This window comes from Haloferax sp. DFSO52, from assembly GCF_048158745.1.
In the GTDB taxonomy this organism is placed as follows: domain Archaea; phylum Halobacteriota; class Halobacteria; order Halobacteriales; family Haloferacaceae; genus Haloferax.
Genome location: NZ_JBLOPB010000002.1, coordinates 1,118,914 through 1,230,881 on the forward strand (window position 1 = coordinate 1,118,914; position 111,968 = coordinate 1,230,881).

The following is a 111,968-nucleotide window of genomic DNA, read 5'->3' on the forward strand; positions in this document are numbered from 1 at the left end:
GTGCGCGGACTGGGGTCGAGTTCCGGTGACGCGAACGTCGAGACTCCGAAACAGAAACGCCATCAGGTTCTCGGCCATCACTTCTGCGTTCATCTCACGGTAGTGTCCTGCCTCCATCTCCCGACGGATGAGCGTCGCGATGGTGTCTATCATGTACGACTCCATCTCGTCGAACTTCTGGCGGTAGTCGTCGTCGTGGACAGTCTGTGTTCGAAGTTCGAAGATGGCTCGCTGGAACATCTCCGGTTCGTTCATCCCCGGCGGTGCGACGGGTTCGACGTCGCCGCCATCCGGTGGTCGCTCCGGCGGGAGGACGTGTTCGACGAACGACCGCAGTTCTGCGTCTGGGTTCTCCGCGTTCGGGTCGATCGTCGCGACGAAGAGGTCGATGACGTAGTCGAGAAACGCCAAGAGCAGTTCGTCTTTGTTCTCGTAGTGGTAGTACAGAAGCGACGTGCTCTTTTCGAACTCGGTGCCGATGCTCTTTATCGAGAGGTCGGCGTAGCCGTGTTTCGCAAGGGCGATGAGCGTGGCGTCCATAATCGCCTGCTCCGTCTCGCTTCGTCCAGTGTCGATTCGATTGTCGTTCATTGGTATGCTGCGTGCGGATTTCTCAGTCGTCTATCGGTTCGTCGTCGAGTCGAGTCGTACACCAGTGACAGAAGTCGAGTTCCGGGTCGACGTCGCGGCCACAGGCCGGACACGACACACCGCCAGACTCGTCGGTGGACGCGTCCTCGGATGCGTCGAGACGTGCGTCGTTGACCTGTCTCATCCCGATGATGAACGCGTCGGCGACACTGGCGAGGCTCACGAAGAGAACGGGGAGAATCTGTTCGAATGGGGGAATCGACCCGCCAGTCGCCAACGCTTCCAGTGCGCTGGTGGGGACGAACAGCGCAGAGATACTGAACGCGAGGACGACCCAGAAGATAGCACGCCGCCATCGTCGGAGGTACAGGTGGCCCAACCCAGTGATTGCGAGGCCGAGAATCGCAGCAAGCCACGGGCGGACCTTCGTGAGTGCAGACATACTTCGATTCGATGTGTTCTCACTCATGAGCGTTCCGTTCGTGTCGTTTCGTGATTCGGACCGTACGAATCTGTTGCGGCCGGTTCGTGGCCGTGTCATCGTGCGCAGGTCTGTCGAGTCTGTGTGGCCCGTCGAGTCTGTGTACTGTGCCGCGGACGTTCGGGTCGTCGTGTGGCGAGACGGGGTCGGTGCGAGTGTGGTGGGCCGAAGTCATGGGGAATCAGGGAACAGTGGGTCTGCTGTCGTCGTCTGCGACTCGGACTGGGTCAACTGCTCCCAGACGACGAGCGCCGGCGGCGTGACGACGAGCGCGGTGAAGTACGAGTAGAAGATACTCAGCGCGGTCACGATACCGAACTGGCCGAGGACCGGTGTGATTGCGATTGCGAGGACGCCGAGGCCAGTCGTCGTCGTGAGCATACTGCCGGTGAGTGCGCCACCGGTCCCGCTGACGGTGAAGTGAAGCGCCTCGTAGAGGTCTCCGCTCTCGTTGTACTCGTCGGCGAACCGGTGGACGACGTGGGCGGAGTAGTCGATACCCAACCCGATGGCGATGGCGAGAATCGTCGCGGTCAGCGCGTTCAACGGGATGCCGAAGAAGCGCATCGACCCCGCGAGGAGTGCGAGGGCGACCACGATGGGGACGAGATTGACCACCCCGAGCGTCCACTGCCCTTCGAGGAGTTGGTAGATGAATACCAGGAACACGGCCGTCGCGATGAGTGCGACGACGAGACTCTGAATCGCGGAGCGGAAGATGGTGTCCGAGACGGCCTCGAACACGACGGTGTTCCCGGTGGCCGTCCCGTCCATCCGGAGGCGGTCTGCGACCGCTCGCCCGTCGGCGACGATTGCATCCTGGTCGGCGTCGCCTTCGACGGTGTAGACGACGCGCGTCTTGCGGTAGTCTTCGGTGATGTACGACGACGCCTGTCCCGAGACCGGCGACGAGAGAAGTTCGTCGTATATCGTCTCGAGATTGTCGTCGGGGACGCCGTTTCCGTTCGCGTCGTTTCTGTCGACGAGCGCCGCGAACTCGGGGTCCTGTGCTGCGTAGCTCTGGATGACGGTGACGATGCTCGTCGACTGCGCCCGCCGGTCTTCGACGACGAACGACTCCGGTGGGTTCTCACCGGCGCGGTGAATCATCTCCAGCGACGAGTCGTCTCGTAACTGCCCTTCGACGTACACCGTCACGCTGTCTCCCTGCGTGCTCTCGAACGTGTCTTCGAGGTAGTTGAGGTCTTTCGTGACCGTGTAGACGCCGGGTTTGAACGGTTCGGGGAGTTGCTGGAGATAGTCGGCTTGCTCTTCCGGCGGGAGGAAGTCTTCCTGTGAGAACGACGTATCGACACCGGTCCCGTAGGCACCGGCGACGACAGTCGTCACGAGGACGACGACGAGGAACGCTCGCGGTGCGCGCCGGCCGATGACGACACCGACAGAGAGCACACGCGCGAGATAGCCGCCTTCGGTTCCGAGCGGGTTCGAAGCGAACGCGGGAACGTTGTATCTCTCGCGGAGTTGGTCCACGTAGAGTTTCGCCGCCGGCAGGAACACCCCGAAGATGAGGAACGTAAACAGGATGCCGACCGCCGCGACGAACCCGAAGTCGCGGATTGGTGCGAGGTCACTCGTGACGTTCGCGAGGAACCCGAGGACCGTCGTCCCGGTGACGATGAAGAACGCAACCGAGAGTTGGCGGACCGTCGTCCGCATCGACGGGACGGGGTCGACATCTTTCACGCGTTCTTCGCGATACCGGTTGACGGCGTGGAGCCCGAAGTCGATACCGACCGCGAGGAGGAGCGGCGGCACCGCGATGAGCATCTGGCTGAAGGGGATGCCAGCGAGGCCCATGAACCCGAACGTCCAGATGACGGCCAGGGCGAGCGAGACGACGCCGAGCAGGAGGTCGATTGGGTCGCGGTAGGCGATGACGAGGAACCCAAAGATGAGCAGCACCGCCGCAGGGACGACGAGCAACAGCGAGTCGACGATGACGTTGCCCAACTCACTGGAGATGATACCGCTGCCGAACACGCGGATGTCGCTGTTGGCGACGGAGGTCATCGTCTGGATTTCGAGTTGGATGTCCGTCATCGGACTCGTACCAGACGTGCCGGCGCTCGACGAGAGGCCGGGAACGTCGTGGCTGACGACGCCGATGGTCGAGGATGCGCTCACAGACTCGCGGTTGAAATCGTTGCTGAGGAGCGACGCGACGTTCGGGTTCGCCGTGGCTTGCTTCGCTGCGGCCCGGACTTCACCGGGTGAGGCGGCTTCGAGCGTAGCAATCTGTTCGTCGAGCGTCGTCGCCGACGGGTCTATCGTGCGCGCAACCGTCGAGGCGACGCTCGACGCCGAGCTAGCACGGAGGTCCGGGCGGTCCATGATGCGCTCTTGGAGACGCAACATGTCGAGCATCGACTGCTTCGAGAGGACGTTCGAGCTCCGTTGGATGAGTTGTGTACTCCCGGAACTCGTCTCGAACGCGGGCGAGAACTCGCGGTTGACGTCGTCGAGCGCCTCCTGTGCGGGGGAGTCGTTGGTGAACTGCGAGGTCCCGGCGTCGGTCGAGATGTTGCCGAGGCCGGCCCCAAAGAGGAGCGTCACCACGAAGAACAGGGCGACGACTCTCCCGGGGTTTTCGGTGATGTACTCACCGAGGCGGTCGACGTACACTTCGTAGTCAATCATTGTGGGAGAGGGGAGGGTCGATTACCGGCGGTACCAGAGGAAGCCGACGATGCCGAGGCCGACGATGACGACGAGGCCACCGACGAGCGGCATCGAGAGGCCGCCGCCACCCGTCGATTCAGTTACGTCGACGGCGACGGGGTACGAGTCGGAGAGTTTGCGCTCACCGTCTTCGTTCTCGTACTGGAAGTCGATGTCGAACGAGTAGGTCTTCGGACTCGCAGACGAACTGGCGGACAGTTCGAGCGGAATCTCGGCGGACTCGCCGGGTGCGAGTTCCTCGATGAACGCCGTGTCGTCGTCGAGCGTCAGCGGACTGTCAGCGAAGGCCTTCGCGTCGATGTTGCGGTAGGTTTCTTCACCGTTGTTGGTCACGACGAGCGTGACAGTCTGCGAACTCCCTGCTTCGACCGAGCCGTTTTTCGTCTCGATGCCGAAGAGGTTCTGTTTGGGTTTCACCTCGGCGTTCATCAACAGCGCATTCGACTGCTGGGTGTCGCTGTCGGCGTTGCGGTACTCGACGGTGTAGCTCAGTTGGCGCTGCCCGGCGTCTGCCGAGTCGGTCACCTCGACCGAGAAGTCGAAGTCGGCCGACTGACCTGCTTCGAGCGTCCCGAGTGCGTACTCGGTCTCTTTGATGTTCGTGTTGGGGGAGTTCGACGAGATGATGACGACTGCGTCGTGGGCGGTCTGTGGGCCGTTGTTGGTGATGGACCCGCTGACCGTCGCCTCACGGCCGACCCGAAGCGTCGAGTCGGCGGCAGCGAGCGAGAACGACTGTTCGGCGAGTGGAGTCACACCAGTCGCGCGGTTCTTCGACTGCTGTGGGACGCCGTCATCGTCTTCGTAGTTGACGACCGCCGAGAGCGCGTACTGCTGGACCGCGGCCGACGATGCCACGGTCGTTTCGTATTCGAGGCGGCGCGTCTCGTTGACGCCCCACTCACCGGCGTATCTGCTCGCAGTCGTCGCCTGGCCGAACGTAATCTCGCCGTTCTGCGAGGTGAGTGCGACAGACGCGTCGTACGCCGTCTGGCTTCCGACGTTGCGCATCGTCACAGTCGTCGTCCCGCTGTCGCCGACCTGTGCGGTGGTTTCGACGGAGACTATCTGGAAGCGCGGTGCTTCTTCGACGACGACGGTGACGGGAATCCTGACGGTCTTGTCTTCTTCGTTCTGCACGTCGCCGTTGTCGCGGACGGACTCGTCGTGTTCGAAGCTCGCCACGAGTGTCATGTCGTAGGTGCCCGGCGAGGCGTTTTCTTTGACCGACGTCGAGAACGTCGTCTGCTTCTGCGTGGCGTGTGGGATGTCTCCGACTGGAACCGTCGCGGTGTTCACCTCGATCGGTGCGTCACCGGATTTGAGGGTGAGTCGAACGTTCCGCGCGGAGCGGACCTGCGCTTCGAGTTTCGAGCGTTCCTGGTCCGACAGCGACGCGGAGCTCTCCGACGAGGAGAACTTTCGATACTCGGTGTCGCCGCCGTAGTTGGTGATGACGACGTCCAGCGACGCCTCCTGCCCGGGAACGAGTTTGTTGCTCGGCGCGTACGCTTGGAGATTCGGTTCGCCGACGATACCGGCCATCGCTGGGCTTGGAATCGCGACCAGGACGATCAGCAAGACCACGAGTGTACGTGAGAGTTTCATAGAGTGGGTAACGGGAGTGGTGGGTGGTTCGGGACGGGGGTGATTGGGTGACGTTCGGACGAGAAATCAGTCCAGCGGTGCGTCTGGCACTGGTCGCTCACGCCATGTGAACGCGGACTGACTGAACGTACAATCAACATCGGTACCGCAGGACCGGGAGCATATAAATTGAACGAAACTTCAAAAAACAATCCTGAGATTTATTTACGTCCTGTTCGCCTCGGAAAGTTCCTGTATTCTGTGTTTTCCGCTGTTTGGGGTGAGTCTTTCAGATTACTGGTGGGACGTGTCGTCCCCGGTGTTCGTCGGAACGACGAGGACTGGAACGGTCGCTCGACGGACGAGTCGGCGGGCGACGCTACTCGCGACGTGTCTATCGAGGTGCCGGGAGGCGTCGGTTCCGACCACGACGAGGTCTGCACCGACCTCGTCGGCGTAGTCGAGCAGTTCGGCCGCCGGGACACCCGTCCGAATGGTGGCGGTCGACTCGACTGCCTCGCGGGCCGCCTCGACTGCAACGTCTCTGAGGAGTTGCCGCGCCTCGTCTTTCAGTATGCGGCGCAGTCCCGGTGCGTCGGTGAATCGGTCGTCGACGACGGCGAGTGGTTCGAGTTTCGCGCCCGTCGCCCTCGCGACGGCAATCGCAGTCGTTGCGGCGGCGCCCCCCGCTGGTGAGTCGTCGACGAGGAGCACAATCGTCTCGTACGAGGGAATCGCGTCCGCTTCGGCTGGAACGACGAGTGTCGCCGTCGGCGGGTCGTCCACCACGCTTTCGGTGATGGACCCGACGAGAAACCGGCCCAGACCGGTGCGTCCGTGTCGGCCGAGGACGAGCACGTCCGCGTCAGTTCCCGCCTCGGTGACGACTCTCGCTGGCGGGCCATCGATGACCGCCGTCGTCGTCGGGACGTCGGTTGTGAGTGCTTTTCGCGTCACTGCGGCGACTGCCTCCTCTGCTTCCACGGCAGTACGCACACGAAGTGAGTCGGCGACGCGAGCGAGTCCCCTGTGAGGGACACCAGCAGCAGAGATAGTGTGCAGTTCCGCACCGAAGGCAGCAGCGAGGAAAATCGCGTGGTCCGCCGCGCGGACGGCGTTGTCACTCCCATCGGTGGCGAGGACCAGTCGCTCGACAGTGGGTGTCATAAACACTGAGACGGGTCGCGCTGAGAAAAGTTCGACCGCTCTTCGAGGCCCGTTCGACCGGTCAGACGCCGATGTACTCTTCGTTGAGGGTCCAGTCGCCGTCGCCGTCGCGCACCATATACTCGCCGTAGTAGGGGACGCGGTTGGCGACGACTGCCTCGTAGGTTTCACGAATTTCGTCGCGAGTCATCTCACCCATCGGTCGCAGGTCGTCGTTGCGGTTCAGACAGCCTTTGAGATAGCCTCGGTGCGTCACGCGCACGCGGTGGCAGTTCGCACAGAACTCGGGGTTCTCGACCGGGTCGACGATTTCGACCATGCCCTTCCCGACGTAGTAGCGACGGCGGTGATGCATGTCGCGCGTCTCGACATCGTCGGCGAGGTCTGTCAACCAGCGGTGGACGCGGTCGATGTCGATGTTCCACTCCGGACGCCCCGTGAGTTCGGGCATGTACTGGATGAGTTGGAGTTGGAGGCCCTCGTTCTCTGCGACGTATTCGACCATCTCCTCGACGTAGCCTGCCGTCTTGGTGAAGACGACCATGTTGAGTTTGACGGGCGTGAGACCCGCTTCGACGGCGGCTTTGACGCCCTCCATCACCTTGTCGTACGCACCGGATTTGGTAATCTCCGCGAACGCCTCCGGGTCGAGGGCGTCCTGCGAGACGTTCACTCGGTCGAGACCAGCCTCGACGAGGTCGTCCGCGCGGTCACCGAGGAAGGTTCCGTTCGTCGTCAGCGACGTCTCCATCGAGTCGGGCGTGCGTCGAATAATCTCTTCGAGGTCGGCACGGAGCATCGGTTCGCCGCCGGTGAACTTCACCTTGCGAACGCCGTACTCTTCGACGACTTCGAGGAACCGAACCACGTCGTCGGCACTCATCTCCTCGTCGGAGGGGTCCATCGGACCGCGTGTGTCGCCCAACCCCTCGTTGTGGCAGTAGACGCAGTCGAAATTACATCGGTCGGTCAGAGAGATACGGACTCCGGTTACTTCTCGGCCGAAGTCGTCTACCAGCACCATATCTCGAACACTGGGAGTGTATGTTGATAAATTCGCTGTCGAATCGAGTGGCGACGTAATTGGTATTGGTTACCATTTCCGACGAGTGGGCCTCGTCCGTTTCCATCGGAGGGTGTGTGTTCGACGTGGTTCGCGACGAGGCTTTACAAACCCGCATCAGCCACACCGTCAGGTGAGACCTTACAAAACCCTTATCGGCCACACCACCGGATAAATCGACATGGACGAAGCCGACGTACGCGACCTCTTGCGTGCAGTCGAAGACCCTGACCTCGGAGGCGATATCGTCTCGCTCGGACTGGTGAACGCCATCGACGTCGACGGCGACACCGCCCGCATCTCGCTCGCGCTCGGGGCACCGTACTCCCCGACGGAGTCGGAAATCGGCCGCCAGATTCGTGAACTGCTCGCCGACGAAGGGCTCGAAGCAGACCTCACGGCCAAGATACCGACCGACCGTGCGCCCGAAGAGGAAGTCCTCCCGGGCGTCAAGAACATCATCGCCGTCTCCTCCGGAAAGGGCGGCGTCGGCAAATCGACTGTCGCGGTCAACCTCGCGGCAGGGCTCTCGAAACTCGGCGCGCGCGTCGGTCTCTTCGACGCCGACGTCTACGGCCCGAACGTGCCGCGGATGCTCGCGGCCGACGAAGCACCGCAGGCCACGGAGGACCAGACCATCATCCCGCCCGAAAAGTACGGTGTGAAACTCATCTCGATGGCGTTCCTCGTCGGCGAGGACGACCCGGTTATCTGGCGCGGGCCGATGGTCCACCAGCTGATTACCCAACTCGTCGAAGACGTCGAATGGGGCAGTCTCGACTACCTCGTCCTCGACTTACCGCCGGGGACGGGTGACACGCAACTGACCATCCTCCAGACGCTCCCGCTCACCGGCGCGGTCATCGTCACGACGCCACAGACCGTCGCCCTCGACGACGCCAACAAGGGACTCCGGATGTTCGGCAAGCACGACACGAACGTCCTCGGCATCGTCGAGAACATGAGCACGTTCCGGTGTCCGGACTGTGGTAGCAACCACGACATCTTCGGTGCGGGTGGTGGCCGCGACTTTGCAGCGTCGAACGACCTGCCGTTCCTCGGTGCGCTTCCACTCGACCCGGCCGTTCGCGAGGGTGGCGACGGCGGGCGCCCCATCGTGCTCGACGAAGACAACGAGACGGCCGACGCGTTCCGCGTGATGACCGAGAACGTCGCCGACATGACCGGAATCATCCAGCGTCGGCGGGTTAGTCAGCAATGAGCGACGGCGGCCAGTCTCCCCCGGACCCGGACGCAGACGAGGTAGACTGGGAGATGGCCCCCGACTCCGACGCCGAGTTTCCGGCGGACCCGGAGAAGGTCGCACTCCTCCGTGAAATCGCCGACGACATCTACGGTGACTCGTCGGAGAGCCGGCAGGTTTCGGCCATCCTCTACCGCGTCAGCGACCTGTACGACGCCGACGGCGACACGTCGCCCGAGGAGATTTACCTCAACGTCCGCCACATCATGGACATCAAAGCGCAAGGCGGCCTCGACCGCTGAGTCGCGTCGGCGGGTTCTCGCTCAGTAGCCGGTGAGTCCGACTGGCAGTGATTTTCTCCCCGGGAACCGGTCCATTCCTGCGTTCACTTTCGCTTTCGACGTTTCGATGCTTTAGACGCTCGCACCACACACGCCTGCTGAGACGACAGTCTTCACAGATTTCACTTACACTCTGCATCCATGGCTCGCACTTTACACGCGTCACAGCGACGTTGTAGACGAGATGGGAACTGACACGCTCTCGGCGTGTCCGCGACTCGAATCGGGTGTGACGTTGCTTCGTCGCTCCGGAGAGACACCCCACGCGCTCTCCCGACTGGTCACTGCCGAACTGGCTCGGCGGCAGGGGAGCGCCTACTGGGTCGATTCGCGGAACGACGCCGTCACACACACGCTCTACGACCACGCACAGTCCAGACGAACACTCCGCAGTCTCCGAATCGCACGGGCGTTCACCGCCTATCAGCACCACGAACTCGTCTCGTCGCTTCCGGGTCGTGTCTCTCCGCGGACGTCACTCGTCGTCGTTCCCCGACTCCCGGCGCTCTATCGCGACCCGGACGTTCCGGACGGCGAGGCACGGACGCTCTTCGACTCCTCGGTGGCCATCCTCGATGCCCTCGCGGAGTCGTTGTCCATCCCGATTCTCGTTACTGCGCGCGATGGGACGGACGACGCGTTCACTGACGCACTGGCCGACATCGCAGGCCAGACCATCGAGTCCAACGACACTCGCGAAGGCGTCGCCTTCACCGGCGACGGCGTGCAGACCCGCGTCTACCACCACCGCGACTACTGGCAAACGACGATTCCGTACTGGGTCGAACTGCTCGGTGTCGCACCCGAGGAAGACGCTGTTCACGTCGGCCCGGCGTCCATCACGACACTCGATGCGGTGGCAATGGAGGGTCACTGATGGGACGGACGAATCCGACCTTTCGGGACTCACTTCGTCGCTATCGCGAGTCGTGGGCACCCTATCGCCGTGCCCTTCGCGCGGAGGAGAAAGCCGACTTCGACCGGTTGTTCGAGCGTGCGCACGAACACGCTGCGGCGGCAGGGCACGCGAATCCCGCCGACCCGCACCGAGCAGTCGTCCTCTCGATGCTCCTCTCACAGGAACGCGAACTGCGCCACCTCCGCGAACACGTCGGAATCACCTCCCAGACGGACAAATAACCGTGTTCGCGGTGGATTTCGACGGCGACGACGTCGTCGAGTGGCACCTGACCGACGACGGTGCTCGGTCGCGACGTGTGACCGACTACACTCCCACGATGTACGTCGCCGGCCCCGATTCGGTCCTCGCCGACCTCGAACGCCGACTCTCCGCCGACCCTGCTGTCGCCGCGGTCGGATACGACCGACAGTATCTTCGACTCGACTCGCGCGAACGAACCGAGGTCCTTCGCGTCGCCGTCGTGGACCCACGTGGGGTCCGCAAACTCGCGCGTCGCCTCCGCGACGACTTGCTTGGCCGCGTCTCGCCCGGTGAGGTTCGCTTCTACAACGTGGACCTCTCGCCCGGATTTCGCTACTGCGTGCAGACGGACGCACCACCAATACCATCACGTCGCCCCCGCACACTTCGGCTCTCCCTTCCGCAAAAAGCGCTCGCAGACGGCGACCTCTCGGCACTCTCGGTCGGTGGCGACCCGGGAAGCGACGACCCGGGAAGCGACGACTCGACCAAACGCTGCGAGCGCGACGCTGTCGAGACCGCAGGCGCGGCATTCGACGAACACGACCCGGACGTGCTCGTCGTCAGTTCGGCACGTCTCTTACCGTTGCTTCGTGACCGCGCGGCCGAGTTCGATATCGACTGTCCACTCGGCCGCGACCCGGGGCGTGGACTCGAACGCCTCGCCGGACAGAACACTGTCGTGAGTTACGGCACGGTCCGACACTCGCCTGCGAGGTACGCGGTCCCGGGGCGGGCCATCGTCGATACCGGGAACAGTTTCCTGTGGGCCGAGTCGCGACTCGACGGCCTGTGTTATCTGGTCGAGCGCTCGTGGAAACCGCTTCAGGAGGCGTCGTGGGCGAGCATCGGAAACGTCCTGACGGCGATGCAGATTCGAGAGGCGATGGCTCGCGGCGTGCTCGTGCCGTGGAACAAACGCCGGCCAGAGACGTTCAAATCGGTCGAGACGCTCCACGCGGCCGACCGGGGTGGGTTCACCTTCGACCCGATAGTCGGTCTCCACGAGGACGTGGTCGAACTCGACTTCGCCTCGTTGTACCCGCGAATCATCTGCGAGTGGAACATCTCGCCGGACACGCTCGGATGCGACTGCCACGCCGGACGCGCAGATATCCCCGAACTCGGCTACACCATCTGTGACCGTCGCGGGTTTCTCCCCGACGTGCTCGAACCACTGCTTGCAGATAGACGGCGACTCAAACGAGAGATACGCGAGGCTGAGGCAGCAGGTGACGAACCCGCCGCCGCGTCGGCACGGGCGAAGTCTGGCGCAATCAAGTGGGTACTCGTCTCGTGTTTCGGCTATCAGGGCTATCGGAACGCGAAGTTCGGCCGCATCGAGTGCCACGAGGCAATCAACGCCGTCGCCCGCGACTTGCTTTTGCGGGCCAAGGAGACGGCCGAAGAGGGCGGGTGGCGCGTCGTCCACGGAATCGTCGATAGTCTCTGGTTAGCAGCGACTCGTGACGACCCAGTGTCGCCCGAAACAATCGCTGCGACGGTGACCGACGACTGTGGGATTCCGCTCGAAGTCGAAGCGACGTACGACTGGGTGTGTTTCGTCCCGACTCGGCAGATGGACCGCGGTGCGCTCACGCGCTACTTCGGCCGAACGAGGGATGGGAAATACGTCTACAAAGGCATCGAGGTTCGTCAGCGAAGCACGCCCGAGTTCGTCGCGGACGCCCAGCGCGACCTCGTATCGACGCTCGACAGACACCGCGACGCTGCGGCAGTCTGCGACCGACTGGTTCGGCACCGGTCTCGCCTCAGGCGACACGACGTTCCGACTGACCAGTTGCTCGTGACGAGTCGCCTCTCGCGTGCGCCCAGTGAGTACGACCGCAACACGCTCGTCGCCGCCGCCGGGAAGCGCTCTCAATCGCTCGGTGTCCCCCGCGAACCGGGGCAGTCCGTTCGGTACATCGTCGCCAACGAGGACGGACGCGGAACCGACCGCGTTCGCCTCGACTTCGAGCACCCCGGTGTCGATGCCGTCGATACCGAGTACTACGACCGCTTGTTGATTCGGGCGGCCGAGAGCGTCGTCTCCCCGCTCGGATGGGACAGAAACCGGATTCGTCGGTATCTCTCACCGGGACGGGATGCGTCGTTGTCTGCGTTTGACTGAGCGCAGCGAAGGCGAGCATGCCGAACTCTGCTCGGCAGAGTTTGACTGAAGGGAGTGAAGCCGAGCCAGCAAATCTCTGATTTGCGCTGTTCGACTGAGCGCAGTTGGGCAGTGTGGTTGGCGCGTGACAGCTGGCCGACCGAGACCAACGCGACAGTTCACGGGTGGTGAGTTACTGCGTTGGCAGAGATTCCTAAAAACGTGGAAAAAGACGATGCTACGACGGAACCAATACTGTGTGTGTCACTGCCATTTCGCCTGGACTCGCTCGAGACCGACCGACTGCTCGCGCTCAGTGATGGCGTCATCGCAATCGCCATCACACTACTGGTGCTGGAAATCACCGTTCCAGAGATTCCACCCGGGAGTACTGTCGCGATACTCCCCGAACTCGTCGCCGAGCAGTGGCACGAGTTCTTTGGGTACGTTCTGAGCTTTCTCACAATTGGTCTCTACTGGGTGTTACACCGTCGCGTGTTCGTTCACATCGAACGCCACGACCGCGGCGTCCTCTGGCTCAACCTTGTGTTCCTGCTCTTCGTCGCGTTCATCCCGTACGCGACGGGTGTGTTCTCCGAGTATCCCAACACTGCGTTTGGCGTCTCGTTCTACGCAGTGGTATTGGCACTCACTGGGCTCTCGCTGACGCTGTTGTGGGGGTACGCCTCCCGGAAACAACTCATCGAAGAAGGATTGGCCTCGCGAACGGTCGAGATTCAAGCGATTCGGTTTCTCGTCTCTCCGGTCGTGTTTCTCGGGTCGGTGGTTATCGCACAGTTCAACCCAACGCTGGCCATCTTCTCGTGGTTGTTGTTGATACCGCTCAACGCGGTGTTCGAATCACGGCTCGTGGCAAGTATCGAGGACTCACTGACCGAGTCACAGACTCGACCGCAGTGACCACCCACACTCCGCTTCAGCACCTGTTCGACCCACTCAAGGACGAACCGAAATGAGACCAGACTGAATCGGTCAGATTCACACGACCACTGTGGTCACCCAGCGGGTGTCTCTCCCCGGTCGGTGTCGGGGAAGTCACCGAACTCCATTGGACTTCCACCACCGGTTCCAATCTCCGGCATCGGTTCGTCCTCGCCCTCGACGTTCGTAAAGCGCGGCATGACTTTGGTGACGAACTCGACGATGAGAACCATCAAGAGTGGCCCAAGGAAGATTCCGTACCATCCGAAGAGTATCGGCCCGAGGAGGTACGCGAACATGACGAGCGCCATGTCGTAGGACTTCCCCGACAGGTACGGGCGGATGTACGTCCGAACGACGTTGTCGAACACGAGCACCATCAAGACGAAGAAGACAATGGGGACCCAGAGGAGTTGTGGACCGGTTTGGAGAGCCTGCGCAGCCATTATCGCGACGATGAACACGTAGACGATCGACCGGCCGACGAGCGGAATGAGCGTGAACACGCCAGTGACGACTGCGAGTAAGATGGCGTACGGAATCCGAATTCCGCCGGGAGCGACGAGGTTGAACAGACCGTAGATGAGTGCGGCGAGAATCATGACGACGAAGATCGTGAGCGTGTAGCCGAAGTACACCGAGTTGAGCCCCTTGTCGACGCCCCGAAGGTATTCAACAGTGAGCGAGTCCGACCCGAAGATGTTCTCTTTGAACCACTGAGAGAGCCGCAGGTCATCCACGAGGAGGAAGAACGCGAAGATGAGCGTCAGAAACACGTTGAACAGCGTCGCCGTAACCACCCCAACGAACCCGCCAAACTGGTTGAGGAACGACGAGTACGACGGGTCTGTGAAGATGACGACGACGAGGTCAACAGGGTCAGTTGGAAGCTGGTCAATGGGTAACGGTAGGCGACTGACGAGTGCCGCCGCAGCGTCTGAACTCAGTATCTGTAGTGCCTGATTCGCCGCGATTCCGAGGAACAGACCGATGAACAGCAAGATTGGGACGATGATGAACGTCAGCGTCAGTGCTGCTGCAATCGTGCGCGAAGAGATGTATCGTTGGAGCCGATTCGTGATGGGGCGTCCAACGTAGTACGTGAACAAGCCGAAGACGACCCATCCGAGGTACCGGAACCCAATCCACGCCACGACGCCGAGTAGAACGAGGCCGAACGCTCCCCACCACAGGCGTCTGTTCCGTAACAGCCTATCTTCGGGTTCGACGGGACGTTTCTCTGCCATGGCCTCTATATCGGTCTGTCAATGCATCAATATATATTCGTCATATTCAGTAGTTCAAATAAGAGGGTCAGTCAGCAGACACTGACGGTATCGGCACCAGTGACTGTTTTACGGATTGAATCTCCACGGTGCGGGGCGAGGTTGCAGCCGAACCGGAGACCGCTCATTCGTTCACCCCACCTGCACAGACCGAGTCGGTTTTGCCTCCCCAGTCGAACCTAGGGGCGTGGACGCACACCAACGCCAGTTCCGGAACCCCTTCTCGATGGACACCGACTGCACCAACTGCGACGCCCTCTGTGAGGCCCGCGAGCAGGTTGTCCACGGATACGGCGACGTGGGTGCGGAGTTTCTCTTCGTCGGAGAAGCACCGAGCGCGGACGCAGAGCGAACCGGCGTCCCCTTCACCGGCGACGAAGCAGGCGAGCGAGTCCAGCATATCCTCGCCGAACTCGGCTTTTCGCGGTCCGACCCCGACGCCGAAGAACCCGACGTGCAGAACGTCTTTCTGACGTACCTCACTCGCTGCCGACACCCAGAGCGAGACCCGACAGAGAACGAGATAGCGACGTGTGAGCCCTTCTTGAACGCCGAGATTCGGATGATAAATCCGCACATCATCGTTCCGGTGGGACAGACCGCACTGGAGGCGCTGGCGTTCGATTACACGACGCGAGCAGCCGACAGTTTCGATATCGACGCCGAACACGCGACGACGATTCGTGGCCGTGGATTCGAACTCGTTCCGATGCTCGACCCCGCCGAACAGACCGACGCGGACACCGAGGCGTTCGTCGAACACGTCCGCGACTCCGTCTTCGGGCGAGATTACCGCCAGACGAAAGGGCGTCGGGGTCGCTGACTCGGGCGTCGACAAGCGGCGGGTTCAAGGGTTCGCCGGCGTGAGATGAGGATATGACCGTCATCGCCGTCCTCGCCGAACCGCCGCGACCCGGACTGGTGCTTCCGGACCTCGCAGAGACGAGTCCGCTCTCGGAACAGGAGGTCGCAGACCTCTACGCTGCGATGCTCAAAGACATCTGCGTCGCTGTCGAGCGCTCCGGCGGCGACCTGCTCGTGAACTACCGGACTGACGACGACATCCCAGACGAGTTCGTCACCGACCGTTCCTCGGAAGCAGCGATTCGGAGCGTCGTCGTAGATGCACTCGGCGGCACTGACGACGTGCGATTCGAAGCGCAGGTCGGGTCGACGTTCTCCGCGCGTGCCGGCAATACGATTACGCACCTCCTCACCGAAGAGGAGGTCCACTCGGCCGCTGTCGTCCGCCCGAACGTTCCGCAACTTGGACGGACGCACATCGACACTGCGGCGATGAAACTCCGAAGTACGCCGGTGGTTCTCGGCCCATCGACCGAAGGCCGAACCTTCTTCTCTGGATTCCGTGAGCCAATCGACTTCACCGACGCCTACGACGAACCCGAAGTCGAGACGCTCGCAGCACAGGCAGACGACGCCGAGTTGGGACTGGACTACATCCAGATGCTTCCGGTCGTCGAGACGGGTGCGGACCTCGCGACAGTCGTTCCGATACTTCGTTCGCGTGTCGAGTCAGAACGCGTCGTCCCCGAGTACACGACGACGTTCGTCTTCGAGGCGGGTCTTCGCGTCGAACCGACCGACGGGGTTCTCGAACTCGTTCGCGATTGAACGAGAACGACAGGTCTTAGGTACCTGACTCAGAAGTGTCGGCCGAAGGTGGGATGGCGGAGCGGCCTAACGCGCCTGCCTTGAAAGCAGGTTTCCTCACGGAATCCTGGGTTCAAATCCCAGTCCCACCGCATTTTCCACGAACCACACTCCGCGCAGTTTCATCTGCGTGGTTCTGTGAGTGGAAATCGGACACAAACTGGGCTTTGAACCAGCGAGCGAACGTCAGTGAGCGACCGTGGTTCACGCGAGCGAAGCGAGCGTGGATAGGCGCGAAGGGTCTCACGGTGTTCACAATCCCAGTCCCACCGCGACCACTCACCTCCCAAAGGCCCGGATTCAACAGGGTTTACCGGCCAGTGAACCAACCTCGACCATGGACGCCAACGAGTCGCCGTCCGACCCATCGACTCCGCTATCGGGGGAACTCGTGCGACACGGGACAGGAGTGAACTCGAACCGTGCGTTCCCGACAAACGCCTATCCGACTTCACTCGACCCATTCGTGTTGTTCGAACAGTTCTACATTGACCCCAATACGGGATTTCCGATGCACCCCCACCGCGGGTTCGAAATCGTCTCCTACATGCTCGACGGCGGGATGGACCACGAGGACTCTCTCGGCGTCACGAACACCGCCTACGAGGGGGATGCGATGCGAATTACGACCGGTCGCGGCATCCGACACTCCGAATTTCCGGCGGACGGCCAGGCCTGTACGGGTCTGCAGCTCTGGGTGAATCTGCCGCGCGCTGAGAAGGATGTCGAACCGGACTACGTCGACGCGACGGCCGACGAACTCCCCGCAGAGGTCCAAGACGGTGCCACGGTGACGACAGTTGTGGGCGAGGGGTCGCCAATCGACCTCATCACACCGATGGAGTATCTGGATGTCGTCGTCACCGATTCGTGGACGTGGTCGATGCCGGGCGGATGGGCGGGGTTCCTCTACGGCGTCGACGGTGAGGGGACAGTAGACGGTGCGGCGTTCGCCAGTGGCGACGTCCTCCCGATTACTGACGCACGTCCCGTCGAACTTCAGACCGATGGAACACTCCGAGTCGTCGCCGTTTCTGGCCGACCACACGGTGAACCCATTCGCCAGCGTGGTCCGTTCGTGTTGTAGGCTCTCCACCTCGAACTGGGAGAACTTGTCACATTACACCACAGCAATCCCTGCTTCACTGCATCCACACCGACCAAACACCGGCCTCCGTTCACGCCTCTGCAAGTACGTCTGCCATCGATTTTGAAAGGTCGTCGGGAGTGAGCAGCGTCGCGTCGGCCCGGTGTGCTTCGAACACGTCGACCACCCACTCGGTGAAGCGCTCGTCTTCGAGTTCGACCATGCCGATAGAGACGTTTTCGTCGTCGCGGACGACCAGACACCCCACGCCGTCGTGGAGCATCACTGGTTGCGAAATCGGCTCACCGTAGACGTAGATGTCTGTTCGGTCGGACGCGACGATTGCTTCGAACTTGCTGGCTGAGTCGGATGTCATCGCGCTTTCGATGACGACCGGTGAGAACACTGCTTCGAAGGTCTGGACGCCGTTCACGATTGCGTTGTATCGGCCGTCGATGCACGGTTCGGGGAAGAAGTCGGTCAAACTGAAGGCGGTGTCCGAGGTGAGTTCGAGTTCTCTGACGCGAGAGACGACGGCGAACGGGTTCGTCTGTGTTGCCCGCGTGATGTGGGCGTTGGAGAGTGCCGAAATTTCGACGCCAATCTCTCCAATCGGCATGTGCGGGAGTAACTCGTCAAGTTCACGCGCGAGTTCCATGTCACGACGATGCGCCTCGAAGGAGTCGGCAACGAACAACCCCAGCGGTGTCAACGAGTAGGTCGCGCCGTCTCGTTCGAGCCATCCCCGGTCGTCGAACGACTGAACGATGCGACCGATAGTTGCTGACGAGGCACCGGTCATCCCTCGAAGTTCCGCTCTGGAGTGTGGCCCACCAGCAAGTACATTCATCACGACCGGACGGTGGTCTGAGTCCGCGAGGAAGCGGATGTCGTCTAACACCCCCGCCATGGGGAATGTTAGCAGTCACCAAACATATCTGTTCGTATTTCAGTCTGAGAGTACCAGATTCGGGCGACAGTCGGTCGAACACGGAATGTGTCGAGGTCGGTACGGATACCCGTACTCACTAGGTGAAATCCGCTCAATGGTTGCAAGAATTGCACGAAATATCATCATATCCTCTCGAACCGTACAGTTGACCATGGGGTACAGAACGCACCTGCACATCTGTCAACACTGTGGAATCGTCCAAGCGACGGCGTCGGAGACGAGTCCGAAGCGATGTATCGTCTGTGCTGGCGTCAACTTCAGCGAGCACTACACGAACGAACTACTCAGAACGCGGCGGGGGGACGCCAAGTGGTGGAGAGACAGCGAGGACCGGTTCGAACGCATCCCGGTCGAGAGTGCTCGATAGCGTCCGCCTGACGACGGTTTTTTCAGCTACTTACGACCCACCATCGGACGCCACGAGCGACGGCCCGGACTGGGCACCGAAATCGTCCCGGCGTGCCGTCTTCGCCCACCGCCGATATCCGAGTGCGGCGAGTATCATGAGCGGCCAGACGAACATCATCACCTCGTTGACTGGTGCACCACTCTCGGTGAACGTCACGACGAGTTGCATGTTGAACGTCCCGTGGAGGACGCCAGTGAACACCAGGTTCCGTGTGAGTTCGTAGAGAATGGCGAAGACCAGTCCGAGGACGAAGAGAACCACGACAGCGGGAACGACTTCAGAGACCGACAGGCCCTCGATGACGAGGCGTTGTGGGATGTGCCAGAGGGCGAATATCACCGTGGCGACGAGAATACCAGCCGCTTTCCGCATTCGGTTCGACCCGCCACCGAACAGTGCGACGAACTTGTTCTGGAAGTATCCACGGAAGGCGAACTCCTCGATCGGGCCGACGAAGGCGAGTTGGCTGACGACCAACGTCGCCCACGTGACGACAGTCACCGCAGGTGGGAGGCTGAACACGACGTTTTCGCTGGTGGTGGTGGCACCGAGGAGGTTCGCACCGGCCCAGATCGCGACGACGAGGAGGACGCCCGGAACCACGTTTTTTTGCGAGAGGCCGACGTCAGACGGCCGGAGCCCTTCGCGAAAGAGCGCACCAAACGCGATGAGGCCGATGACGCCGTACACGACGGCGAAGTAGAGAATGCGCTCGACAGGAGACATCGGACCAGCACCGATGAACCGCTCGGCGAACAGTACGGCGACTGTCGTGACGACCATGGTCGCGACGAAAAACGCCACGAGGGGAACGAGTCCACCCTCGAACCGTATCGTCGGCGACGAACGCGACGTGTCGAAGTTGGTCATACGTGGAGAGAAGACGCTGGAAGAAATGTAATTAGAATATCATTCTCTGTTGCTGAGAGTCACCGAAGAGCGCGGGGTGCGGTGGAGTTCCCGTGACAGATACCACCAAATGCGTAACGGCTTTGAATCGGCCTCCCAATCCTCGGGTATGGATTGGCCACACGACCCGGACGGCGAAGAAGGGAGCGAAGGTGGACGGAAGTACGGCCAGGCGATTATCGCGAAGAAACTCAACGAAGACGAGGATTTCCCGCTGAACAAAGCGGAGTTCGTCGAAGAGTTCGGTGACGACCCAGTCCGACTCGACTACGAGCGCGTCGTCTCTGTCGCGGACATCTTCGAGCACGTCGAAGGCGACGAGTTCGGTGACTTCGTCGAACTGCACAAGGCCGTCGGGAAGGCCATGCGCGAAAACGGCTTTTGGTTCTACGAGGGTGCGGACAAGTTCGTCAAGAGCCAGAAGGCATAATCGGGCCGATTCACTCTTCTCACGACTCGCTGCAACCGATTAGTTGTGGGGCTCGTCGAAGCCAGTCCGTTCGTTGACTTCCTGTTCGAGGGCCTCGCGTTCCCACGTGCGCGTCTCGTCGCCTTCGACTTCGGCCTGAACTTTCTCTTCGAGAAGCGTGACGGCGACGCTGTTGGCTCCTTCGGGGATGATGAGGTCTGCGTGTTTCTTCGTCGGTTCGATGAACTGTTCGTGCATCGGCTTGACCGTCGAGAGATACTGGTCGATGACGCCTTGCAAGTCGCGGCCACGGTCGATGGCGTCACGCTGGATACGGCGAAGGATTCGAACGTCGGCGTCTGTCTCGACGTAGAGGCGCAAGTCGAGCATCTCGTTGACGTTCTCGTCGTAGAGTGCGAGAATCCCTTCGAGAATGATGACGTCGGTTGGTTCGACGGTCACTCGGTCCGGTTTGCGATTGTGAATCTCGAAATCGTACTGCGGCATCTCGACCGGTTGCCCTTCGAGCAGTGCTGCCAGTTGCTCGCGGAGGAGTTCCCACTCGAACGCGGAGGGATGGTCGTAGTTCATCTTCTCGCGTTCGACCATGTCCAGATGGCTCTGGTCTTTGTAGTAGTTGTCAATCGGAATCCGTGTCACAGACTCACCGACGTTTTCCGTGATGAGTCGAGCCACGGTGGTCTTTCCGGCACCACTGCCCCCGGCGATGCCGATGACGAACGACGGAATAGTCATCTACCCAAAAACACCGCGCGATGGGTTTGAACACAGCGATTCATGGCGTTCACCACTCACTATATAATACACGATGGTGGATGATGGCACTCGGATGTCTCTCGCACCGCCGTCCAGCGCAATTTTGGCGGTTTCAAAAACACATGGAGTAAATTTTATAAGCAGTAGTTGCTATTGGCTCACACATGGTACGTGATATCGTACGCCGCGACTTCCTCAAGGGAGTGGGAGCCGCGGGCGCGGCAGGCTTGACTGGACTATCTGGATGTATCGGTGGCGGAGGCGGCTCCGCTGGACCTGACGGACTGGTCGTCATCGGGTACCCCGAGAGTGGTATCCAACTATTCCGTGACTACTACAGCGCCTCCGACGGGAGCGAGCCAATTCTCGTTCCTGACGGACTGCGCTCCGGGTCGATGCCCGGGCAGGTCGGTAACGACATGGAGAACGTCACCGGGACGGCACCGGCGGCAGGCGGTCCGAACCAATCGACGTTCAACCAACTGTTCGAAGACGAATACGGCGCTGCACCCGGTGTCTTCACGTCACAGTGTTACGACTCCGTCGCAATCCAACTGCTATCGAACGCCGCTGCCGGTGAAAACTCCGGCCCGGCTATCAGAGACCAGATGCGCCGGATGGCCAACCCCGGCGGCATGACTGTCGGCCCAAGCAACCTCGTCGAAGGTATCGAAGCGGCCGCAAACGGCGAAGACATCGACTACCAGGGTGCGTCTTCCTCGGTCAACTTCGACGAGAAGGGTGACCCGGCAGAGGCAGCCTACGCCATCTGGGAGTTCGACGCAGCGAACGACAGCACGACGGACGTCGACAAGCAGAGTTTCCAGGGCGAAAACCCCGGCGGCGCAGGCCCGTCCGCGGACAGCGGCCCCGGCGGAACCGACCGCGACATGACCGTCGGTATCCTCCTGCCCGAAACCGGTGACCTCGCAGCAGTTGGTCAGCCGATGATTCAGGCAGCACAGATTCCGGTGAAGCAGGTCAACGATGCGAACCCAGCAGGGCTCAGCGTCACCGCCGAAATCGAAGACACGCAGACGTCCCCGGACGCTGGTGTCGCCGCCGCACAGTCGCTCGTCTCCGCAGGCGTGCCGTCTGTGTGTGGTTCGGCGTCGTCCGGTGTGAACGTCCCTGTCTCACAGCAGGCGTTCATCCCGAACGAAATCGTCGGCTGTTCGCCGTCCTCGACGGCACTGTCCGTCTCCGACCTCGACGACAACGACTTCATCTTCCGGACTGCACCGTCTGACTTCCTGCAGGGGCGCGTCATGGCGCAGGTCATGTCTGACCGCCTCGAAACGGACACCGTCTCGACGTTGTACGTCAACAACGACTACGGTCAGCAGCTGTCCGAGCGCTTCAGCAACGTCTTCGCAGACGAGTTCGGCGGCGAAGTCTACCACCAGGTCGCCTTCAACATCGGGGAGTCCTCGTACTCCTCCGTCATCGAGACGGCGCTCTCTGGACCGGACAACTAAGCGACGAACCAATCCCGACTTTTCTTTCGACGCCGCAGGGTGAGCGGCAGTGCCGGGTGTCGATAGCGACGTCCGTATTCGGTGACGTTCGACCCGCCGCAGATAATGTCTGAAAAACCACACTAACACAAGGCATATGATTGACAAGACATCAGATTGTCACGATGGACGACCGAATCAATCGGCGCGATCTGGTCCGGAGTGGAACCGTCGCCAGTGTCGCAGCGCTGGCAGGATGCAGTTCGTTGCGTCCAGACACCGAAGAGCGGGAATCGGAGACGAGAACAGACGGTGGGACGACCACCGACGCACAGACGCCGGAAGAGCAGACGGACGGTCGGTCACCGTCGGAGTTCCACACCCCACTCGGAACTCGTCTCGCAGACCGGTTCGTCGAGAGCCACGACGACGACCCACTGGTCCTCGACGCCGAGGCGGCGCTCGAAGAACCGGGGGAACTCGTCTTCGGAACCGCGACGTACACCACAGACCAGTTGCAGACGCCAGACCGTGTCGATTACAACGACAACTCGTACTACTTTCGAGGGGCCGGCGTCCGCAACACCGCACTCGTGAAGCAACCGACCGACGGCGACTTCATCCGCTTCGACGACGGCCGGGAAGACGAATTCGGAAACTTCGGTGGCGTCTCGAAGATGGCCGTCTACGGCGGAAAGAACAGCCACGAACGAGCGTCGAAGGGGAACCTCATCCACTCGACAGGGCTGATAATCGACCTCCTGTTCGAGAACCTCATCGTCCGCTACGGCTACGACGACGGCATCCACGTCGAACGGTCTGCGGACGGGGTGCGGCTCCACAACTCGTGGGTCGAGAACAACGATGGATGGGGCATCGTCTTCGATGGCGGCACCCGTGCCAAGGTATCGAACCTGCACATCATCCAGAACGGTGACGGTGGGTTCCGGTTGAACACGGATTGGAGTCAGGTCACCGGCCTCTCACTCTATCAAAACACACCCGGTCTCGAGGTCAGAAGCGAGAGCTGTTCGGTGAGCAACGTGTACAACAAGGAGTCAGGCCTCGGCGTCCACGAACGAGGGAACGCGACGAACAACAATTACTCGAATCTCGCGTTCCAGCGCGTCGAAACCGGCATCCTGACCGATGGACACGCCTCGACGTGGAACAACGTCGCCGCGCAGGATACGGACACAGTGATGCACATCCGCGGCAACCGACACGTGGTCACGGGCGTCAACGCACGAGACTCGACGCTCCACGTGGGGTCGAACGCGACGGAGAACGTCCTGAGCAACGTCGTCGCCGACGTCGAAGACCGAGGCGTTCGAACCGTCGTGAACGGTCAGGCGACGAACGACGGTGACCCACGCGACGGCGGCGAGTGGCACGGTCACGCGCCGTTCGCCCACACCGTGAACGCTCTCGTCTGGGACACGTCGACGTCGCCGCGAACAGGGTTCCGAGCAGATGGTCAGGGAACGTGGCATCCCGTCGGTTGACGTGTCGGTGTCGTCTTCGGTGGACACGTCGGTCGGTGTCGAGATACACCCACCGGTAGTCGGCTAGACGAGGTCCAAAAATCGTACCGGTCGGGTGTCGTTACCCGCCGAGGAAGTCCTGACGAACCTGTTCGTCTTCGAGGAGCGCAGCCCCGCGGTCCATGTAGCGGTTCTGCCCGTTTGCGAGGACGTAGCCGCGGTCACAGCGTCGAAGCGCCTCTTTGGCGTTCTGTTCGACCATCAGGATAGCCGTGCCTGCCTCGTTGATTTCGTCGATTTTGTCGAACATCTCCTGAACGAGGTCAGGTGCCAGCCCCGCCGACGGCTCGTCGAGGAGGAGCAAGTCGGGGTCGAGCATGAGGGCCCGGCCCATCGCGAGCATCTGCTGTTGCCCGCCGGACATGGTCCCTGCCTTCTGGTCCTTGCGTTCTTCGAGGATGGGGAATCGGTCGTAGACCGCTCGAATCGCATCCTGTGGCACCTCGTCGAGGATGTACGCACCCATCTCGAGGTTCTCTTCGACCGTCAGCGCCGGGAAGATGTTGTCGTTCTGTGGGACGTACCCGATGCCGACGTGGATGATATCTTCGGGTCGGCTGCCGGTGATGTCCTCGTCTTTGAACTGAATCGTCCCACCCATGTGGGCGGTCAGTCCGAAGACGGACTTCATCGTCGTCGACTTGCCGGCACCGTTCGGACCGACGATGGTGACGTACTCACCGTCGTACACGTCCATGTCCACGTCGGTGAGAATCTGCAGGTCGCCGTACCCGGCGTCGAGGTTGCGGACGCGCAGCAACCAGTCGCTGCGGTCTTCGACACCGCCACCGCTCGTGGCGCTCGTGTTCGCGTCGACGCTCATACGTTGCCTCCGAGGTAGGCCTCGATGACTTCTTCGTTGCTCCGGATGTCGTCGGGCGTGCCCTCCGTGAGGACCTTCCCTTGGTGGAGCACGATGACGTGTTCACAGTTGTTCATGATGAGATCCATGTCGTGTTCGACGAGCAGGAACGTGTAGCCCTGTTCGCGAAGTTCGTGGACGTGTTCGAGTAGCTTCTTTTCGAGCGTCGGGTTGACCCCGGCGAACGGTTCGTCGAGGAGCAGCATGTCGGGGTCCGTGAGGAGTGCCCGAGCCATCTCCAGCAGTTTCCGCTGCCCGCCAGAGAGGTTGCCAGCGTACTCGTGGGCGATGTGGTCGATGTCGAAGAAGTCGAGGACTTCCCAGACACGTTCGAGGAGTTCCTCTTCTTGCTCGCGAACGTCGTCGCGGACGCCCGGCGTGACCGAGCGCCACAGCGCCTCACCTTTCTGGTGCTTCGGTGCGAGCATCATGTTCTCGAGGACGGTCATCTCGCTCAGTTCCCGAGCAATCTGGAACGTCCGGACCATCCCACGGTTCGCGATCTCGTGGGGTTCGAGGCCCGTGATGTCCTCGCCGTTGAAGATGACAGTCCCAGCGTCGGGTTTGAGCATCCCCGTGATGAGGTTGAACGTCGTGGACTTGCCGGCACCGTTCGGACCGATGAGGCCCGTGAGCGTTCCGGCTTCCACTTCGAACGAGGCGCCGTCGACAGCGGTAATGCCACCGAAAGACTTCCGCAGTCCTTCGACCTTCAGTGGGAACTGTTCTGAGGTGTCGACACCGGATGCGAACGCACCAAGTGCCCCGTCGTCGGGCTTGTTTGCGACTTCGTCGACAGGCGGAGTCGACGCATCACTCATCGTCTTCACCTCCTTCGATACCACCGTCGGTACGAATCGCTTCGTCGGTGCCGCCGTCGGCCGCAGTCATCGACTTCGGACGGTTCAGCGAGATGACGGAGGCAGTCTCTTTACGGTGACCGAGGAGCCCTTCTGGCCGGTTGTGCATCAGCCAGATGAGCACCAGCCCCATCACCACGAGTTGGAGTTGCCGGATGCTGTCGACCGTGTAGAGCAAGAACGGCACGGGGTCGAACGAACTGATGAGCGGCGAAATCGCCTGTCCGAACCCAGGAGGTGAGTCGAGGTTGGGGAAGACGGTACCCACGAGGTTCTGGAAGTAGCGCGGCCCCTGATAGAGAACTGTTGCGAACACTGCGCCACCGAGGACGCTGCCGGTGTTCGACCCTGCACCACCGATGATGAGGGCAATCCAGATGAAGAACGTCACGCGCGGCCGGAAGAAGTTCGGCGTCACAGCACCCTGCGGCATGAGCCAGAGGATGCCGGCGAGGCCCATCAGGGCACAGCCGAGCATGAACGACTTGATTTTGAAGCCGTCAGTGTTCTTTCCGAGCGCGTTTGCCACGTCTTCGTCCTCTCGAATCGCCTTCAGCACGCGGCCGAACGGCGACTCACCGGTTCGCTTGAGTAGCCAGTAGTAGACGACGACGAAGCCGAGGAGCAACACTCCGTAGACGAGTCCATCGACGACCGGTTTGGGGTTCGTCGGGACAATCACTCTGAAGGCGTCGACGACGCCATTGTAGACACCCCAGAGCCCAATCGCCTGCAACAGTGCCTGAAGTGGCGGCGTGAAGTCGAGGATGAGCCCCGACCCGCCACCGAATCCGACTCTCGTCCCCATGAGCGAGAACGCCTGAAGGTCACCGGAGAGGAAGCTGAACCGGACGATTTCTGACATCGCAATCGTCACGATGGCGAGGTAGTCCGCCCGCAACCGCAGCGCCGGTAAGGCGACCACCAGTCCGAGGATGGCCGCAGCGAGCATCCCAGCGAGAATGCCGACCCACAGCGGGAGGCCGAGTCCCCCAACCTGAGCGGCACCGCCAGCGACGTACAGTGGTTTCGAGACGAGGGCCATCACGTACACACCGACGGCCATGAAGCCGACGATACCGATGTTGAACAGCCCCGTGTACCCCCAGTGGAGGTTGAGCGCGAGCGACAGCATCGCGAAGACGCCGATGTAGAACGTCAGCGTCGCGATGGAGTTGAGTTGGCCACGCAGGTCGTATCCGAGTACGACACCCGCGAGAAGGTACAGCAGGTACGCGGATGCGATGACCAAGACGATAAGTCCCGTGTCGCCGCCCGGAACGCGAGCAGCGACGTCTTCTCGAACGCTCATGCAGTCGACCTCCCGCTAAAGAGACCAGACGGTTTCACGAGCAGGATGACGATCATCACGACGAAAGCCGCGGCGCGAGCGAAGGCCGAGGGAATCCACAGGACCGACATCGAGGCAGTAAGCCCGATGACGAGTCCACCAGTGATTGCACCGTAGATGGAGCCAATCCCGCCGAGGATGACCGCTGCGAAGATGAGCAGCAGCAAGAGCCACCCGTCGTTGAAGCCGAGCGTTCCTTTCCAGAGGACGAACATGTAGCCGGCGATGCCGGTGAGGCCCCCGCCGATAATCCACGTCGAGCGAACGACGCGTTCGGTTGGAATCCCGGTGATGAGTGCGAGGTCCTTGTTGTCGGCCATCGCACGCATCGCCTTCCCGAGTTTCGTCCGCTGTAAGAGCAGGTGGACGCCAATCATCAGCCCAGAGGCGACGATGAGAAGGGTGATGTCGTGTGCGTTGATGAACACAGTCCCGTCGAGAAGGTAGAGCCCAACCGACGGTGGCTGTGACGTTGTGCCGCGAACGTCCGACCCGAAGACGAACTGCATCAGGTAGCGGAGTGCGAACGCGACACCGATACTCGTGATGAGAAGCGTGATTCCGTCTTCGTTACGCACCGGTTTGAAGATGAAACGGTCCACACCGAGCGCCAGCGCGATCGCGAACGAGCCGGCGACGATGATGCCTGCGACGACTGCTAACGGTGTCGACAACATCCCGAGACCGAGCGACCCCCCGTAGACGGAACCACCCGCACCGACGAGGAGCAGAGCACCGATGTCTGCGCGTCCGAGGCCGGCGATGAGATACGTCGTCGCCCACCCAGAGAACGCACCGGCCGTGATGTAGTCACCGTGTGCGAAATTCGCGAAGTTCAAAATACTGTACGTCATCGACAACCCGATACCAGCGAGGCCAATTACGAGGCCACGCATCAGGCCGTCCCAGACGAGCGTGCCGATATCGGCAATCTTCGTCTGACCGGTTGCTAACCCGAGGAGGAGGTCACCGAGCAGTACTGCTGCGATGACTCCCAGTACGAGCGCGAACGGACGCTCGATGGCAAAGGACCTCCCACGGGAGTAGGTTTCGGCGATACCCATTGATAACTATCCTCATGGTATGAGGGGCCGATTAACAGACATAAATCTTTCTTATGCGATTGGCGGGCGAATAGCGAGGCAGACTACCTGCGGGGTCTCGATTGGGCGGGGAAATACAGCGTAGGCGATACTTAAAAACACTCTCGGAGGCGATAGTACCGGTATGCAGGTGACGGTCGCCGAGATATCCGACCTCGACGTGCTGGCAGACATGTGGGTCGAACTGGCTCACGGACAGCGAGCGTTTGGGTCACATCTCTTCGCGGACACGAATCGGAAGCAGGTTCGCGAATCGCTCGCTCAGCACGTCGCGTTCGACGGTGTGCTCGTCGCGCGCGACGAGAGCGACGACATCCACGGATTCGTCATGTTTGAAGTCGGCTCCGGGAGGTACGACCAGGACGTGACGCGTGGCACCATCAGCAACCTGTTCGTCGTCTCGGAGAGACGCGGCGAGGGAGTCGGGAGTCGCTTGCTCTCGGCCGCCGAGGAACGACTCCACGAGGCCGGGGCCGACGTCGTCGGTCTCGAGGTCATGGCAGACAACGAATCCGGCCGGAAATTCTACCGACGGCACGGGTATCGTCCGCACCGAATCGAACTGGAGAAATCGATACAAAACGATACACACTCAAAGGAGGACCGATAATCCGAACTTGCGCTAGGGGAGCATGGGCGGTTCATGCACTCGACTTGTAATCGAGACTTCGTGGGTTCAAATCCCACTCCTAGCTTTCTTCTGCGGAGCAGCGCGACGAAGAGAACGCGGAGCGTGGGATTTGAATCAAGGAGCGAGCACAGTGAGCGACTGAGGTTCAAATCCCACTCCTAGCTTTCTGCTGCGGAGTAGTGCGACGAAGAGAGCTGACAGAAGGATACGTCTACGAGTGAGAGGTGGTGACGACGAGTTTTCCGACGCTCTCGCGGTTCTGCATGGCTTCGAAGGCGGCGGCAGTCGCTTCGAGGGGGTACGTCTCGTCGATTTCGGGGACCAGTGAGCCGTCGGCGACGAGCTTCACGAGGGTTTCGAGGTCCAGTTGCGTGCCCATCGTACTCCCGATGAGTTGCTTGTGTTTGAGGAACAAGCCGGGGATGTCCACCTCAGAATATCGTCCAGCGGTCCCACCGCAGACGACCATCCGCCCACCGCGGCGAAGTACGCCGAGGCCGAGTTGTGTGTAGTCACCGCCGAGATGATTCAACACGGCATCCGGGGTTCCGATAGCTCGAACTGCGCTCTCGATTTCGTCGGGGTCAGTCGAGTGAATCGCGTGGTCGAGGCCGAGGTCCTCCATTCTGTCGAGTTTCGTGCGCGAGGACGACGTGCCGACGGTCTCCGCGCCGAGAACACCGGCGAGTTGGATGCTGGCGACACCAACGCCACCCGTCGCACCGGGGACGAAGACGAGGTCCGTCGGTCCGACGTCGGCCCGGCGAAGCATGTGGTACGCGGTCATGTACGCCGTAGGGAGGGCGGCGGCGTCTGTCATTGAAACGTTCTCGGGAAGCCTGACGAGGCGACGCGCGTCGACGAGAGCGGCTTCTGCGAGGCCGCCGTGATACAACGAAAACGATTCACAGAGATTCTCGGGGCCTTCGTAACAGAACCGACACGCGCCACAGGTCTGATTCGGACAGAGGACGACGCGGTCACCAGGACTGACCGCAGTCACGCCGTCGCCCACGGACCGAACTTCGCCAGCGAGGTCGAGGCCGCTGACGAACGGAAGGTCGTCGTCGTCGAACCGCGTGTCTGCGCCCTCCAGAATCCAGAGGTCGTGTCGGTTTATCGAGGCCGCCTCCACGTCGACGACTGCCTCTTCCGGCCCCGGTTCTGGGGTTGGTCGGTCGAGTATCGAGACGCCGTCCGGACCGGTCAAGTCAGTGAAGGCTGCAACGCGCATCGCATCGTACTTGGTGTGTCCAGCGTAAAAGAACAGAGGCCCGCGAAGACCAAACAGGACGACGAGAACACTCGCAGTGGTGAGACGTGGACGACTGGGTAGCTGACCCGTCAGTTCCGACGGGACGGTGGCCGAACTCGAATGAGAAGAAGTGACCCCGGAACACCGAGAACGAGTGCACGAAACGGATTATGCTGGATGATAATGTCCGGGTTGAGCGGTTCTGACTGCAGGTCGGTAATTCGGATACACGAGTAGTAGACGGTGACGTGTGTCAGCGTGTATGCGAACGCCGCCGGAACGACGATTGGATACTGAATTCCACCGATTGCGAGTGCCTCGAACGCGAACGCAGTAAGTGCCGATATCGAGAGCAGGTTCCCCAGTTGGAGGGTGATGCCGGTCACCGCAGTGATTGCAGTGTCGAACAGCGACGCACCGTACGGTGTGTACGTGAGTGCAGTTACGACAGCAATTGCTCCGAGGAGGAGTCCGGCGAGCAATCCAGCGCCTGCATACACATACTCCATTAGGGTGTGATACGGAGTGCTCGAAGTACTCGAATTTAGTTCTACCTCTGCCATTATCGCTGAAGAAAATCAGGGCACGTCACGCTGTGACACGTGACAGCATTTTATCTGGATTGAGAACGTCACTTCGGTATGAACCCGACGGACAAGTTCATGCTCGCGGCGACGCTTCTCATCTTCGCGCTGCTCGCCATCGGCATACTTCTCGCACTCGTGTAGGGAGAAAACTTATGTGATATTCATTATGGATATTAGATACCATGCCACGATGTCAGAACTGTGACTCGTTCGTGACACCGGCGTATGCTCGCGTATTCACGCCCGATGGGATGGATAACCCGCGAGTGTGCCCAAACTGTGAGGACATGGTTCGCGACGGTGCACAGGTTCGAGAAGCTCGGTCCCCGAGAAATCACTGAACGAGGTGGTACCGTTCGGCCTCTTGCCGAACGAGCCCACGCTTACAGAGCGTACTGAGAATACTGTAGAGAGAGATTTTCTTCATTTCGAGGCCATCTTGCAGCTCGGTGATGGACGAACCATCGTGTGTTGTGAGATACAGATACACGAGCTTTGCCGAGGGGGATTCGAGCTCACCGGGGAGCTCGATTTTTGGAACCGTCTGTTGCATGGTCGTTGTCGTTCTCTGTGCTTCGACGATAATAAAACTCTCTTACAACAATCGTCGAAATTCAAATGGCGCGACTGAGGCCGTCAACTACTCAGATTTGAGAGAATCGTTGAATTCGTCACGAACATACATGCGACAATATACGCCTTTTGACGGCCCATACTTCGACTGTCGTCGAAGATGGTGTGAGCAAGCTATCGAGGACTGTGACCGGTCGAACCGGTTTCGAGTCGTGTCGCATCGAGAGGTTTCGAGTTGAATCGCGCCGAGAGGTTTCGAGTCGAATCACGCCGAGAACTGGAAGGGGCGGGAGTCGAACCACGCGAAGCCATTGCAAATCACCGACGTCGACCGTCACAGGTCACTGCCGGTGTGCTCTACCACTGAGCCACCCTTCCGGGCGGAGATACGGGTTGTCCGAGCAAATAGCCGTTGGTCGGGTCACTCGTCGTCGTCGCTCGGTTTTGTCCGGAATGTGGACGGTTCGACGAGTCGGCGCGAGTGCGCTGTGAGGGGAAACTCGAAAGAAGTGTTCGGTCGCTCGTCGCCGAGGAGACGAGCCTAGTAGCTTCGAATCTTTGGCTCGTACGTCTTGTTCTCGCCTTCGAGGATGACTGGCTTGTACCAGAGTTCCGGTTCGCCGTCGTTCCACGAGAGGAGCGTGTGCTTGAGCCACTCTTCGTCACGGCGTTCCTGGTACTCTTTGCGCCAGTGGGCACCACGGAACTCGTTGCGGGCGAGTGCACCGAGGGTGATGCCTTCGGCGATGTCGAGGATGTTGCGCGTCTCCAGCGTCTGGAGGAGGTCTGTGTTGAACGTCCGGGACTTGTCGGCCACGAAGACGTCCAGATACAGTTCGCGTGCTTCGCGGATGTCGCGAAGCGCCTGCTTGAGACCTTCCTTCTCACGGAAGACGTTCACGTTGCGCGTCATAGACTTCTGGACGCGCTCGCGAATCTCTGCGTGCTGGATACCGTCTTCTTTCTCCAGCAACGTGTCGATGGTCTCGCGTTCCTCGTCGACCACTTGCTGGACGAGGTCGCTGCCGGAGGCGGCGGTTGCCGCTCCTCCGTCGGCGGCGACGTCTTCACCGAGGCCCGATTCACCGAGTGGAACCGGTGACTCGATTTCGGCTTCCTCGTAGTCGCCGACTTTGCCGGTCGTAATCTTCGCGTCGTCCATCTCCTTGCCAGCGGCGTGGTGGCCGGCGCGCTTGCCGAAGACGATGAGTTCGGGGAGCGCGTTGCCGCCGAGTCGGTTCCCGCCGTGGACGGAGGCACAGGCACACTCGCCTGCCGCGTACAGACCGCTGATACACGTCTCGCCGTTCTCGTCTGTCTCGATGCCGCCCATCGCGTAGTGCTGACCGGGCTTGACCGGCATCGGTTCGACGAGGCCGTCGACGCCTTCGAAGTCCTCTGCGAGGTGGAGGATGTTCTCGAGACGGTCGAGGATGCGCTCCGTGCCGAGGTGGCGCATGTCGAGGTGGACGTACTCGTCTTCGATGCCACGGCCCTCGTTGACCTCCGTCAACTCGGCGCGTGAAACAACGTCACGAGAGGCGAGTTCGCCCGCGTTGTTGGCGTATCCGTACTCGAACATGAAGCGCTCGCCCTCTTCGTTGTAGAGGATACCACCTTCACCGCGGACACCCTCGGAGATGAGAACGCCCGTCGAAGGCAGGGTCGTCGGGTGGAACTGGATGAACTCCATGTCCTCCATGGGGACGCCCGCGCGATACGCCATCGCGACGCCGTCGCCGGTGTTGGAGACAGCGTTCGTGGTGTGGTCGTAGGCCTGTCCGAGGCCGCCAGTCGCGATGATGACGCCGTTGCGGGCGTGGAAGCCCTCGACCTTACCGGTCTGAACGTCGATGGCGACGATGCCTGAACAGGTGCGGTCCTCAGGCTTCTCTTCGTCGGTGACGGCGAGTCGCGTCACGTGCCACTCGTCGTAGACCTTGATGCCGCGCTTGACGAGTTGCTCGTACATCGTGTGGAGCAACTGGTGGCCGGTCTCTGCACCCGCGTAGGTCGTTCGCGGGAACGAGAGGCCGCCGAACGGTCGCTGACTGACGCGACCGTCCTCGTCGCGGGAGAACGCCATCCCCCAGTGTTCGAGGTTGATGGTCTCTTTCGGACTGTCCTTACAGAGGGTCTCGGCAGCCGGTGCGTCGGCCAGATAGTCCGAGCCCTTCATCGTGTCGTACGCGTGGTCCTCCCACGAGTCGGCCTCGCGGAGTGCGGCGTTGATACCACCCTCGGCCGCGCCCGTGTGACTTCGGACCGGATGGAGTTTCGACACGATGGCCACGTCGGCTCCTTCCTCGTCTGCCGCAATCGCCGCACGCAGGCCTGCCCCGCCCGCGCCGACTACGATAACGTCGTGTTCGTACATGGTGTGTGTTTGAGTGTGTCGTAGGGTTGTTCTGACTTCAGGGTTTCACCGGGAAGTTTACCAGAACTTCAGGTTGTTCTTGATCGCCTCGCGCTTGAGTTCCTGGATGTGCTCGGTCAGCGGGATATCCTTCGGGCACACCTCAGTACAGGAGAACTGCGTCTGGCACCGCCAGACACCGTGTTCTTGTTCGAGGATCTCGAGACGGTGCTGCTTCATGTCCTCGCCTTCGCGTTCGTCCATCGCAAAGCGGTAGGCTTTGTTGATGGCCGCCGGGCCGAGGTACTCGTTGTCGCCGGCCGCGATGTTACACGAGGACATACAGGCGCTACACCAGATACAGCGAGTCGACATCTTGACCTTCTCGCGGTTCTCCCGGGTCTGACGCTGTTCGTCGAGTTCGCCGTCGGGAAGCGAGTTGGTCTGGAAGTACGGTTCGACCGCTTCCATCTGGTCGTAGAAGTGCTCCATGTCGACGACGAGGTCTTTGACCACGTCGGCGTGCGGGAGCGGTTCGATACGCACGGGTTCTGCGAGGTCCGACAGCTGCGTCTTACAGCCGAGTCGCTGCGACCCGTTGACGAACAGTGCGTCGGAGCCACAGATGGCCTGCCGGCACGAGTGCCGGAAGGTCAACGACGAGTCGTAGTGGTCTCGCGCCCACATCAGGGCGTCGAGGACGGTCATCCCCTGTTTGTACGGGACGTAGAAGTCGTCGAAGCGAGGTTCCTGTTTATCCGGTATCTCGGGATCGTACCGGAAGACCTTCAGATGGTACGTATCGTCGTCGGAGCGCGCTTTGTCGGCCGCTTCGGCCTCACGCTGTTCCTGAATACGTTCCGCGCGTTCGCGCTTCTTCTGGTCACGCTTCTGTTTGCCGGGTGAGACCGACTCAGCGGACGATTCGTCTTCGACTCGTTCGGGAACTTGCGTACTCATGGTTAGATGGGAACACCTCCGGCCCACGCGAGTGCGGTTCGGACGCCCTGCACGATGACGAGGAGGCTACCGAGACCGAGAATCACCTTCACTGCCGTCTTGCGGGACCCCGAGAGGCCCTGATTGACGAGGGCGTTGTAGACGCCGTTGACGCCGTGGAACGTCGCGGTGATGAGGAACAGAATCATCAGCGAGAAGTACGTCAACTGCTCCATTCGCGCCTGCGAGAGGGCGAACGTCACTTCGTCTGCGTGGTTGAGGAAGTGAAGCAGGAAGAAGTGGAATGCCAATACGATGACGAGGAACGCGGCGGTGAGGCGCTGCCACAGCCACCGGCGTCCGCCTGGCTCGAAGGACGTGTATCGTTCTGCCATTAGATGCTCACCCCTGAGAGGAAGGTGGGAATACTCGCAATGACGATGACACCCGTGAGGATAAGCGACGCGTAGAAGCTCTTGTCCTGAGCTTCCAGCCCGACGCCCAGGTCGACGAACAGCAGTCGAACTCCGTTGAGGATGTGGAACACCGCCACGGCGAGCAGCCCAACTTCGAGGATACGCACGACGAGGAGGCTCTCCAGTGCCTGAATCGTATTCGTGTACGTCGCCGCGCCCGAGAGGGCCGTCGACAACACGGCAATGTGGGTGAACAAGTACCCCACAAGCACCCAGCCGGTGAATTTGTGGAATATCCAGGCCCACATGCCGGCCGAGAACTCCCGCCATCGACTGAAGTCCTCGATGAGGCCCCGATTGTAAGACTGACTCATGCTCTTGTGAGCGTCGGGACGGGGAGGGTATAGAACTTACGTGTATGATGCAACATAATGTTCGCAAAAATCGCCGGACACCGGAAATATCGTTCGTACGACCCCTCAATCAGACGGGTGTCTCTGGTGAGGCGGACTGTTCTCGCTCGACGACGCGGCGGACGTTGTCCTTCAGTTCGACGAGGTGGCAAAGTGGGTTCCCCGGATAGACAACGGGGTTTTCGAGGACACCGACGAGGAGCCCGGTGAACGGGGCCACGACGGTCACGTTGTCGTCTTTGAACGGGTTGGTGATGGTGCAGATGCGGTCGCCTTCGTGGACGAGCGCACCTCGGTCGTGGTGCATATCGACGATGCCACCGGAGTCTGCGCGGAGCCACGTCTTTTCGTTCTTCTTGGAGATGACGGTTCGCCACCCCGGCCAGTTCACCGTCGAGGTTTCACGGAGGCCGTACTCTGCGAAGACGCTCTCGACGCCGGCGAGTGCCTCGTCGATGAGTTCGCGCTGGAATCTGTGTGCTTCACCCATCTCGACGGTTATCGCTGGCGTTCCTCGGTTGGACGCTTCGGTTCTGAGCACCCCGTCGCTTCCGGTGCTGTCGATGATGACGTGTGACCCGAAGGAGTTCGCGAGGCGGGACACTTCGGGGTCCGACATGTCGGCACGGACGTGAAGCATGTTCGTCCGCCCGCGCGTGGACGTGTGGAAGTCGATGCCGAAGTCACAGGGCGCGATGAAGTTCTGATAGATACGATACGCCATCCGCTTTGCACCCGTCGACGTCTCTGACCCTGGGAACGACCGGTTCAGGTCACGGTCGTAGATTGGAAGGTAGCGCTGTTGTGCGAGGAACGCGGGAACGTTCAACACGGGCATACAGACGAGCGTGCCGGCGAGGTCGTCGAGGTCCCATTCGTAGGCAACCTCGCGGACGACTTCGATGCCGTTCAGTTCGTCGCCGTGGGCGGCAGCAGAGAGAAAGACAGTCGGCCCCGGTCTCACCCCGTTGATTATCGTGACAGGGATGCGAACCGGGTCGCCGAGATACGTCTCCGAGATGCCGTACCGGATATCTTGAGATTCACCCGGCTCGACCTTCCCTCCGTTGTAGGTGAAGGCCTCGTTGTCGGCCATGTGTGGGGATAGAGGCCCGGGCTTATAAACGGTCGCGCCGGCCAAATTCGCTCAAATCCTGTACCTACTAGACGCTAGACACTGGTCTGGACCGTCATACCTTTGAAAGTCGACTGAGTTCAGTGAAGTATGTCCACCAACGAAATCGATGAAGTCCGAGTTGGGGTTCTTTCACTCCACAACAGCAAGGAGACAAAAGCGATACTGAACGCAGTCGAGGACCTTGGCCACGAACCCGTCTGGCTCCGACGTGAGAACGCCGCGGTCAATATCGAAGACGGCGAGGTGTACGTCGAACCTGAGGTGGACATTATTGCGAACCGGCTACTCCTCTCGAACACCGAAGAGCCTGCAGAGCTGCTTGGCCTCGCGACGACGTTCAACCGCATCCGTCCGATGCTCAACGAACCGAACGCGGTTCTCGCTGCGATTCACAAGTTCGCGACGGCCGCGACGCTCGCAAACTGGAACATTCTGGTTCCCGATGCACTGCTCGCGCTCTCGAACGACCGACTGAACAAAGGCCGAGAACGCTTCGGCGACGTCGGCGTGTACAAATCCGCAATCGGCACCCACGGCGGCGGGACGTGGAAGGTCGACCTGACCGAACCCGTCAACCCGAAGGTCGGAAACCGACAGGCGTTCCTCCAGAAACTCATCGACCGCGACGACGAACGACACCGTGACCTTCGCGTCTACATCGTCGACGGCGAAATCATCGGCGCGATGTACCGCTACGCGCCGGAAGGCGACTGGCGGACCAACGTCGCACTCGGTGGCGACGTGCTCAACGCGACGGACGAGATGCCAGAAGAAGCCCGCGAGACGGCCCTCTACACTGCCGAAGTGATGGAGATGGACTACGTCGGTGTGGACCTCGTCGAGGGCGAAGAAGGCTGGTTCGTCCTCGAAGCGAACCCGACGGCTGGGTTCAAGGGTCTCTACAAGGCGACGGGGAAGAGCCCAGCACCGTACATCGCTAAACTCGCAATCGAACGCGTCGGCGGTGAAGTCGACGAGACGCGCGTCGAAGAACTCGCCGCCACGCTGGACGACTCTGTCCCGTCGTGTGCGCCAGCCGAGTCGCCAATCTTCGACGGCGAAGCACCGCTCATCGGCTACATCGAAGAAGTGGTCGTCAACGGGACGAGCGGGTCTCAGCAGACGCTCGCAAAGTCTGACACGGGTGCGACCCGGACGAGCATCGACACGAGTCTCGCCGCCGAAATCGGTGCTGGCCCCATCAAGAGCATGACGCGCGTGAAGTCCGGCAGTGTCAAAGGAGGAAAAGCGCGACCTGTCGTCGACCTCGTCATCGGTATCGGTGGGACCCAGCACACCGTGACCGCCAGCGTCGAAGACCGTTCGCACATGGATTACCCGCTGCTCCTCGGCCGCGACATCCTCGAACACTACCGCGTGGACGTTCGCCGTCGTGCGAACTCCGACCGGGCCGAAATCGAAGACGACGAAGAAGAAGAACGCCTCGAATAGGACACATCTGCAGTCGACGTCGCGGGAGCGTTCTCATCGACGCCGAACTTTTCTCTCCGACCCTCGTATGACGGATAGATGAGCGACGACGCCTACCACGCACTCCGAACCGACCCGCACCTCAGCGATGTCGTCGAAGACCACGGCCCACTGACACTCGACCCGGCGATCGACCCGTTCGAGCGACTGGTCGTCTCGATCGTCAACCAGCAACTCTCGACGACTGCCGCCGCGACGATTCGTGACCGCATCTTCGACCGAGTCGACGTTACCCCGGCGGGGATTCTCGCCGCAGAGGAAGCGGTCCTCCGCGACTGCGGTCTCTCTGGACAGAAAGTCGGCTACGTCCGGAACGTCGCGGAAGCGTTCCAGGACGGATTGTCAGCCGAATCGTTACGGGCGATGGACGACGGCGAGGTAATCGACGCACTCACCGAGATTCGGGGTGTCGGCGTCTGGACAGCCAAGATGTTTCTCATCTTCGTGCTCGCGCGCGAGGACGTGTTCCCCGTCGAAGACCTTGGAATTCGGCGGGGGATGGAGCGCGTCTTCGACATCGAAGCGGACGCGCTCTCACGAGGTGAGTTGGCCGAACGCGCCGAGGCATGGACTCCGTATCGGAGTTATGCAAGCCTCTACCTCTGGCGTGCAGTGGACTGAACGAACCGCTCCGCAGTCTCCGTAGACACATCCAACGTTCACGTTCGGAGTTAGCTTAGTCAGTTAGACCGCCGTCGGAGATGTCTGCCACAGTCCATGCACCAAGGAGGATACCTGCAACGACTAACAGGCCTGCCAGTTCTTGCGGTGCTTTTGTCGATGTCCAAAGAAACAAGCCGACTATTGCGACGATAACGGCACCAGGGCCTCGAATCTTCACATCAATCCACTCACTTAATGACATATATTCAACTATTTTGTAGAGGCATATAAAATATTCTCTGGGAGGACAGTTTGGAGACGTAACTCCACAATTTGGAGTATTTAGGTGAACACCCGACACATATCAGTCGTTACGAGCGCTAACGTTCGCTCACATCCAAACTCTAAAATAAACGTATGATGCGTTTACTTTTCACTCGATGGAAACGTTGAAACCAATGCACACTGTAACGTTCGTCCATGAAGGTAGACGATATCAACACCATCACCGTTCTCGGTGCGGGCAACATGGGCCACGGCATCGCGGAAGTCGCGGCCCTCGCCGGGTACAACGTCGTGCTCCGAGACATCAAAGACGAGTTCGTCCAGAAAGGCTACGACCAGATCGAGTGGTCGCTGAACAAACTCGCCGAGAAAGACCGACTCTCGCAGGAAGACGCAGACGCCGCGTTCGACCGCGTCACCCCGGTCGTCGACCTCGAAGAGGCAGTCGCCGACGCTGACGTCGTCATCGAGGCAGTCCCCGAGAAGATGTCCATCAAGAAAGAGGTGTACACGGACCTCGAAGCGTTCGCGCCGGACCACACTGTCTTCGCGACGAACACGTCCAGTCTCTCGATTACCGAACTCTCGGAAGTGACAGAGCGCCCCGAGCGTTTCTGCGGGATGCACTTTTTCAACCCGCCGGTTCGGATGGACCTCGTCGAGGTCATCTCCGGCGCACACACCGCCGACGAGACGCTCGAACTCATCGAGGACCTCGCAGAGACGATGGGCAAGACGCCCGTCCGCGTCCGCAAGGACAGCCCCGGATTCATCGTCAACCGCATCCTCGTTCCCCTGATGAACGAGGCGGCGTGGATCGTCCACTCCGGCGACGCGACGATGGCCGAAGTCGACTCCACGACGAAGTACGACCTCGGCCTCCCGATGGGGAGTTTCGAACTCGCCGACTATGTCGGCATCGACGTGGGCTACCACGTCCTCGAATACATGCACGAAGTGCTCGGTGACGCCTACAAGCCGTGCCCACTCCTCTCGGAGAAAGTCGAAGAAGGCAACCTCGGCCAGAAGAGCGGCAAAGGCTTCTACGACTACGAAGGCGGTGAGGGCGCACAGGTCCCCCACGGCGAAGGCAGCGAGGCGGTCAAGAATCGCCTCCTCGGCGTCATGGCGAACGAAGTCGCCGGCCTCATCGGCAACGACGTCGCCCACGCCGACGCAATCGACCGCGCCGTCAAACTCGGTGGTCGCTTCCCCGACGGCCCCGCGAAGATGGCCGACACCGCCGGCATCGCGACGCTCGTCGACACGCTCGACGAACTCCACGACGAGACCGGCGAAGACCGCTACGAGGCCGTCGACTACATCCGTGACCTCGCCGACTCCGGCAACGGATTCTACGGTGACGACGAGGACGGCGGCGAGTCCGTCTCGTACGACGACATCTCTGTCGAGGTTCGCGACGGCGTCGGTCACATCACGCTGGACCGACCCCACCGTCTCAACACCATCAGTACGGAACTGCTGGACGAACTCTCGGACGCCCTCGACGTGCTCGCTGACGACGACGAGGTTCGCGCCGTCCTCCTGACGGGTGCAGGCGACCGAGCATTCTCCGCCGGCGCAGACGTGACGAGCATCGCCGCAGGTGGTGCAGACCCCGTCACGGGCGTCGAACTCTCGCGGAAAGGCCAACAGACCTTCGGCAAACTCGAAGAGCTCGATACGCCCGTCGTCGCTGGCATCGACGGCTTCTGTCTCGGCGGCGGGATGGAACTCTCGATGTGCGCCGACCTCCGCATCGCCACGGAGCGCTCCGAGTTCGGCCAACCCGAACACAACCTCGGTCTGCTCCCCGGATGGGGCGGCACCGTCCGTCTCCAGCGCATCGTCGGCACCGGCCGAGCGAAGGAGATTATCTTCAGCGCCGAGCGCTACGACGCCGAGACGATGGCCGACTACGGCTTCGTCAACGAAGTCGTCGACAACGAAGACTTCGAGACGCAGGCGTTCGAGTACGCCAAACGGTTCGCACAGGGCCCGCCGGTTGCACAGCGCTACACCAAGCGCGCGATGCACAACGGCTGGGAAGACACCGAAGCCGGCCTCGAAGTCGAGGCGCAGGCGTTCGGCTTGCTCTTCACCACCACGGACCTGATGGAAGGGATCGCGGCGTTCACGAGCGACCGCGACCCTGAATTCACCGGCGAGTAATCGCCTGCCGTGAGTGGGTTCCTCTCACTCACCCGCGACGGAACGCAACGTTTAAACTAATCCAGCGGTCACTCGTGAATGCAGAAGCTCGGTTGGTGTAGTCCGGCCAATCATCTTGGCCTTTCGAGCCGAGGACAGGGGTTCAAATCCCCTACCGAGCACTTCTCTCGAACACAAATCTCCGAGAGACCTCTGTGTCTCTCGGTTCTTGTGAGAATAAATGCGATACGAGGGGATTTGAACTAGCGAGCGAGGCGTCAGCCGAGCGAGTGGAGTTCAAATCCCCTACCGAGCATTTCTCCCCCACCCACCCCTCTCTACCTCTCGGAATTGCAACCACGCTTTTATCCTCACAAAACTACATAAAATATATAGTATGACTCCCCGCCAGCCACCGGCAGGTCCTCCCATGGTGATGTAATGGTCCAGGAGGTATTCCAGTCGATAGACCCAGTCGTCGTCCGACTATTCATCGCGGCGGCATTGGGGATGTTCCTCGGATTGGAACGCGAGCGATCCGGGAAATCCGCCGGAATGCGGACCTTCACACTGACGAGTCTGGTCGGCGGGATCGCGGTGGCAATCGGTAGCAACGCCTTGCTGGCGGCAGGCGGGTTGCTCGTGGTCGTTCAGGCGGCGTTGCTCGGCGCACGTGGGATTGTCAAGCGAAGCACCACCCGCGACGAACCCGACGCAGATACGTCAGAGTTGGACCTGTTCGAGGCAACCGACCCGGAGAACTCCGATAGCACTATCAGTGCGAGTTTGTCGTTGACGACATCGACGTCGCTGCTCGTCGCCTACGCAGTCGGTGCGGCAGTGGTTGGCGGCTACGTCCTCGAGGGGGTCATCGTCGCCCTCACGTCGTCGCTTTTGTTGGCCCTCCGGCGGGAACTCCACGGGTTCGCCCACCGACTGACCTCCGACGAAGTCCGGAGTGCAATCGAGTTAGCCATCATCGCGTTCGTCGTTTACCCATTGCTTCCGGACGAACCACTGGGGCCGTGGAACGCAGTGAACCCACGAACCGTCTGGTTGCTGGTCATCGCAGTGAGTGCAATCGGGTTCGTCAACTACATCATCATCAGACGGTACGGCGAACGCGGCATCGCCATCACGGGATTCTTCGGTGGCCTCGTCAACTCCACGGCCGTCATCGGCGAGATTGCAGGGCGAGCACAGCGGAATCCGTCGATTCGACCGCTCGCAGTCGGCGCCATCTTGATGGCTGACTCAGCGATGGCCGTTCGAAACCTCTCGCTCATCGTCGTGTTCGTCCCCGAAATCGCGTTAGAGGTCGGTATCCCACTTGGCCTCATCGCCCTCGTCGGCATGAGTTACGCGTTGCACTCGCGCGAGTGGGGGATGGACCTCGACGTGTCGTTCGAGTCGCCGTTTAGCCTCAAAGGAGCCCTGCGATTCGGCCTGTTCTTCCTCGTCGTCCTTCTCGTCTCGGCGGCGGCACAGCAGTACTTCGGTGCGACAGGGTTCATCGTGACCAGTTTCCTCGGCGGGTTCGTCTCCAGTGGGTCCGTCGTCACGACAGTTGTCACCCTCTACAGCACCGGGAGCATCGGAAATACAACCGCAATCGCCGGTGTGCTGGCGGGAACGGCAGCGAGTATCTTCGTGAAAATATTCCTCGCGGCGAGCATCGACCGCTCGCTCCTCGCACCAGTTGCACGAAAGAGTGCACTCCTCGTCACGAGCGGGATTCTCGGCGGCGCACTCGTGGTGTACCTGTCGTGAACCGAGAGTCTCGAACCGGGACAACATTCATAATCCACTGAGACACCAATCAAGATGCACTGGTTCGGTGCAAACCGTTCTCAAGCGAGTCGGCCCCCGAAGATTCGCCCGCCGGTCGTCCCCCGGTGTGGCGAAGGGCCGCTCTCTGTTCCACTCTGCCTAGCCGATGGCTTCAGGTAGATTCCCTCGTATCGTCTGCCAACGCTGAATTCAGCCCATGGCCCGTCACGTGATTCAGGACTGGAAGAGTGGTGTACTGCCCTCGAACCGACGACGCGTCGTCGACGCGACACCCAGCGAGGAGGTGCATTTCCCGTGAGCGATACGACTCGCACGATACTCGCTGCAGGCACGCTCGTCGCCCTCGGAGCGACCGCTGGCAGTCTCTACTTCAGCCTCGGACTCGGCCTGACACCCTGTGACCTCTGTTGGTATCAGCGTATCCTGATGTATCCACTCGTCGTCGTTCTCGGCGTCGCCGCCATCGAAGACCGGGGGAGCGTCTGGAAAACTGTGTTACCACTCTCGCTCGGCGGCGTCGCACTCGCAAGCTACCACACGTACTTACAGGTCGCTCCCGGTGCGACCTGTACCGTCGGCGGGCCGTGTGCGGACATCCTCTATCCGATGGTCGGCGGGATGCTAACCATCCCACGACTCTCGCTCATCGCGTTTTCGCTCCTGACGCTGCTTACGATTGGTGTCGCTCGCGTGGACAAATCGCGCGACAACATGTGGATGGCGTAACGACTTAGATACGATTTCGCGTCAACAGTCCGAGTTCGAGTCCACTGACCAGTGCGACGAGGACGAGTGTCACGACGGCCACGAGACGCGGGTCCATACCTGCGAGGACCGGGATTCCCATCCAGCCAGCGAGGACGAGCGTGAGCCCGACGAGACAGGTCGTGAACGTGAGCATCGCGTACGGTCGGTCCTTCCGACCATCCAGGAGATACGGGTCGAGTTCGACGGCGCTCCGTCCGAGTGAGACGATCTTCGCCGTCGAATCGTAGGCGACGATGTGAAGCGTGTCGAGTTTGGGGAGATGCGTCTGATGCAACGAGATGTAGACGCTCTGTCGGACGTTTCGTGGCGGCGGCGACTCGCCCGATTCGACTTCGGCGATGTGTTCTGCGAGCTCACCGACCGCCTGCGTGTCGCCGGTTTCGTGCAGTCGTTCGAGGACGAGTCGGCGGCGTTCGTTTCGGAGTACGTCGTGGATGACCGCTTCGTCGAGCGTCCCGTCGTCCTGGGAATCAAACGGCCGCATCACCCTTCTTAGAGCCAGTCATCGGGTTTTGTGTCGTAGTCGATATCGCTGGCTGCGATACGTGCTTCGAGTTCGGGGTCCAGTTCGTGGACGGAGAATTCGCTTCCGTCGTACCGGATTCGGACCGGGCGTTCGACCGGCGTCGGTTCTCGTCCGCGACGACGAGCGACTTCGACTTCGTGTTCGTCGAACTCTTTGGTGATGGTCATGAGGTTGACCGGGCGTCCCCACAGATGGTAGATTCGTTCGAGGACGCCGCGTGCCTGTTTCACGTCGAGGATGACGCCGTTGTACTGGTGGCCAAGGAGCAGTTCGCCTCGGTTGTCGAAGTTCCCCTCGTAGACGGCGATTGTGGGCTTGCCGAAGTTCGTGAACTGGAACAGCAGTTTCTTCTTCACGTCCTCGTACGCCGTCGATGAGACGCGGAACTGCCGCGACGACTGTGAGTATTCGTAGGCGAAGTAGTGATTCGTGCGAACGAACTCCTCGGTGAGGAACGCGTCGAGGAACGTCACGTCGTTGTGGCTCTCACGAATTTCCCGCATACGGTCCCACCCAACCGACTTGTCGACTGCGTCGATGGCTTCCTCGACGCTGTCGTACTGGTTGTCGTCGAACATGTATCGCGACAGCCGTTCGAGTTCGGACCGTCGGATACGACTGAGGAAGCCACGATTCTGCGGTTTGACGAGCGAGTAGTGTCGCTCTGCGAGTCCCTCGTAGGACAGCACCTTCCACGGGTAGGCGTCGATGTCGATGGACTCGTCGCCGGAAAGTACTCTGTCCAGCATCTCGTGGTCGACCCGTGGGTCGTCCGGTCCGAGTTCGGCGAGTTCGTCCACCGTCTCGGCGTTGATACCGTCGATGACTGGGTCAGTCTGCAGGAGGCGTTGCACCTCGCCGAAGTCCACCACTTCGTGGAAGTTTCGCCACGTGATTCCCTTCACGCGGAGCAGTTTGTCCGCGACTTCTGCGCGGTTCGTCGTGTTCTCGATGTACTCCCAGAGTTCTTTGCCCAACTTGTACGGGTTGAGGCCGGGCGACCCGAGGACGCGCGACTGGTGGTCGGCGTAGGTGATGAACTCGTCCGTGTCAGCGAACCGCTCGTCGCCCATCATGAGCGACTCCCAGTAGGCGGCCCAGCCCTCGTTCATGACCTTCGTCATCTTCTGGGCGGCGAAGTAGTACGCCTCCTCGCGAAGCATGTCGAGGATGTCTTTCTGCCACGGTTCCATCGGTTCGGCCTTCCCCGTCTCGTCGTCGAACCGCATCCCGTGTTCGCGGATGTACGCAATCACGTCTTTGCGTGGGGCAGTGATTTTCGCTGCTTCTCGTTCTGCTTCCTCGAGTTGGTCGACCCACGCGTCGTCGAACACCTCTCGTCGAACGTCGTCGGAGATGTTCAGGTTCTTCAGTTGCGAGCGGATGTCTTCGGGGATGCGCCCGTCTGAGTCTTTGGCCGCCTCGCGAATCGACCGGTGTTGGTCGATGGTGTCTTCGAGACAGAGAATCGCGTCGATGAACTTCTCGACTTCGTCCCGACTGATGTCCGGGTTCTGGACGTAGCGTTCGATCGCCTGCGCGTGGCGTTCGAGCATCGCGGCGGCGTCGAACTGGCCTTCGTCGGAGAACATGCCGAACCACTGATTTCTGTTGAAGAAATCGGAGTGCGCCTCGACGTGTGTGATGACTGCCTTCTGGTCGGCCAGCGAGTTCGACTCCTGTAAGAAGGCGTTCGCCGGTTCGTCGTTGTTGACGATTTCGAACGCCTTGCCCATGCCGAACTGGTCGGTCTTGCGCTGGCGGTCGTACGCCATTCCCCACCGCCAGTGTGGATACCGCTCCTGGAATCCACCGTAGGCGATGAGTTGGTTCATCTCGTCGTAGTTGACCACCCAGTAGTTCACCGGGTAGGGGTCCAATCCGAGTTTGCGGGCGAGCGCACCCGCTTCGCGAACCGGTTCGTCGAGGCGGGCGGCTTCTTTCTGTGCGTCTCTGCGGTGTCGTCTGAAACTCATTCTGCTGTCGCCTCCGTGCTGAGGATGCGGTATATCGCGTCGATGACGTCGTCGGGCTGGGAGACGTAGGCGACGACGACGTTCCCTTCGTCACTGAGGGTTCGTTCGACTTCTTCGGCGTGCGTCGCGTTGATTGCGGTGCCGCCGGGTTGTGTCTCGACGTACGCGTGGAGGTTCGCGTCTATCTCCTTCATGAGCGGGATGACACGTTCTTTGGTGTCGTTCGAGGAGTTCTCGGAGTCGCCGGCGGCGAAGACGTAGCGGTTCCACTCGCGCCACGGATAGCGCTCCTGGAGAATCTCGTTCGCGAGTTCGTAGGCCGAGGAGATTCGCGTCCCCCCACCCGAGCGAATGCCGAAGAACTCCTCGCGTTCGACTTCCCACGCCTCTGCGTCGTGGGCGATGTAGACGAACTCTGCGTGGTCGTACTTCCCCGTGAGATACCAATCGAGTGGCGTGAAGGTGCGCTCGACGAGTTCGCGTTTCGTCTCACGCATCGACCCCGACACGTCGCGGATGTTGACGACGACGACGTTCGAGCGTTTCTTCTCGATTATCTCGGGGTGGCGGTACCGTTCGTCTTCACGCCGGAACGGAATCTCTCGCAGTCCATCGCGGCGGATGCGCTGGACGACCGTCGTCCGCTCGACGTTCTCTTCCATCTCTTCGAACGACGCCCATCTGTCGCGTTCGTCGTCGGGAATGCGACTCCACTCGTCGTCTATCCACGCCAGTGAGACGAGGATGTTGTTCTCGCGACACCAGCGATAGACGTCGTCTGCGGTGGTGTCTTCGACTTTCATCGCCTCGCGGACGAAATCTTCGTCGAAGTCCATCGCCAGTTTTCGCTTGAGACCTTCTTTGAACAGGCGCTCGAAATCGAGCGTACTGTGCGGGCCGGTCCGGGTGATGTCGGTGAAGTCGCCTTCGATTTCTTCGATGACTTCCTTCCCCTTTGGTTCGAGTTGTAAGCCGAGTTCTTCGTCGAGCGCTTCGGCGAACTGCTCGGGGTCCATCTCGTAGTACTCGTGTTCGGCCCCTTCTTCTCCCGGTTCGCCGTCGTCACCCTCGCCGGGTGCGGGTTGTGGTTGACCGAGCGGTTGGCCAACGTCTGGGGTCCCGCCTTTCCCCTGTCCGACGCCGCCCATGTCGAGGCGGTCGTAGCGGAACTCCGGGAGGTCGACGACCTTGATTGGAATCTTGATGTCTTTGGCACCCGACGCGCCGAGGTCACCGTAGGAGATGAACTCCTTGAGGTCTTCACGGCGCTGTTCGCCGACTTCACGGAATCGTTCTAAATCGTCTCTCAGTCCCATCTGTGACTCACCTCCTTCATCACGGCACGACTCGTGAGTTCGGCCGACGCGGCGGAGTAGCCGCGGGTTTCCATCTCTGCTATCGTTCGGTCTTTCAGACGGGCCGTCTCGGTGTTCGCCGGCGGGTCGGCCCACTGACGCGGGTCGAAGTCGGGGAAGAGACGGCGCACGTCCTCCCAGTCGTGGGTTTCGAGAACCGTCCGAATGACTGGAATCCTGGTCAGGTCGACGTCTGAGACGGTAAAGCCCTCGTCGCGGTTCTCCCACGCGTAGCGGTTGAGCGCAGTGATGACCTTCTCGTTTCGGAAGGTTTCGACAGCCTCCGAGGGGTCGTTCCCCTTGTATTCGCTCGCCGAGAACCGGCCGAGATGTTCGGTCTCGAAGAGTTTCATGAGCAGTGGGTCCGGGTCGACTGGGCCGTGTTCGGTCTCTAACTGGCCACCGGAGGCCCATGCGTAGACGTGCTCGACGTACTCTTCGACCGTCTCCCGCTGGACGCCTTTGTCGGCCAACACTGCGTCGAGAACGTCCGTCTCCTGTTGGTCGGCGATGTACCCTCTGACCATCGCGATTCGGCCTTCGTACTCTGAGGACTCCGCTCGTGAGAACACGGGCGCGTCTGGCAGTTCTTCGACCATCGCTTCGAGGACGTCGTCCGGCATGACCACCGCCGACACGTCGAGGTCAGGGTGGCGTCGGTCGCGACTGTCGTGGAGTAAGTCCGCGATAACGTCGCGAGTGAACGTCACGGGAATGCCGTGTGTCCCTTCGCCGTCGCCGATGAAGTCGAATGCGGAGACTTCGCGACGCTGGTCGCCGACTTGCAGATAGCCTCGGTCGAACAACAGCGCCTTGTCCACGAGATTCAACTCGAAGTCCGGGTCGAGCGGGATATCTTCGGGATTGAGGCGCGTCACGACGCTGTAGAGTGCTGCTGCCTCGATGGCGTGTGGTGCAAGTTCGCGCGTCCGAACCGACCCCGGCCCCTCTCGAACGTCGAGCGTGACCGCTTCTGCGACGCGTTTGGCCAGCGTCTCGGGGTCGCCGGTCCAGACACTCGTCTCGTTGGTCAGTTCGCGGCGGATGAGTTCTGCTTCCAACGAGAGGTTCGTCAGATAGCGGAATTCGTGTTTGTTCAGGCGTCGTTTGAGCGCCTTCAGCGGGTCGCGTCCGTTTCTGTCGGCGAACTTGTCGAGTTCTGCGTCGAGGTCGGGATTCGAGATGATGACGAGTTGTGTGTCGATATCCATCCCGATGCCCTTGTCCAGTTTGACGTGTCCCTCGTCGGGGACGTTCAGGAGTTTCTGGAGCAAGTCGGCGTGCTGGGTGGCGTCTTCGACGATGGTGAGGAGGCCGTTTCCTTGCGAGAGGACGCCATCGTAACTGAACGCCTGTGGGTTCTTTCGCCCGCGTGAGTTCAGTTCGCGGAGCATGCTGGGCATCCACGACCCGACGAGTCGCTCTTTGGGAGACCCGTCGTCTTCGGAGTGAAGCACGCCGATGCCTCTCCCCACGTCGACGACGTAGTTTTTCACGCGAAGGTGTTTTTCGTCGGTCGCGGCGCTAAAGAGGTCCTGTCGGCCAGCGCGTCTGTACTCCTCTTCGAGGAAGACGTACGCCTCGCGACAGAACGGGTCGAGCGTTTCGTCGACATCGACGGGGATGTGGTCGCCGTTGGTCCGATTGAGGTCTCTGAGCAGGCGTTTCCGAACGTCGCTCGGGAAGACCGAAAGCGGGTGTGACTGGACCGGACTCTCGTACCAATCTTCGTCGTCAGACTCGACTTCGCCCCCGTACGATAACCCACGGGTGTCGTCGGCGTTCGAGACGTTCCACTCGACGGTGTATCGCCGTCCGGCATCGGTCTTCGAATACTCTCGGAGACCGTTGATGAGACAGCGTTTCAACTCGGATTTCCCCGTCGCCGTCGGCCCGTCGAACCAGATGATTTTCTCGGCTTTGCCACGGTCAGCAGCGATGGTCCGCAGGTCGTCGACGAACGCGTTCAGCACCTCGGTGTTTCCAAGCACGGCGTGTTCACCGTCGTTGGCAGGGTCGTCGAAGAAGCGGAATCGCTCTTTTTCATCGCCCTGTTCGACGACGGTTCGTGTGCCCATCGATTCGATGGCTTCGACGAGATACTTCGATGCGTGCGAGGCGATAGAGGGTGACTCGAACGCCGCTTCGACGTACTCCGAGAGGGTCATCGGTTCCTCGTAGGTGCCGCGAAGGGCTTCGTCAGCGTCGCGAATGTAATCTCGCATGATCAGCTTTCGAGTTCGCTCTTTGCCACCTCCGCACCGGCGAACTCGAGCACCTCCCGGGCACCGTCACGCGAGTACCCCTGGTCGACGAGCGCGTCGATCCACGCGTTGCGTTCGTCGTCGTCCAGTTCGTTCGCGCTCACGAGCGCCGAGAAGTTGATGTTGTGTTTCTTGTCTTCCCAGAGTTTGCGTTCGAGGGCACGGCGGAGTCTGTCGTTGTCCTGTGGGTTGAACGAGGTTCCTTCGCGTGCGCGCCGCGAGACCCAGTTGGAGACTTCCTGCCGGAAGTCGTCTTTGCGGTCCTCGGGGATGTTGAGTTTCTCTTCGACTGCGCGCAGGAACTTCTCGTCTGGCTCCTGGTCGCGGCCGGTCAGTTCGTCTTCGACCGTCGCGTCGTCGATGTAGGCCATGACGTGGTCCATGTACTTCTCACCCTGTCGGCGAATCTCGTCGATATCGTAGGCGAGCGCGTGGCGAACGTCTTCGATGGCGCGTTCTTTGTACTCTTCGCGGACCATCTCGAGATACCGGTGGTACCGTTCGAGATTCTCTTCGGGAATCGACCCGTGGTTCTCCAAGTTCTCTTCGAGGTGGGTAAAGGACGAGAGCGGCGAGAGGTACTTGCGCCCGCGGTGGGTCGCGTCCATGATGGCCTCTGCAATCTCGTCGCCGATGAAGCGAGCAGAGACGCCGTCCATACCTTCGGCGATGTCGGCTTTCTTCTCGCCCTCTTCGCGGAGTTTCCGCACGTCGATGTCGTCACCGTCGTCTAACTCGCCGTTGTAGGCTTTCGCCTTCTGGATGAGCGTAATCGTGTCCGAGTCGGGTTCGACGATACGGGTGAGGACGCCGAACAACCCGGACATCTCCAGCGTGTGGGGTTCGACGTGGATGTCTGGAACGTCGGCGTTCCGGAGCATCTTCCGGTAGATTTCGGCCTCCTGTTCGTACTCGAGGACGTACGGGAAGTCGATGCGTTTCGTCCGGTCGTTGAACGCCTCCATCTTCTCGTCGCCTTTCTTCTCCCTGTACTCGGGCATGTTCGTCCGCCCGACGATGACCTGGTCGATGTCGATACGTGGATTGTTCTTCGGCTTGATGGTCTGTTCCTGTGAGGCGTGCAGGAAGTCGTAGAGGAACTCGCGCTGGAGTTTCAGCAGTTCCTCGCCGGAGAAGATACCGCGGTTGGCGTTACAGAACGCCCCCGCGTAGTCGAACGCTCGCGGGTCGGATTCGCCGTACACCGCGAGTTTCGAGTAGTTGACGTCGCCGGTCAGCTCCGTCTCGTCTTGGTTCTTCTTGTCTTTCGGTTCGAACGTCTCGACGCACTGTCGTTTGTTCTCGGAGGCGACGAGGCGGATGATTTCGATGTGGTTCTCCAACACCGACTCCAGGTCGTCGTCGTAGTGGGCGAGCAGTCGGTCCATGAAGAACTCCGAGGCGGGGTCGAGCGCCTGGTCGTTCCGAATGGTGTACGGTGCATCGAAGTTCTCGTTCAGTTGTTCGATGACGATGTCGCGCTGTTCCTGGGGGAGCAACACGAGTGGGTCCTGATTCATCGGCGACTGGACCACGTTGTCAGAGGGGTCCTGGTCGCGGATGACGTCGCCGAGATTGATCCACCGGAAGGTGTACATGCGACCATCGTCGCGCATGGTGTAATCTTCGAAGTAGCGTCGAGTGAGCCAATCGAAGTGTGACTTCCCGGAGCCAACTGGCCCCAAGAGGAGTTTGATGCGTTTTTCTGGGCCGAGGCCACGGGCCCCTGATTTCACCTTGTTGACGAACTCGTGTATCGACTCGTGCACTTCGCGGCCGTAGAAGACGTTCTCTCCGTCGTGTAACGAATCCTCTGAGGCCAAGAGGTACTCCACGACACCCGCGTCCTCGTCGTAACGGGTGCCGTAGAAGTCGAACATGTCCGCCACGCGTTGGTGGGCGTTGCGAGCGATTTTCGGGTCTGCGTAGACCTCTTCGAGATACCACTCGAAACTCTTTGCCTCGCGGAGGTCCGCGGGAACCGAGTCTCTGTAGTGTTTGCTCAGGTCTGCGAGTGTTTCAATTTCGCCGGTCATTGTTCGTGGAGCCTCGTCGGACCGGCCATCCGAAGACGACCAGAGGCGATGTGCCCGAGTGGGTCACAGACGCCACCAAACGACGACGACGACACGTAGCGACAGACTACGGGAAGCGGTTCGTTGGGCAACGCCACCGCTCCGCGCGAGCGACGGGACGGCGACTGGCGACAGAATCGGCGATGGATAGGTGCGCGGGGCGACTCGCTCGGTCCGGTGACCGAGACTACCACCCTATGAGGGACGTTAACATATAACGCTTTCTCTGAGAAAGTTCAACGATGTGGTAAAAGAGTCGTTTATTCCGAATCCATACCAGCTTCGGTGACTCTCTGGAGCGGCGACGTATGTCGGTTTAATCGCTAATTCAGCAACCTTCTGGGCTCGTTAATCGTGGTATCTAGAATTCATGTCCCATTTGATAGGACGTTTTATCGACGGATTAGCGGGGGCCCCTCGGGACTCGACGCTCTCGAGCGACGTCGATTTCGTCTCGTTGAACCGAAGTTCTAGTCGTCGAGTGTGTCAGCGGATGCTGACGCCGCGGCTGGTCGTTCGAACCGAAGGAAAATCGTCGTCCCACGAGACGTCGCAGAAACGTCGATTTCTCCGTCGAGATTCGTCATCACCCAGAAGACCAGGACGAGGCCCAGGCCACTTCCGTGTGCCAATGGTTGTTCGTCACCACCGGTGAGTATCCGTTGTTCGTCAGCAGGCAACCCGGGACCGTCGTCGCTGATCTCGACGATCGCTTCGTCTTCATCGTAGCGAACGTCGACTTCGATTTCGGGTTCCTCGCCCGCGAACCTCGCTGCGTTTTCGAGTACTTCCCCAATCGCCGCAGCAAACTGTGGCGAGGCAAACACGACTGCCTCGTCCGGTGCGTCGAGGGAGAGTGTGGCTTTCGGATAGTCGCTTCGGACATCCGCGACCGCCTCGTCGACGAGCGGAACGATGTCGGTCGGTCTCGAAATCGGAACGTTCTGGGTCAACTGCTCCAACCTCCGACTCTTCTCGGCGAGGCGAAGCAGTTCGCTGGTCTTCGATTGAATAATCTGTGCCCACTGATGCTCGTCTCCGGACGTTCGTTGCTCGAGCAACCCCGCGTATCCGTGGATGACGTTCAAGTCGTTGCGGAGATTGTGTCGGAGAACCCGATTGAGAACCCCGATGAGACGGTTGCGGTTGGCGAGGTCCTTCCTGTGATACGAATGTTCGAGTATCTGCCGAAGAACCTGTCCGGCCAACTCGATGAAGATGAGTTCGGACTCTGAGAACGCTTCGTCTCGTTTGTCTTTCTTGACGAAGCAAATCGTCCCGTACGGTTCGTCGAAGATATCGATGCGGATCCCGAGATAGGTGTCGAGCTGGTGGAGTTGGTACGCATGGTCGTCCTCCCAGCCTTGATTTCCCGCGTCGTGCAACGCCAGCGGAGTCGACTGCTTGAACGTTCGTCGACAGTACGAGGAGTCAAAATCGACCGCGAGTCCCTCGGGATACGGGCCATCAGGTGGGTCAGTCGAACTGACGACCTCCCATCGGTTCGTCGCCCGGTCGACGTCAGCGATGTGGCCGTGGTCGATGTCGAGGTATCGCGAGCCGATGCTGAGGACGCGCTCTAACGCCACCTTCGGCGGTGTACTCTCGTGCATCAACGCGTACAGTTCGCGGCGTGCTTCACCATCCGAGAGCGAATCGGGCGTATCAGTGTGCGTCATGTGTGGAGTCCACCGTCACTCGGAATCGTTCGCCGGTCATCTTGCGTCGTCGAGCGAGACGACAGGCGGGTTATACCAGTTACTGTTCAGTAACTGTCGGTAAAAGTATTACTTCGAGTATGAATATCCAGCTCGAACTCAACCAATCACGGATAAAAGCGAGAAGTCTTAGGACGCACGAACGAAAAACCACTATATGACCGACCTGCCCGGCGGGTGGACGCTCTGGAACGACGAACCCGAGGGACGGCGAATCCTCGCGTATCGCCCAGACGTGTTCAACGAGTCGTCGTTTCCCGCAGCGTGTATGCCGACTATCTTCGTCTGGAACGGGTCGCGGGCGAAGCGCCCCGGCGCGACGCAGATACGAACCGACACGTGGCACGCCGTCCTCTACATGGAACCCGAAATCGAAGTGCACGTCGAAGCGTTCGACTCGCGGGAGGCGGCCGTCGCGGGGGCGACAGACATCGCTCGGCGGTTCGCAGACGGCGACATCGACTACCGAAGCGCCTACCAGATTCCACGCGAGGAGTACTTCGACAAACTCGACGAGTTGACCGGGCGGGAACCTTAACCGCACCGCGGATGAACGGAGAGGCATGACCTCCGTCACACTCATCGGTGCCCGCCTGACGGACTCGGGAACCGAATTCGTCTATCACGGTGAATCGGCCGCCTGTGAGGGGTGTCCGTACCGACGACAGTGTCTCAACCTCACGGAAGGCGTCAGATACCGCGTCGTCGACGTCCGCGAGAACACGCAGGTACTCGACTGCGCCGTCCACGACGAGGGCGTCCGTGCCGTGGAAGTCGAAACGGTTGCTGTCCAGGCGAACGTTCCGTCGAAGGGTGCCTACGCCGGGAGCAAAGCGAGTCTGCAAGGTCCGTGCCCCCACACGGAGTGTCCGAGTCACCAGTACTGTGTCCCCGAGGGTGCCGAATTCGACCAGGAGTACCGCATCAGCGAAATCATCGGCGACCCACCGCACGAACACTGTTATCTCGACCGGAATCTGACGCTCGTCGAGTTCGAAGCGGCCAGCGAGTAGCCCACCCTTTTCAGAACTTGGACTTTCCTGTCAGTCATGACGACTGCCGTGTTCTTCGACCTCGATTTGACGCTCCTCCGGTACACCGAGTCGTTCGAGGATATCGTCGGTGCCCGTCGCGCCGGTTGGGAGGCGTTTCACGTTGGTGACGATGGTCCAGACACCGCCCCAGAACGAGTCGAATCGGTCGAAGACGCAGTCGCTCGAATACTCGATTGAGCAGGCGAACACTCGGTTCGTACCGTGCTACGGGAGCGTGCCGACTTTCTCGCCGGCGTAGCCGAAAATGTCGCTGTAGCCGTACGCAGAGAGCAAGATGGGGTAGAAGTCCTCGTCTGCTTCGAACAGTTGGTCGTCCGCGCGCGCGAACAGTTCCCCTCTCTCGACGAGTGTGAAGTTGGTCGCGAGAACCTCGTACTCGGTCGCTTCTGGTTTCGGAAGTCGTTCGAGCAGTTTGAACACGTCGAGGCTGTTCTCTTCGGGTGCGGCGAGTTTCAGTCGGTCGTCGTCAGTCTGAGACGCCGACCCACCGTGGCCACCGCCGCCGGCGACGACAGGAGCAGGTAAGACGTTCGTCGCCGTGAGGAACGCCCGAATCAGCCAGTAGGCGTTTTCGGCCGCTTCGTCGGACTTCTGGAGGCCCGCTTCGACTTCGATGGTGTGGGCGTGCTCGATGAGTCGGCCTTCGGCGAAGTTGTTCGTCTCGACGGCGACATCGACCGGGAGGCGGGGGAGAATAGACCGAGCGATTGCATCGACGGTGTCGACGATGGCGAACGGTTCGGCGTACGACTGCGTCGAGTGGATAGAAAAGGCAGTCGTGCCGCGAACCTCCCGCCCGAGGTCGTGGGCGAGCCGCCGTTCGTGGCTCTCGGCGTGTGGGTCGCCGGGGAACGCACGATTGAGGTCCTCGTCGAGATACCGAACATCTTCTTCGAGTGCCTCCTCGTTGGCGATGATGAGTTTCACCGGACGTTCGACGTCTGGGTCTTCAGCAACGAACCGTTCGATGGCACGAGCGCCACACGGTTCGTCACCGTGAATCGACCCGACGACTGACACTTCCGGGGTGCCGTCACCGAGTTCGTAGATTCGCATTGCCGACTCCTAGAACTAGAAGGTAAAGTCCTTTTAGATTTGCCCGACTGTCGTCTCGTATAGATTTTTCAGTCGAATAGAGACATCGTCTGTCGGTTTTCAGTGGTCGAGTCGCCGCGCGTACTCGTAATCTGCAGGGTACGCAGTCGCCTGCTGGCCGTCCAGCGTGATGTGCCATCCATGGAGGACAGACGGGTCGTCAAGTGCCGACCGAAGCGTCGTGCGAACGTCGTCGACGTTCACACCGTAGAAGTCGCTCGGCGTGCCTCGGAGATACTCAAGTGCGGTTTCGAACAACGAACGCATCCCCACGTCGTTCTCGAAGTCGAAGTGTTTGTACGCGCCTGCGGCCACCTGCACCATCCCGTGGAGGAAGGCGCTCTCTGTGGTTCCTGCACCGTAGTTGTACCACTCGTCTTCGAAACAGTCGTGACTCTCGTGGAAGTCACTCGCGTTGAACAGGCGAACGCCGTGTTCGACCGCCCGTCTGAGCGTCGCGTGTTCCCACACTCGGGTGTCTCCGTTCCACCCCGTTGGGTTCCCAAGTGGCGGGGCAACACTCGGGTCACGCGTGTGTTCGTCCATGGGAACAACAGGTTGGCACTCCCAGTAATTCCATCGGTAGGTGAAGGTCAACCTGCGACGGGTTTTACACGCACGCGGGCCTCTATTGGAGTATGAGCGAGACAGTAGTCGAGTGTAATTACTGTGGATGCGACGTGTGGCGACACGACCCGGTGTTCGTCGAAGAAGTCGAAGACGACGAGCGCGTCCCTGCGGGAGCATTCTGCAATTACGCCTGTTTGTCGTCGTACATCGATGCTGAGGGCCTCACCATCGGTGCGACCTGTGAAGTACCGAGCGAGTGAGTAGCGGGTGCGCCCCAGTCTCGTACTCGTTCGCCGCAATGCACGCCATATTTAGGCTCCGTCAGTAGAATATACGCCGATGGCACTTGCAGCCGCGCTCGTGGCGGGCGGCGTCGTCGGCATTCGCCACGCGCTGGAAATCGACCACCTCGCTGCAGTCACCTCGATGGTGGACGGTGACGAACCCCCGGGGTTCGTCGGTGCATCCTGGGGAGTCGGCCATTCGATTCCAATCGTCGCCGTCGGACTGTTGTTCGTCGTACTCGATGTTCGCCTGCCAGCGTCAGTGACGCACGTTTTCGAACTCGCTGTCGGTGCGGTGCTTGTCGGCCTCGGAGTGCGGATGCTCCTTCGTGCCGCGAACGTCTCTGTTCCAACACTCCGAGGGCACGACCACGACGAGCGCCGACACCACCATCTCGCGTTCGGAGACGTCGCTCTGGGAACGAAACACAGTCACGTCCACGACGAATCGTTCGCAGTCGGCATCTTGCACGGGTTCGCCGGAAGCGGGGCGCTCGTCGTCGTGATGGTCTCTGCGGCACCCGGAATGGGGCAAGCTATCGCCTTCCTCTCGGCGTTTAGTCTCCTGACGGTGGCGACGATGGCAACCGTCTCGGTGCTGTGGCGACGGTCCATGGCCCTCGGCGGAACGAGGGTCTTGCGTGCGGCGGCGGGAGTCGTCAGCATCGCCGCAGGCACGGTGCTCGTCGTCGAGCACGTCGGACTCGTCGCGTGACGCCCGGCGACTCTCCTTTCTCAACTGAGTCAGAGTACCGGCCAGTTGCCGAGGTTAGGTCGTGAATACCCCACGGACAGACGCGTCAGCGACGAGATTTCCACTCTCTGTCTTTTCCACTCGTTCGTCGATTCCAGAAAGTCTGTCTTCCAGTACAGTCAGCTATGCAACACATAACGAAGTGCCGACACGTCTATGAGTAACCACTGACCGCCGCACCCGACCAACGTCAACCCGCAACTGCGGTGACTGCACGAGGGCCGTGGTATCAGTGAAATTCACCCATCCGGGGAACACACCCCCGAACCCATCGACCGGACCACACCCGGCCGGCGGCCACGATTCGAACCCAGTGCGCTGCGTGTTGGACACCTCGCACACGGTGGCAGGTCGGTCGAGTCCGGCGTTGCATCCAATGGCGTGACAATCGAACCGCCAATCAGCACTCGACACGAGAGTGGCGAACGGGCCGAACGCGTCGTGACAACCACGAGTTCGACCCGTCGTCTCCGAGTCTGGCAATTCACGGCATTGGTTTTCGAATGAGAGTTGGTAGGAGAGCGAGTGCTCCTGTCGTGTTTCACTATCGTTCCGAAACGAGGGCGCATCATCGGTCGGTCTGCCACTCATTCACGTTCGAAAACGGCTTTCGTACAACATTTATAATAGCAAAGACTGAAAATCAAATACGACTCGTTCAGAGTCGAATCCGCATCGTCGCGGGTACGCGCGAGGGTAGCTAAGTCAGGAAAAAGCGGCGGACTCAAGATCCGCTCTCGTAGGAGTCCGTGGGTTCAAATCCCTCCCCTCGCACTTGTGCCAACGTTCGTGACTCTCACTGAGAGTCACGAGCAAACCAGAACACAACGTGTTCTGGTGAGAATGAAATGAGGAGTGCCGAGTGCGCACGAGGGATTTGAATCAGGGAGCAACTTGTTGCGACCGAGGTTCAAATCCCTCCCCCTCACACTTGTGCAGCCCACATCCACGTCCGACCACAGAGACGACGACATGCACTATGTCAGCCGACAGTCTGCCCCGTCATCGGCACACGAAACACGACACTCATATCAGATTAATTACTATCAAAAAACCTCCCTATTTTTGCTGAATGTGTGCACGTGTGTCACAGTCGAAGACAGTGTTCGCCTCGTGGCTCGCCACTCGTTGTGAACAGACCATATTTCCCATAAAAACCAACACACAGGGGCACCTTGAGCAGATAATTGGGAACGATAAAATCAGTGAAAATGAGAACGAAGATACCAGCTTGTCGACCTGAATTTCAATCAAAACTGAGCTATCGGATTTTATCAGAAACATTCATTATGTTATCGAGCATACTATAGTGTTGCCGGAAGCGCAAGGGCGTACCGGATGACCAAACCGAATCCATTGGATGGCGGGATAACCGTCAACGATGGTATGCGTCGCAAGATGCAGAGGAATGGGATCGACACGAACACCGAGTCTTTCGTAAAAGGAAGACGAGGTCAAAGTGCCGAAGAGGAACCGAAGCAACCCCGTTAACCACTCTGCGAGTGAGTGGCGGGAAAGCCAAGTACCGGACCACGAGGAATCGGAGTTCGGGAAGTCGGTGGAAACCGAAAAAGGCTGTGAGGGTTGTGGAAAACGTCTTCCGTCCGGGTTCTAATTGCGAGTTCTGGCGTTTTCCGTTTTCTGACCCCTGACCAACGGGTTCGTTCTTCAATCGTCTGCTGACGTGTCGAGCAGTCGCCGTACCAACCGGAGATACTCGGACGCGACGACCGGTTCGTCCGCGGCAGTCCGTTCGGCAGCATCGATACCGTGTCGGAGTTGTTCAGCGACTGGCCCGGGTGGGACGTCGTTATCGAGGAGGCGGGACGCCGTAGCGAGACAGTCGCGTGCAGCCGCAGTATCGCCACTTCGGACTGCATCGCGCGCGCCGTCGAACGCCGAAATGAGTTCATCACGCACGCTCTCCGGGATGTTACCTGTATCGCTCACAACAGTTCGGTAGACGATTCTCCCTGATAAGGAAAGGGGCCGGTGCTGACCTGGCCGCAGCGAGCATTTCCAGTGGCCAGTTTGCGGGTTCATCGTGGATTGCACGCCAGTCGATGGTTATAGGCCACTGCCGGATACTGTCACGAACATGAACGAACTCGGTGCCCGTGCAGACCGTGCGCAGCGCGCGGCACGTGATGGCGGTGCAGTCGCTCGCCGTGCGTTCCGGACGAACGTCACCGTCGAGACGAAAGACGGGAAGACGGACGTGGTAACAGAGGCCGACCGAGAAGCCCAGCGGCGGGTCGTCGAACGCATCCGTGGGGCGTTTCCAGACGACGCGATCGTCGGTGAAGAAGAAGACGAACTGAAGGCGGTCCCAGACGAGGGGCCGTCGTGGGTCATCGACCCCATCGACGGGACGAACAACTTCGTCCGCGACGTTCCCATCTGGGCAACTGCAGTGGCCGCCGTTCTCGATGGCGAACCCGTCGCTGCCGCGAACTTCCTCCCCGCGTTCGAGGACCTGTACGCTGCCGACGACCAGGCCGCCTACCGAAACGGTGAACAGATTTCCGTGAGTCAGCGCGACGACCCAGAGACGTGTACTGTCTGTCCGACGTTCTGGTGGGATTACGACGCCCGCGACGAGTACGCCGCCGCGACTCGGGGAATCGTCAGTCGATTCGGCGACTTGCGCCGGTATGGGAGCATGCAGGTCGTCCTCTCGTTCCTCGCAGATGGCGGCCTCGACGGCGTCATCACGAACAAACGAGCGAATCCGTGGGACTCGGTTGCTGGTGTCCATCTCGTCCGAATGGCCGGCGGCACGGTCACCGACCTCGAAGGGAACGAGTGGCGACACGACTCGGCTGGACTCGTCGCGTCGAACGGTCACATCCACGATGTCGTTCTCGAAGCGGCCCGTGAAATCGAAGACCTGTAACGAGCGCCACACGTCGCTGTTCTTCCGCAAATGCGAAGTTAACCCCATCAGTACTGGGCGTATGGAACTCGACGCCACGGACCGGGCTATCCTTCGCCTCTTGATGGAGGATGCGCGGACGCCGTTCAGTGAGATCGCTCGCCAAATCGACATGTCGAGTGCGACCGTCCACGACCGGGTCGGGCGGATGGAAGACGCTGGAGTCATCCAAGGCTACCACGCACACGTCGACCCGCGGAAGGTCGGGCTTGGAACCTCGGCACTCGTCGGTTTCCGAGTCAAACAGGGCCGTGAGAAGGAGGCACTCCAACAACTCCGCGAAATCGAAGGCGTCCAAGAGATTAACCTGACCACCGGAGAGTGGGACGTGATGTTGCGAGTCTACGCCGAAGACACCGACGCACTCCGTGAACTCATGTTCGACCACATCGCTGAACTCGAAGGATTCTCTCGGTCGCAGACGATGGTCATCCTCGGAACAGAGTACGACGACCCGGTCTTACCACTCGACGAACCCACCGACGAATCCTGAGTTTCGACTGACTGTTGCTGCTCTCTCACCACTGCAACCGGCGTTAACGGTCGTTTTCTGGGCCAAATCGCTCGTTTTGGGGTTATCCACACCCCGCGTGGGGCCGTGCGCCAAGACTGCGAGAGACCGGAACCCTAAACAGTCCCGCCGTCGGGATTTCGGCTATGTCAACGGTAGCAGAGCAATTTGGTCTCGACCCCGAACGCCTCTGGGGCGTCGGCGTCGTGGCCATCCTCGTCGCACTCGTCGGCGGGTCGCTCGCGTTCCCACGTGTCGTCTACGACGGCTTCATCTGGAAATATTTCTGGGGGCCAGTACAAGCCGACGCGAACTCGGCCGTCTGTGCAACTCGGGCAACCGGCGTCACCGAGTATCTCGGAAGCAGTTCGGCGTGTGCTGCTGCGGCCCAACCAGTCGCGTATCCCGGCTACACGCTCGTCTCGGAAGTCGGGTACATGGTCACGCTCATCATCGCACTCACAGGCGTGGTATTCCTGCTTCGCCGCCTCGAAATCGGCGAGAAACCGCGGTTTTTCTACGCGCTCATCCCGTTCATGTTCTTCGGCGGCGCGTTCCGCGTCGTCGAGGACGCGAACGACACGCCCGGGACCGTGGACGCGCTCATCTCCTACCCGCTGAACACGCTGGTCATCAGCCCCGTCATCTACGTCACCGTCTTCGCGATTACACTCGTCGCCGTCGTCGGGAGTGTCTTCGCTGAACGCGCAGGTATCGTCGACGAATACGTGAAACCCCTGTTCGGTGCCGGTACTGCCGTCCTCGCGGTTACACTCGCCTACCTTCTGTTCATCGGCATCACGGGCACGAACGGCGCGACGTTCTACCCGCAGGTGCTCGTCGTCATCCTCCTTGGAGCGACACTCACTGCCGGCGTGACGTGGTGGCTTATCGAACGCTACGCACCCGAAGTCAACGCTGGAACGGGTCTCATCGGTCTCGTCATCATCTGGGGCCACGCTGTCGACGGCGTGGCGAACGTCATCGGCCTCGACTGGATGACTGCGCTCGGTGCCGGAAACAACCTCGTTCCGAAACACCCGGTGAACAGAGGTATCGTAGAAATCACCGCCTCGACGCTCCCCGAATCTATCCTCGCCATCACGGGCGACGCGTGGCCGTTCTTGCTCGTCAAAATCGTCGCGGCGACGGCCGTCGTCTGGGTGTTCGACGACCAGATATTCGATGAGAGTCCCCGCTACGCTATCTTGCTCCTCGTCGCCGTCCTCGCAGTCGGTCTTGGGCCGGGAACGCGTGATATGCTTCGGGCGACATTCGGAGTCTGAGGACTCCAAGCGGTCGGGTTCCAGTTCTCATTCTGCGTTCACCGTCCCGCTGTTTTCTCGTCGTCGCCACCGAAGGTTCATATACCAATCCGCGGCCAGCAGGCTTGTGCGTTAACTGTCATCGTACGGCGATTCGCGGGTGTCCGGCACACCGTCGTACGATTCGATTCGTGTCGGCTGTCAGCCCTTCAGACCTTACGGGAACGGGTGGAACTGCCGGTCTAACCGAGGTTCGAATCCGAGTTCGCGCGGGACGGACTCGGCACGCTTGGCGAAGAATGGTTTACCGATGAACAGCGGTTGCGCCTCGGGAATCAGCACGCGCACTGCCTCGAAGCCCAGTTGTTCGACGTCTCTTGGTGTGATTCGTGCGACGTACGCGTCGAGGCCAGCGTCGGCGACGCGTTCGACGACAGCGTCGAGTTCGTCTGTCCCCTCCGGAATCTCGTCCGGACCGACAGCATCCGCAGGGAGGGTCGAATCGGGGTCGACGAGCGTTTCGGCCTCCGATGGGAAGTCGGCGTACGTCCCAATCGCACCACCCTGTTGTGCTGCCTGCTCTGGACCCATCGCTCGAAGTTCGGTCCAGTTCTGGAGTGCCTCTGCGAGTGCCGATCGAGCCGCGCTGTTCGCGTCGAGGTTTGCACCGGACCCCATCGCGAACTTCGGCCACTCGTCGTCGCGGTGGACGGCGACGGCGACGACTGGCACGTCGATATCCTGTGTCACCAACAGCGCCGTCACCGCCAGGTCTTCTGACCGAGCCCGTGACGCCAACGTCTCGAATTCGTCGTCGTTTACGTCGAGGCCGAGTGGGTCGAACGTCGAGTACCACGCGAGCATCGTCGCGTCGCGTTCGATGGTCTCGTAGAGGCCAGAGAGTATCGCCTCAGTCCCGGAGTTGCCGAGGCCGAGCCCCGTCGTAATCGACGGCTTGTGTCGCTCGTTCGGTGGTGGGTAGTGGACGAACTCTGCCGGAAGCGAGACCCGCTGTTCGGTCGAGAGGTGCTCGCCGTCGACCCACTGAATCGGTTCGTTCGGGTCTGGGTCACGGGAGGAGTCAGGCCGGACGAACCGACTCGGCGGGATCGCACCCGGTCGGGACGCTGCAGGAGCGACGGTGAACTCACTCGACCGATAGACGCCAGCCGAATATCGTTCGAGTGCCTCACCCAGCGCCTTCATGTACGCTTCGTCCCACCCTGCTGCCGCACCGCCAGCGAGTTCTGCTGCCCGAGTATCCGAGTACACTGTCGTATCGGCAGTCTGGGCCATGTAGTACGGCAGCGGGAAGGACTCTCGCTCACCGACCTGCGTGATGATACCGAGACGGTCGTCGACCGCTATCTCCGCCCGCGAAAGTGCGTCGTCTAACGCGACTGCGCGAAACTCTCGGCGGACTGTCCGGTCGCGGTCGGTCGGCGACGGCGTCGGCAGAAGCGACCGTTCACGACCGGGAACCTCGACGACAGTCCCTGCGACGTCGTCACCAGACAGAAGCGAGATGCCTCGGCGACCGGCAATCGCGCCAGCGAGGCGAACTGCCGCCCGGTCACCCGACGGTTTGCCACTCGATTCGGTGGTCGATGCGACGCGGGCGCGAAGGTCAGCGAAGTCGGCACTCGTGTGGTCGAACGCAGAGACGGACGCGTCGATGTCGGCGAGGGCGTGGCCGCCGACACCACCGATTTCGACGGCAATCCATCGCCCTGATGCAGCGTCTGCCGCGTCGAACGCGTCGGTACCGGCCGCTGCGACGACGAATCCAAGGTCGACCTCGTCGAACGAATCAGGAGTCGTCTCGATGACTGTGGCGTCGATGTCGGAACAGGCCGCGCGAATCGATTCGGCGGCGGGGCCGCTCCCGACGAGTCCGATGTTCATGGAAGCGACGAAGAACGGTGGAGAGAAAAATCGAGGGGTCTCGTGACCGCCTTTCCGTCTGTCGGCTTATGCTTCGAGCATCTGCTCTGCAGCACTGGCGAGTTCGTCGATATCGGAATCGGCGAGTTGGTCGTTGCCGAGTTTCAGACGGAGGCGCGGGCGACCAACGTCGATGGGGACCTTTTCGGTGTCGATGAGACCGAGTTCTTCGAGTTTCGTCTTGGTTCGCGAGAACGTCGCCTTACTCGCGATTCCGACGTCTTCGCCCCACTTGGAGATGTCGTAGAGGAGCACTTCGTTGCGCGCAGCGACGAGAAGCGAGATGGTCACTTCATCGAGGCCGTCGCCGTCACCACGGGCAGACGAGAGCGACGAGAGCACCGCATCGAAGTCGTCGAGCGTCTCTTTGCCGATATCGTCTGCGAGCGTCTCGCGGACACGTGAAAGCGGCGGGGTGCGGAGTTTGAACTCGGGTGCGTCTTCCCAGTGGCCCCGGTGGGCCTCGAGTGCCGTCTCGACGAACGATTCGTCGTCGGTGACGAGTCCAGCGACTTTCCCACCTGCGCCCACGAGCGCGACGACGGTGTTGGGCGTGACGAACAGCGTGTTTTCGACGGCACCGTTCGAGGTCCGCATCGAGAGGACATCTTCGACCACGAGGTTTGCGGCGTTGGACGCGATGATGAAGTCGTCCATGACGCTCTTCAAGACACTCTCGTCGGCGACGAGACGAATCTGTGGGAGTCCTTCGCCGAGCTCTGTCGCGACAGTGACAAGTCCTTCGATGACGTCGGCCGTCGGATTGGCGACCAACACTTCGTCCGCCGTGGATGTGAGGACTGATTCGATGATATCCTCAACCCCCTCAGCGAGCAAATTAGAACGAATAGCCATGATTTGTATATCGCCACAAATCTATTTAATATTAACGCAAGTTGACGCTCAGTATGTACCGGATGACGTGTTGTAACAAGTCATTCACGGGCGAATTGAGCGTCTCATCTCAGAAATTTTACCCCAGTACGGTGTGGGAAAATTGAGCATTCCATGGGGACGTTCCGTGGTCGAACGAGGAGAGACTCTCCCGCTTCTGGGTCAGGTGAGACGGGGATCGAGTAAGTAGTCGGCAACTGCTACGTATTCGTGCATTTGTCACGAGCTATCACGGAAATAATATGCAAATACGTGTACCACAACACCGGCAGGCGTGGCCAAATGGGACACATTTATGCCCTAATTGGGCACGATACTACACATGGACTACAGCCACGTCCGCGACGTCGACCCCGCTGTGGCAGATGCCCTCGAAGGCGAGGTCGAACGCCAGCGCGACACGCTCGCGATGATCGCCTCGGAGAACCACGTCAGCGAAGCAGTCCTCGAAGCACAGGGGAGTGCCCTGACGAACAAGTACGCCGAAGGCTATCCCGGCAAGCGCTACTACGCAGGCTGTGAGTATGCCGACAAAATCGAGACGCTCGCCATCGAACGCGCCAAAGAACTCTGGGGTGCAGAACACGTCAACGTGCAACCGCACTCCGGCACGCAGGCGAACATGGGCGTCTACCTCGCCATGCTCGAACCGGGTGACAAGATTCTCTCGCTCGACTTGACCCACGGTGGCCACTTGAGCCACGGTCACCCCGCGAACTTCACGGGCAAACTCTACGACGTCGAGCAGTACGAAGTCGACGCCGAGACGGGCTACATCGACTACGACCAGTTAGCAGAAAAGGCCGAGTCGTTCGAACCAGACATCATCGTCTCCGGCTACTCCGCATACCCACGTGCCGTCGAGTGGGAGACGATTCAGGAGGTCGCCGACTCTGTCGATGCGCTCCACCTCGCAGACATCGCCCACATCACGGGGCTCGTCGCCGCGGGCGTTCACCCATCGCCGGTCGGCATCGCCGACTTCGTCACTGGCTCGACGCACAAGACCGTCCGTGCCGGCCGCGGTGGCATCATCATGTGCAAAGAAGAGTACGCCTCGAAAGTCGACAGCGCCGTCTTCCCCGGTGCACAGGGCGGCCCCCTCATGCACAACATCGCAGGCAAGGCCGTCGGCTTCAAAGAAGCCCTCCAGCCCGAATTCAAGGAGTACGCACAACAGGTCGTCGACAACGCCAAAGCCCTCGCCGAGACGTTCCAGGAACACGGCCTCAGCGTCGTCTCCGGCGGGACCGACACGCACCTCATCCTCGTGGACCTTCGTGACTCGCACCCGGACCTCACCGGCGGTGACGCCGAAGAAGCCCTCGAATCGACGGGCATCGTCCTCAACGCGAACACTGTCCCGGGCGAGACGCGCTCGGCGTTCAACCCGAGTGGTATCCGCGCCGGAACCCCGGGACTCACGACTCGCGGCTTCGACGAAGACGAGATGCGCGAAGTCGGCGAACTCATCGTGAAGGTCGTCAACAACCCCGAGGACGACGACGTGCTCGCCGAGGTGTCCGAGAGCGTGCAGAAACTCTGCGACGCGAACCCGCTGTACGAGTAAGCACTCGTCGCTGTTCGTTTGTTTTTCACATTCTTTCTCTTCTTTCGCGAGTCGTGTGCCACCCACGACACACCGACCCGCTTTTTTGTCGATTCCTGCCGTATTCCGCGTATCCCGATGCGAAGACGCACCCTCCTCGGTTCGTTCACGGCGGCGCTCGCCACGGTGGCCGGATGTACGTCTCCGAGTGGGACCGAAACCATGACCGACGACACCGACACCACAGACTCGACCGCGCAGACAGACGGGACTGTGTCGACAGAGACGGCCACCGAAACGGCGTCGCCGACAGAGACGTCCTCGACAACCACAGACGGAGGACCCCAAGAACTCGACCTCCGAGAAGCCAACGTGATGAACGTCACGTTCGAGAGGTCGGGCGGCGGCTATCGGTTCTCTGTGACGCTCCTACACGACGTTCACGAGAGCAAGGCTCTCGTGAGCCAACCAGAACGCTATGCGTTCTGGTGACGATGACGGCGAAGACGGCTACGCCAACTGGTGGGTCGTCGAATCGCTCGACGGAACCGAACTCGGGAAACGAGAACTCCTCCACGCCCACGGGACGCAGGAGTTTACTCGCTCGGAGACCATCTCAGTTTCCGAGGAAACGACGTGCGTCGTCGTTCGCGGCCACGACCAGACCCACGGGTACGGCGGACTGGCGATGATAGTAAACCTCGAAACAGGCGAACGATGGGGCGAAGAGCAGGGGCCAGAACCGAAGTCGTTCTCTGACGTGACGTGTTGAAACGACCGTAAAACACCCTCGCAGAGTAACACTATTACCCGCCGGACCCAACGTTCGCCAGACCATGCCCCCGATTCGACGCCTCGTCCTCGACGTGTTGAAACCGCACGAACCATCCGTGGTAGAACTGGCGCGCGAAGTGGCCTCTGCAGACGGTGTCAACGGGACGAACGCCATGCTTCTCGAGATGGACCGGGAGGTCCAGAACATCAGACTCGTCGTCGAGGGAGCGGCGATCGACGTCGACGAGGTGGAACACCGAATCACGAATCTCGGCGGCACTGTCCACTCTGTCGACGAAGTCGTCGCGGGTGAGGAGTTCGTCGAATCGCGAGACGTTCCGCAGGACTGGGCGCCGCCGTGACACCACAGCAATTCGTCGCGGTCCTCCAGCAAGAGCGCGTCCGAGCGATTTCGCGTCGCTACCTCGTCTCCAACGGGTTCGACGGCGCGCTGACCTGCATCGGAATCGTCATCGGCTCGTTTCTCACCGGCGTCACCGACGGGACGATAGTCGTCAAAATCGGCGTCGGTGCCGCGATCGGGCTCACCACGTCGGGGGTCTGGAGCGTCTGGGAGATAGAACGCGCCGAGAAACAGGCCGAACTCAACCGCATCGAAGACGCGATGCTCACCGACCTGAGCGGGACTGCCGTCGAACGTGACAGAGTCGCCGCGAGAGTCGTCAACGCCACTGCGAGCGGACTTGGACCACTCGTCAGTATCGTCGTGCCGCTCCTCCCGTTTCTCGCCGTCGGGTCGCTGTTCACGATGGTGACTGCGACGGCCACCTCCGTCGCACTCGGGACGGGGATTCTGTTCATCTTTGGGTCGTACATGGGGTCGATTTCGGGCCAGCGGTGGTACGTCGCCGGGATTCGGATGGCGCTCGCAGGCGTCGCCGTGGCCGCCGTGAACCTGTTGTTCGGCGGGTGAATCAGGAACGAGAATATCCACATATGTGTATATTTACTCCATTTTAGAACCAAGAATACGCACGAATCCGAATCTTTCAAATGGTCGGGCCACACACCCTCAGCCAATGACGACCATCATCGACGGGAACGCCGTCGCGGAGGAGATTCGGTCCGGTCTGACCGACGCCATCGACGCGCTCGAAGACGCCGGCGTGAAACCGGGTCTCGCGACGGTGCTGATGAGCGACGACCCCGCCAGCGAGACGTACGTTTCGATGAAACAGCGCGACTGCGAAGAAGTCGGTATCGAGGCGTTCGACCACCACCTCGACCCGGAGACCCCCGCCGACGAACTCTACGAACTCGTCGACGACCTGAACGAGGACGACGACGTTCACGGGATTCTCGTACAGATGCCGGTCCCCGACCACGTGGACGACCGGACGGTCCTCCGCCGTATCGACCCCGCAAAGGACGTCGATGGCTTCCACCCCGAGAACGTGGGCCGCCTCGTCGCCGGCGACGCCCGGTTCAAGCCCTGTACGCCCCACGGCATTCAGAAACTCCTCGACGCCGCGGACGTGGAGACGGAAGGTGCCGACGTGGTCGTCGTCGGCCGGTCGGACATCGTCGGCAAGCCGATGGCCAACCTGCTCATCCAGAAAGCAGCCGGCGGCAACGCGACGGTGACCGTCTGCCACTCCCGCACGAAAGACCTCGCTGCGAAGACCCGCGAAGCAGATATCGTCGTCGCAGCCGTCGGCGTGCCCGAACTCATCACGGGCGACATGCTCTCGGAAGACACCGTCGTCATCGACGTGGGCGTCAACCGCGTCGATGCCGACAACGAGAAGGGATACAAACTCGTCGGTGACGTGGAGTTCGACTCCGCGAAGGAGAAGGCGAGTGCAATCACGCCCGTTCCCGGTGGCGTCGGCCCGATGACGCGGGCGATGCTCCTCTGGAACACGGTGAAGGCAGCAGCAGAAACAGCAGACGTGGACGTCGACCTCCCCTGACACGAGGTTCGTTCCCGTGACGCAGTCGGAGATCGACGGCGAGTGGACCATCGATAGCGATGGTGTCGTCCAGCGTCAAAACACGCACACCCTCGACGCCGAGTCGTTCGAGCGCGCTCGCAAACGAATTCGTGGCGGACTCGAGTGGGGTGTCGGTGGCCTCACTGAACGAAACGGCGCAGTTCTCCTCGTCCGACAGGACGGCCAGTGGGTGCTTCCCGGTGGTGGTGTCGAATCTGGCGAGTCCAGGACAGCGGCCCTCGTCCGAGAGATGCGAGAAGAGACAGGCCTCGACGCTACTGTCGAGGCGCTTCGGGTCGTCACGGAACAGACGTTCGTCCACGGCGACGAACGGGAGACGTTCAACTTCGCTATCTACGGTGTCGCCGTCGCTGGCGAACTCACCGACGACCCGGGGCTCGAAGACGAGTCGATAACCGACGTGTCGTGGTTCGAGACGCTGCCCGAAGACACGCTCGACCGTCCGTTGATTCGGTATTTACTGGGCCGCTGACGCAGACCCTCTCGACCGCTGACGTAGGCTCCCTCCACCGCTTCTCCCTCCTCTTTCGTCGTCGAAGGCTACTCGTGTGTCGCGATGAGCAGTCGCTCGTCCTCGCGACGAACGCAAAATCGCGTACCGGCGTCGAGATCGAAACTGTGTGCAGTTCGTTCGGAGAGAAGCAGTTGCGAGAACGACTCACTGCACGCGGGGCACTCGACACCGTCGCGGTTCTCGACGAGCATCGTGTCGCCGTCGTCGCGGAGTAGTTTCACTCGGTGGCGAACCTCGTGAACGTCGAATTCGGTGGCCATCGTCTGCGAAGGGGTTCCGGGGGGAAAAAACGTTCGGTGAACACGCAGACGAGAGCCGACTCTCGAGCGTTCAGAAGAGCGACGAGAGCTGGTCACGTGCCGACGCGAGGGCGTCCAGGTCGTCTGCCGTCAGATAGATGTAGATGTCGTGAGCGACTCGGACGAGCGTCTCGGATTCGGACACAGGGATGTCTCCTTCGAGTGCTTCGACTCGTTTGAGGTGGTTCGAGAGCGTTCCGAGTGTGGTCCGTGCCTCTGGGTCGGGGTGTTCGTCGAGCCACGTCGAGACGTCGTGGTGGTAGGCTTCGATGGCGTTGGCGTACCCGAGGCCACGTGCAGCAGCGAGCGAGGCAGGAACCGACGCAGGGTCGGGTCGGTTCCCGTTGTCCGCGCCGCGAAGCAGCTCGATGACGAAGAGTTGTTCGTCGTCAGTCGGCCGGTTCGACCGGGCGACGATGTCGACGGCCTGAAGGAGTTCGTGGGCGGCCAGTGTGGTGTCGTCGAGTGGTTGGAGTTCGCCGCCGTGGATGAATCCAGTCTTTCGAATGTACGTTCTGAGGTCGGACTTCAGTTCGGGTGCAGCGTCACGAATTGTTCCGTCGCCCACTGCGGCACGATGTGTAGAAAGGTCGAGCGTCACCTGCGCGGCCGTGTGCTGTTCGCGGTCGCCGACGCCGACGCTTCGCATGCTTCCACAGGACGGACACGACACACTCCCGGTCTCGTAGTAGGACCACTGCCGACCGCAGTCCTTGCACTCTCGCTCGCCGCGTATCTCCATATCGCGGTGTTCGTACCGCCGCCGCAAAAACACGACGACACACTCACGGTGGAGACTATTCGGGTGGCGGCACGCTGTATAAAACGACAACTAATTGACTGGTAGGTGCACAAAAAACGCAATAGTTAGCCAGATTACATGAATGGCGGGAGTACATACGTCAGGGGGACCAGAGGCGACACATGCGAAGTGAATCAGAGGTCCGCGAGCAGTACGAATTTCTGAAGGAGGAACTGGATTCCGAAGAGATGCGGCACGAGGGCGTCCGAAAACTCCTCACTCACTACAGACGTGCACTCGGATGGGTTCTCGAAGAAGAACACATGTGACGATGTCTCCCGAAATTCTGGGGGGAGCGCATCAAGAGCGTGTACATTTCGTATCGTTGTCAATGATTGTCACGCGTCGTTATCTTTAAGTAAAACCGAACGGTAGCGGTAAGTGACGCTTCGCTTTGGAGGGCCGAAGCGTCAGCGGGGACCAATTCAGGGCGGCATGCCGTGCCGGGGTTTTCCGGCACGGCTTGCTTTCCTTCTGTGTAACTCACCGACGAAGAGTCCCAACGCTCCGATTGTATCCATGACGCCCGATTCAGCACCGACGAGATGCATCTGACGCTGAGAAATCGTTGGACAACGCCGCATAGGGTGCCAGTAGTCATCCAATCGTGGACATATCCAGAAGTCGAAACTGAGACATCGGGAAGATTAGTAATCCGGAATACAGAAAGCATCGACTGATTTCCGGCGTCTAGAGGCCGTGGAAATCCTGAATTGCCGATTGATGCCGACATATTTATTTGAATCAGACAATAATATACGAGTCGAATTTACCGATGTACGACCTGACAGGATTCCAGCGAGACCTTCTGTACGTAATTGCGGGACTCGAAGAACCCCACGGCCTCGCTATCAAAGAGGAACTCGAAGCATACTACGAAAAAGAGATTCACCACGGCCGTCTGTACCCCAACCTCGATACGCTCGTCGAGAAAGGACTCGTCGACAAGGGACAACGAGACCGGCGAACGAACTACTACACGCTCACCCGTCGTGGCCGTCGCGAAATCAAAGCACGGGACGAGTGGGAAGCCGAATATATCACCGAAGAGTTCGACGCGTAACGTCGGTCAGCCGTCGATACCGGCGTCGGAAGGTGAGCGGGAGTCTCGACTCACCCGGCCCTCGCCGCTTCCAGAACGCTGGTCGGTGATATCGAGGTCGTCCGACGATTCTTGCGTTTCATCCTGCTGACTGCCGTCTCCCGCCGAATCGACGGTGAGGCTGTCCACTTCAGGCGGTGTCTCGTCGACCAGATACGCGGGGTCTACCATATACGGCCGAATCGGTTTGCCTGCCAGTAGTTCTGGAAGGACGAGGCGAGCGAAGTTCACGAGCAACACGAGAATCATCGGCATGAGGAAGATGCCGTACCAGCCGAAGAGGAGTGGACCGAACGTGTAGGCGATCATCACGGCACCGACGTGGAGGCTCCGGCCAGAGACGTACGGTCTGAGCACGAGGTCTGGAATCGTGTCCACGACGACGAACGAGACGGCAGCAAAGAGGACGACGAACCACAATCCGGGTGGATTCACGACGAATGCCTGTGCGCCCATGTAAACCGCGACAGGGATGTACACGAGTTTCATCCCGACGACGGGGATGAGACTCGCGATGCCAGCGAGCATGCCGACGAGTGCTGGTGCGGGAATGTGGACGCCGGGAGGTGCAGTGACGTTCAACAGTGAGTACGCGATGACGCCGATGGTTCCAGTGAGTATCGCGTTGAGGATGTTTCCGAAGAAGATGTTGTTGAAGTCCCGGTCGACGGCACGGAGATACGCCTCGAGGATACCCTGGTCGTCTGCGAATACCGACCGGCCCCACCGACTGAGTTTGTGCCCGTCGCGAAGGAGATAGAACGCGAAGGCGACCATGATGAACAGGTGGACTGCACCGATGCCGAGGAAGGCGACGGTGTCGGCAGCGACAGAGAGTGAATCGAACACCGACCCGGCGGCACTGGGAGTCAAAAGCGACTGGAAGTCGTACTCCAAGAGCGCCTGCGGAGTCGCGATATTCTCGACGATCGTGGGGTCGATACCGTACGCCGCGAGGTCGATGTCGGTGTCGCCGGCAGAGAGTTGATTGGCGTATTTGACGAACTCACGGAGTGCAATCGTCGCGGCGTACACCATGAGTCCGAGAACGGGGAGGGCGAGGGCGAACATCGCCACTGTCGCCGCGAGACTCGGCGGTCGGACCCGCCGACGAATACGTCGATAGATCGGACGCGTCGCGTAGTAGATGAACAGACCGAAGACGAACGTCCCGATAAACGAGTAGACGACGTAGATGAACGCACCCGCGAGGGCCGCGGCGATGGCCCACCACATTGCGCGGGAGCGTCCAATGTCACGAAACGTCATAGCGTAAGTCGAACAGGGAAGGGCCAAAAGCCTATCGCGGGTTCGACAAGTTGCGAGACACGCGCCACGCAGCCCCATCGAGCGCGATATGGCCGTCCCAAAAACGATAGACGAAGTGCAGACCAGTCCACGAATTTTGGATTATTAACGAATATCTTAACATATGGGTGTCCGTAGCGGCCCGCATGGACCGAGAGACGGTGGTTCCCCACGTCGATTCGATGCCCGGCAGACGGGCGAAAGAGTGGGCATCGTACCACCAGGAGCACGCAGCACCGAGTACGTACGTCTACGACTTCGTCTGGGACATCACTGAAGACGCAGAAGGCCCCTTCTGTACCGACGTCGATGGCAACGTCCTCCTCGACTTTACGAGTCACGTCGCCGCCGCACCGCTCGGCTACAACAACCCGAAGCTCCTCGACCGGATGGCGGAGTTCGACATGGTCGACCCGACCAAGATTGCGGGCCAGGATTTCTACGTGAGCGATGGGTCGTCGCCGGGTGAAGAGCAGTTCCCCGGACCTGCTGCCCTCATGGACAAACTGACTGACCTGACGAGTCACTACGGGATGGACACCGTGTTCCTCTCGAACTCGGGTGCAGAGGCCGTCGAAAACGCCATCAAAATCTGTTACGACAACTCCGATGGCGGGAAGTACGGCATCACCTTCGAAGGTGCGTTCCACGGCCGGACGCTCGGTGCACTCTCACTCAATCGGTCGAAGTCTGTCTACCGCCACAACTTCCCCGAGATATCCGGAATCATGGACGTGCCCTTCTGTGACGACCGGTCGTGTTCTCCCGAGACGTGTTCGTGTGGGTTCTTCTCCGACCCGAACTCGGCCGCCTCGAAACTCCGGCAGAAACTCCACCCCAAGAAAGGCCACGTCGACGCCTCGGACGTCGCATACGTCATCGTCGAACCGATTCAGGGCGAGGGTGGCTACCGATTCCCCTCTGACGCGTTCGCCGACGAACTCGCATCTGTCGTCGACGACTACGACCTGACGCTCATCGCCGACGAAATTCAGTCGGGCGTCGGTCGAACCGGCGAGATGTGGGGCGCAGACCACTATCCGATGGAACCGGACGTCATCACCGGCGCGAAAGGACTCCGCGTCGGCGCGACCATCTCGAACTCGGATATCTTCCCCACGAAGACGAGTCGCCTCTCGTCGACGTGGGGTGCCGGCGACATCATCGCGTCGATGCAGGGAGTGTTCACCCTCGAAGCAATCGAGGACTACAACCTCCTCGACAACGCCGTCGCCCGCGGCCGACAGTTCAAAGAGACGATGCGAGACGCTGCACCCGAGACAGTCGTGGACGTGCGCGGAAAGGGCCTCCTCCTCGGCGTCGAGTTCGACACCCAGGAACGACGCAATGCTGTCCTCGAAGCGGCGCTCAAACGTGGTCTCCTCACACTCGCCTGCGGCTACAAGGTTCTCCGCATTCTGCCGCCACTGGACGTGACCGAACGCGAGATCGACATCGGCGCGACCATGCTCCTCGACGCCATCGAGGACGTGTCGTAAGCCGACGAACCCACGCTATTCGGTACCCTCAATCTATCCGCCGGTTACGACCTTGAGCTGCGAGTCGAGGACGGTTCCGAGGTTCCGCATCATTCCCGCTCCGAGAAGGTAGTACACCGACGCTTCGACACGCTCGCGCCACGCTGGCAGGTCGTTGTCGAACCGACCCGAGAGCCCCACGTCGCCACCGCGGATGCGACTCGCCGCCTCGCTCGCGACGACGCCTGCGAAGTTCGAATCGTACTCGTTTCGCGTCGCCCGGTACTCACGCATCGCCTGTCGCTTCGCCCGGAACGACCGACCGGAGTCGTAGTCGGTGTCGCCGGGGTCCACGTCGAGTTCGTCGAGGACGAACTCGTGGGCCTGCCGAGCGAGCAGCGCGTGGCCAGTTACGACGAACTGTTTCACGGGCAGTCCACGCAGGAGCGGGCTATCCACGAATCGAAAGTCGTTGTCGAAACAGAGGATGTACAACTCCCAGCGGGCGGCTCCGTACGGCGTCTGCTGGTCGAGTTCGAGTTCGTCTTCGAATTTCGTCCGCATCTCGTCGCGCGTCGGGTACTGCTCGATTTGCGTCCGGAACTGGTCGATAGCACCCGTGAGCACCTCTCGATACGAAGTGGCGTCGTCGCCGAGGGTCTCCCGGTACTGGTCACGGTGGTATTGTGCGGTCTGTATCCGCTGTTCTGCCTGTAACTGCGACCCCCACTCGCTGGCGAAGTTGCGCGATGAGTAGCCGTCTTCGGGGCCGTTGTTGTTGTCCGAGTCGCCCCAACTGGTGCTGATGCGTGCAGACGAGAGCTGCCGCTCGATGGAATAGAGAAACGCGAGGTCACGACCCGGGTCGGAGACGCGGTACTCGGCGATGGACGAGAGCACCGCTTCGATTCGCTGATTCAGTTCGCGCCCGCGTTCGACGAGGAACTCAGGGTCGTCTTCGCCGAGTGCAACCGTCGCGTAGCCGACAGTCTCACCAGCGTACTGGAGTCCGGTGGTCGCATGCTGGAGTCGGTCGCGAGCGTTCCGCTCGTCTTTCGCAGATTCGAGATGGCCACCCGCAGGTGACCCGCGAAGGTGAAAGCGCATATGCTCGTCTACCGAGTCGAGGTCGACCTGCGAGCGGAGTTCTGTCGCTCGCTCGACGGTCTCTTCGAGTCGCTGTACCGCCTCGTCAGCGCGTTCGTCGCTCACTGGCGGTCGCCAGACGTAGTTACTCGACGGGTCTGGATACATCGTCGTCACTGTGTCGGTCACCGGGTCGGGAAGCCATTCGGGAGCGAACCAGCCGATGCCGGCGAGTACGCCACCACCGCCGAGAAGGCCGAGAAGTTGGCGGCGAGAGAGCGTCGACTGATTGCTTTCGTCAGGGGAGGGAGGACGTTGCTCGTCGGGGGACATACGACGAACCTCGAAACAGACTCGTGTAAATGTGTTGGCTCGCCGTTATGTCTGGATTATCGCCCGAATTACGTCCAGCGGTCCAATCCTGTCTGCGTAAGCGATTCTTCGATGCGTTCGAATCCTCGTTTGACTTCGTCGGCATCGACTTCCCACGTCTCGGTGACGTACTCGCGGGCGGCGGCCACGTCCGGGTCGATGTCGGTGTCGTAGTCGTAGTCGTCGGTGACTGGTGGGTCGAGGAAGAATTCGCGCACCCTGTCGGCATTCGGAATCGTCTCGCCGCGTGCTTCGAGGACGGCCCACAGGTCGCCGTGTTTCTTGACTTCCTTGACGGCCGTCTTCGGGCCGACACCCGTGATTCCCTCGTTGAAGTCGGTGCCACAGAGCATAGCGATGTCCACGAGTTGTTCGTAGGAGATATCGTGTTTTTCGAGCGTTCCGTCGAGGTCCATCAGTTCAGGGTTTCCTTTGCTCGTGAGTTGCCGGAGTGTGTAGGGTGCGCCGAACAGGAGGGTGTCGTAATCTTCGCTGCCGACGTAGTCGGCGTCACCCTTCCGAGCCATGTAGGACGCCTGTGCTTCGCCCTCGGCGGGCGCTTCGACGACTGGCACGTCGAGGAGGCTGAGCAGTTCCCTGCTCGTGTCCTGTATCGTCTGGGTGAGTCGCTGGGTTCGGGCTTCCATGCGAGCGGCCTCGACGGCGTCGCCTGCCTCACGAGCTTCTTCGAGGCGTTCTTCGGCCTTCTCACGTTGCTCGCGGCGCTTGGCTACTTCGTCGTCTTTCATCTCCGTGACGCCGCCGTCGAACACGAACACGGGCGTCAGGTCGTGTTCGAAGAATTTGGGCAGGCCCTGGACGATACCGACGAGGTTGGCGACTTCTTCGCCGTCGCTCGTCGTGTACTTCTCCGAACTCGTCCACTTGACCGTCGTCGTGAGATACCGATACAGCCAGTTGTGCGCGTCCACGGCGACGACGCTCCCGCCCACCTCGTCGAACGAGATGTCAGAGAGTGCCGCGAGCGTCCGCAAGTCTGCATTTCCCATTTGCCGGACGTTCGAGGGGCGAGGGTTTCAATGGTCCGAGTGGTAGTCGCCAAATTCGCATCCACTACCGAGTGCCGGATAGTCAGGAGGATGTCGGAGGGTCAGCATCCTCACGTGCCGCGAGGAACGAGCGTTGTCCCTCGTCGAGTTCGCGGGCGCGATAGCGGTCCAATCCCGACTGGTAGGTCTCACGCGACGCCGACGCGGGTGTGTCTGCAGGCCGTTCCAACACCAGTTCGGCCATCCCCGTCTCGCGTCCCGTAAAGCCGAACCCGGCTTTGTGACACGCCTCGTACGCGAACGGGTTGTTCGTGGCGATACGAACTGTCTCGTAGCCTCGCGTCGCGGCGGCGTCGGCGGTCTTGCGGAGCAGTTCAGGGCCGAGTCCCTCGCCTCGTCTGTCGCGTCTGACGGTGACGTATCGAATCCACAGCGTCGTCGAGTCCGTTCGGTCTTCGTTGAACGCGACGGCGGCGACGACGTCGTCCGCCAGCGGTGGGAGCGAGCTGGGACCGCCGGTCGGCGGTGGCCGTTCGTCGTCGAGGGGCTGGAGTTCGTCCTCGTCGTCTCGAAGCACTGCTTTTCCCGTCTGTGCCGTGACGAACTTTCCGGCGTACGCGAACCGCCGGTAATCGAGTCGGAGTCTCGGGCCGTCGTCCGGCCATCCGAGTACGACGAAGTCCATGAGAGACCAAGTGGTCCGTCGCGCAAGAACCTTGCCCGGCGAGCACGTCGGTTGTGGCATGCACGGCATCGGCGACGTTCGGTTCTTCGACCGGTTCGCACCCATCTACGACCTCGTGATGCCTGCTGCCGAGGCGTCGACACTCAATGCGGCACTCGAACGTGCCGACGTTCCCGTCGAACGTGTCGTCGATATCGGCGGCGGGTCTGGCCGGGCGACACTCGCACTCGACGTGCCCGAGCGAATCGTCCTCGACGTGTCTGCGGGGATGCTCCGACGGGCGCGTGCACGGGGTCTCGATTGTGTCCGCGGCGACGCGCGTTCGCTCCCGTTCGGAGCCGAGTCGGTGGACGCAGTGACCGTCGTCGATGCCTTCCACCACATGCCGAACCAGCAGTCAGTGGCCGAGGAAGTCTATCGCATCCTCGAACCGGGAGGAGTCTTCGCAATCAGCGAGTTCGACCCGGAAACGATGCTTGGACGTGGACTCGTCCTCGCCGAGCGCGTCGTCGGATTCGGGTCGTCGTTCGCGACACCGCAGGAACTCGTCCAGCGACTCGATCGCGTCGGATTCGACGCGACGGTCGTCGAGACGGGGTTCGAGTACACGGTGGTCGGCAAAAAGCGGGAGAGCCATTAGGGGGGCCACGTATTCACGTATATGGCAACTTCGACGTCCTTCCTGGAGGAGCGACTCGATGCCGGGGCGTTGCCGCTCGCCGTGGGCGACATCCTCGTCATCTTTCTCCTCGTGACCGTCGGCGTGGTTCAGCACAATGGCGTGTCGTACCTCTCGACCGACCCGGCGGGATGGGTACTCACCGCAGTTCCGTTCATCATCGCGTGGGCACTCGTCTCTCCACTCCTCGGAGCGTACTCCCCTGGTGCGGCAGAGTCGGCGAAGTCGGCAGTCCCACTGGGCATTCGGTCGTGGCTCGTCGCCGCGATTCTCGGTGCCGTGATTCGCTGGACGCCCCTGTTCGACGGTGGTGCGGACCCCATCTTCATCGGCGTGATGCTCGTCCTCGGGTCGATTGCACTGGGCGTGTGGCGAACCGTGTACTTCCGTCTCGTCTAACTCCGTCTCGTCTACCGAAAAATCGAGCGTTGGTCGCTCCTGCCGTCTCAGGCAGGCGTTGGCCGTTTTCGTAACAACGTTACCCCGAGGAGCGCCGCCACCGTCGCGAGTCCGGCGAGAACCACGAAGAGCGTCGTCGGCGTCGAGACGGCGAGAATGAACCCTGCGAGTGCGCCACCGAGCGCGCCGATACCGAAGACGCCGAGGTAGGTAAAGCCGTACGAGAGGCCACGCAAGCCGGCGGGCGTGTACTCGGCAACAGTCGCTTGATAGAACGGTTGGACCATGAAGAGGAAAAAGCCCAACAGGGCACACATCGCGAGCAGGGGGACGACACCGAGACTCGCGACGGGGAAGAACGCGAGTGCGACAACTGTGAGTGCGGTGAACCCGATGACGAGGCCGCGCTCGGTTCTCATTCTGTCGGTGAGTTTGCCGCCGACGTACTGCCCGAACACGCCAATCGTGAGGAGACCGGCGTAGACGTACAGTTCCACGTCGAGCGTCGGTGTCGCTCCGGCTGTCCCAGAGAGTATCGAAGCGGGAACGAACGCCGAGATTGGAATCGGTTCGATGCCGAGGACAGACCCGATGAGGTCTGGGAGGAACGTCGTGACGCCACGGTAGTAGAGACCCGAGAACATCACGAGCGTGAAGACGAGCGCGAATCCGCTGGCGAAGAGGAGTTTCGACTGCGAGACGAACTCACTGAACGAGGAGACGCCGGTCTGTGCTTTATCAGCGCCGCCACCGTCGGCAGAGGCGACTGCCGCTTGCGCTTCGAAGTCGGCACGAGTCGCGAGAACCGCTGCGAGAATCGCTGGAATAGCGAGGAACCCAGCGACGAGATGCCAGTCGAAAAAGAGCAACAGTAGCGCCGTCACGAAGGGGCCGAAGCCGATGCCGATGTTCCCTGCGATACCGTGATAGGCGAACCCTGTCCCTCGTTCTTCGACACCCGTGCTGATGAGGCTGAGCCCAGCAGGGTGGTAGACACTGGCTGCAGCACCCCAGACGAGAAGGGCGAACGCGACGACGACGAGGTTCGGTGCCGCCGCGAGCAAGAGGAACGACCCAGCCATGCCAGCGAGACAGCCGACGATGAGGCGTTTCGACCCGAGGCGGTCGACGAGCACACCACCGGGGAGCGCACCGAGGCCGAACAACGCAAATCCGAGGCCAGTCATCACACCCAGCGACGCAGTCGTGACTGGTATCGCCGTCAGTCCGAGTTCGATGGTTGCGTACTCTCGCAACCAGATAGCGACGAAGATGGGGATGGACAGTTCGTAGGTGTGGACCATCCCGTGAGCGGTCATCACTAACGTGACTATTTCGCGGTCGTTACGGTTCACGTGCGCTGCCACGACTTCGATAGGGATAATCGTGTGGAGTCCCGGCAGATGTTCCCCAGAAAGCAGCACTCTGATTGTGCAAAACGAACAAGACTGAATTTTTCGCAATCGTGATGTTCACGATTTTTATTATAAGTCCTCGCAGTCTTGCGATTTTGTTTCCATAAGTTATGAGGATGTTTTTGGAAAGCAATGGCGACAATATCAGTCATCTATGGGAAAGAACTATACCAGTTACACTCGTCTAATAATACATATTATGACCGGATATTACGACTACATTCTTGGGCTCATTCCGCTCGCACTCATCGGCATCACAGCATCACTCGTCATCGCTGGATTGCAGTTGACCACAGCAGTTCCGATGGCCGCGGGCGTCTCGGCGCTCCTCACCGGACACGCACTCTTCGTGAATGCTCCATCGTCACCGACGCCGCTTGCCCGACAACCCGACCAATCCGGTCCTGCTGACGCATCACCTGCACCGTCCGTTCTCGACGCAGACTAACTCCAGACGCTGCCCCAGCCACCCGATGGCCCGCAGGGTTTTGACCGCAGGTCTCGTCTCGTAAAACATGACAGAGACATTGTTCCTCACGAGCGACGACGTGAGCGGTCTTGCGACACCCGCTGAATACGTCGACGCGGTCAGAGAAGGCTATCGACAGGTCGGAGACGGTGCCCCGGCCAAACCGCGGACGAAACTGCTGAATCGAGACCCACCGGGGATGTTTACCACCTACGCAGCGGTGCTTCCCGAGACCGGGGCCATGGGTGGGTACATGTACTCCGCCGGGTTCGGTGCGACCGACGCGTGGTTTATGACGCCGCTTTTCGACGCCGAGTCGGGCGAACCACTCGCACTGCTCGACGGCGCGAGTATGAACCCGTTCAAGACCGGTGCCGCGGGCGGTGTCGCCGTCGATGTGTTGGCCCGTGACGACGCCTCGTCGGTCGCACTCATCGGAAGTGGCGCACAGGCACGGGGCCAACTCCGGGCGATCGACGCGGTCCGTGACCTCGACTCGGTCTGGGTCTACTCCCCGACGAAGGAGAGTCGCGAGCAGTTCGCTGGCGAGATGGACCGCCATCTCGACGCCAGTGTCGCCGCAGTGGCTTCCAGTGCTGCCGCCGTCGAAGGTGCCGACATCGTCGTCACGGCGACCACTGCCTCTGACCCCGTGTTCGACGGCGACCTGCTCGAACCGGGGACGCACGTCACTGCCATGGGGCAGTATCACCCCCAAAAGCGGGAACTCGACACGACGACCATCGAGCGTGCGAAATACGTCCCAGACCTGCGCGAACGCGCGACGATGGACGCTGGGTCGTTCCTCGCTGCCGTCGAGGCCGGCGTCGTCGACGAAGACCACATCTACGCCGAACTGGGTGACATCGTCGCCGAAACCGTCCCCGGTCGAGAAGACGACCACGAGATAACCGTCTTCGACAGCGGCGGAACCGGTATCGAGACGGTCGCTTCCGCATACATGTTGTACGAGAAAGCCCGCGACGAGGGCCTCGGGACGACGATAGAGTTCTCGCCTGCGAGTGAAGCACTAACTGGGGAGTAACCAAAGCCCGAGAGTTTCGTGAATCCACAAAAATCGCCCAACGTGGGCGTCAGTTTCGTTTCAGAACGTGTTCGGCCACGGCCGGGGGAAGTCTTCCGGTAGTTCGGTGTTCCCGGGTGCGTCCGCGACACGCTCCGGGACGATGGGGCACAGGACCACGACGCCGAGTTTCGAAATCGTGACTAGCCCAGCGTCAGCCGCCTTTCGGATATCTTCCACGTCGTCGAAGAGCGCCTCCGGGTAGTGTTTCGAGACGTACGGGGAGTTGACGATGGCGGCCGTATCGTCGGTGCTGACGAGGTTGGCGTTCCAGTGAGGCGAATAGCCTGCTTCGCCGGGGATGAACTCCACGACTTGCGCCTGATACTTCCGGTCACCACCGATGAGGTAGATGTCGTTCTCACCGCGTTCTGTCACCCCTTCTTCCACCCCATGGGCGACATAGTAGATTTCTTCTTCTTCGTACCATCCGTTCGCGACGGGGACTCCCGCTGCCGCGGTTCCAGTCGCACCGACGCCGAGGGCCAGTCCCCCAACGACCAGTCCAGACGTGCGCAGGAACCGACGACGCGTCGGTCCATCGTTCTGTGTAGTGTTGGTCATTGTCGTTCACCAATCCACTCGACGAGTCGAGAGAGGACGTCCCAGCCCACCCATCGAGTGGTTGGATAAACAACGAATTATATGATAGGTCTTTTTCAATATCTCGGAACAGTCTGTCCTGAATCTGTTCCAAATCTGGGTTTAATTAGGCTACCTCTGCGTATTCGAGGCGATTTCTACTGTAGTCTCTCGGTTCGTACACAGTATCAAAATTTTCTCACGTTCTAGACGTTCACCGAAACGGGTAGGTACCGCGGTGTCACAGCGTCACTCGTGCAGCCCGCTCGACGGTGTCGACGACGACCGGAAGGAGGGCCAACGCGGCGGCACCGACGACTGCAGGGACGACGATTCCCACCCACATCGACCCCACGTGGACCTGTGCCATCGCGCCGAGCAGCGAAGCCCCACCGACGACGAGACTGTAGTACGCAGACCGAACGGGGAGGGACGGAAGGTGTCCGGGGCGGGGCCACGTTCCCGTCGAGACGTACTCCCCGCGGTACGTTCCGACCGCCGCGGCACTCGCTACGAGCGCTGCGAGACCGGACAACGAGACTGCTTCTGGTGGCGTCGCTGCCAGGAGCAACCAGAGTGTCGGAATCACGAGCACCGACACCTCCCACCCGGCGAAGAAAACCTGGTCGAGCCATCGGTCGACTCGTTTGATGGCCTTCGTGAACGTACCCAATTCCACACTAGACTGTCGGTGTCAGCCATCTAAACGGTTACTTCGAAAAGAGTGAGCGTCAGCGGAATCGAGAGAATGAGGGCGCTTCCTACAATCGGTCGCCGAGAGCGCTTCCTGCAGGTGGGGCTTAGAGCGCCTATTGCAGTCTGTACCGAAGCACTGCGGCGATGCCGCCGAGGTTCTTTAACTGTTCGCCGGGTTGGAACTCGGCGGAGAAGACGGTCACTTCACCGCCTTTCTGTTCGACAGAGTCGATGATGTCGTTGACGTCGATATCCCAGTCGCCTTCTCCTTGCCGTTCTGCACGGAGTCGAGAGTCGAGAATCAAGAGATGTTCGATAGCGCCGTAATCGGCCGCTTCTGCGACCTGTTGGACACCGTAGGCTGCTTTCGCACCGGTCGAGATGTTCTCCATCAACTCGTCGATGAGGTTCGCTTCTTCGGCGATACGTGTCTGTTTCTGCACGTCGTCGACGGCCCCGCGTTTGAGAACTTCGTGAACGCCCCGGTCACCGACGCCGGCAGTGTCGACGGTTGTGACGATAAGTTCGGCCACGTCGGCGTAGTTCTCTTCGAGATAGTCCATCGCGTCGTTCTTCGTAAAGCCCGGCCCAGCGAGGATGATTGCGTCCACGTCGAGGTGCGAGAGCGCAGCCCCGAGTTCGTCGAACAGTTCGGACCGCGGGCGGGCGTACTCGCCTTTTCCAGTCGGTTTCGTCAGCGACGCGTACTCTTCGGTGCCGTACTGCGCGACGGTGTGGATGTAGGCTGCGCCTTCTTCGACCGTCGCGATAGCGACGTCGGGGTTCTCAGCAGCCTGTTCGGCCGTCTCGATGCGGTCGATTTGGTCGGCTTTGAAGTGCTTCTCGATGGTTATCTCGGCGCGCTCTTCGACGTTGAGCGTGTGGTGGTGGCCGAGTTGGTCCTCACGAGAACAGGAGACGATGACACCGCCGACGCGGAGACGGTTGGCGAAGCGTGCGAACTCGATATCCTCGACTTCGATGGTCACGTGGAGGTGTTCGCGCTCACCGCCGGTGTCTCGCATCTGGTCGTCGTCGCGTTGGATTCGACGCGTGGTGTCACCGGAGACGAGGTCACCCGGTTCGAGGACGTACGAGAGGTGCCAGAGGTCGTCGACGTTCTCGGGGACGAGCGTGATTCGCTCGCGCCCTTCTTCGCCCCGACCGCGGCTAGAGATGCGCATATACGTCCGGTCGTCGCGGAACGGAAAAGAGTCCTGCTATCGCGGTTAGACGGCTGACTTCTTCGCGAGGCCATCTGTATAGCCTCTCGCCCAGAGATAGTAGGTCGTCACCTGCACGTAGAACAGGATGAAGACGCCGACGAGGATAATCGAGAGGAAACTGCCAATCGTTCCGAGCACCGCGGAGACGACGATTGCGAGGAGCCACGCGATGGCGTACTCGGACGTGAACGCGCCGCTGAATATCGTTCGAACGTCGAATCCGGCGCTGAACCGGCCTTCGAGTGCGAAGTTCGCCCCTGCCGCAGGGACGAAGTACGCGACGAGGAGCGAGAGGCCGAACACGAGCAATCCGCCGACAGCAGTGAGGAGCAACAGTCCGATGTTCAGTCCGGGGTCGGGTTGTGCTGGGACTGCACCGGGTTGCGTGGTCACTTGCGTGACCGAGAACGTTCCAACCGCAAAGAGCACAGCGAAGATGGTCGTCGGAATGATGGCGACGAGCGACCAGACGAGCGTCACGGCGAAGAGTTTCAGCCCATCGACCAACAGGCCACCCCAGTCGGTGAACGACGGTGCTGCGTCCTCGCCTTCGGCGGCCGTCCGCATCGCCCGGACGAAGTAGCCTTGGAGGATAAACAGGGGGACGATGAGAAAGAACAGGAGCGCGAGAACCCCACCGATGACGGTGGTCGCGACCCAGTCGTCGCTTCGCTTGACAAACTGTAGTGCATCAGAGAGCATCGTACCAAATAATCGCACTGCTACTGGCTTAGATATTCCGTCGAAAATGTAGTTTTCTGCTGATAGTTCAGACGGCGGGTTGCTGTCCGGGCATCTCGTCTTCGTCCATCATCTCGATGTCGTGGAGTTCGCCCCACGTCTTGCCGATGATGTAGTAGGCGGCGACGGCGGCGTAGAACGTCACGAACGCGCCGACGACGAAGCCGAGTATCGGGACGACGTTCAGGAGGCCGGTGATGATCGAGGCCGCGAACAGGACGACGAAGGCCATGAGCCACGCCGTCGCGTACTTACCCGACGTGAGGATGGGACGGAGCGTGCTGAACTCGAACGCCGCACCCATGCGGTCGGTCTCTGCGTAGTTGGCGAGTGCCGCCGGGATGAGGTACGCAGCGATGAGGCTGAGGACGAACGCGGCCAGAAGGCCGAGGAGCGTCACGATACCACCGAGGGCACCTGCGGCGTCAGAGCCACCACCGGCGACGATGCCGATGAGACCCGCAAAGCCGAACACCAGTGCGACGATTGCGGGGATGAGGATGTACACGAACGCGATTGCGAAGCCTTTCAGCCCGTCTACGAGCATGTCGCCCCATTCGTCGAATTCCGGGGGTTCTTCGTCGCCACGCATCGTGGCCCGGACGACCCGGAGCAGATAGCCGATGACGATGAACGACGGGATGATGAGGATGCTCAACAGGCCGAGTACGCCTCCGATGAGGACTGTCTTGACCCAGTCTTCTCCATTACGGAGGTAATTGATTGATTCTGAAATCATTGAAATTCACCGAGCGCCTCCACCCGACCACGGGACGTCGTGACCCATCGGTCACGATAGGGTTATTCACGTGCGCTCAGAGATACATTACGGTGAGCGAGTATATAATATTGAGCCAAACACCCACGTATAATGGAGTATTAACTCTTGAACGTCCGGATTTTCGATTCACTCCGGCGAGATAGCACATCTCAACAGAACACCATGTTTCGTCCGATGAAAGACGAATATCGGGGGAGTCTGTGTTCCGGGTCCTGTCACTCTGCGGCACGTTCATCTCCGTCGTAGTCGTATCTAGTGGGGTATGCCGACCGTCCAGACCAACGAAATCGAGACGTACTACGTCGAACGCGGTGAGGGCCCTCCGATTATATTCGTCCACGCCGCACTCGTCGACCACTCGATGTGGACCCCCCAGATGGACGCACTCTCCGACGAGTACACGACGATTGCCTACGACCTCCGGGGACACGGTCGAACGGGTGGGTCTGCGGTCGAATCGTACTCCGCCGAGTTGTTTGCTGACGACCTCGACGCGTTCATCACGGCACTCGATATCGACCGACCGGTCGTCTGCGGTCACTCACTAGGCGGGACAGTCGCGCAGGTGTACGCTGCTCGGTACCCAGACAGAATCGCTGGTCTCGTACTGGCGGATACGTTCACCGCAGAGACCACCGACTGGCGCGACAGGCTTAGCCTCCGGTTCCTGAACGCGCAGATTCCGCTCGTCCGACTGTTCGGTCTCGAACGTACCCAACGTGTCGGCGTCTGGATTCAAGAGCGCTTCAACAAGGATGCAGGTGGCGAGTACGGGACGATAGAACGACTGCAAGCGGAGATGCCGCCGATTCCATTCGACGAATTCGAGAAAATCGTTCGTGCCATCACCGGGTTTCCGAAGTCGACTGTCGACCTCGGGTCCATCTCCGCACCGACACTGGTCATGTACGGTGAGAACACGGTCGGATACGTCGAGCGACAATCGAAGAAGATGGCGGCAGAGATTCCAGATTCGTCGCTCACGGTCGTTCCGGGTGGTGGTCACGCGAGCAACCTCGACAATCCGCGGTTCTACTCGGATGCCATCGACGAGTTCCTCAGCGACCGTGTCTACAGTGACGTGGTTGGAACGGCCGCGTAAGAGAGAAACCTGACTGCCGTCCAGTCTGTTCGAATCTATCGTTCGACGATGTCGCTTCCGCCCGGCGGGAGGAACTCCTGAATCTGGTCGGGAGACGCGATTTTTCTGACGAACGATTTGTCTTCGAATCGCTCGCGGAGTTGTCGGTAGCAGAGTTTCGCGGCGTCGTTTTGCGCGTACTGGCCGGGTGTGAGCGTGAGCATCGTCTCTGCGCGTGTCTCGATTGCGGACGGCGGGCCACCGATGACGCGCGTCTCACCTTCACACTGGATGCCGACGGCGACTTTCGCAGGGATGTCCTCGAAGTATCGCCGGTCACCACGGATGACGAAACTCCCCTTTTCGAGATACTCACCCGACTCGGGCGTCTTCGACACCTGTGACGGTTCGACCATGTAGGCATCGTCGGCGAAGCGGCCCTCTTTCCAGATCGAGGAGTACGAGACGGCGAACTGGGCGGCCTCACGGAGCGTCTCTTCGGAGAAGTCGACTTCCTGTGCAGGTTCGCTCGGCCCGGTTGCCTTCAGGAGCGTCACCGGCCCCCCGTGGGCCTGCGTGTGGAAGAAGCGGTCGTGTTTACTCATGTACTTCTTCACCAACTCTTCGTTCTGGTCGGCGTTGCGGCCGCCGACCACGAGGTAGCCATCCGACGTGTGGAACCAGCGGAAGCGCTCGTACCACTGTTCCGAGGATTTGACTGGAACAGACTTCAACGAGAGCCAATCCGTCTCTTCGGGTTCCTCGTCGTCGTCTTCCGAATCGTCGTCGTCGGCCGACCACTCGTCACGACGGCGTTTGGCCGCTTCCAGTTCTTCACGCGTGTCTTCGATGGCCGCGAGTGCACCCTCTTTCTTCTCTTCGATGCGCTTTGCTTCGGTGTACAGTCGGTTCGCGTTCTTTTCGACGCCCATCGACACGTCGACGGTGACAGTGGTGTCGTCGAGCGCGATGGTGACTGTCCCGTTCGCGCCGTCGACGTTCGTGACCGCCTCGGCGGCAGGAATGCCCTGCTCGGCACCGTCTTCGAGTGTCACAGCGATATCGTCCCACGGGACGCCGTTTTCTCGTGCCCCGCGAACGGTCGAGAGCACGTCGTCCACCAGGTCGTAGTTCGCGTAGAGGAGTTCTGCGCGCTGTCGCTCCTCGTTCGCTTGCTCCTCGAAGCCTTCGATAGCCTGTTCTTGCTGGTCGATGATGCGCTGTTGTTTGGCGATTTGTTCTTCGAAATCCGGCCGGTTCGAGGTTGCGTCCTGCTCGTCCGCGGTCAATTCGAGGCGGAAGAAGTACTCGTCGAGCGCTTCGTTGAACGTGTCGTAGGCCTCTTCGTCGAAGCCTTCGTTTTGGTGTTCTTCGAGCGGGAACGGCGTCACGTCCACGACTGTCTCGTCGTCGTCGAGGTAGATTCGTGGGTCGAACTCGCCGGACCGAACGAGGTGACGGAGTTCGACGATGGCGTCGTAGATGTCGTCGTAGTCGTCGCTCGTCGCGTCGGCGATGTCGAGCGTCTTCTCGACGCCGGCGCGAGTACAGATCTCTTCGGCGTAGAGCCCACCGAGGTTGAGTTGCGTCGCGATGGTCCGAACCACGTCGGTGTCGGACTGGTCCATGTGGCGGCCCAGCGCGTCACGACTGATGGTCAGCGGGTCGAGTCGAGAGGAGGGATACTCGTACTGCGACCCGGGTGCGACGGTCCGCGACTTGAGCCGAACCGTCTCTAAACTGCGGACGACTTCGCCGTTCTCGTCGAGGATAGCGATGTTCCCCTGTCCGAAGAGTTCGACGACGATTTTCGTGTTCTCGTCGCCGCGTTCGAACGTGAACGTGAGGATGCGGTCGAACTCGTACTGCTCGACGCCGGCGAAGTCGGCCCCGCTGAGTCGATTACGGAGCATCATCGCGAAGTTCGGCGGCCGACCGGGTGCGTCCGGCACGTGTTCCTGTGCGGCGAGGTGTGCCCGCTTTATGTCGCCGACTTCCAAGAGGAGTTCGAGACGGCCACGGTCGAAGTCCCGCATCTTGAGGCGAAGCAGGTCGTCGCCGTAGAGGTACGCCTTGTCCACCTTCGCTCCCTCGTACCGGTTCAACTCGGTGACGAGGGCCGCGAGGTCGACGCTCGTGAGTTCCCGCTTCGGGTCCATGGACTCGCTTTTTCGCGGCGAGGGAAAAGGGGTGTCGTTTCGGCAGGTCGGTTCGAGGGGGAGAAGACACTTGTCACTGAGAAGTGATGGCGCGAATAGATGAGACACCGCGCCCTCCTCGTGTTCCTCCTCGTCTTCGCCATCGTGTTTCCAGCGGTGATGGCGCCGACAACGGCCAGTTCGCCACCAGAGTCAGTCTGCGGAGTCTGTAGCGACCCGTTCGAGAGTGCAGCACGAGATGCCGGAATCGACCTCTCTATCGAATCCAGCCATCTCCACGTCTCGGTCGGTGACGACGGAACGGGTCACTGGACCGCCCTCGTCACCGTCGACGAACAGTCTGCTGTAACCTTCCACGAGAATCCCGACCAACTCGAGCGGACGGTTCGACAGACGCTCGAGAGCCATCGCGTGTTCGTCGACGACCCACAGAACCTCGACAGTCGAATCGACGACCGAACCGTCATCGTCACCTTCGACGTTCCGGAGATGACGACACAGGCCTACGGCGACGTACTGCTCATCGACTACTTCAACGCCGACGGCAACACGCGGTCCGTCTACGTCGACGCCGACGAATTCTCTATCCAGGGTCCCGACGGGACCGTGCTCGTCAACGACCCGCCGAGACTGCATACTGGCTTCGAGAAGGCAGTGACGTGGGTCGGCGGACCGGAAGACAACCTGTACATCGACGACGAGACGTACCTCGCGTTCGCCCCGGACCACAGCATCTCGACGCAGATTGCTGCTGATGTGAGTATCGCCGCCGACTCATCGTCGTACCTGATTCCGGACCTCCTCGGTGCCGCGTTGCTTCCCACGCTCCTGATGGGACTCGGCGTCCTCGCCATCCAGTACGGGACGAAGCGGTTCGACGGCGGCGAAACCGACCCAACGTCGCTCGGTGTCGTCGTCGCCGGGCTCGGGCTCGTGTGGATGGTCGTTCTCGTCGCACTGGGGATGTTCTCCGGCGGCATGAGTGCGATTGCGTGGACACTCGGTGTCCAGTTCCTCGCACTCGGTGTCGTCGCTGCACGTCGTCCGAGCGTGCTGACGTTCTGGCGTGTCGTCGCTGCGGCGGTCTTCCCACCCGTGGCAGTGGCCTCGGGCGTCTCGCTCGTCACGAACACGTCCCAGCTGTGGGCCATTCCGAGTGCACTCTCGCTCGGTGCGACCGTCGCACTCTTCTTGCCGTTCGGGTACGCTGCCCGAAACGGAATCGAGTCTCGAGCGTTTGCAGTAGCCATCCTCGCCGCACCCGTCGTCTTCACGATTCCGACGCTCCCCATCGGCGGGTTCGGGCCGGCGTTCATGTTGATGTTACTCGTCGGATGGACACTCCTCACGCTCGCGGTGGGGGCGCTCGTCTACCGCCTTGGGTGGGCACTCGGCGGGAGAGTGGGTGACTACCGACCACCCGATTCGGCCACCGAGACGGCCACGTAACGACCCACGAACCCGAGAACGAACCCGACGACGAGATGCTGACCGGTCGGTGCGTCGTCGCGTCCGACAAAAGCCCAGTCGAACGGTTTCATGCAATCAGTTTAACTAATTGCTACGTAAACGTTCGTCTCCGCAACCGTCAGGTAGTCGCCCGCAGAATCACCGTACATGACCGAGACAGCAGTCCGGGTCGCCACCACCGACGCGGAACGCGAGGACGCGTTTGCAGTCCGAAAGGCGGTGTTCGTAGACGAACAGGGTGTCGACGAGGAACTCGAGTGGGACGAGTACGACGAACCCGACGCGGACGCCGTTCACTTCGTCGGCTATCGAAACGACGAGGCAATCGGTGCCGCGCGACTCCGTGAGTACGAACCCGGCGTTGGGAAAGTCGAACGCGTCGCAGTCCTCGAGTCAGCTCGTGGCGAGGGGTGGGGCAAGCGACTGATGGACGCGCTGGAAGCAGAAGCAGAACGCCGCGGATTCGAGCGACTCCTCCTCCACGGTCAGACCTCTGCTGAAGGGTTCTACCACGGACTCGACTACGAGACGACGAGTGACGTGTTCGACGAAGCGGGAATTCCGCACGTCACGATGGAAAAGTCGCTGTAAGAGACAGCGAGAAACGAAGAGAATGGGGAACCGACGTTTCAGTCTTCGTTCGATACCGACTTTTTGACGGGTTGGCTCCGGCGTTCGTTCCGAAGTTGGAACCCGTCTGCTTCTTCGCGGGCGAGGAGTTCGCGCTGGGGGAACGGGATTTTGATTCCTTCGCGGTCGAACGCCAACTTGACGTTTCGGAGTACTTCGGCTTTTGCCCGCATTCGTCTCGGTGCCGATGGGTTCGTAATCCAAAACAGGAGTTGGAGGCCGATAGACGAGTCGTCGAACGCCTTCGGCATCACCTGTGGTTCCGGAACTTCCTCGACGAACTGGAGGTCGGTCAACGCTTCTTTTGCGACCGATTCGGCGTGGTCGAGTTCGGTTTCGTAATCGATTCCAACGTCGAGTCTGAGTCGGAGGCGATTGCGCTTCGTCCGGTTCGTAATCTTTGCGTTCGTCACCCGGTCGTTCGGGAAGACGACGGCTTCACCGTCGGCGTTGCTCAGGCGCGTGTTGATGATAGTGATGTCGGTGACGATGCCCTCTGCGTCGTCGATTTGCACCCAGTCACCGAGTTCGAACGGCCGGGAGAACATCAGGACGAATCCGGCGATGAGAGATCCGAGTGTCTGTCTGGCGGCCATACCGACGACGATGCCGAGGAATCCGGCACCGACGAGGAGGCCACCAATCTGGAACTGCCAGACGGTCAGCGTCGCCATCGTGACAGACAAGAGGACGACGACTTGCAGGACGCGGAAGGCGATTCCCTGCTGGTGGGCGTTGAAGTGGTCGGAGCTCTTCGCGTACTTGTCTAACTGCTCTTCGAGGATGTTGGTCCCGGCGATAGCCCCTGCAAAGAGCGTAAGCGTCAGCCCGATTTTCGCGAGGTTCGGAATCGCGACCGTGAGGATGGCGGCGACGTCGTCGGCGAGTCCGGTGAATCCCCACAGCAACAGCAACGAGAGACCGACACCGACGAAGATACCGGCTTGAAGCGTTCGCACGACGACAGTGGCAGGGAACATCCATGCCACGTCAGAGACGGCGTCAGGAACCTTCGGGTGTGCGAGGACGCGGTCGTTGAACTCTCTCCGTAGTCGCGAGACCAGGCGTGGTGCGAGAAACAGCGCGGCCCCCAGTGCCAACGTTACGAGCGCCGCCGAGATGCCAATTCGCTCTTCCGTCGAAACGAACTGTGCAAGCGTCGACCGAATTTCGTCGACCCATATCTGCATCGCCCTAGTGTCCCCCCATGTTCGCCATCGTACCAGTCAGTCGGGTGAGACAACAAAAACGTGACGGAGCGATACTCGATTCTGAGAATTAGTGAAGTTTCGAGTGTTCAGCGTCGACTACAACCGCTTCGACACGTACGGGCCATCCTGATAGTAGCCGAGTTTCTCCTTGTAGTACTGCCGAACGCCGATACCCGAGATGACGGAAATCTTGTCGAATCCGGCGTCACGAGAGAGTTCTTCGGCGTGGGCGAGCAGTTTGCGGCCGAAGCCTTTGTGCTGCCAGTCTCCGTGGTCGCCGATTCCGACCTCCGACCCGTAGACGTGCAGTTCGCGGACGAGCGCGGCGTTCTGGAGTTCGCGGCGCACCGGGTTGCCGGGGAACCGAAGCCGGCAGAACCCGATGAGCAGGTCCTCGACCGGGTCTTCGAACGAGATGAAGTGTTCCGTGCCGCCGGCGACTTCGTAGGTCATCACGTCGAGTTCGACGCGGTCCATCTCCGGGTTGGCCTCGTTCATCCCGACTTCGCGGGCGCGGATATCGCGGGGGACGATTCCCTTCTCTTCGGCACGCTGCTCGGCGAGTTGGCGGAGGTTCGACTTCCAGACGCCGGCGTCGATGAAGTCCGCCGGGATGTCGCGCTGGACACGCTGGAGGCGCGTGTACTTCGGAATCATACCCATGACTTCGGCGACGATATCGGCCGCTTCCTCGTTGTTCAGCGGTTCGTACTCGCCGCGACGCCACATGTCGTAGGTGATGGTGTCGCGGACGATGAGCGTCGGGTAGATTTTGAGATAGTCCGGCCGCCAGTCGCTGTTGTCGAACAGTTGGCGGAAGTCCTCCAGACACATCTCGCGCGTCATTCCCGGTTGGCCCGGCATCATGTGGAAGCCGACTTTGAACGCCGAGTCGCGGAGGCGACGGTTCGCGTCGATAGACGCCTGCACGCCGTGGCCACGGTGCATCTCGCGGTTGATGCGCTCGTAGGTCGTCTGGACGCCGACTTCGACTTTCGTCGCACCGAGGTCGAGCATCCGGTCTATCTGTTCGGGGTCGCACCAGTCGGGTTTGGTCTCGAACGTCGTCCCGATGTTGCGGATGTCGTTCGTCTCGTTCTCCGCGATGACGTCTTCGATGTATTTGAACTCGACATCCTCGGGGTCGGGTTTGAACGACTGGTTCTCTTTGGGTGCGGGTTCCTTCGAGAGGTCGTAGTCGTTCATCGCTTCGAGCGCTCGCTTGACGAACCACTCCTGATAGTCGTGGCTTCGAGCGGTCATCGTCCCGCCCATCAAGATGAGTTCGACCTTGTCGACCGGGTGGCCGATGTGTCGGAGTTGTTCGAGGCGGAGCGTCACCTGTCCGTAGGGGTCGTAGTCGTTCTGGACGCCTCGCGCGGCAGCAGGTTCGTGCCCAGTGTACGACTGCGACGACGAGAACTCACTCGCCGGGCCGCCGGGACAGTAGAGACACTTCCCGTGCGGGCACATGTGCGGCGAAGTCATGATGGCGACCGGTGAGACACCAGACGCTGTTCGGACGGGCTTGCGCCGAACGACTTCTTTGACCTCTTCGCGGCGGTCTTTCGGCGCGTGCTGAAGAATCTCGGTGTTCTTCGGTACCTTCGGTGAGGAGTGCTCGGAACATGCGTCGAGTTTGGCTGATTCGAGGTCGTCGCGGTCGACTTCGCCCGCGAGGATGCGCTCGACGAGCGCTTCGCAGGTCCGCTCGAACGCCTCGGATTCAGATTCGGCGCTCACGGACTCACCTCCCGGGTGGCGACGTGGTGACGGCTCATAGGCCCGAATCGGGTCGTTTCGTGGATAAGCGTGTCGCTCGGGAGTCTCGAAATCAGCCCTCCGTCGAGAACGAACGAGGAGGAGTCTGGATTGTCGCTTAGAACTGCTCTGCGGCGGCGGCGAGCACTGCTTCGAGTGCCTCGTCGCGTGCGCCCGAGAGGAACTCGATACGACCTTCGCGAATGCCAGCGGCAGCGAGGCCGGCAACAGGTGCCTTTTCGGCGGCGGACTCGACGACTGCGCGGAAGTCGAGTGCGCCCGTCGAACGCAGGTAGAGTTCGTCGGTACCGAGCGTGACGGTCACGAACTGGTCACCGTCGCGGGTGCGGCGGTGGAGTTCGTCGACGAGGAGTTCAGTCGGCGGGAAGTCGAATCGGTGACTGAAGGCGTCGGAGTCGAGGACTGCGACGGAGACACCGTCGATCTCACGGCGTTCGAGGTTCGCCTGCGCCGTCTCGATTTCAGCTTCGAGTTTGATGCGGAACTGTTCGGAGACGTGGCCAGCGAGCGCCTCGTCGGCATCGAACAGGAGGTCCGCGATGAGTTCGCGCTTGTCCTGATAGGACTGGTAGTAGGCTTCCAGTGCGATAGCTTCGCGGAGTTCGCGGACGAGGTCGGCGTCGAAGCCGTGGTCGGCGGCGAGGTCGAGGTACTGCTGTGGGCAGTTCTCCCAGTAGCTGACGGCGGGTAGGTGCGAGACGTCGTCGCGAACGTCCTCGTTGATTGCGGCGGCGAGCGTCGCGGCCAGTGCCCCGACCGAGAGGTCGCTGGCGTCGACACCTTCACGGGCCGGGTTGACGAGCACGTCGACTTCGTCGGCGACTTCGTCGTCTGCGGGCGCGGCGTCGACGACGACTCGCTCAGAGCCGTAGACACCGAGCAGGCCGAGACCGTCGAGCGATTCGGCGGTCGAACCCGCACCGAGGAGAAGCACGAGTGGGAGCTTCTCGTCGTGGCGGTCGCGGTCTTCGAGCATCCGCGTCACGTCGTTCGTGGCGGCGTCCATGCCGTAGACAGCCTCTTCGAGTGGACGGCGGGTGAAGTAGTGGTACTCGGCGTCGTCCCGGGGGTGTTCCGTGCGGATGAGCGGGAGCACGGCACGTTCGACGGCCGCACCGGCGACGTAGCCGTCTGCGGTCGCCGTGTGACGGACGACGATTGGGCGCGATTCGAGGACAGCACGGCGGATTGCCTCGGCGGCGTCGAGCAGCGACTTGCCGACGGAGGCGACCGGTTCGTGCTCGACGAGCGGTGCGATAGCGTCGGGACGTGCCTCGTCGGAGAGGGCGTCTGCGAGACGCTGCGAGACCGTCTCGGCCTCGTCGTCCTCGAGAATCGTCAGCTCTTCCGTCTCGATCTGGAGTTCGCCACGGCGGCGTTCGACTTCGCCGTCGATGCGGACGAAGTCGCCCACTTCGACGCCGGGGTAGGCGCGGACGCCCGCTTCGACGAAGGCGGCACAGTCGGCGACACCGGTCTCGTCGCGGAGTTCGAACACGGTCGGGCCGCCGGTCTGGCGGACACTCACGATTTCACCTTCGACGCGAACGAAGTTACCGACGTGGTTCTCGATGTCGTCGATGGCGACGCGTTCGAGTTCGACGGCCTCTTCGGCTTCTTCCTCGACAGACTCTTCCTCGACGGGTTCTGCTTCGACGAACTCGGATTCGGCTTCGACGGATGCGGACGTGTCGAGGTCGTCGACGACGTCTTTGGCGGTCGGGGCTCGACCCTCGGCAGACTCGTCGGCCGCAGTCGTCTGTTCGGGTTCGGCGGCCTGTTCGGGTTCGGCGGCCTGTTCGGGTTCGGCAGCCTGTTCGGGTTCGGCAGCCTGTTCTGATTCCTGCTCAGACTCGGATTCCGTCTCGGCGGATTCCGTGGCTGCACCGACAGGTTTCGTCTTCTTGCCCGCGACTGGCTTGGTCTTGATGACAGTCGACCCACCACGGCCACGGCCACGGTCTTTCTCGATCGGTTCGCCGTCGTGGTCGCCGTCGGGGTCGTGGATGCGTGCACCACGGAACTCCGATTCCGACTCTCGAATCGACCATCCGAGGTCGACGTTACCGTTGTCGCGAACGTTCTTGACCTGAACGAACACGTCGTCGCCGGGTTCCCATTCGAGGGATTCGAGACGGCGGTCGAGTTCGCTTCGGTGGAGCAATCCAGTGACGTTGGGTGCGAGGTCGACGAAGACACCGAAGTCGGCGTACCCGTCGACGGTGCCTTTGTAGAAACGGCCGGGAACGAGCTGGTGGGGACTATTGCCCCGGAACTCGAACCAGACGTCCTCCTCGTGCGTAATCCAATCCATTGGATTTAGCAAACAACCCCTAACTAAAACGATTGTCGAAAAGCGCTCAGCCTAGAAACACACGCGTACGACCGAAATTCTGTGCTCGGTGACGGGAAAATCTACGCCAACGAGAGCATCGCAGCGACGTTCGAAATCGCCCGAAACCCGCCGAAGGCGTAGCCAAAGACGATGCCAATCGGCACGGCAGTGGCGAGTGCTGCTTTGGCGAGCGACGTCTGATGAACTTCGCTGATACCGATAGTGAGTAGTGTGGCACCATATAGCACACAGACCAGTCGGAGACCCGGTATCGGAACGCTGGCGAGGGCACACGGTGCGACCGCGTAAGCGATGACCTGCACCGTCTCACTCACACCGGCCCGACGCGAGAGAAGCGGGATGAGGAGCGCCGTCTGAATCGCGGCCGTCAGATGGAGCAACGCTGGCGCGACGAACAGCGCGATGACGAGGAGCGCGACCACCGCAGAGACGACGGGACCACCTTCGATGGCGGGAATCGTCGCAGGAACGAACGCGTACTGGGAGCCCTGATAGACGAGCGCGACAGCGATAGCGAACAGGAGCCCCGGTGCCTGGTCGCCGGGGGCGACACCGTCGCGGAAGAACTGACGGGGGCGAACGAGGACGGCGACCCACGCGCGGAAGATGCCGGTGAGGCCCCGGTCACGGCCCTCTCGTGGGGATTCGACCCAAGTAGTCACGCTAGCCTCTAGTCACGCCGGAGTGTATGACAGTTCCGGCATCGGGCCTCGTAGGACTCTTCGGCACCGACGAGAATCGTCGGGTCGTCGACGTGCGCGGGTTCACCGTCGATGAGGCGCTGGTTCCGCGACGCCGGTTCGCCGCAGATAGTACAGATAGCCTGCAGTTTGTCGACGTACTCGGCGAGCGCCATCAGTTGCGGAAGGGGTTCGAACGGTTCGGCACGGAACGTCTGGTCGGTGCCCGAGACGACGACGCGCTTGCCGTCTGCTGCCAGTTGCTCGCACACGTCGACCAACTCGGTAGAGAAGAAGTTCGCTTCGTCGATGGCGACGACGTCCTCACCGTTGAGTTCATCGACGATTTGCCAGATGCCCTCGCCCTCTGACGGGACGATGCTCGCTTCCCACGAGCGCCCCGCGTGCGACCCAACCGTCGTCTCACCGTATCGGTCGTCGAGTGCGGGTTTGAAGACAGCAATCTCCTGTCCGGCGATTTCCGCCCGGCGGAGGCGTCGAAGTAGCTCTTCTGTCTTCCCCGAGAACATTGACCCAGAGATGACCTCGACCCATCCGCTCTGCGTGATGGCGTGCATATCTCACAAGGGAGACGAGGAGGGTCAAAACGATTGTTCATTTTCCGCGACCATCACGGATGGATGACAGTCAGTCGTGAGTGAACGATTTCAGTCGTCGGCACCGACGTTCTCGTCGCTCTCGAACGTCGATGGTTCGGGTTCGATGTTGGCGTACTGGACGGCGTCGCGTCCGAGACGCTCGATTCGCTTCCGCAGGTCGTCGTCTGTGAGTTCTTCGCCGTCGAACTGCGACGAGACACGCGGAATCGCGGCCTGGTGCGGAAGCACCCAGGCGTTCAGCGACCGACAGACAGACCGGAGATGGTCGAGCGCCGTCACGGGGAACGACCCGCCAGCGACGGCGAGGAGACCGACCGTCTTGTGGCTGAATTCGTCGAATCCACAGTAGTCGAGTGCGTTCTTGAGGACGCCCGAGTACGACCCGTGGTACACGGGCGTGCCGAGGATGACGGCGTCTGCGTTGTCGACTCTGCTGATGAGTTCGGCCGAATCGCCCTGTTCGTCGTAATCGGCGTCCAGCAGCGGGAGGTCGAACTCGCGTAGGTCGATGAGTTCGGTCGTCGCGCCGGCGGCCGCCGCGCCATCGAGGGCGTACTGGAGCGCCAACCGCGTGAAACTGTGGTCGCGGAGACTGCCGGTGATAGCGACCACGTGTGTCTGGTCCATGTGGACTCTCATCGGGTCGGGGGTAAAAACGGCGTCGGCCGACGGTACGAGTGTCGCACGGGCGCAACTGACACGACTCTCGCCGACCAATCTGGTGTATGAACGTCGTCTTTCACGTCTCCAGTGGTGCAGTCGGAGAAGTGCGTCATGCAACGAACAACGTCAATAATTTCCTCGGAGGCGGAACGACCGATCCCGCGTCGGTGACGCTCCTCGCGAACGGTGATTCGGTCTACTTCTTTACTGCCGACTCACCGCTCGCCGATAACGTCGAATCCCTCGTCGAAGCGGGTGTCCACTGTCGAGTCTGCCGGAACTCCATCACTGCCCGCGATATCGACGCCGACGAACTCGTCGATGGCATCGAACTCGTCCCGTCGGGCGTCCGGGAAGTTGTGAAGCGACAGGCAGCGGGTGACGCGTACGTGAAAGTGCCGTGAGTGGCCGCTGAGGCGGACGTTCCAATTTATTGGTCGATAGCTCGAAGTATCGGTATGAATAGCCGACAGCGGTTTGGATTGGCGTGGATATTCGTGCTTCTCTCGGTCGTCGTGAGCGCCGTCGCCGCACCAGACCTCCCTGCCCAACTCGTCTCCAACTGGGACGCGAGTGGCACGCCCAACGGGACGCTCCCGACGGGACTCGCACTTTGGCTCTTTCCCGCGCTGACGGCAGGTCTCCTCGTCGTGTTCGCGCTCATCCCTCGAATCGACCCACTGCGCGAGAACATCGCCGCGTTTCGTCCCTATTACGACTGGTTCGTCGTCATCTTCGCTGCGTACATGTTCGCTCTCCACACCGGAATCATCGCGTTCAACCTCGGCTACGAGTTCGACTTCACGGTGCTCGTTCTCGTCGCCGCCGCCGGGTTATTCTATTACAGTGGTGTCCTCGTCAGCCACGCCGAACCCAACTGGTTCGTCGGTATCCGCACTCCGTGGACGCTGAGTGACGAGACGGTCTGGACCAAAACCCATGCGCTCGGCGGGAAACTCTTCAAGGCCACCGCAGTGCTGACACTGGTCGGTCTCGCGTTCGGTGACTACGCACTCTACTTCCTCGTCGTCCCTGCACTCGTGACGGCCGTCACGACCATCGCGTACTCGTACTACCTGTACGAGCAAATCGGTCGAAACGGGGACTCGGGCTCTGAAACGCAGGTTTAACGCGACTACTGGAGGCGGGCGATGGTCTCGTCACCCTGTTCGTCGAACTCGACCAACCCGTCGTCCGCCAAGTCTGAGAGCAACCCACGAAGCCACTCCTCGCCGTTTTCGCCGCCGTAATCGACGCGGACTCGCGGTCCCAACTCGTCGAGCGATAACTCGTCGTACTCGCCGAGAACCCGAACCACGCGCCCGCGCATCTGCCGCCTGCTCCCTTCGAATTTCGGCTGTGTCGGCACGTCGGGAGCTGTGAAATCGCCCGTCTCGTAAGCGTGACAGAACTGTCGCCACGGACAGCCAGACTCGTCACAGGTCGGTGTCTTCCCGCAGGCGACGCCACCCAGTTCCATGATGGCGTTGTTCCAGACTCTCGACTGGCTGTCGGGCATGAGTTCCGACGCCGCCGACTCGAACGCCGCGTCGTCGTCGGGGACGGCGAACGCCCGGTGGAGGACGCGTTTGACGTTGGTATCGACGACTGCGTCGCCGTTGTTGAACGCGAAGGAGGCGACTGCGTTCGCGGTGTACGGGCCGACGCCCATGAGTTCCGAGAGGCCGTCTGGAGTCTGTGGATACTCGCCGTCGTGGTCCTCCACGACCTGTTGTGCGGCCTCGTGGAGGTACTTCGCCCGGTTATTGTAGCCGAGACTGTGGCTCGTCCAGAAAGCCACCACGTCGGCTCTGTCGGCGTCTGCGAGGTCCGCGACAGTGGGCCACTCCTCGAGGAACGCTTCCCACGCTTCGACGACTCGCCCGAGTTGCGTCTGCTGGCTCATCACTTCCGAGACGAGAATCTCGTAGGCATCGTCGGTACGCCGCCACGGGAAGTCTCGGTGGTCCGCTTCGTACCACTCGACCAGCGCCGTCTGGACAGCGTTGCGGTCGAGGTCAGAGGGAAGGACAGACTCCGCGTCGCTCATCGCCCGGGTTTGGGACGGGGCGCGTTTAGCCGTGGCGATGATGGACGGGAATCGTGGAAAATCTGGCCGGGCGTTATACGACGGCGTGCGAGAAACTCACCTCGTAGGTGTCGCCGTCGTACGACACGGGCCACTCCATATCGCTGAGTCGCTCGTCCTCGGGGACCGCTTCCAATCGGTCTTTGAGGTCACCGAATCCCTCCGAAAGCGGTTCGCACTCGTGGACCGCTTCGTCGATGGCGCGTTCGAACACGTCTCGCTCGGCCGCTGAGAGACCGTCGAGCGAGACGACGAACTGTTCTCGGACGAACGAGACGAACGCCGCCTGGTCGTCGGCTATCGTTTCGAGCGTGTATCTGTACGTCACTTCCTCGACAGTCTCGGTTCCGCCGACGGTCACTTCGAGTGGTCGCCCGTCGTACTGAATCCAGACCGTTCCGGCGTCTCGCAATCGCGAGTCTGTGCCGTCAGGGTAGACGTACTCGTAGCCACCAACCGAGAACCCACGTGGGTCGCCACCCCGCTTCAGTTTCTCCGGGTACGCACTGAGAAACGCCTCCTGGTCGGCCTCGGGAAGGTCGTCGAGCGAGAAGACAGTCGCGTCGTCGGACGGCGTCGTCTCTCGGTCGTACTCGATGCTGACCACGTGGGCGGTGCGTTCTCGCGTCGCCGTCTGCTCGCGTTCGACGCGGTAGTACGTCCCTTCGTGTTCGATGTAGATTCCCTCCCGTACTGGTGGACTGTGATACGTCGTATACGTGGCCGCACCTTCGCTGGCGGCAGTCGAAATGAGTTGGTTTGCCGTCTCTTCGTACTGGAAGGAGGGTTCTTCGGTCGCAAAATCGGCTAGTTCGGCGTCTGTGAGTTCCCTCACGGAGAGGGTGTAACTCGACGGACAGCCGCCGAAGGAGGGTACTGCGGAACACCCTGCCAGCACGGAGGAACCGGCAGCGACACTACCAAGGAGGGCCCGGCGAGAGAGTGTCGGGGGCATATCATGTTCTACCTACATCGCCCATATATGTCTTCTGTGGGTGTTAGGATGGTGGACGAACGTGCCCTTACATCACCGAGACGACTGGGCAGTTGACCGTCGCTGCACCCGAGGCGAGTATCTCTGCGCTGGTCGCCGAGTCGAGGTCAGAGACACTGTCGAATTCGGCGTTGTCGTAGATACTCACGAACCACAGTGGTGAGTATCCCGTGTCGCCCGGCACCGTGGCGACGACGTTGTGGGTCTGGTCGCTGCCCTCTTCGGTCATGAATCCGGAGGCCGGTCCACCGCCGTCCTCGCCGGGGTTCACGTTGAACGCGACGTAAATGGGCGACAGCGGGACGTTTCCGCCACTCAGCGTGAGCGATGCCTCGGTGAACTGGAAGTAGGACACGACTTTGCCCTGGTACCAGCCTTCGACGAGGCCAGCGTCTTCGTCGCCGTAGCGCATCGTGGCAGTCGAGCCATCCGGAACGACTGGGCAGTTCACGAGGATGTCGGTCGGTTCCATCTCGTAGCCTGCCGAGCCGATATCAGCCAGACTCGACACGGTGTTCGCCTCGTAATCTTCGGGGACGGTCACCTTGTGGACGTGCCAGAAGTCGTTGTAGCCGTCGTCGCCCGGAATCACGTCGATGACGTTGAGTTGTCCCTCGACCGGGGTGTCTTCGCCCTCGCGGAAGAGCGCGTAGATTGGTGCCGGCGTCGTGGACTGAACGTCGAAGTTGTAGTAGCGGACGATTTCGCCGTCTGGGCCGAGGCCCTGCGTGATGAACGGGCCCTGGTCGAAGTCGACCGCTTCGTCAGGTTCAGGGAGCCCGTTTTCGTCGGTCCGAACCATCAGCGTCCCTGCCGCGTCGCTGAACCGGTCGATCTCTGCTCTCGGTGCAGACATCGGGTCGGCCGGCGTGGAGTCATCCATCATCTCTTCGTCGGTCATCTCACCATCCGTCATCTCCTCGTCGGTCATCCCGTCGTCAGCCATCTCTTCGGTCGTCGTCGTGTCGGCACCGCTGCCGGTCGTTCCCGTACAACCTGCGAGAAGCGTCGTTCCAGCCAATCCTGCGGCGACGAGGAACCGTCGTCGCGTCGTGTGTTGTGACATCGTCGAGAGAGAAGAGTCCGCCACGACGGATAGCGATTTTTTCAGTTCTGACCGCAGTTCAGACAGAATCGGTACGCACTCTCTATCGACTCTCTACCAAATTCGGCTCCGAACTCGTCGTGAGGCGCCCCCGATGAACCGACCAGTCCACGCTCGGTCGAAACGCGTATCCCCCTGACGAACCCATCGCCGGGCGATGACACTCGACGAACTCTCAGACGACGTGCAAGCCGCGTACAGCGACCTCGGCTCCGACCTCGAGGTCTCACTCGACCGCGAGACACGCCACGAACTCGCGATGCTCGTCGCACTCTACGACACCGACGACGTGAGCGAACTCGTCCGACGTGGAATCCACGCGCTCTTTCAGTCGGAACTCGACCGGGGGAAACTCGACTTCCACTTCCGGCAGGGCTACGACGTCACCTACGACGAGTATCTCGCCGGCATGACCTACGACGAGATGACCGGGCAGGCGCAGGCACCGCCGCGAGACGACGTTCGGCGCTACCAGATGTGAGCGCCGCCCGGAACGGCCGACCATGAGCACCGCTCGTCGTGACCGACCGTTAGCGTCGCTCGTCGCGACCGGCCATGAGCGCCGACCGGAACGGCCGCCTCAGCGTATCTCGATTTCGACCGCCACGTCTCCAGTTCTGACGTAGCGAGTGGGGTCGTCCGCGACCACCTCGAACGTCCGCAGGAGTATGACCAGTCGTTGGTCTCCGATTGTCGCCCGCAGGACGACGCCCTCAGCAGTCACGACGACGTACGGCGGGGCGGCCACTGGCGGTGCCGCCATCGGCCACCCAGTTGCAGTCACCGCGTCGGCGAGCGCACGCGGGAGGCTCGAAAGCGCTCCCGACCCGTCGAGAGCGTGGGCGAACGGCGGGACGACTCGGTCACGGTCCGTAACGGAGTCGCCGTCCCACTCGGCGGCGACGGCGTCTGCACACTGCCCGACGACGGTCAAGAGTCGTTCGTGGTCCTCGCGGAGCACTCGCTCAGCCTCGTCGATGACCGCCGAAGTGGGTGGCGTCCCGTCTGTCACAGGTCGGGGTGGGGTCGCCATCGGATATAAATCTCCGTGCGTCCCGCGAGACGGCCGGGTCCGACAACGGCCGTCCCTTGCCATCGGTCCCGGACGATTTTTCCCGTCGCACACCCCGAATAGAGACATGGAACTCGCAGACATCGAGGAACTCATCGAGTCGAACATCGAAGACGCCGACGCGACTGTCTCTCGTCCCCGTTCGTACGACGAGAACCACGAAGACGACCACTACGCAGCGCTGGTCATCTCACCCGCTTTCGAAGGGAAGTCGCTCGTTCAGCAGCACCAACTCGTCTACGACGCGCTCGGAGACCACATGACGACGGATATCCACGCGATGGAGCTCAAGACCTACACGCCAGCGGAGTACGAAGCGCTCGAAAAGTAGCCGAAAAACGAGACGTTCTGCCGAGAGACCGACTTCAGACCTGCTGGTCGGGTTCGGAGAGTTCTGCGTCTTCGAGCGAGCGATTCTGGAGCACGTCTCCAGTCTCGGCGTCGAAGATGTGAACCGCGTCTTCGGGAATCTGTACGTTCACCGTCTCACCGCTCTCGACCTGTCGCATTCCGCCGATGGTGGCGACGAATCGCGTGTCGTCGAACTGGAGATAGACGGCGTTCTCGTTGCCCATCGGTTCGACCACGTCGACGGTTGCCTCGTAGGTGTGGTCGCCACTGTCGTCCGTGACGAGTTCGATATCCTCCGGGCGAATGCCGAGCGTCACGCGTTCGACGTCGCCGATTGCAGACTGCGTCGATTCGGATATCGGATACGAGAAGGCCTCGTGGACGAGCGAGTCGCCCTGTACGTCCATCTCGAAGAAGTTCATCGACGGTTCGCCGATGAATCCCGCAACGAAGCGGTTTGCCGGGCGATGATACGCCTCCAGCGGGGTCGCAACCTGCTGGAGTTTGCCGCCGTCTAAGATGGCGATTCGGTCGCCCATCGTCATCGCCTCCGTCTGGTCGTGCGTGACGTAGACGGTGGTGACGCCAAGGTCCTCCTGTAATCGCTGGAGTTCCGTCCGCATCTGCGAGCGGAGTTTGGCGTCGAGGTTCGACAGCGGTTCGTCCATGAGGAACACTTTCGGGTCGCGGACGATGGCGCGCCCGAGGGCGACACGCTGCTGTTGCCCGCCGGAGAGTTCGCCGGGTTTTCGGTCCAAGAGCTCCGAGATATCGAGCATCTCGGCCGTCTCTTCGACCGTTTCTCGGATGTCGGCGGCGGGAAGGTCGGTCGATTCTTCCAGTCCGAACGACATGTTCTCGCGGACGGTCATGTGCGGGTAGAGCGCGTACGACTGGAACACCATGGCGATGTCGCGCTCTTTCGGGCGCTTTCCACGGAGTGAGGTTCCGTCAATTCGGATTTCGCCGTCCGAGACGGACTCTAACCCCGCAATCATCCGCAAGGTGGTCGATTTTCCGCACCCTGATGGGCCGACGAGGACGAGGAACTCGCCGTCGTCGATATCTAACGAGACGCCGTCGACAGCGACGACGTCGTCGTCGAACCGCTTCGTCACCGAATCGAGTGTGAGTTGAGCCATTTACGTTTCACCTGCGACGCCTTTTGCGAACTGTTCGCCGAAGAGGACGTAGATGACGAGCGTCGGCAGCGCCGCGAGGAACGCACCCGCCATCTGCACGTTGTACTGTTGAACCATCGACCCTTTCAGCGTGTTGAGCGCGATGGTAATCGGTGCGTTCGACGGGTCGCTCACGAGCACCAGCGCGAACAACAGGTCGTTCCAGATATTCGTGAACTGGTAGATGAGCGCCACCGCGAACATCGGTTTCGAGAGTGGCAAGACGATTTTGCGGTAGATTCGCGCCGGTGTCGCACCGTCGAGCCGCGCTGCTTCGAGCATCTCTCTGTCGAGCGAGAGATAGTAGCCACGGAAGAGGACGGTACAGATGGGGATCCCGTAGGCCGTGTGCGTCACCGCGAGTTCGACGAGACCAGCACGGTCTGCCAACGCCCTGAACACACCCGGAAGGAGCGGAAGGAACGAGATCGCGCCCGCCATCGACGTGAACAGATTCGCGATGTCGACCATCGCCCAGAATCGAGTCAGCGGAACCAACACGGACTGGTAGGGGATGAACACGCCGGCGACGAAGAGGACGAGCACGCCGACCTGATATCGCCAGTCGAGATTCGTCATTCCGTAGGCCGCCATCGACCCGAGGAACGCCGAGAACACGGCTGCCGGAACCGTAAACAGGAGACTGTTGACGAGTCCCGGTCCGAGTCGGTCGAACGCTTCCATCCACGGTTGCAGGGTGAACCCGTCTATCGGCGGGGGTGAAAACGGCGACGTGCTGAAGAAGACGTTCTGCGTCTTGAACGCCGTCATCAACCCCGTCTCCAGCGGTGCGAGATAGAAGCCAATCATCACGACGAGCGTCGCGTAGACGCTCACTCGGCGAAGATTCACGTCTTCGAGTGAGTTCGTGCTCATAGCTCACCTCGCTGGTACTGGCGGTAGAGATACGGTGCGATGACGCCCAGCGCCATCAGGAACAGCACGGTCGCGATACCGGACCCGTACGCCCAGTTGGTGGACATGAACGCCTCGCGGAACATCATCACCGAGAGGATATCCGTCGATGGACCGGGGTTCGGTCCGAACATCACGAACAGGAAGTCGAACGCCTTGAGCGCGAACACCATCAACACGACGGCGGCGCTCGTCGTCGACGACCGGAGTTGTGGGATGATGACGCGCCAGTACATTCGGGCCGTCGATGCGCCATCGGTTCGGGCCGCTTCGTACTGTTCTGTCGGAATCGCCTGCAACCCGGCGAGGTAGACGACCATCGCGTACCCCGAGAACTGCCACATCAGCGCGAAGATGACCGACGCCAGTTTGAACCGTGGGTCTGAAAGCCACGCCTGCGTGAGTGCGCCGAGGCCGACTGCTCTGAGCGTCTCGTTGATGAGTCCGATTCGCGGGTTGTACATCCACGACCAGAAGATGGCCGTGACGACGAACGAGAGACTCATCGGCAACAGGTAGATGGTTCGGAAAGCGTTCTCGAACCGGACACCCTGGTCGACGAGGATTGCCAGCAGCAAGCCCAACACCAGCGTGATGACCGTGAAGGCGATGAGCAGTGCGACGGTGTTGCGCGTCGCCGCGAAGAAATTCGACCCGGGTTCGAGCAACTCGTTGAACATCCGACTGTACATCGAGAGGTCGAAGTTGGCGTACTCCGGTTGCCCGAGTCCCTCCCAGTCGGTCAGCGAGATGACGGCGTTCCACGCGACTGCGCCGTAGACGAACAGACCCATGAGAAGCGCCGCCGGACCCCAGAACGGAATCGAACGGACGAACTCGCTGTCGAGGAACGACTGCACGTCGAACGAACGACCACTCGTCACTTCGGTGTCGGCAGTTCCACCGTCTGCTCTGAGGGAGTCGCCGTCCGCAGCGCTGTCGTTGTCGGAACGTTCGCCGTGGTCACCGCCCAACACACCGAAAAGAATGCTCTTCATGTGCGTTCTCTAGACGTCGAACGAGTTTTGCAGGTCCTCGTACGTACCGTCGACGTCGTACGATTCGAGGAACGCCGCGAACGCACCTTCGATGTTACTCTTAATTTCCGGCCGGACTGCCGTCCCGTGGGCGATGGTCGGCGGTTGCTGGTCGGAGTTGCTGAAGTCTTCACTCTGGGCTTGCAGGAACGGCCCGAAGGCGTCCATCGAGACGTCCGTGCGCGGTGGAATCGAGCCCTTCCTCGTGTTGAACCGCTCCTGCGCGTCCGTCGTCCCACAGTAGGTGAGGAACTTTTCGGTCGCGTCGGGCGATGGGTTGTTCGTCGGGAAGACGAACGAGTCCATCACGAGCGAGTAGACACCGCTCGTTCCGGGGAACGCGACGTTGCCCCAGTCGGAGTCGTACTCGAAGTCGTCTGCGGCATTGTACTGACCTGCCGCCCAGTCACCCTGATGGATGAACGCGGCGTTGCCTTCGACGACCTGCGAGTTACCCTGGTCCCACGAGATAGACCCGGCGTCCTCTGGGAAGTAGTCGCTGTACTCGACGAGACGTTCGAGTGCGCTCTTGACCTCGCTTTCGACGCTGGCAACGTCGCCGCTGGTGAAGGTATTGAACGCTTCGACGCCCGCTTCGCCGATGAGAATGGTCTCCCATAGCTGGACCGTGGACCACGGCGACTGCGTCTGGTGGGCCATCGGCACCGCGTCCGTCTCGGACGCGACGGTTTCGAGGGCGCTCGTCAGGTCGCTCGGCGTCTCGATGCTGGACGGGTCGACGCCCGCGCTCTCGACGACCGAGACGTTGTAAAAGAGGTTGTTGAGTCGGTGGATGTTGATGGGGACGGAGACGAAGTTGTCGGTGCCGCCCATCGCTGCCTCCTTCACACCGTCGAGGTAGGCGTTCTGCATGTCGTTCTGGCTCCAGACGCTGTCCGTGATGTTTTCGAGCAGGTCAGCGTCCGTGTAGGGGAAGAGCGCCTTCCCCGGCCAAATCTGGAACGTCGACGGTGGATTCTGATTCAGGACACGGTTCTTGATGACCGTGTCGAGTGCGCTCCCTGCACCACCGGGTGCCGGGTTGTTCTCCACCGTGACGTCCGGGTACTCCTCCTGGAACCCTTCGAGGAGGGCGTTGAGCGCCTCCTGTTCGCCACCGGCCGTCCACCAGTGGACGATTTCCAACGTCTCTCCGCCACCGCCGCCGCCGGATTCGGTCGTGGTGTCGGTGTCGCCATCGGAGGTGTCTTCGGTGGTCGTTCCCTCTCCGCCACCGCCTCCACCGCCGCCGATACAGCCGGCGACTCCGGTGATACCCACCGCTCCTGTTGCACCTGCGGCCTTCAAAATCGTCCGTCTCGTGACGTTTTCTGGGGATTTTCGTGTCATAATGTGTCGACCACCTGCTACGATATAGTTAATCTGCTTGCAAACTTAAATGTTGTCTGTATTTACACGATATCGAGTACTGAATCTCAGGCAGGAGTTCGGCGAAAAATGCGTAGAGAGTGGATGTGCACCGCGTTTTATGCCGACCTGCCCACAGACCGAGGACAGCAGTTTCGACTTATAAATTCGAAACACGGGCGGCAATCGAGAGACATGTTTCTTCCGGTGGACCTCAGTCGGTGACTCGCTACCGATGGCTTTTACGCGACTGTCTGCGTCGTCTCGGCCATGAGCGATGATTACCGAATCGAACGGGATAGTCTCGGAGAGATGGAGGTTCCTGTCGACGCCTACTGGGGTGCACAAACCCAACGCGCAGTCGAGAACTTCCCTATCTCGGGAATTACGTTCGGCCGCCGATTCGTCCGCGCACTTGGTGTCGTAAAGAAGGCGGCCGCACAGGCCAACCGCGACCTCGGCATGATCGACGACGACGTCGCCGAGGCAATCGTCGACGCGGCAGACGAGGTCATCGCTGGCGACCTCGACGACCAGTTCCCGGTCGACGTCTTCCAGACCGGTTCTGGTACCTCGTCGAACATGAACGCCAACGAAGTCATCGCCAACCGCGCTGCCGAACTCATGGGCAAAGAGATCGGCGACCGTACCGTTCACCCGAACGACCACGTCAACTTCGGCCAGTCCTCGAACGACGTGATTCCGACCGCGATGCACGTCTCCGCGCTCGAAGCAGTCGAGAAAGACCTCCTTCCCGCACTGGAGACGCTCGCCGACGCCCTCGGCGACAAAGAAGAAGCCTTCGACGGTGTCGTCAAGACAGGCCGGACGCACCTGCAGGACGCCACGCCCGTCCGTCTCGGACAGGAGTTCGGTGGCTACCGGACGCAGGTCGAAAAGGGCATCCGCCGCGTCGAGAACGTCCGCGAGCACCTCGGCGAACTCGCGCTCGGCGGCACCGCCGTCGGAACGGGACTCAACACTCACCCCGAATTCCCCGCGAAGGCCGCCGAATACATGACCGAAGAGACCGGCGTCGAGTTCCGCGAGGCCGACAACCACTTCGAAGCGCAGGCCGCCCACGATGCGATGGCTGAGGCACACGGCGCGCTTCGCACCGTCGCTGGCTCGCTCAACAAGATTGCGAACGACCTTCGACTGCTCGCGTCCGGTCCGCGAAACGGGCTGGGTGAGATCGAACAGCCCGAAAACCAGCCCGGGTCGTCGATTATGCCCGGCAAAATCAACCCGGTCGTCGCGGAAGCGGTCAATCAGGTCCACAAGCAGGTCGTCGGTAACGACGCCGCCGTCGCCGCGGGCGCGTCCGAGGGCCAAATCGACCTCAACCTCTACAAACCCGTCCTCGCGCACAACTTCCTCGAATCGGCCAAACTCCTCACGAACGCGTCTGAAGTGTTCGCCGAGCGCTTCGTCGCCAAACTCGAAGCCAACGAAGCACACTGCGCCGAACAGGTCGAACAGTCGATGGCGCTGGCGACGGCGCTCAACCCGGCTATCGGCTACGACAAAGCCTCGAAGGTCGCCAAGCAAGCGCTCGCAGACGGGAAGACGGTCCGTCAGGTCGCCGTCGACGAAGGCTACCTCACCGAAGCAGAGGCCGACGAAGTCCTCGACCCCGAGAAGATGACCCACCGCGGCATCCTCGGCAACGACTGAACGCGACACGACTGACTACTATTCTTTTTTTGCAGTTTTTGGCGCGAGCAGTCCATCCACCCGGTGTCAGTTTCGGGACTGGTCATTCGCTTGTTTAGGCCGTTCGAGCGTTGTTTTTACTCGGTGTGCAGTAGCAATCGCCACCCCGCGTCTCCGTGTCAGTCATGAGCGAGGCATGAACTGTCACGAATTCTCGAAAATCGGTATTTTGAAGCTTGAATTGTGCGTTTATACGGGTATGGCCGGACTGCAAGAGCAGCGGGCCCGCGGGCGAGACATGTTGGAGTGTCGAGGTTGTGGGGCCGTATTCCCGGAGGGACGAGCGACGAACGATGGGTGGACGTACGTCTGTCCCGAATGTGAGCAGGTCGAAGGCATCGGTGAAGGCCTCCGCCGACTGTAACTGACGCGGAACGCACCGACCGCAGACTGAATCCTTTTTTACTCCCCCCGAACCGAAGGAGTACCAATGAGCGAGTACGACTACGAGGACCTTGGTCTCGTCGCGGGACTCGAGATTCACCAGCAACTCGACACCGCGACGAAACTGTTCTGTGGGTGTCCCACAGAACTTCGGGAACCCGACGACGCAGCGCGAACGTTCACGCGATTCCTGCACCCGACGAAGAGCGAGCTTGGCGAACTCGACGACGCCGCCCTCGAAGAGAGTCGCGTCGACCGCGAGTTCGAATATCTCGCCTACGACACGACCTGTCTGGTCGAAGAGGACGACGAACCGCCGCACCGCCTCGACAGCGAGGCACGGACCGTTGTGATGCAAATCGCGTCGCTCCTCGACATGAACGTCGTCGACCAGGCGCACGTCATGCGCAAACTCGTCATCGACGGGTCGAACACCTCCGGCTTCCAGCGGACCACCCTCATCGCACAGGAGGGCGAGATTCAGACGAGCGACGGTCCCGTCTCTATCGTGGACCTGATGCTCGAAGAGGAATCCGCCCAGCGCGTCGAAGAACGCGGCGACGACGTGCTCTTCAGCCTCGACCGTCTCGGCATCCCGCTGGTCGAAATCGGGACCGGTCCGGACATCTCCTCTCCTGAACAGGCACGCGAAGCAGCACAAACCATCGGGATGCTCCTGCGTTCGACTGGAAAGGTCAAACGCGGCCTCGGCACTATCCGGCAGGACGTGAACGTCTCCATCGCGGAGGGCGCACGCGTCGAAATCAAGGGTGTGCAGGCGCTCGACCAGATCGACGAAATCGTTCGGTTCGAAGTCGGGCGACAGGCCGAACTCGTCGAGATTCGCGACGAACTCCAGTCCCGAGACGCTGCCGTCGGTGACGTGACCGACGTGACCGGCGTCTTCGAAGACACCGAGTCGGGCGTCATCCGCGGCGCACTCGACAGTGGAGGAAAAGTCATGGGCGTCAAACTCGCCGGCTTCGACGGACTCGTCGGCCGCGAACTCCAGCCCGACCGCCGCCTCGGAACCGAGTTCTCCGACCACGCCAAGCGCCACGGCGCGGGCGGCATCTTCCACACGGACGAACTCCCGGCGTACGGCGTCACCGAAGCCGAAGTCGACGCGCTCCGCGAGGCAGTCGGTGCCGGTCCCGACGACGCTGTCGCCATCGTCGCGGACGACCCCGAAACCGCCGACCTCGCTATCGATGCGGTTGCACAACGCGCAGAAGTCGCCATCGAGGAAGTCCCCGAAGAGACGCGCGGTGCCAACGACGACGGGACGACGCGCTACCTCCGTCCGCTCCCCGGTGCGGCCCGCATGTACCCCGAGACGGACGTTATCCCGGTCGAACTCGACCCGAGCGACGTGGAGACGCCCGAACTGTTGACCGAGAAGGTCGACCGCTATCAGGCCGAGTTCGG

At 61.0% G+C, this 111,968-nt stretch carries 111 protein-coding genes and 5 tRNA genes (2 of these 116 only partly in view); 55 read left to right on the plus strand and 61 right to left on the minus strand.

Going from position 1 to position 111,968, the window contains the following annotated elements:
* From ACK3SC_RS15320 to moaA, 6 genes are all read right to left on the minus strand, one after another.
* Positions 1-591, minus strand: the 5' portion of a protein-coding gene (locus ACK3SC_RS15320) for a TetR/AcrR family transcriptional regulator (protein WP_416841068.1). The gene continues 102 nt to the left of window position 1, outside the view; only the first 591 of its 693 coding nucleotides appear in the window; its start codon is at positions 589-591; the stop codon falls past the left edge of the window.
* A 22-nt stretch (positions 592-613) separates the two neighbouring features.
* On the minus strand, positions 614-1,033 hold the full coding sequence (locus ACK3SC_RS15325) for a zinc ribbon domain-containing protein (RefSeq protein ID WP_416841069.1): 420 nt from the start codon (positions 1,031-1,033) through the stop codon (positions 614-616).
* 210 nt (positions 1,034-1,243) lie between these two features.
* On the minus strand, positions 1,244-3,733 hold the full coding sequence (locus ACK3SC_RS15330; protein WP_416841070.1) for an efflux RND transporter permease subunit: 2,490 nt from the start codon (positions 3,731-3,733) through the stop codon (positions 1,244-1,246).
* Positions 3,734-3,754: 21 nt separating this feature from the next.
* Positions 3,755-5,383 (minus strand): COG1361 S-layer family protein, encoded by a 1,629-nt coding sequence (locus ACK3SC_RS15335; RefSeq protein WP_416841071.1) that lies wholly within the window; start codon positions 5,381-5,383, stop codon positions 3,755-3,757.
* A 273-nt stretch (positions 5,384-5,656) separates the two neighbouring features.
* Positions 5,657-6,529: a universal stress protein gene (locus ACK3SC_RS15340; protein ID WP_416841072.1), complete on the minus strand. Its 873-nt coding sequence runs from the start codon at positions 6,527-6,529 to the stop codon at positions 5,657-5,659.
* Positions 6,530-6,590: 61 nt separating this feature from the next.
* A complete protein-coding gene (gene moaA / locus ACK3SC_RS15345; RefSeq protein WP_416841073.1) occupies positions 6,591-7,553 on the minus strand; it encodes a GTP 3',8-cyclase MoaA in 963 nt (320 codons plus the stop codon).
* A gap of 220 nt (positions 7,554-7,773) precedes the next feature.
* On the opposite strand from moaA, the gene ACK3SC_RS15350 reads away from it, so the two are divergent.
* The 6 genes from ACK3SC_RS15350 (at position 7,774) to ACK3SC_RS15375 (ending at position 13,333) form a co-directional block, all read left to right on the plus strand.
* Complete coding sequence (locus ACK3SC_RS15350; RefSeq protein WP_416841074.1) at positions 7,774-8,814, plus strand: Mrp/NBP35 family ATP-binding protein; 1,041 nt, start codon at positions 7,774-7,776, stop codon at positions 8,812-8,814.
* Positions 8,811-9,098 carry a hypothetical protein gene (locus ACK3SC_RS15355; RefSeq protein ID WP_416841075.1) on the plus strand — a complete coding sequence of 96 codons (288 nt, stop codon included), beginning with the start codon at positions 8,811-8,813 and terminating at the stop codon, positions 9,096-9,098. Before ACK3SC_RS15350 ends, ACK3SC_RS15355 begins: the two co-directional genes overlap by 4 nt.
* Positions 9,099-9,321: 223 nt before the next feature.
* The gene (locus tag ACK3SC_RS15360) at positions 9,322-10,014 is read left to right on the plus strand and encodes a hypothetical protein (RefSeq protein ID WP_416841076.1); all 693 of its coding nucleotides are present in this window, start codon (positions 9,322-9,324) and stop codon (positions 10,012-10,014) included.
* Complete coding sequence (locus ACK3SC_RS15365) at positions 10,014-10,277, plus strand: hypothetical protein (protein WP_416841077.1); 264 nt, start codon at positions 10,014-10,016, stop codon at positions 10,275-10,277. Before ACK3SC_RS15360 ends, ACK3SC_RS15365 begins: the two co-directional genes overlap by 1 nt.
* A 2-nt stretch (positions 10,278-10,279) precedes the next feature.
* Positions 10,280-12,433 carry a type B DNA-directed DNA polymerase gene (locus ACK3SC_RS15370; protein WP_416841078.1) on the plus strand — a complete coding sequence of 718 codons (2,154 nt, stop codon included), beginning with the start codon at positions 10,280-10,282 and terminating at the stop codon, positions 12,431-12,433.
* 240 nt (positions 12,434-12,673) lie between these two features.
* A complete protein-coding gene (locus ACK3SC_RS15375; RefSeq protein WP_416841079.1) occupies positions 12,674-13,333 on the plus strand; it encodes a TMEM175 family protein in 660 nt (219 codons plus the stop codon).
* Positions 13,334-13,428: 95 nt separating this feature from the next.
* Here ACK3SC_RS15375 and ACK3SC_RS15380 read toward each other — a convergent pair whose 3' ends face one another.
* Complete coding sequence (locus tag ACK3SC_RS15380; protein ID WP_416841080.1) at positions 13,429-14,601, minus strand: AI-2E family transporter; 1,173 nt, start codon at positions 14,599-14,601, stop codon at positions 13,429-13,431.
* 226 nt (positions 14,602-14,827) lie between these two features.
* On the opposite strand from ACK3SC_RS15380, the gene ACK3SC_RS15385 reads away from it, so the two are divergent.
* The 4 genes from ACK3SC_RS15385 (at position 14,828) to ACK3SC_RS15400 (ending at position 17,398) form a co-directional block, all read left to right on the plus strand.
* Positions 14,828-15,463: a uracil-DNA glycosylase gene (locus ACK3SC_RS15385; protein WP_416841081.1), complete on the plus strand. Its 636-nt coding sequence runs from the start codon at positions 14,828-14,830 to the stop codon at positions 15,461-15,463.
* 53 nt (positions 15,464-15,516) lie between these two features.
* Positions 15,517-16,272, plus strand: a complete 756-nt coding sequence (locus ACK3SC_RS15390) for a hypothetical protein (RefSeq protein WP_416841082.1) — start codon at positions 15,517-15,519, stop codon at positions 16,270-16,272.
* A 47-nt stretch (positions 16,273-16,319) separates the two neighbouring features.
* Positions 16,320-16,403, plus strand: a tRNA-Ser gene (locus ACK3SC_RS15395).
* 245 nt (positions 16,404-16,648) lie between these two features.
* The gene (locus ACK3SC_RS15400; protein ID WP_416841083.1) at positions 16,649-17,398 is read left to right on the plus strand and encodes a pirin family protein; all 750 of its coding nucleotides are present in this window, start codon (positions 16,649-16,651) and stop codon (positions 17,396-17,398) included.
* 91 nt (positions 17,399-17,489) lie between these two features.
* On the opposite strand, the gene ACK3SC_RS15405 is transcribed toward ACK3SC_RS15400, so the two are convergent.
* Complete coding sequence (locus ACK3SC_RS15405; RefSeq protein WP_416841084.1) at positions 17,490-18,308, minus strand: helix-turn-helix transcriptional regulator; 819 nt, start codon at positions 18,306-18,308, stop codon at positions 17,490-17,492.
* A gap of 193 nt (positions 18,309-18,501) precedes the next feature.
* Between ACK3SC_RS15405 and ACK3SC_RS15410 the strand changes: the two genes are divergently transcribed.
* A complete protein-coding gene (locus ACK3SC_RS15410) occupies positions 18,502-18,717 on the plus strand; it encodes a hypothetical protein (protein WP_416841085.1) in 216 nt (71 codons plus the stop codon).
* A gap of 30 nt (positions 18,718-18,747) precedes the next feature.
* Here ACK3SC_RS15410 and ACK3SC_RS15415 read toward each other — a convergent pair whose 3' ends face one another.
* Positions 18,748-19,629, minus strand: coding sequence for a CPBP family intramembrane glutamic endopeptidase (locus tag ACK3SC_RS15415; protein ID WP_416841086.1), 882 nt, complete (start codon positions 19,627-19,629; stop codon positions 18,748-18,750).
* A 148-nt stretch (positions 19,630-19,777) separates the two neighbouring features.
* Between ACK3SC_RS15415 and ACK3SC_RS15420 the strand changes: the two genes are divergently transcribed.
* Complete coding sequence (locus ACK3SC_RS15420) at positions 19,778-20,098, plus strand: DUF5785 family protein (protein WP_416841087.1); 321 nt, start codon at positions 19,778-19,780, stop codon at positions 20,096-20,098.
* 39 nt (positions 20,099-20,137) lie between these two features.
* Here the strand turns inward: ACK3SC_RS15420 and udk are convergent, their stop codons facing one another.
* On the minus strand, positions 20,138-20,833 hold the full coding sequence (gene udk, locus ACK3SC_RS15425; protein WP_416841088.1) for a uridine kinase: 696 nt from the start codon (positions 20,831-20,833) through the stop codon (positions 20,138-20,140).
* A 185-nt stretch (positions 20,834-21,018) separates the two neighbouring features.
* Here udk and ACK3SC_RS15430 point away from each other — a divergent pair, with 185 nt between their 5' ends.
* Both ACK3SC_RS15430 and ACK3SC_RS15435 read left to right on the plus strand, forming a co-directional pair.
* Positions 21,019-22,332 (plus strand): ABC transporter substrate-binding protein, encoded by a 1,314-nt coding sequence (locus ACK3SC_RS15430; protein WP_416841089.1) that lies wholly within the window; start codon positions 21,019-21,021, stop codon positions 22,330-22,332.
* A gap of 164 nt (positions 22,333-22,496) precedes the next feature.
* Complete coding sequence (locus ACK3SC_RS15435) at positions 22,497-23,816, plus strand: right-handed parallel beta-helix repeat-containing protein (protein ID WP_416841090.1); 1,320 nt, start codon at positions 22,497-22,499, stop codon at positions 23,814-23,816.
* Positions 23,817-23,916: 100 nt separating this feature from the next.
* Here the strand turns inward: ACK3SC_RS15435 and ACK3SC_RS15440 are convergent, their stop codons facing one another.
* The 4 genes from ACK3SC_RS15440 to ACK3SC_RS15455 are packed head-to-tail and all read right to left on the minus strand — an operon-like array spanning position 23,917 to position 27,824.
* The gene (locus ACK3SC_RS15440) at positions 23,917-24,678 is read right to left on the minus strand and encodes an ABC transporter ATP-binding protein (protein WP_416841091.1); all 762 of its coding nucleotides are present in this window, start codon (positions 24,676-24,678) and stop codon (positions 23,917-23,919) included.
* Complete coding sequence (locus tag ACK3SC_RS15445; RefSeq protein ID WP_416841092.1) at positions 24,675-25,538, minus strand: ABC transporter ATP-binding protein; 864 nt, start codon at positions 25,536-25,538, stop codon at positions 24,675-24,677. The genes ACK3SC_RS15440 and ACK3SC_RS15445 overlap by 4 nt, the downstream gene beginning before the upstream one ends.
* A complete protein-coding gene (locus ACK3SC_RS15450; RefSeq protein WP_416841093.1) occupies positions 25,531-26,889 on the minus strand; it encodes a branched-chain amino acid ABC transporter permease in 1,359 nt (452 codons plus the stop codon). Before ACK3SC_RS15450 ends, ACK3SC_RS15445 begins: the two co-directional genes overlap by 8 nt.
* Positions 26,886-27,824 (minus strand): branched-chain amino acid ABC transporter permease, encoded by a 939-nt coding sequence (locus tag ACK3SC_RS15455; protein WP_416841240.1) that lies wholly within the window; start codon positions 27,822-27,824, stop codon positions 26,886-26,888. Before ACK3SC_RS15455 ends, ACK3SC_RS15450 begins: the two co-directional genes overlap by 4 nt.
* A gap of 331 nt (positions 27,825-28,155) precedes the next feature.
* Here ACK3SC_RS15455 and ACK3SC_RS15460 point away from each other — a divergent pair, with 331 nt between their 5' ends.
* Positions 28,156-28,641, plus strand: coding sequence for a GNAT family N-acetyltransferase (locus ACK3SC_RS15460; RefSeq protein ID WP_416841094.1), 486 nt, complete (start codon positions 28,156-28,158; stop codon positions 28,639-28,641).
* A gap of 11 nt (positions 28,642-28,652) precedes the next feature.
* Positions 28,653-28,726: transfer RNA gene (locus ACK3SC_RS15465), tRNA-Thr, on the plus strand.
* Positions 28,727-28,873: 147 nt separating this feature from the next.
* On the opposite strand, the gene ACK3SC_RS15470 is transcribed toward ACK3SC_RS15465, so the two are convergent.
* From ACK3SC_RS15470 to ACK3SC_RS15510, 9 genes are all read right to left on the minus strand, one after another.
* On the minus strand, positions 28,874-29,896 hold the full coding sequence (locus ACK3SC_RS15470) for an alcohol dehydrogenase catalytic domain-containing protein (RefSeq protein WP_416841095.1): 1,023 nt from the start codon (positions 29,894-29,896) through the stop codon (positions 28,874-28,876).
* A 110-nt stretch (positions 29,897-30,006) separates the two neighbouring features.
* Positions 30,007-30,426: a hypothetical protein gene (locus tag ACK3SC_RS15475; RefSeq protein ID WP_416841096.1), complete on the minus strand. Its 420-nt coding sequence runs from the start codon at positions 30,424-30,426 to the stop codon at positions 30,007-30,009.
* 412 nt (positions 30,427-30,838) lie between these two features.
* Positions 30,839-31,057, minus strand: a complete 219-nt coding sequence (locus ACK3SC_RS15480; RefSeq protein WP_416841097.1) for a helix-turn-helix domain-containing protein — start codon at positions 31,055-31,057, stop codon at positions 30,839-30,841.
* A gap of 298 nt (positions 31,058-31,355) precedes the next feature.
* Positions 31,356-31,455 (minus strand) — tRNA-OTHER (locus ACK3SC_RS15485).
* Between the two features lie 163 nt (positions 31,456-31,618).
* Positions 31,619-33,454 carry an FAD-binding protein gene (locus ACK3SC_RS15490; RefSeq protein WP_416841098.1) on the minus strand — a complete coding sequence of 612 codons (1,836 nt, stop codon included), beginning with the start codon at positions 33,452-33,454 and terminating at the stop codon, positions 31,619-31,621.
* A 57-nt stretch (positions 33,455-33,511) separates the two neighbouring features.
* A complete protein-coding gene (locus ACK3SC_RS15495; RefSeq protein ID WP_416841099.1) occupies positions 33,512-34,393 on the minus strand; it encodes a succinate dehydrogenase/fumarate reductase iron-sulfur subunit in 882 nt (293 codons plus the stop codon).
* 2 nt (positions 34,394-34,395) lie between these two features.
* Positions 34,396-34,767, minus strand: coding sequence for a succinate dehydrogenase (locus ACK3SC_RS15500; protein ID WP_416841100.1), 372 nt, complete (start codon positions 34,765-34,767; stop codon positions 34,396-34,398).
* Positions 34,767-35,162, minus strand: a complete 396-nt coding sequence (gene sdhC / locus ACK3SC_RS15505) for a succinate dehydrogenase, cytochrome b556 subunit (protein WP_416841101.1) — start codon at positions 35,160-35,162, stop codon at positions 34,767-34,769. Before sdhC ends, ACK3SC_RS15500 begins: the two co-directional genes overlap by 1 nt.
* 109 nt (positions 35,163-35,271) lie before the next feature.
* Positions 35,272-36,297 (minus strand): succinylglutamate desuccinylase/aspartoacylase family protein, encoded by a 1,026-nt coding sequence (locus ACK3SC_RS15510; protein ID WP_416841102.1) that lies wholly within the window; start codon positions 36,295-36,297, stop codon positions 35,272-35,274.
* Positions 36,298-36,426: 129 nt separating this feature from the next.
* Here ACK3SC_RS15510 and ACK3SC_RS15515 point away from each other — a divergent pair, with 129 nt between their 5' ends.
* From ACK3SC_RS15515 to ACK3SC_RS15540, 6 genes are all read left to right on the plus strand, one after another.
* Entirely contained in the window at positions 36,427-37,791 is a 1,365-nt protein-coding gene (locus tag ACK3SC_RS15515) for a RimK/LysX family protein (protein WP_416841103.1), read from the plus strand.
* Between the two features lie 78 nt (positions 37,792-37,869).
* A complete protein-coding gene (locus ACK3SC_RS15520; RefSeq protein WP_416841104.1) occupies positions 37,870-38,451 on the plus strand; it encodes a DNA-3-methyladenine glycosylase family protein in 582 nt (193 codons plus the stop codon).
* A gap of 462 nt (positions 38,452-38,913) precedes the next feature.
* Complete coding sequence (locus ACK3SC_RS15525; protein ID WP_416841105.1) at positions 38,914-40,890, plus strand: 3-hydroxyacyl-CoA dehydrogenase NAD-binding domain-containing protein; 1,977 nt, start codon at positions 38,914-38,916, stop codon at positions 40,888-40,890.
* Positions 40,891-40,976: 86 nt separating this feature from the next.
* Positions 40,977-41,051 (plus strand) — tRNA-Glu (locus ACK3SC_RS15530).
* A 259-nt stretch (positions 41,052-41,310) separates the two neighbouring features.
* A complete protein-coding gene (locus tag ACK3SC_RS15535) occupies positions 41,311-42,639 on the plus strand; it encodes an MgtC/SapB family protein (protein ID WP_416841106.1) in 1,329 nt (442 codons plus the stop codon).
* A gap of 315 nt (positions 42,640-42,954) precedes the next feature.
* Entirely contained in the window at positions 42,955-43,386 is a 432-nt protein-coding gene (locus ACK3SC_RS15540; RefSeq protein WP_416841107.1) for a disulfide bond formation protein B, read from the plus strand.
* Positions 43,387-43,390: 4 nt separating this feature from the next.
* On the opposite strand, the gene ACK3SC_RS15545 is transcribed toward ACK3SC_RS15540, so the two are convergent.
* From ACK3SC_RS15545 to ACK3SC_RS15570, 6 genes are all read right to left on the minus strand, one after another.
* Entirely contained in the window at positions 43,391-43,912 is a 522-nt protein-coding gene (locus ACK3SC_RS15545; RefSeq protein WP_416841108.1) for a hypothetical protein, read from the minus strand.
* Positions 43,913-43,920: 8 nt separating this feature from the next.
* Positions 43,921-45,930 carry a SpoVR family protein gene (locus ACK3SC_RS15550; RefSeq protein ID WP_416841109.1) on the minus strand — a complete coding sequence of 670 codons (2,010 nt, stop codon included), beginning with the start codon at positions 45,928-45,930 and terminating at the stop codon, positions 43,921-43,923.
* Entirely contained in the window at positions 45,927-47,246 is a 1,320-nt protein-coding gene (locus ACK3SC_RS15555) for a YeaH/YhbH family protein (RefSeq protein WP_416841110.1), read from the minus strand. Before ACK3SC_RS15555 ends, ACK3SC_RS15550 begins: the two co-directional genes overlap by 4 nt.
* Entirely contained in the window at positions 47,237-49,516 is a 2,280-nt protein-coding gene (locus ACK3SC_RS15560) for a PrkA family serine protein kinase (protein ID WP_416841241.1), read from the minus strand. Before ACK3SC_RS15560 ends, ACK3SC_RS15555 begins: the two co-directional genes overlap by 10 nt.
* On the minus strand, positions 49,513-51,585 hold the full coding sequence (locus tag ACK3SC_RS15565; protein WP_416841111.1) for a PrkA family serine protein kinase: 2,073 nt from the start codon (positions 51,583-51,585) through the stop codon (positions 49,513-49,515). Before ACK3SC_RS15565 ends, ACK3SC_RS15560 begins: the two co-directional genes overlap by 4 nt.
* Before the next feature lie 509 nt (positions 51,586-52,094).
* The gene (locus ACK3SC_RS15570; RefSeq protein WP_416841112.1) at positions 52,095-53,303 is read right to left on the minus strand and encodes a sensor histidine kinase; all 1,209 of its coding nucleotides are present in this window, start codon (positions 53,301-53,303) and stop codon (positions 52,095-52,097) included.
* 196 nt (positions 53,304-53,499) lie between these two features.
* Here ACK3SC_RS15570 and ACK3SC_RS15575 point away from each other — a divergent pair, with 196 nt between their 5' ends.
* From ACK3SC_RS15575 to ACK3SC_RS15585, 3 genes are read left to right on the plus strand one after another with little or no spacing between them, the layout of a single operon-like run.
* Complete coding sequence (locus ACK3SC_RS15575) at positions 53,500-53,880, plus strand: DUF5820 family protein (protein ID WP_416841113.1); 381 nt, start codon at positions 53,500-53,502, stop codon at positions 53,878-53,880.
* Between the two features lie 25 nt (positions 53,881-53,905).
* Complete coding sequence (locus ACK3SC_RS15580) at positions 53,906-54,355, plus strand: UPF0179 family protein (RefSeq protein ID WP_416841114.1); 450 nt, start codon at positions 53,906-53,908, stop codon at positions 54,353-54,355.
* A gap of 36 nt (positions 54,356-54,391) precedes the next feature.
* Entirely contained in the window at positions 54,392-54,574 is a 183-nt protein-coding gene (locus ACK3SC_RS15585; RefSeq protein ID WP_416841115.1) for a hypothetical protein, read from the plus strand.
* A 27-nt stretch (positions 54,575-54,601) separates the two neighbouring features.
* Here ACK3SC_RS15585 and ACK3SC_RS15590 read toward each other — a convergent pair whose 3' ends face one another.
* The gene (locus ACK3SC_RS15590; protein ID WP_416841116.1) at positions 54,602-55,453 is read right to left on the minus strand and encodes a succinylglutamate desuccinylase/aspartoacylase domain-containing protein; all 852 of its coding nucleotides are present in this window, start codon (positions 55,451-55,453) and stop codon (positions 54,602-54,604) included.
* 99 nt (positions 55,454-55,552) lie between these two features.
* Positions 55,553-56,038: a DUF309 domain-containing protein gene (locus ACK3SC_RS15595; RefSeq protein ID WP_416841117.1), complete on the minus strand. Its 486-nt coding sequence runs from the start codon at positions 56,036-56,038 to the stop codon at positions 55,553-55,555.
* A 92-nt stretch (positions 56,039-56,130) separates the two neighbouring features.
* Here ACK3SC_RS15595 and ACK3SC_RS15600 point away from each other — a divergent pair, with 92 nt between their 5' ends.
* The 3 genes from ACK3SC_RS15600 to ACK3SC_RS15610 all read left to right on the plus strand — a co-directional run bounded on the left by ACK3SC_RS15600 (position 56,131) and on the right by ACK3SC_RS15610 (position 57,874).
* Positions 56,131-56,322: a hypothetical protein gene (locus ACK3SC_RS15600; RefSeq protein ID WP_416841118.1), complete on the plus strand. Its 192-nt coding sequence runs from the start codon at positions 56,131-56,133 to the stop codon at positions 56,320-56,322.
* 79 nt (positions 56,323-56,401) lie between these two features.
* Positions 56,402-57,061 carry a high-affinity nickel-transporter protein gene (locus tag ACK3SC_RS15605; protein ID WP_416841119.1) on the plus strand — a complete coding sequence of 220 codons (660 nt, stop codon included), beginning with the start codon at positions 56,402-56,404 and terminating at the stop codon, positions 57,059-57,061.
* Between the two features lie 729 nt (positions 57,062-57,790).
* Positions 57,791-57,874, plus strand: a tRNA-Leu gene (locus ACK3SC_RS15610).
* 894 nt (positions 57,875-58,768) lie between these two features.
* Here the strand turns inward: ACK3SC_RS15610 and ACK3SC_RS15615 are convergent.
* On the minus strand, positions 58,769-59,050 hold the full coding sequence (locus ACK3SC_RS15615) for a hypothetical protein (RefSeq protein WP_416841120.1): 282 nt from the start codon (positions 59,048-59,050) through the stop codon (positions 58,769-58,771).
* A gap of 148 nt (positions 59,051-59,198) precedes the next feature.
* Between ACK3SC_RS15615 and ACK3SC_RS15620 the strand changes: the two genes are divergently transcribed.
* The 3 genes from ACK3SC_RS15620 (at position 59,199) to ACK3SC_RS15630 (ending at position 61,832) form a co-directional block, all read left to right on the plus strand.
* Positions 59,199-59,996, plus strand: coding sequence for an inositol monophosphatase family protein (locus ACK3SC_RS15620; protein WP_416841121.1), 798 nt, complete (start codon positions 59,199-59,201; stop codon positions 59,994-59,996).
* Between the two features lie 61 nt (positions 59,997-60,057).
* Positions 60,058-60,528, plus strand: coding sequence for an Lrp/AsnC family transcriptional regulator (locus tag ACK3SC_RS15625; RefSeq protein ID WP_416841122.1), 471 nt, complete (start codon positions 60,058-60,060; stop codon positions 60,526-60,528).
* A 164-nt stretch (positions 60,529-60,692) separates the two neighbouring features.
* Positions 60,693-61,832, plus strand: a complete 1,140-nt coding sequence (locus ACK3SC_RS15630; protein WP_416841123.1) for a DUF63 family protein — start codon at positions 60,693-60,695, stop codon at positions 61,830-61,832.
* A gap of 195 nt (positions 61,833-62,027) precedes the next feature.
* Here ACK3SC_RS15630 and ACK3SC_RS15635 read toward each other — a convergent pair whose 3' ends face one another.
* Both ACK3SC_RS15635 and tbsP read right to left on the minus strand, forming a co-directional pair.
* Positions 62,028-63,716 (minus strand): YcaO-like family protein, encoded by a 1,689-nt coding sequence (locus ACK3SC_RS15635; protein ID WP_416841124.1) that lies wholly within the window; start codon positions 63,714-63,716, stop codon positions 62,028-62,030.
* Between the two features lie 66 nt (positions 63,717-63,782).
* Positions 63,783-64,610: a transcriptional regulator TbsP gene (gene tbsP, locus ACK3SC_RS15640; protein WP_416841125.1), complete on the minus strand. Its 828-nt coding sequence runs from the start codon at positions 64,608-64,610 to the stop codon at positions 63,783-63,785.
* Between the two features lie 361 nt (positions 64,611-64,971).
* On the opposite strand from tbsP, the gene glyA reads away from it, so the two are divergent.
* From glyA to ACK3SC_RS15675, 7 genes are all read left to right on the plus strand, one after another.
* Positions 64,972-66,219, plus strand: coding sequence for a serine hydroxymethyltransferase (gene glyA / locus ACK3SC_RS15645; RefSeq protein ID WP_416841126.1), 1,248 nt, complete (start codon positions 64,972-64,974; stop codon positions 66,217-66,219).
* Positions 66,220-66,336: 117 nt separating this feature from the next.
* A complete protein-coding gene (locus ACK3SC_RS15650; RefSeq protein WP_416841127.1) occupies positions 66,337-66,690 on the plus strand; it encodes a hypothetical protein in 354 nt (117 codons plus the stop codon).
* Positions 66,677-66,970 carry a hypothetical protein gene (locus tag ACK3SC_RS15655; RefSeq protein WP_416841128.1) on the plus strand — a complete coding sequence of 98 codons (294 nt, stop codon included), beginning with the start codon at positions 66,677-66,679 and terminating at the stop codon, positions 66,968-66,970. Before ACK3SC_RS15650 ends, ACK3SC_RS15655 begins: the two co-directional genes overlap by 14 nt.
* A gap of 64 nt (positions 66,971-67,034) precedes the next feature.
* Positions 67,035-67,334: a DUF211 domain-containing protein gene (locus ACK3SC_RS15660; RefSeq protein WP_416841129.1), complete on the plus strand. Its 300-nt coding sequence runs from the start codon at positions 67,035-67,037 to the stop codon at positions 67,332-67,334.
* Positions 67,331-67,906 carry a VIT1/CCC1 transporter family protein gene (locus ACK3SC_RS15665; RefSeq protein WP_416841130.1) on the plus strand — a complete coding sequence of 192 codons (576 nt, stop codon included), beginning with the start codon at positions 67,331-67,333 and terminating at the stop codon, positions 67,904-67,906. Before ACK3SC_RS15660 ends, ACK3SC_RS15665 begins: the two co-directional genes overlap by 4 nt.
* A 106-nt stretch (positions 67,907-68,012) precedes the next feature.
* A complete protein-coding gene (gene folD / locus ACK3SC_RS15670; protein WP_416841131.1) occupies positions 68,013-68,906 on the plus strand; it encodes a bifunctional methylenetetrahydrofolate dehydrogenase/methenyltetrahydrofolate cyclohydrolase FolD in 894 nt (297 codons plus the stop codon).
* Between the two features lie 16 nt (positions 68,907-68,922).
* On the plus strand, positions 68,923-69,420 hold the full coding sequence (locus ACK3SC_RS15675) for an NUDIX domain-containing protein (RefSeq protein WP_416841132.1): 498 nt from the start codon (positions 68,923-68,925) through the stop codon (positions 69,418-69,420).
* Positions 69,421-69,488: 68 nt separating this feature from the next.
* Here the strand turns inward: ACK3SC_RS15675 and ACK3SC_RS15680 are convergent, their stop codons facing one another.
* Together ACK3SC_RS15680 and ACK3SC_RS15685 are read right to left on the minus strand one after the other, a co-directional pair.
* Positions 69,489-69,722 carry a flagella cluster protein gene (locus ACK3SC_RS15680; protein WP_416841133.1) on the minus strand — a complete coding sequence of 78 codons (234 nt, stop codon included), beginning with the start codon at positions 69,720-69,722 and terminating at the stop codon, positions 69,489-69,491.
* A 70-nt stretch (positions 69,723-69,792) separates the two neighbouring features.
* A complete protein-coding gene (locus ACK3SC_RS15685; protein WP_416841134.1) occupies positions 69,793-70,503 on the minus strand; it encodes a hypothetical protein in 711 nt (236 codons plus the stop codon).
* 182 nt (positions 70,504-70,685) lie between these two features.
* Here ACK3SC_RS15685 and ACK3SC_RS15690 point away from each other — a divergent pair, with 182 nt between their 5' ends.
* The gene (locus ACK3SC_RS15690) at positions 70,686-70,832 is read left to right on the plus strand and encodes a hypothetical protein (RefSeq protein WP_416841135.1); all 147 of its coding nucleotides are present in this window, start codon (positions 70,686-70,688) and stop codon (positions 70,830-70,832) included.
* Positions 70,833-71,338: 506 nt separating this feature from the next.
* Complete coding sequence (locus ACK3SC_RS15695; RefSeq protein WP_416841136.1) at positions 71,339-71,626, plus strand: PadR family transcriptional regulator; 288 nt, start codon at positions 71,339-71,341, stop codon at positions 71,624-71,626.
* Positions 71,627-71,632: 6 nt separating this feature from the next.
* Here the strand turns inward: ACK3SC_RS15695 and ACK3SC_RS15700 are convergent, their stop codons facing one another.
* Positions 71,633-72,901, minus strand: coding sequence for an AI-2E family transporter (locus ACK3SC_RS15700; protein WP_416841242.1), 1,269 nt, complete (start codon positions 72,899-72,901; stop codon positions 71,633-71,635).
* A 218-nt stretch (positions 72,902-73,119) separates the two neighbouring features.
* Between ACK3SC_RS15700 and ACK3SC_RS15705 the strand changes: the two genes are divergently transcribed.
* A complete protein-coding gene (locus ACK3SC_RS15705; RefSeq protein ID WP_416841137.1) occupies positions 73,120-74,472 on the plus strand; it encodes an aspartate aminotransferase family protein in 1,353 nt (450 codons plus the stop codon).
* A 33-nt stretch (positions 74,473-74,505) separates the two neighbouring features.
* Here ACK3SC_RS15705 and ACK3SC_RS15710 read toward each other — a convergent pair whose 3' ends face one another.
* From ACK3SC_RS15710 to ACK3SC_RS15720, 3 genes are all read right to left on the minus strand, one after another.
* The gene (locus ACK3SC_RS15710; RefSeq protein ID WP_416841138.1) at positions 74,506-75,870 is read right to left on the minus strand and encodes a transcriptional initiation protein Tat; all 1,365 of its coding nucleotides are present in this window, start codon (positions 75,868-75,870) and stop codon (positions 74,506-74,508) included.
* A 68-nt stretch (positions 75,871-75,938) separates the two neighbouring features.
* Complete coding sequence (gene fen / locus ACK3SC_RS15715; protein WP_416841139.1) at positions 75,939-76,919, minus strand: flap endonuclease-1; 981 nt, start codon at positions 76,917-76,919, stop codon at positions 75,939-75,941.
* 82 nt (positions 76,920-77,001) lie between these two features.
* The gene (locus ACK3SC_RS15720; protein WP_416841140.1) at positions 77,002-77,604 is read right to left on the minus strand and encodes a GNAT family N-acetyltransferase; all 603 of its coding nucleotides are present in this window, start codon (positions 77,602-77,604) and stop codon (positions 77,002-77,004) included.
* Between the two features lie 58 nt (positions 77,605-77,662).
* On the opposite strand from ACK3SC_RS15720, the gene ACK3SC_RS15725 reads away from it, so the two are divergent.
* Together ACK3SC_RS15725 and ACK3SC_RS15730 are read left to right on the plus strand one after the other, a co-directional pair.
* Entirely contained in the window at positions 77,663-78,244 is a 582-nt protein-coding gene (locus tag ACK3SC_RS15725) for a class I SAM-dependent methyltransferase (RefSeq protein ID WP_416841141.1), read from the plus strand.
* A 21-nt stretch (positions 78,245-78,265) separates the two neighbouring features.
* Entirely contained in the window at positions 78,266-78,682 is a 417-nt protein-coding gene (locus tag ACK3SC_RS15730) for a DUF3054 domain-containing protein (protein WP_416841142.1), read from the plus strand.
* A 47-nt stretch (positions 78,683-78,729) separates the two neighbouring features.
* On the opposite strand, the gene ACK3SC_RS15735 is transcribed toward ACK3SC_RS15730, so the two are convergent.
* On the minus strand, positions 78,730-80,001 hold the full coding sequence (locus ACK3SC_RS15735; RefSeq protein ID WP_416841243.1) for an MFS transporter: 1,272 nt from the start codon (positions 79,999-80,001) through the stop codon (positions 78,730-78,732).
* Between the two features lie 295 nt (positions 80,002-80,296).
* Between ACK3SC_RS15735 and ACK3SC_RS15740 the strand changes: the two genes are divergently transcribed.
* Both ACK3SC_RS15740 and ACK3SC_RS15745 read left to right on the plus strand, forming a co-directional pair.
* The gene (locus tag ACK3SC_RS15740; protein ID WP_416841143.1) at positions 80,297-80,545 is read left to right on the plus strand and encodes a hypothetical protein; all 249 of its coding nucleotides are present in this window, start codon (positions 80,297-80,299) and stop codon (positions 80,543-80,545) included.
* A 67-nt stretch (positions 80,546-80,612) separates the two neighbouring features.
* Positions 80,613-81,611 carry an ornithine cyclodeaminase family protein gene (locus ACK3SC_RS15745; protein WP_416841144.1) on the plus strand — a complete coding sequence of 333 codons (999 nt, stop codon included), beginning with the start codon at positions 80,613-80,615 and terminating at the stop codon, positions 81,609-81,611.
* A gap of 60 nt (positions 81,612-81,671) precedes the next feature.
* On the opposite strand, the gene ACK3SC_RS15750 is transcribed toward ACK3SC_RS15745, so the two are convergent.
* From ACK3SC_RS15750 to ACK3SC_RS15770, 5 genes are all read right to left on the minus strand, one after another.
* Positions 81,672-82,214, minus strand: coding sequence for a hypothetical protein (locus ACK3SC_RS15750; protein ID WP_416841145.1), 543 nt, complete (start codon positions 82,212-82,214; stop codon positions 81,672-81,674).
* Positions 82,215-82,473: 259 nt separating this feature from the next.
* Complete coding sequence (locus ACK3SC_RS15755) at positions 82,474-82,911, minus strand: hypothetical protein (RefSeq protein ID WP_416841146.1); 438 nt, start codon at positions 82,909-82,911, stop codon at positions 82,474-82,476.
* Between the two features lie 130 nt (positions 82,912-83,041).
* Entirely contained in the window at positions 83,042-84,112 is a 1,071-nt protein-coding gene (locus ACK3SC_RS15760) for an mRNA surveillance protein pelota (protein WP_416841147.1), read from the minus strand.
* A 45-nt stretch (positions 84,113-84,157) separates the two neighbouring features.
* Positions 84,158-84,856, minus strand: coding sequence for a DUF4013 domain-containing protein (locus ACK3SC_RS15765; protein WP_416841148.1), 699 nt, complete (start codon positions 84,854-84,856; stop codon positions 84,158-84,160).
* Between the two features lie 67 nt (positions 84,857-84,923).
* Positions 84,924-85,634, minus strand: a complete 711-nt coding sequence (locus ACK3SC_RS15770) for a DUF4013 domain-containing protein (RefSeq protein WP_416841149.1) — start codon at positions 85,632-85,634, stop codon at positions 84,924-84,926.
* Positions 85,635-85,938: 304 nt separating this feature from the next.
* Between ACK3SC_RS15770 and ACK3SC_RS15775 the strand changes: the two genes are divergently transcribed.
* Positions 85,939-86,778 carry an alpha/beta fold hydrolase gene (locus ACK3SC_RS15775; RefSeq protein ID WP_416841150.1) on the plus strand — a complete coding sequence of 280 codons (840 nt, stop codon included), beginning with the start codon at positions 85,939-85,941 and terminating at the stop codon, positions 86,776-86,778.
* A 35-nt stretch (positions 86,779-86,813) separates the two neighbouring features.
* Here the strand turns inward: ACK3SC_RS15775 and rqcH are convergent, their stop codons facing one another.
* Positions 86,814-88,916 (minus strand): ribosome rescue protein RqcH, encoded by a 2,103-nt coding sequence (rqcH, locus tag ACK3SC_RS15780; protein ID WP_416841151.1) that lies wholly within the window; start codon positions 88,914-88,916, stop codon positions 86,814-86,816.
* Positions 88,917-89,015: 99 nt separating this feature from the next.
* Here rqcH and ACK3SC_RS15785 point away from each other — a divergent pair, with 99 nt between their 5' ends.
* Both ACK3SC_RS15785 and ACK3SC_RS15790 read left to right on the plus strand, forming a co-directional pair.
* Entirely contained in the window at positions 89,016-90,365 is a 1,350-nt protein-coding gene (locus ACK3SC_RS15785) for a hypothetical protein (RefSeq protein WP_416841152.1), read from the plus strand.
* Positions 90,366-90,533: 168 nt separating this feature from the next.
* Positions 90,534-90,977 (plus strand): GNAT family N-acetyltransferase, encoded by a 444-nt coding sequence (locus tag ACK3SC_RS15790; RefSeq protein ID WP_416841153.1) that lies wholly within the window; start codon positions 90,534-90,536, stop codon positions 90,975-90,977.
* A 38-nt stretch (positions 90,978-91,015) separates the two neighbouring features.
* On the opposite strand, the gene ACK3SC_RS15795 is transcribed toward ACK3SC_RS15790, so the two are convergent.
* The 6 genes from ACK3SC_RS15795 to ACK3SC_RS15820 form a co-directional block, all read right to left on the minus strand.
* Entirely contained in the window at positions 91,016-92,206 is a 1,191-nt protein-coding gene (locus ACK3SC_RS15795; protein WP_416841154.1) for a mechanosensitive ion channel family protein, read from the minus strand.
* A 117-nt stretch (positions 92,207-92,323) separates the two neighbouring features.
* Positions 92,324-93,970 carry a tRNA uridine(34) 5-carboxymethylaminomethyl modification radical SAM/GNAT enzyme Elp3 gene (locus ACK3SC_RS15800; protein ID WP_416841155.1) on the minus strand — a complete coding sequence of 549 codons (1,647 nt, stop codon included), beginning with the start codon at positions 93,968-93,970 and terminating at the stop codon, positions 92,324-92,326.
* A 136-nt stretch (positions 93,971-94,106) separates the two neighbouring features.
* Positions 94,107-96,323, minus strand: a complete 2,217-nt coding sequence (locus ACK3SC_RS15805; RefSeq protein WP_416841156.1) for a DHH family phosphoesterase — start codon at positions 96,321-96,323, stop codon at positions 94,107-94,109.
* A gap of 101 nt (positions 96,324-96,424) precedes the next feature.
* A complete protein-coding gene (locus ACK3SC_RS15810; RefSeq protein WP_416841157.1) occupies positions 96,425-97,027 on the minus strand; it encodes a YIP1 family protein in 603 nt (200 codons plus the stop codon).
* An 8-nt stretch (positions 97,028-97,035) separates the two neighbouring features.
* Complete coding sequence (locus ACK3SC_RS15815) at positions 97,036-97,623, minus strand: thymidine kinase (protein WP_416841158.1); 588 nt, start codon at positions 97,621-97,623, stop codon at positions 97,036-97,038.
* A gap of 90 nt (positions 97,624-97,713) precedes the next feature.
* Positions 97,714-98,292 (minus strand): NADPH-dependent FMN reductase, encoded by a 579-nt coding sequence (locus ACK3SC_RS15820; RefSeq protein ID WP_416841159.1) that lies wholly within the window; start codon positions 98,290-98,292, stop codon positions 97,714-97,716.
* A gap of 98 nt (positions 98,293-98,390) precedes the next feature.
* On the opposite strand from ACK3SC_RS15820, the gene ACK3SC_RS15825 reads away from it, so the two are divergent.
* Positions 98,391-98,732 carry a DsrE family protein gene (locus tag ACK3SC_RS15825; protein WP_416841160.1) on the plus strand — a complete coding sequence of 114 codons (342 nt, stop codon included), beginning with the start codon at positions 98,391-98,393 and terminating at the stop codon, positions 98,730-98,732.
* Positions 98,733-98,786: 54 nt separating this feature from the next.
* Positions 98,787-99,458, plus strand: a complete 672-nt coding sequence (locus tag ACK3SC_RS15830) for an SdpI family protein (protein WP_416841161.1) — start codon at positions 98,787-98,789, stop codon at positions 99,456-99,458.
* A 5-nt stretch (positions 99,459-99,463) separates the two neighbouring features.
* Here ACK3SC_RS15830 and ACK3SC_RS15835 read toward each other — a convergent pair whose 3' ends face one another.
* The 3 genes from ACK3SC_RS15835 to ACK3SC_RS15845 form a co-directional block, all read right to left on the minus strand.
* A complete protein-coding gene (locus tag ACK3SC_RS15835) occupies positions 99,464-100,378 on the minus strand; it encodes an A/G-specific adenine glycosylase (RefSeq protein ID WP_416841162.1) in 915 nt (304 codons plus the stop codon).
* Positions 100,379-100,451: 73 nt separating this feature from the next.
* On the minus strand, positions 100,452-101,372 hold the full coding sequence (locus ACK3SC_RS15840; protein WP_416841163.1) for a hypothetical protein: 921 nt from the start codon (positions 101,370-101,372) through the stop codon (positions 100,452-100,454).
* 67 nt (positions 101,373-101,439) lie between these two features.
* Positions 101,440-102,477 (minus strand): hypothetical protein, encoded by a 1,038-nt coding sequence (locus ACK3SC_RS15845; protein ID WP_416841164.1) that lies wholly within the window; start codon positions 102,475-102,477, stop codon positions 101,440-101,442.
* A 196-nt stretch (positions 102,478-102,673) separates the two neighbouring features.
* On the opposite strand from ACK3SC_RS15845, the gene ACK3SC_RS15850 reads away from it, so the two are divergent.
* Positions 102,674-102,997, plus strand: coding sequence for a hypothetical protein (locus tag ACK3SC_RS15850; protein ID WP_416841165.1), 324 nt, complete (start codon positions 102,674-102,676; stop codon positions 102,995-102,997).
* Between the two features lie 99 nt (positions 102,998-103,096).
* On the opposite strand, the gene ACK3SC_RS15855 is transcribed toward ACK3SC_RS15850, so the two are convergent.
* Entirely contained in the window at positions 103,097-103,528 is a 432-nt protein-coding gene (locus tag ACK3SC_RS15855; RefSeq protein WP_416841244.1) for a hypothetical protein, read from the minus strand.
* Positions 103,529-103,655: 127 nt separating this feature from the next.
* Between ACK3SC_RS15855 and ACK3SC_RS15860 the strand changes: the two genes are divergently transcribed.
* Entirely contained in the window at positions 103,656-103,919 is a 264-nt protein-coding gene (locus ACK3SC_RS15860; protein WP_416841166.1) for a BolA family protein, read from the plus strand.
* 34 nt (positions 103,920-103,953) lie between these two features.
* On the opposite strand, the gene ACK3SC_RS15865 is transcribed toward ACK3SC_RS15860, so the two are convergent.
* Genes ACK3SC_RS15865 through ACK3SC_RS15880 form a run of 4 tightly spaced genes read right to left on the minus strand, consistent with a single transcriptional unit; the run spans position 103,954 to position 108,422 of the window.
* Positions 103,954-105,081, minus strand: coding sequence for an ABC transporter ATP-binding protein (locus tag ACK3SC_RS15865; RefSeq protein ID WP_416841167.1), 1,128 nt, complete (start codon positions 105,079-105,081; stop codon positions 103,954-103,956).
* Positions 105,082-105,996, minus strand: a complete 915-nt coding sequence (locus tag ACK3SC_RS15870; RefSeq protein WP_416841168.1) for a carbohydrate ABC transporter permease — start codon at positions 105,994-105,996, stop codon at positions 105,082-105,084.
* Positions 105,993-107,033 carry a carbohydrate ABC transporter permease gene (locus tag ACK3SC_RS15875; protein WP_416841169.1) on the minus strand — a complete coding sequence of 347 codons (1,041 nt, stop codon included), beginning with the start codon at positions 107,031-107,033 and terminating at the stop codon, positions 105,993-105,995. The genes ACK3SC_RS15870 and ACK3SC_RS15875 overlap by 4 nt, the downstream gene beginning before the upstream one ends.
* A gap of 9 nt (positions 107,034-107,042) precedes the next feature.
* On the minus strand, positions 107,043-108,422 hold the full coding sequence (locus ACK3SC_RS15880; protein WP_416841170.1) for an ABC transporter substrate-binding protein: 1,380 nt from the start codon (positions 108,420-108,422) through the stop codon (positions 107,043-107,045).
* A 288-nt stretch (positions 108,423-108,710) separates the two neighbouring features.
* On the opposite strand from ACK3SC_RS15880, the gene ACK3SC_RS15885 reads away from it, so the two are divergent.
* The 3 genes from ACK3SC_RS15885 to gatE all read left to right on the plus strand — a co-directional run.
* On the plus strand, positions 108,711-110,117 hold the full coding sequence (locus ACK3SC_RS15885; RefSeq protein WP_416841171.1) for a class II fumarate hydratase: 1,407 nt from the start codon (positions 108,711-108,713) through the stop codon (positions 110,115-110,117).
* Positions 110,118-110,355: 238 nt separating this feature from the next.
* Positions 110,356-110,520 carry an HVO_2901 family zinc finger protein gene (locus tag ACK3SC_RS15890; RefSeq protein ID WP_191965854.1) on the plus strand — a complete coding sequence of 55 codons (165 nt, stop codon included), beginning with the start codon at positions 110,356-110,358 and terminating at the stop codon, positions 110,518-110,520.
* Between the two features lie 66 nt (positions 110,521-110,586).
* Positions 110,587-111,968, plus strand: partial view of a Glu-tRNA(Gln) amidotransferase subunit GatE gene (gatE, locus tag ACK3SC_RS15895; protein WP_416841172.1) — the 5' portion only. Its footprint extends 487 nt past the window's final position; 1,382 of the gene's 1,869 nt are visible here — the first part of the coding sequence; the start codon lies at positions 110,587-110,589; its stop codon lies off the right edge, out of view.

Bases quoted from the DNA above. Each gene is read 5' to 3' on its own strand.
- ACK3SC_RS15325 (WP_416841069.1), bottom strand. From the start codon at position 1,033: ATGTCTGCACTCACGAAGGTCCGCCCGTGGCTTGCTGCGATTCTCGGC.
- ACK3SC_RS15330 (WP_416841070.1), bottom strand. From the start codon at position 3,733: ATGATTGACTACGAAGTGTACGTCGACCGCCTCGGTGAGTACATCACC.
- ACK3SC_RS15335 (WP_416841071.1), bottom strand. From the start codon at position 5,383: ATGAAACTCTCACGTACACTCGTGGTCTTGCTGATCGTCCTGGTCGCG.
- ACK3SC_RS15340 (WP_416841072.1), bottom strand. From the start codon at position 6,529: ATGACACCCACTGTCGAGCGACTGGTCCTCGCCACCGATGGGAGTGAC.
- moaA (WP_416841073.1), bottom strand. From the start codon at position 7,553: ATGGTGCTGGTAGACGACTTCGGCCGAGAAGTAACCGGAGTCCGTATC.
- ACK3SC_RS15350 (WP_416841074.1), top strand. From the start codon at position 7,774: ATGGACGAAGCCGACGTACGCGACCTCTTGCGTGCAGTCGAAGACCCT.
- ACK3SC_RS15355 (WP_416841075.1), top strand. From the start codon at position 8,811: ATGAGCGACGGCGGCCAGTCTCCCCCGGACCCGGACGCAGACGAGGTA.
- ACK3SC_RS15360 (WP_416841076.1), top strand. From the start codon at position 9,322: ATGGGAACTGACACGCTCTCGGCGTGTCCGCGACTCGAATCGGGTGTG.
- ACK3SC_RS15365 (WP_416841077.1), top strand. From the start codon at position 10,014: ATGGGACGGACGAATCCGACCTTTCGGGACTCACTTCGTCGCTATCGC.
- ACK3SC_RS15380 (WP_416841080.1), bottom strand. From the start codon at position 14,601: ATGGCAGAGAAACGTCCCGTCGAACCCGAAGATAGGCTGTTACGGAAC.
- ACK3SC_RS15390 (WP_416841082.1), top strand. From the start codon at position 15,517: ATGACCGTCATCGCCGTCCTCGCCGAACCGCCGCGACCCGGACTGGTG.
- ACK3SC_RS15400 (WP_416841083.1), top strand. From the start codon at position 16,649: ATGGACGCCAACGAGTCGCCGTCCGACCCATCGACTCCGCTATCGGGG.
- ACK3SC_RS15405 (WP_416841084.1), bottom strand. From the start codon at position 18,308: ATGGCGGGGGTGTTAGACGACATCCGCTTCCTCGCGGACTCAGACCAC.
- ACK3SC_RS15410 (WP_416841085.1), top strand. From the start codon at position 18,502: ATGGGGTACAGAACGCACCTGCACATCTGTCAACACTGTGGAATCGTC.
- ACK3SC_RS15415 (WP_416841086.1), bottom strand. From the start codon at position 19,629: ATGACCAACTTCGACACGTCGCGTTCGTCGCCGACGATACGGTTCGAG.
- ACK3SC_RS15420 (WP_416841087.1), top strand. From the start codon at position 19,778: ATGGATTGGCCACACGACCCGGACGGCGAAGAAGGGAGCGAAGGTGGA.
- udk (WP_416841088.1), bottom strand. From the start codon at position 20,833: ATGACTATTCCGTCGTTCGTCATCGGCATCGCCGGGGGCAGTGGTGCC.
- ACK3SC_RS15430 (WP_416841089.1), top strand. From the start codon at position 21,019: ATGGTACGTGATATCGTACGCCGCGACTTCCTCAAGGGAGTGGGAGCC.
- ACK3SC_RS15435 (WP_416841090.1), top strand. From the start codon at position 22,497: ATGGACGACCGAATCAATCGGCGCGATCTGGTCCGGAGTGGAACCGTC.
- ACK3SC_RS15440 (WP_416841091.1), bottom strand. From the start codon at position 24,678: ATGAGCGTCGACGCGAACACGAGCGCCACGAGCGGTGGCGGTGTCGAA.
- ACK3SC_RS15445 (WP_416841092.1), bottom strand. From the start codon at position 25,538: ATGAGTGATGCGTCGACTCCGCCTGTCGACGAAGTCGCAAACAAGCCC.
- ACK3SC_RS15450 (WP_416841093.1), bottom strand. From the start codon at position 26,889: ATGAGCGTTCGAGAAGACGTCGCTGCTCGCGTTCCGGGCGGCGACACG.
- ACK3SC_RS15455 (WP_416841240.1), bottom strand. From the start codon at position 27,824: ATGCGTGGCCTCGTAATTGGCCTCGCTGGTATCGGGTTGTCGATGACG.
- ACK3SC_RS15460 (WP_416841094.1), top strand. From the start codon at position 28,156: ATGCAGGTGACGGTCGCCGAGATATCCGACCTCGACGTGCTGGCAGAC.
- ACK3SC_RS15470 (WP_416841095.1), bottom strand. From the start codon at position 29,896: ATGCGCGTTGCAGCCTTCACTGACTTGACCGGTCCGGACGGCGTCTCG.
- ACK3SC_RS15475 (WP_416841096.1), bottom strand. From the start codon at position 30,426: ATGGAGTATGTGTATGCAGGCGCTGGATTGCTCGCCGGACTCCTCCTC.
- ACK3SC_RS15480 (WP_416841097.1), bottom strand. From the start codon at position 31,057: ATGCAACAGACGGTTCCAAAAATCGAGCTCCCCGGTGAGCTCGAATCC.
- ACK3SC_RS15490 (WP_416841098.1), bottom strand. From the start codon at position 33,454: ATGTACGAACACGACGTTATCGTAGTCGGCGCGGGCGGGGCAGGCCTG.
- ACK3SC_RS15495 (WP_416841099.1), bottom strand. From the start codon at position 34,393: ATGAGTACGCAAGTTCCCGAACGAGTCGAAGACGAATCGTCCGCTGAG.
- ACK3SC_RS15500 (WP_416841100.1), bottom strand. From the start codon at position 34,767: ATGGCAGAACGATACACGTCCTTCGAGCCAGGCGGACGCCGGTGGCTG.
- sdhC (WP_416841101.1), bottom strand. From the start codon at position 35,162: ATGAGTCAGTCTTACAATCGGGGCCTCATCGAGGACTTCAGTCGATGG.
- ACK3SC_RS15510 (WP_416841102.1), bottom strand. From the start codon at position 36,297: ATGGCCGACAACGAGGCCTTCACCTACAACGGAGGGAAGGTCGAGCCG.
- ACK3SC_RS15515 (WP_416841103.1), top strand. From the start codon at position 36,427: ATGTCCACCAACGAAATCGATGAAGTCCGAGTTGGGGTTCTTTCACTC.
- ACK3SC_RS15520 (WP_416841104.1), top strand. From the start codon at position 37,870: ATGAGCGACGACGCCTACCACGCACTCCGAACCGACCCGCACCTCAGC.
- ACK3SC_RS15525 (WP_416841105.1), top strand. From the start codon at position 38,914: ATGAAGGTAGACGATATCAACACCATCACCGTTCTCGGTGCGGGCAAC.
- ACK3SC_RS15535 (WP_416841106.1), top strand. From the start codon at position 41,311: ATGGTCCAGGAGGTATTCCAGTCGATAGACCCAGTCGTCGTCCGACTA.
- ACK3SC_RS15545 (WP_416841108.1), bottom strand. From the start codon at position 43,912: ATGCGGCCGTTTGATTCCCAGGACGACGGGACGCTCGACGAAGCGGTC.
- ACK3SC_RS15550 (WP_416841109.1), bottom strand. From the start codon at position 45,930: ATGAGTTTCAGACGACACCGCAGAGACGCACAGAAAGAAGCCGCCCGC.
- ACK3SC_RS15555 (WP_416841110.1), bottom strand. From the start codon at position 47,246: ATGGGACTGAGAGACGATTTAGAACGATTCCGTGAAGTCGGCGAACAG.
- ACK3SC_RS15565 (WP_416841111.1), bottom strand. From the start codon at position 51,585: ATGACCGGCGAAATTGAAACACTCGCAGACCTGAGCAAACACTACAGA.
- ACK3SC_RS15570 (WP_416841112.1), bottom strand. From the start codon at position 53,303: ATGACGCACACTGATACGCCCGATTCGCTCTCGGATGGTGAAGCACGC.
- ACK3SC_RS15575 (WP_416841113.1), top strand. From the start codon at position 53,500: ATGACCGACCTGCCCGGCGGGTGGACGCTCTGGAACGACGAACCCGAG.
- ACK3SC_RS15580 (WP_416841114.1), top strand. From the start codon at position 53,906: ATGACCTCCGTCACACTCATCGGTGCCCGCCTGACGGACTCGGGAACC.
- ACK3SC_RS15585 (WP_416841115.1), top strand. From the start codon at position 54,392: ATGACGACTGCCGTGTTCTTCGACCTCGATTTGACGCTCCTCCGGTAC.
- ACK3SC_RS15590 (WP_416841116.1), bottom strand. From the start codon at position 55,453: ATGCGAATCTACGAACTCGGTGACGGCACCCCGGAAGTGTCAGTCGTC.
- ACK3SC_RS15595 (WP_416841117.1), bottom strand. From the start codon at position 56,038: ATGGACGAACACACGCGTGACCCGAGTGTTGCCCCGCCACTTGGGAAC.
- ACK3SC_RS15600 (WP_416841118.1), top strand. From the start codon at position 56,131: ATGAGCGAGACAGTAGTCGAGTGTAATTACTGTGGATGCGACGTGTGG.
- ACK3SC_RS15605 (WP_416841119.1), top strand. From the start codon at position 56,402: ATGGCACTTGCAGCCGCGCTCGTGGCGGGCGGCGTCGTCGGCATTCGC.
- ACK3SC_RS15620 (WP_416841121.1), top strand. From the start codon at position 59,199: ATGAACGAACTCGGTGCCCGTGCAGACCGTGCGCAGCGCGCGGCACGT.
- ACK3SC_RS15625 (WP_416841122.1), top strand. From the start codon at position 60,058: ATGGAACTCGACGCCACGGACCGGGCTATCCTTCGCCTCTTGATGGAG.
- ACK3SC_RS15630 (WP_416841123.1), top strand. From the start codon at position 60,693: ATGTCAACGGTAGCAGAGCAATTTGGTCTCGACCCCGAACGCCTCTGG.
- ACK3SC_RS15635 (WP_416841124.1), bottom strand. From the start codon at position 63,716: ATGAACATCGGACTCGTCGGGAGCGGCCCCGCCGCCGAATCGATTCGC.
- tbsP (WP_416841125.1), bottom strand. From the start codon at position 64,610: ATGGCTATTCGTTCTAATTTGCTCGCTGAGGGGGTTGAGGATATCATC.
- glyA (WP_416841126.1), top strand. From the start codon at position 64,972: ATGGACTACAGCCACGTCCGCGACGTCGACCCCGCTGTGGCAGATGCC.
- ACK3SC_RS15650 (WP_416841127.1), top strand. From the start codon at position 66,337: ATGCGAAGACGCACCCTCCTCGGTTCGTTCACGGCGGCGCTCGCCACG.
- ACK3SC_RS15655 (WP_416841128.1), top strand. From the start codon at position 66,677: ATGCGTTCTGGTGACGATGACGGCGAAGACGGCTACGCCAACTGGTGG.
- ACK3SC_RS15660 (WP_416841129.1), top strand. From the start codon at position 67,035: ATGCCCCCGATTCGACGCCTCGTCCTCGACGTGTTGAAACCGCACGAA.
- folD (WP_416841131.1), top strand. From the start codon at position 68,013: ATGACGACCATCATCGACGGGAACGCCGTCGCGGAGGAGATTCGGTCC.
- ACK3SC_RS15680 (WP_416841133.1), bottom strand. From the start codon at position 69,722: ATGGCCACCGAATTCGACGTTCACGAGGTTCGCCACCGAGTGAAACTA.
- ACK3SC_RS15685 (WP_416841134.1), bottom strand. From the start codon at position 70,503: ATGGAGATACGCGGCGAGCGAGAGTGCAAGGACTGCGGTCGGCAGTGG.
- ACK3SC_RS15690 (WP_416841135.1), top strand. From the start codon at position 70,686: ATGCGAAGTGAATCAGAGGTCCGCGAGCAGTACGAATTTCTGAAGGAG.
- ACK3SC_RS15695 (WP_416841136.1), top strand. From the start codon at position 71,339: ATGTACGACCTGACAGGATTCCAGCGAGACCTTCTGTACGTAATTGCG.
- ACK3SC_RS15700 (WP_416841242.1), bottom strand. From the start codon at position 72,901: ATGTGGTGGGCCATCGCCGCGGCCCTCGCGGGTGCGTTCATCTACGTC.
- ACK3SC_RS15705 (WP_416841137.1), top strand. From the start codon at position 73,120: ATGGACCGAGAGACGGTGGTTCCCCACGTCGATTCGATGCCCGGCAGA.
- ACK3SC_RS15710 (WP_416841138.1), bottom strand. From the start codon at position 75,870: ATGTCCCCCGACGAGCAACGTCCTCCCTCCCCTGACGAAAGCAATCAG.
- fen (WP_416841139.1), bottom strand. From the start codon at position 76,919: ATGGGAAATGCAGACTTGCGGACGCTCGCGGCACTCTCTGACATCTCG.
- ACK3SC_RS15720 (WP_416841140.1), bottom strand. From the start codon at position 77,604: ATGGACTTCGTCGTACTCGGATGGCCGGACGACGGCCCGAGACTCCGA.
- ACK3SC_RS15725 (WP_416841141.1), top strand. From the start codon at position 77,663: ATGCACGGCATCGGCGACGTTCGGTTCTTCGACCGGTTCGCACCCATC.
- ACK3SC_RS15730 (WP_416841142.1), top strand. From the start codon at position 78,266: ATGGCAACTTCGACGTCCTTCCTGGAGGAGCGACTCGATGCCGGGGCG.
- ACK3SC_RS15735 (WP_416841243.1), bottom strand. From the start codon at position 80,001: ATGACCGCTCACGGGATGGTCCACACCTACGAACTGTCCATCCCCATC.
- ACK3SC_RS15740 (WP_416841143.1), top strand. From the start codon at position 80,297: ATGACCGGATATTACGACTACATTCTTGGGCTCATTCCGCTCGCACTC.
- ACK3SC_RS15745 (WP_416841144.1), top strand. From the start codon at position 80,613: ATGACAGAGACATTGTTCCTCACGAGCGACGACGTGAGCGGTCTTGCG.
- ACK3SC_RS15750 (WP_416841145.1), bottom strand. From the start codon at position 82,214: ATGACCAACACTACACAGAACGATGGACCGACGCGTCGTCGGTTCCTG.
- ACK3SC_RS15760 (WP_416841147.1), bottom strand. From the start codon at position 84,112: ATGCGCATCTCTAGCCGCGGTCGGGGCGAAGAAGGGCGCGAGCGAATC.
- ACK3SC_RS15765 (WP_416841148.1), bottom strand. From the start codon at position 84,856: ATGCTCTCTGATGCACTACAGTTTGTCAAGCGAAGCGACGACTGGGTC.
- ACK3SC_RS15770 (WP_416841149.1), bottom strand. From the start codon at position 85,634: ATGATTTCAGAATCAATCAATTACCTCCGTAATGGAGAAGACTGGGTC.
- ACK3SC_RS15775 (WP_416841150.1), top strand. From the start codon at position 85,939: ATGCCGACCGTCCAGACCAACGAAATCGAGACGTACTACGTCGAACGC.
- rqcH (WP_416841151.1), bottom strand. From the start codon at position 88,916: ATGGACCCGAAGCGGGAACTCACGAGCGTCGACCTCGCGGCCCTCGTC.
- ACK3SC_RS15785 (WP_416841152.1), top strand. From the start codon at position 89,016: ATGAGACACCGCGCCCTCCTCGTGTTCCTCCTCGTCTTCGCCATCGTG.
- ACK3SC_RS15790 (WP_416841153.1), top strand. From the start codon at position 90,534: ATGACCGAGACAGCAGTCCGGGTCGCCACCACCGACGCGGAACGCGAG.
- ACK3SC_RS15795 (WP_416841154.1), bottom strand. From the start codon at position 92,206: ATGCAGATATGGGTCGACGAAATTCGGTCGACGCTTGCACAGTTCGTT.
- ACK3SC_RS15805 (WP_416841156.1), bottom strand. From the start codon at position 96,323: ATGGATTGGATTACGCACGAGGAGGACGTCTGGTTCGAGTTCCGGGGC.
- ACK3SC_RS15815 (WP_416841158.1), bottom strand. From the start codon at position 97,623: ATGCACGCCATCACGCAGAGCGGATGGGTCGAGGTCATCTCTGGGTCA.
- ACK3SC_RS15820 (WP_416841159.1), bottom strand. From the start codon at position 98,292: ATGGACCAGACACACGTGGTCGCTATCACCGGCAGTCTCCGCGACCAC.
- ACK3SC_RS15825 (WP_416841160.1), top strand. From the start codon at position 98,391: ATGAACGTCGTCTTTCACGTCTCCAGTGGTGCAGTCGGAGAAGTGCGT.
- ACK3SC_RS15830 (WP_416841161.1), top strand. From the start codon at position 98,787: ATGAATAGCCGACAGCGGTTTGGATTGGCGTGGATATTCGTGCTTCTC.
- ACK3SC_RS15835 (WP_416841162.1), bottom strand. From the start codon at position 100,378: ATGAGCGACGCGGAGTCTGTCCTTCCCTCTGACCTCGACCGCAACGCT.
- ACK3SC_RS15840 (WP_416841163.1), bottom strand. From the start codon at position 101,372: ATGCCCCCGACACTCTCTCGCCGGGCCCTCCTTGGTAGTGTCGCTGCC.
- ACK3SC_RS15845 (WP_416841164.1), bottom strand. From the start codon at position 102,477: ATGTCACAACACACGACGCGACGACGGTTCCTCGTCGCCGCAGGATTG.
- ACK3SC_RS15850 (WP_416841165.1), top strand. From the start codon at position 102,674: ATGACACTCGACGAACTCTCAGACGACGTGCAAGCCGCGTACAGCGAC.
- ACK3SC_RS15860 (WP_416841166.1), top strand. From the start codon at position 103,656: ATGGAACTCGCAGACATCGAGGAACTCATCGAGTCGAACATCGAAGAC.
- ACK3SC_RS15865 (WP_416841167.1), bottom strand. From the start codon at position 105,081: ATGGCTCAACTCACACTCGATTCGGTGACGAAGCGGTTCGACGACGAC.
- ACK3SC_RS15870 (WP_416841168.1), bottom strand. From the start codon at position 105,996: ATGAGCACGAACTCACTCGAAGACGTGAATCTTCGCCGAGTGAGCGTC.
- ACK3SC_RS15875 (WP_416841169.1), bottom strand. From the start codon at position 107,033: ATGAAGAGCATTCTTTTCGGTGTGTTGGGCGGTGACCACGGCGAACGT.
- ACK3SC_RS15880 (WP_416841170.1), bottom strand. From the start codon at position 108,422: ATGACACGAAAATCCCCAGAAAACGTCACGAGACGGACGATTTTGAAG.
- ACK3SC_RS15885 (WP_416841171.1), top strand. From the start codon at position 108,711: ATGAGCGATGATTACCGAATCGAACGGGATAGTCTCGGAGAGATGGAG.
- ACK3SC_RS15890 (WP_191965854.1), top strand. From the start codon at position 110,356: ATGGCCGGACTGCAAGAGCAGCGGGCCCGCGGGCGAGACATGTTGGAG.